The sequence below is a fragment of the Xanthomonas vesicatoria ATCC 35937 genome (genome assembly GCF_001908725.1).
Taxonomy (GTDB): Bacteria; Pseudomonadota; Gammaproteobacteria; order Xanthomonadales; family Xanthomonadaceae; genus Xanthomonas; species Xanthomonas vesicatoria.
The window spans coordinates 2,238,388-2,352,500 of the sequence record NZ_CP018725.1 but is presented as its reverse complement, the minus strand read 5'-3'; the positions used below and the strand labels follow the sequence as shown (position 1 = coordinate 2,352,500).

Sequence of the window (114,113 nt, the reverse complement as noted above, 5' to 3'; positions counted from 1 at the left end):
GAAAAGCTCCTAAGCTTCAGCTCACGAAGACCGTACCGTAAACCGACACAGGTGGGTAGGATGAGAATTCTCAGGCGCTTGAGAGAACTCGGGTGAAGGAACTAGGCAACATGGCACCGTAACTTCGGGAGAAGGTGCACCCTTTTTGGTGGCTCATGCGAGCTATAGCTGAAGAGGGTCGCAGAAACCAGGCCGCTGCGACTGTTTATCAAAAACACAGCACTCTGCAAACACGAAAGTGGACGTATAGGGTGTGACGCCTGCCCGGTGCTGGAAGGTTAATTGATGGGGTCAGCCGCAAGGCGAAGCTCTTGATCGAAGCCCCAGTAAACGGCGGCCGTAACTATAACGGTCCTAAGGTAGCGAAATTCCTTGTCGGGTAAGTTCCGACCTGCACGAATGGCGTAACGACAGCGGCGCTGTCTCCACCCGAGACTCAGTGAAATTGAAATCGCTGTGAAGATGCAGCGTTCCCGTGGCAAGACGGAAAGACCCCGTGAACCTTTACTATAGCTTTACACTGAACGTTGAGTTCGTCTGTGTAGGATAGGTGGGAGGCTATGAAACTGTGGCGCTAGCTGCAGTGGAGCCATCCTTGAAATACCACCCTGTCGTGCTTGACGTTCTAACCTAGATCCGTTATCCGGATCAGGGACCGTGTATGGTGGGTAGTTTGACTGGGGCGGTCTCCTCCTAAAGAGTAACGGAGGAGCACGAAGGTACGCTCAGCGCGGTCGGACATCGCGCACTGTGTGCAAAGGCATAAGCGTGCTTGACTGCAAGATCGACGGATCAAGCAGGTACGAAAGTAGGTCTTAGTGATCCGGTGGTTCTGTATGGAAGGGCCATCGCTCAACGGATAAAAGGTACTCCGGGGATAACAGGCTGATACCGCCCAAGAGTTCATATCGACGGCGGTGTTTGGCACCTCGATGTCGGCTCATCACATCCTGGGGCTGTAGTCGGTCCCAAGGGTATGGCTGTTCGCCATTTAAAGTGGTACGCGAGCTGGGTTCAGAACGTCGTGAGACAGTTCGGTCCCTATCTGCCATGGGCGTTGGAAGTTTGAGAGGGGCTGCTCCTAGTACGAGAGGACCGGAGTGGACGAACCTCTGGTGTTCCGGTTGTCACGCCAGTGGCATTGCCGGGTAGCTATGTTCGGAAGCGATAACCGCTGAAAGCATCTAAGCGGGAAGCGCGCCTCAAGATGAGACTTCCCGGGGCACAAGCCCCCTAAAGGAACCATATAGACTATGTGGTTGATAGGTCAGGTGTGTAAGTACAGCAATGTATTGAGCTAACTGATACTAATGATCCGTGCGGCTTGACCATATAACCTCAAGTTGCCTTGGTCCCAACGAACGTTGGTAGATCATCAAACGCAAGCTACGTCACAAGTTAACTATGCGAGGCTGAGCGCCGTAGGTGCTTCCACACGCAAACGCTTGCACACCCGTGCTCACGTTTGAGGAAGCAGCAACTGGCGACGCTCCAACCGTCTCCCTGGTGAAATTAGCGCTGTGGAACCACCCGATCCCATCCCGAACTCGGAAGTGAAACGCAGCTGCGCCGATGGTAGTGTGGCTCAAGCCATGCGAGAGTAGGTCATCGCCAGGGGCTTTACCCGAAACCCTCTATCCGAAAGGATGGAGGGTTTCTTTTTGCCTGACATGCGGCTACACCAATCTCAACACCGTCGCAGCCAGCCGCTGCCTCGCCTCGTTGCAGGTGCTCCGGTACCCAGCAGCAAGGCCACTTCCTGCCAGGCAGGAGCTTGCGGCCGCTGGCCGGTTGCGCCATCGCATGTCGCACCGCCATCGCGTCGCCGTCGCAGTTGCCACCAAGCCTTGCCGCGGCTTCCCTAAAGGTGGCAATACGACGAGATGGCGGATGAGCGGGCCACAGCGTCCTTGATGGGCTGTAAACACGTCGAGGTGTCGTAAGCGTCAACTCTTCCACATGCCGCTGCGCTCCCTTATTCAAGGCATCAGGGCCGTCAGTACGTTGATTGTGATGTCTTCTGACTCACACGAATGTGGGTTACTGCTAGCTCTCAACATCCAGCAAATGGAAAGTCACCAGCGCCAGCGTTGCGCGGCAATGACTTATTAGGCTTTGCGTTACGACAGTACCGATACCCAAACAGCTTGCCTTATTGGCATGTGGATGCAACAAAAACCCCGCCTTAGCGGGGTTTTGCTTATCAGCACCATTGCACCCGTCGAACAGATGTTCAGTCGCCCAGGGTCAGTAGCGAGGCGTTGCCGCCTGCTGCGGTGGTATTGACGGTGACGACCTTCTCGGTGGCAAACCGCAGCAAGTAGTGCGGGCCGCCGGCTTTCGGGCCGGTGCCGGACAGGCCTTGGCCGCCGAACGGTTGGACGCCGACGACGGCACCAATCTGATTGCGGTTGACATAGACGTTGCCAACCGCGACGCGCGATGTAATACGGTCGATGGTTTCATCGATGCGCGAATGGACACCCATCGTCAAGCCGTAGCCTGTCGCGTTGATCTGCTCGATGACAGCGTCGAGTTGGTCCGCTTTCCAGCGGATGACATGCAGGACCGGGCCAAACACCTCGCGTTGCAGCTGGCCTAGCGACGTCAGCTCATAGGCGCGGGGGGCGAAGAAGCTGCCATGCGCGATACTGTCATCCAGCTTGGTACTTCCGATCAAGCGCGCTTCGCGATCCATTCGTGCTGCGTGATCGTCCAGGATCTTGAGAGCATCTGCATCGATTACCGGGCCTACGTCGGTGGAGAGCAGACCGGGGTCGCCGATCTTCAGCTCGCCCATCGCACCGGCAAGCATGGTCATGACCTTGTCGGCGATGTCGTCCTGGACGAACAGCACACGTGCCGCCGAGCAGCGCTGTCCGGCGGAGATAAAAGCGCTGGAAATTGCATCCTTCACTACCGCTTCGGGCAGCGACGACGAGTCGGCGATAAAAGCATTCTGGCCACCGGTTTCGGCGATCAACACGCCGATCGCGGCATCACGCAAGGCAAGCGTGCGGTTGATGGTACGTGCGGTTTCGGTGGAACCGGTAAACGCCACGCCCGCCACGCGCGGATCGTTGGTCAGTGCAGCGCCCACGGTAGCGCCATCGCCGGGCAGGAATTGCACAACAGCCTCCGGGATGCCGGCCTCGTGCAGCAGCTTCACCGCGGCGTAGCCGATCAGATTGGTCTGCTCGGCGGGCTTAGCAATCACACTGTCACCGGCAGCGAGCGCGGCGGCGACCTGACCAAGGAAGATCGCAAGCGGAAAATTCCATGGACTGATGCAGACGAACACGCCACGACCGTGCAATTGCAGTTCGTTGGACTCGCCGGTCGGCCCCGGCAGGCGCTCGGGTGCGCCGAATTGCGCGCGCCCCTGGCCTGCGTAATAACGCAGGAAATCCACCGCCTCGCGCACTTCGGCCACGGCGTCGGGCAGCGTCTTGCCGGCTTCCTTGACGCAAATCGCCATGAACTCAGGCATGCGTGCTTCGAGCAGGTCGGCGGCGTGTTCCAAGATGGTGGCGCGGCTTGCCGCCGGGGTGCGGTTCCAGCCCGGCTGGGCCGCAGCTGCCGAAGCAAGCGCCTTTTGCACCGTCGTGGGATCGGCTGGCTGCCAATGTCCGACCGTCTCGCGGCGATCTGCCGGGTTCAGGACTGCTTCGCTCGGCGTGCTGATCACCGCGCCGGGTACCAGCGGCGCTGCCTTCCACGGTTTGACGGCAGCATTGAGTTGCTCGGCCAGGTGCCGCAAATCGTTGTCGTTGGCGAGATTGGCGCCCATGGAGTTCTTCCTGTTCTGGTTCTGGCTGCGCAACAGGTCGGTCGGCAGCGGGATCTTGGGATGCGGGATGGAAGCAAACGACGACACCGCTTCGACCGGATCGCGGATCAGGTCTTCGATGGCGACGTCCTCATCGGTGATGCGATTGACGAAGCTGGAGTTGGCGCCGTTTTCGAGCAGGCGACGCACTAGGTAGGGCAGCAGATCTTCATGCGAGCCGACCGGTGCATACACGCGGCATGGCAACCCTAGACGATCGGCAGGAATTACCTCGGCATACAGGTCATCGCCCATGCCGTGCAGTTTTTGATGCTCGTACGTCTTTCCTGCAGAGATGGCACGTACCGCGGCAATGGTCTGCGCGTTGTGGGTAGCGAACATCGGATACAGCGCATCGCTGTGCGCAAACATGCGTCGAGCGCAGGCCAGGTAGGACACATCGGTGTTCTGTTTGCGCGTAAACACCGGATAGCCAGGGTGACCTTCGATCTGCGCGCGCTTGATCTCTGCATCCCAATACGCGCCCTTGACCAAGCGCACCGGGATACGTCGGCCGACGCGCCGCGCCAGATCGGCCAGGAAGTCGATCGTGTAAGGCGTGCGCTTCTGATACGCCTGCACTGCCAAGCCATAGCCTTCCCAACCATCGAGCGACGGGTCGGAGAAGGTCGCTTCGATGATGTCCAGCGACAGCTCCAACCGGTCGGCCTCTTCGGCATCGACGGTGTAACCAATGCCGTACGACTTGGCCAGCTGCGCGAGCTCCAGCACGCCAGGTACAAGTTCGGCCATCACGCGTGCTCGCTTGGCGTGTTCGTAGCGCGGATACAACGCGGAGAGTTTGATCGAAATGCTCGGCGCTGCGAATACGTCGGTGCCAACGAAACTACCGCTGCGGCCGATCGCATGGATGGCATCGCGGTACGCCTGCAGATAGCGCTGCGCGTCCTTCATGGTCAACGCGCCTTCGCCGAGCATGTCGAACGAATAGCGATAGTCGGCATTGTCGCCTTTGCGCGAACGCGACAATGCTTCGCCGATGGTGCGGCCCATGACGAACTGATGGCCCATGATCTTCATCGCCTGGCGCACGGCCAGACGAATCACTGGCTCGCCCACGCGGCCGATCAGGCGTTTGAAGGCACCGGGCACATCCGCGCGGGTGAGGTCGTTGAGTTGCACCAGCCTGCCGGTGAGCATCAGGCCCCAGGTCGATGCGTTGACCAGCACCGAGTCGCTGCCGCCCATGTGCTTTTTCCAGTCCGCATCGCCGAGCTTGTCGCGGATCAGCTTGTCAGCGGTGTCCTGGTCAGGAATGCGCAGCAACGCCTCGGCCACGCACATCAGCAGTACGCCCTCCTCGCTTCCCAGATCGTACTGGCGCATGAAGGCTTCGATCGCGCCCTGATCCTGTGCCCGTGCACGCACGCGGGCCACCAAGTCGGCAGCAAGCGCCTGCACTTTGGCCTGCTCTGCGGCCGGCAGGCGCGCCTGGTCCAGCAATTCGTGTACATGCTCGGCCTCGTCCTTGAGCCAGGCAGCGGTGATGGCAGCGCGCAATGCACCGGGCGCGACCGGGAGTTCGGGCGCGAGCAATGAGCGCGCAGCGGGGGTGGAGGCAAGCGAGTCGAGTTGAGCGTTCATGCGAAAGGTGCCTGGGAATCCTCGCGTATTTTAGAGAGCGGGAGTCCCCGCACACTTGTGTGGATACGGCAGCTTTACTGCCGTTTTGTGCAGGTGGGCCGAGCGGGTGATGGTGAAAGCATTCGAGGACGCGCGCGCGGTTGGCCATCTCGGGTGAAGTATTTGATTTCCACGCATTTTTAGCTGCACTGCAGCAAATTTTTGATCGGCGGAAATGCTTGCTGCATGCGTTCGCACGGGTCTACCATCGGGCTGTTCCCGCAGTGCGCTGCGTGTTGCCAATGATCGAAGTGCTGCCGTTGATGTCCGAAGGGGTCGGGACGCAATTGCGGTTGCAGCCTCCGCGGGCGCTGTCGGCCAGGCAGTTCGTGTTGTTGTTTGCAGTCCTTGCGGGAACGATGTGGTTATTTGCGGGCCTGGGGTGGTGGACCGGCAATGCATTCGCGCCGGTATTCGCCCTGTTGCACAGTGGTGTGGTGGCGCTGGCGCTACGGCAGTTATGGCGAAGTGGCGAGCGCGAAGAAGCGATCCGGGTCGGGGAGACCGCCGTTGAGGTGTTTCCGTCCGGGCACGCGCCACCAGCGTTTCAGGCACATCCGCATTGGGTGCGGCTATGCATGGAACGCGACGACAGGGTGCTGTTGGTGAGCAGTGGCAGGCAGATCGAGATTGGGAGTTTTCTCGGGCCGGCCGAACGTGTGGAACTGGCAGATACGCTAAAACGCTTGCTCGCGGCCGCCAATGGCCGTCACCGATGACGTAAGGGTCTAGGCAATGACGCAACGCAGCAGCTGGAATTCGACGTACACAAGATTGGGCCTGGCGATGGCAGCGCTGGTCGGCGCCCCCGCCGTGTGGGCGCAATCGGCCGATCCCAAGGAATGGCAGCTCAATATGGGCCGCGGCGTCACCCAGACTGCGCGCATGGCCTACGAGGCGCACATGGTGGCGCTGTGGGTCTGCGTGGTGATCGGTGCGCTGGTCTTCGGGGCGATGGGCTATGCGATTTTCAAGTTCCGCAAGTCCAAGGGCGCCGTGGCTGCACAGTTCAGCCACAACACGCGTGCCGAAGTGCTGTGGACGGTAATTCCGGTGTTGGTGCTGATTGCGATGGCATGGCCGGCGACGGCCAAGCTGATTGCGATGTACGACACCCGTGAGTCGGAAATGACCGTCAAGGTGACCGGGTACCAATGGATGTGGAAGTACGAATATCTGGGTCAGGGGGTAGAGTTCACCAGTCGCCTGGCGCGCGAATCGGACCGCATCCGGCAGAGCGGTGAACGTCCTACTGCTGCATCGCAACCGCATTATCTGCTCGATGTCGATAATCGCCTGGTACTGCCGGTCAATACCAAGATCCGTTTCGTGATCACCGCCGACGACGTCATCCACGCGTGGTGGGTGCCTGCACTGGGTTGGAAGCAGGACGCCATCCCGGGCATCGTCAACGAGGCGTGGACCAATATCGAGCAGCCGGGTGTGTACCGGGGACAGTGCGCGGAACTGTGCGGCAAGGATCATGGCTTCATGCCCATCGTGGTCGAAGCACTGCCCAAGGCCGAGTTCCAGCGTTGGTTGGCGTCGCGTCGAAGCAGTGCAGGTACCGCGCCCACGGCAGCGCCTCCGGCACCTGCGGCACCAGCGACAGCACCCACCGGTGAGGCTGCGCCTGCAGCGTCACCTACCCCGGCAGCACAACCTGCCGCGCCGACCGCCGCTCTCTAACACCGCTCGCAACCGTACCGCTTCGCAGAGGTCGTTCCGTCATGGCGCATACCGCAGTCGATCACCACGGACACCACCAGCCCGGCTTTGTCGAGCGCTGGTTCTTTTCGACCAATCACAAGGACATCGGCACGCTGTATCTGCTGTTCTCCTTCGTGATGTTCATCATTGGCGCGGCGATGAGCGTGGTGATCCGCGCTGAACTCATGCAGCCGGGGCTGCAGTTCGTCAAGCCCGAATTCTTCAACCAGATGACCACCGTGCATGCGCTGGTGATGATTTTCGGTGGGGTGATGCCGGCCTTTGTGGGTCTGGCGAACTGGATGATTCCGCTGCAGATCGGCGCGCCGGACATGGCGCTGCCGCGCATGAACAACTGGTCGTTCTGGTTGCTGCCGGTTGCCTTCACCTTGTTGTTGCTGACGTTGTTCCTGCCCGGAGGCGCGCCGGCCGGTGGCTGGACGCTGTATCCGCCGCTGTCGCTGCAGGGCGGTTACAACGTGGCCTTTAGCGTGTTTGCGATTCACGTGGCTGGCGTCAGTTCGATCATGGGCGCGATCAATATCATCGCCACCGTGCTCAACATGCGCGCGCCCGGCATCGATCTGCTCAAGATGCCGATCTTCTGCTGGGCCTGGCTGATCACCGCGTTCCTCTTGATCGCGGTGATGCCGGTGCTCGCCGGTGCGGTCACGATGTTGCTGACCGACAAGTTCTTCGGCACCAGCTTCTTCAACGCGGCCGGCGGTGGCGACCCGGTGATGTACCAGCATATCTTCTGGTTCTTCGGGCACCCGGAGGTCTACATCATGATCCTGCCGGCATTCGGCGTGGTCAGTGAAATCATTCCCACCTTCAGCCGCAAGCCGTTGTTCGGCTATCAGGCGATGGTCTATGCGATCGCGGCAATCGCGTTCTTGAGCTTCATCGTATGGGCGCACCACATGTTTACCGTGGGCATGCCGCTCGGTGGTGAAATCTATTTCATGTTCGCCACGATGTTGATCTCCATCCCGACCGGGGTGAAAGTCTTCAACTGGGTCAGCACGATGTGGAAGGGCTCGCTGACGTTCGAATCACCGATGCTGTGGGCTGTGGCATTCGTGATTCTTTTCAGTATCGGTGGTTTTTCCGGTCTGATGCTGGCAATCGTGCCGGCGGACTTCCAGTATCACGATACTTATTTTGTGGTGGCGCATTTCCATTACGTGCTGGTCACCGGTGCGGTGTTTGCGTTGATTGCAGCGGTCTATTACTGGTGGCCCAAATGGACCGGGCGGATGTACAACGAGGCCTGGGCCAAGTTCCATTTCTGGTGGACGATGATCTTCGTCAATCTGTTGTTCTTCCCGCAGCACTTCCTCGGCCTGGCCGGTATGCCGCGGCGCATCCCCGATTACAACGTTGTGTTTGCCGACTGGAACCTGGTCAGCTCGATCGGTGCGTTCGGCATGTTTGCCACGCCCTTCCTGATGGCCGCCATTCTGTTGGCATCGCTGCGCGGTGGCGCCCGTGCCGATGCGCGTGCCTGGGAAGGTGCAAAGGGGCTGGAGTGGACGGTGCCGTCGCCGGCGCCTGCGCATACCTTTACCGTGCCGCCGGTCATCAAGCCTGGAGATCTTGCCCATGAAGACATCGGCCACTGAGTCGGCGTCGGAGCCGGCGGTGACGCGTCTGCTCTCCGCTGCCGAGCGACAGGCGCAGCAGCGCCGTGCGGTACGCCGCACGGCAATCACGGTGGGAATCATTGCGCTGCTGATCTATGCCGGCTTCATTGCCTCGGGCGTTATCGGCCGATGACTGCGCGCGCGCCCACGCATGCGCCGACTGCTGGCTTGTTCAAGCTGCTGGGCGTGGTGCTGGGCGTCTTCGTGTTGACCTTTTCGCTGGTGCCGCTGTACCGCATTGCGTGCGAAAAAGTCTTCGGGATCCGCATGGAGCGCGCACCGGGCAGCGCCCGCGAAGGTGCGTCCAATGCGGTGGGCGGTGGTAAACGCACGGTGCGCGTCGAATTCGATGCCGGGGTCAATTCGAAATTGCCGTGGACCTTCCATCCTGAGCAGATGACGATGGACGTGGTGCCAGGCGAGCTCAATGAGGCGCTGTATTTCGCGCGTAACGACAGCAAGCGCGCGGTGGTAGGAAGCGCCGTGCCATCGGTTGCGCCGGCGCGTGCGTCGGGCTATTTCAACAAGACCGAATGTTTCTGTTTCACCGCGCAGACGCTGCAGGCCGGGGAGACGCGCGACATGCCGCTGCGTTTCATCGTGGACCCTGCATTGCCCGCGGAAGTCACCACGATCACCTTGTCCTACACGTTTTATCGCAACGACGCGCTGACTTCGGAACTGCAGGGCGGGGGCGTGTCCGGCACGCCACGCGCGGCGCCATAACCTTCATCCACCCGTACCACGACACGGAAGCAACGCCATGGCCGATCACAGTCCCAACGCCGATGCGTATTTCGTCCCGACACAAAGCAAATGGCCCTTCGTCGGGTCGATTGCGATGTTCGTGATGATGATTGGCGTGGCCAGTTGGCTCAACGACGCGGCATGGGGGCGCTGGACATTCTTTGCCGGCATGGCGATGTTGCTGGCGACCTTGTTCATGTGGTTTGGAGACGTCATTCGCGAGTCCAACGCCGGCAACTACAACCGCCAGGTAGACGGTTCGTTCCGCATGGGGATGGTGTGGTTCATTTTTTCCGAGGTGATGTTTTTTGGAGCGTTCTTCGGTGCGCTGTTCTACACGCGCGTACTGACACTGCCCTGGCTGGGCGGCGAAGGCGATGGCGTGATGACCAACGAACTGCTGTGGAACGGCTATTCCGCCGCCTGGCCGACCAACGGCCCGGGAACGATCGGCGGGCAATTCCAGACCATTCCGGCCTGGGGATTGCCGCTGATCAATACGCTGATCCTGCTCAGCTCCGGTGTGACGCTGACCATTGCCCACCACGCGCTGAAGGGAGGCCGCCGCGGCGCGCTGCTGTTATGGCTCGGGTTGACCGTATTGCTGGGTTGCGTGTTTTTGTTCCTGCAGGCGGAGGAGTACATCCACGCCTATACCGAACTCAATCTCACCCTGGGCTCGGGCATCTACGGCTCCACGTTCTTCATGCTCACCGGCTTCCACGGCATGCATGTGCTGCTGGGCACGATCATGCTGGCAGTGATGTGGCTACGCTCGGCGAAGGGCCACTTCAGCCGCGACAACCACTTCGCGTTCGAAGCGGCCGCGTGGTATTGGCACTTTGTCGATGTCGTCTGGCTGGCACTTTTCCTGTTCGTGTATGTGCTTTGAGGGCAGGGGTTCGGGATTGGTGATTTGCAAAAAAAAGTGTTCCGTTTTTGCTCTTGCCAATCCCTAATGTCGAATCTCAAATCCCGCCAGCCGCGTCAGCGGCCGATGCCATGCGGCTTGATCCAGCCGGTGTAGATGCCGATGATCACGATGGCGATCAACGCGACTGACAATCCAATGCGCCAGGTCAGTGCGTTGACGGTGCGTTTGGTCTGGCCGCGGTCGGTGAGCAGGTAGTAGAGGCCGGCCCCCAGGTTCCACAGGATCACGATCAGGAAGGCGACAATCAGCAGCGTCTTGAGCGAATCGTTCACAGCAGCCCCGGTGGTCGTCGGCGTGGTGGTCCAGGCATTGCACGCTTTTTTGCGTCGCTTGTCATGACGCGCAAGCACACGGCGATCTTGGGGTGGGGGCTGGCCGTGCTGGTGAGCGCGGGGTTCGTTGCGCTTGGGCAATGGCAGCTGCAGCGCATGCACGGCAAGCAAGCATTGCTTGAACGCGCAGCGCACGTGCGTGAGACACCGTTGACCTTGGCACAGGCACTCGCCGCGCAGCAGGAGCTGGCATGGGTGAGCGGACGCGTGCAGTTCCTGCCGCAGCAGGTGCTGCTGGACAACCAGTTGCACGCCGGGCGAGCCGGTGTGCGTATCTACCAGCTTGCCGCCGCGCAGGGCACATCGCGCACATTGCTGGTCGATCTGGGCTGGGTGCCGCTGCCGGCGAATCGGCAATTGCCAGCCATCGCTGCGCTCAAAGGTGCGCGTGATCTGCGAGGGCTGCTGAGCGCGCCGCCGTCGTCCGGCCTGGCGATCGGGCCGGCGCTGGCGCCCGCTGTTACGCCCAACACCTGGTTGGCGACACGGCTTGACGCGCAGGCGCTGCGCAGCACGCTGAAAAGGCGCGACATTTCGTCGCAGGTATTACGCCTGGATCCAGCCATGCCGGTCGGTTATGCGCGCGATCTGGAGATGCTGCCGAATACGCTGCCGCCCGCGCGGCACTTGGGTTACGCGGTGCAATGGTTCGGCCTTGCCGCGGCGGTGCTGACCACGGCGACGCTGCTGACGTGGCGTGCGCGGCGCCGTCGGCAGCGCGGGCACTGACCGGCGCGGCATGAGAAAATCGCCGGCATGACCTCTCCTACATCGGCCACGCCGCACTCGGTCACCCGCGGCCGCAGGATGCTGATTGCCCTGGCAGCGCTGTTCTTCGGCTCGATGTTGCTGGCCGGCGTCCTGCGCTTCTCCGGCTGGCAGCCGGCGTCGATGCGCAACAACGGACAATTGCTCAATCCGCCCGCCGACCTGCGTGCGCTGGTGCCGGTGCGCGCGGACGGGAAACCGTACGCATGGGCGCCTGGCGAGCGCATCTGGCGGATTACGCTGGCGCCGCCGGCAGGTTGCGCCCAGCAATGCGTGGCATTGGCCGCGGAACTGGACAAGGTCTGGCAGCTGCTGGGGCATCGCGCCGACAAGGTGGAGGTGCTGTGGATCGGCACGCCGCCGGCCGGCCTGCCGCCGATGCCGGCCTTGCGCGTGCTGCGCGACGATGCCGCGCTGCGGAGCGCATTGCCGCGTAGCAACGATGCCGCCGGCGTGCCGGTGTATGTGATCGACCCCAACGGCTTCGTGATCCTCCGCTATGCCCCGGGTTTCGACCCGGCCGGCTTGCGCGCGGATCTGGTCAAGCTGCTGAAATTGATGTGAGCCTGTTCCGATGAATCTGTTTGCACCACCGGCATTGTTCCGCCACTTCCACCGCATGGCCTGGCTGGCGGCGCTGTTCACGGCGAGCACGATCCTGTTCGGGTCGTTCGTGCGCCTGTCCGACGCAGGCATGAGCTGCCCGGACTGGCCGACCTGCTACGGCCGCGTGACCTGGCCGCAGACCACCGACGAAGCCAACACGCACGTGGCCAGCAAGATCCGCCCGCTGGAATCGCACAAGGCCTGGCGCGAGCAGGTGCACCGCTTCCTGGCTGGCGCGCTGGGCGTGGAAGTGCTGGTGCTGTCGCTACTGGCCGCGCGTCGCCGTCGCATGGGTATTGCGCAGGTGGTGTCGGCCGCGGCGCTGGTGGCGCTCTCGATCCCCCTGTACATGTCCGGCTGGCACACGCTGGCGATGGGTGTGGCAGTCGCAGGCGAGGCGATCCTGCTGCTGGCCGCGCTGCGCTGGAGCAATATCGATCTGGCGCGCGCCGGCGTGCTGACGCTGGCGGTGGTGATCTTCCAGGCGCTGCTGGGCATGTGGACGGTGACGCTGCTGCTCAAACCTATCGTAGTGATGGGCCATCTGCTCGGCGGCATGCTGATGTTTTCGCTGCTGGTGTGGATGGCGTGGCGTGCGACCCACCTGCCGATCACGCTGGCCGACGCCTCGCGGCTGAAGTGGCTGCTGCGCCTGGGCGTGGCGGTGCTGGGCCTGCAGATCGCGCTGGGCGGCTGGGTCAGCGCCAATTACGCGGCGCTGGCCTGCGGCGGCGGCAGCTGGTCTGCGGACAACTTCCCGCGTTGCGTCAGCCAGTGGTGGCCGACGCATGATTTCCGCGAAGGCTTCACGCTGTGGCGCGGTATCGGTGTGGATTACGAAGGCGGCGTGCTCGATGGCGCAGCGCGTATCGCCATCCAGATGGCGCATCGGTTGTGGGCGATCGCGACCGCGCTGTACCTGTGGTGGCTGGCGTGGCGGTTGTCGCGTTCGCCCGGGATGCGGGTGTGGGCGAGCGCGCTGGCGGTGCTGGTGGCGGTGCAGGTGACGCTGGGCATGCTCAACGTCAAGCTGGCCTTGCCGCTGGAAGTGTCGGTGCTGCATAACGGGGGCGCGGTGGCCCTGCTGTTTGTGCTGGTGTCGCTATTGGCGCGGTTGCGCGCGCCGGAGTGAGCATGGCTGTCAGCGCACGCGATTATTGGGATCTGACCAAACCGAAGGTGGTGGCACTGATCGTGTTCACCGCGCTGGTGGGCATGTTCCTGGCCATTCCCGGCGTGCCCACCTGGGCGCAGGTGCGCGCGGGCATCCTGGGTTTTGTGGGGATCTGGTTGGCCGCCTCGGCGGCGGCGGCGATCAATCAATTGCTCGATGCCAAGATCGACGCGCAGATGGCGCGCACGTCCTGGCGTCCGTTGGTGGTGGGCAAGGTACGACCGTGGCAGGTGATGGTCTTTGCCAGCGTGTTGATCGCGATCTCCATGACCATGCTGGTGGTCTGGGTGAACGTCATCACCGCGGTGCTGACCTTCGCCTCGATGATCGGCTATGCGGTGATCTACACCGTCTACCTGAAACGGGCGACCTCGCAGAACATCGTGATCGGTGGGCTGGCCGGCGCCACGCCGCCGATGCTGGGCTGGGCGGCGGTGACCGGTCTGCCGACCACGGCCGATTGGATCAATGCTTCGATCCTGGTGCTGATCATCTTCATCTGGACGCCGCCGCATTTCTGGGCCTTGGCGATCTTCCGGCGCGCCGACTACGCCAAGGCAGCAATCCCGATGTTGCCGGTGACCCACGGTGTGCCACATACGCGCAAGCAGATCCTCATCTACACGATCGTGCTGGCCATCGTGACGCTGCTGCCGGTGGCAGTAGGCATGAGCGGAGTGTTTTATCTGGGCGGCGCGGTGGTACTCAACGCGGTGTTCCTCTGGTATGCATGGCGCATGCTGGACCCGCCGGACGAACTGTTTTCGATGAAGATGTTCGGCTATTCCATCGTGTATCTGATGGCGCTGTTCGCCTTCTTGATGGTCGATCACCTGCTGTTGCCCTGGGTGCGCTAACACCAGGCGCCCTTATCGGCGAGCCGCGTCGCGCGCGTGCCCGCCATGGCGATGATTCCTAGCCTAGCCAGGTGAGGCAGACGGTCTTGGTGCCGCATAGGGTCTGCGCTTTCTGCTGCAGGCGCCTAAGCATCGCGCTGCCTTGGGCAGGGTGTTGCTTGCTCCAGGTTTGCAGTGCGGCAGCCACTGGTTCGAAGTGGCCGCGATTGTCCTGCAGGTAGCCATCGGTCTGGCGCGCCAGATCGCCTATCACCTGGGTCGCCAGCGTCTCGATGCCTGCAGCATCGTCTGGACCAAGCCGGATCAGGGCCTCCAGATAGGTCATGCCTCGATAGACGATGGTTCCCTCGCTGCCGGGGGTTTCGTAGGCCTTCTTGTACCAGGACAGCGCGGTTTTGCTGTCACCTCGGTCTTCGGCCAGGTGGCCGAGGTATGGCATGTAGTAAGACGGCGTCTTGGTGCGCGCCAACTCTGCCATCAGCAATTGTTCTGCGCCACCGTTGTCGCCGACGTCGACCAACAGATACATGGCACTGGAGATGGTGGACTGGCGCTCCTCGGCGGTCTTGGCCGCGGTCACGGCCCACTGCACGCGTTGATGCACCGTCTCGACCACGGAGGGCGGCAATGGCGGCTGCGGTTTCTTTCCGTTGGCCTCACTCGTCTGCCCCTGGGCCAGCCGTGCAAGCGCGATCGTCGCAGACGCAGTGCTCAAGCGATCGACAATCGGCAGCGTAGGGTCGGCATAGGCGCGCATCAGCGCTTGATCGAATGTCTGCGACAAGCTGGCCCGCTTGCCTGCATCGGCTGTGGCTGCAGCAACCAGCGTGGCGGCATTGCCGACCAGAACAGGAAGATTGGCCCGGACCTCTGCTGGCTCGGCGAGCACAGCTTGCAGTAACGCGTACGTGGCGGGGTGGGCGACCGGCTTTTGCTTGGCGATGAGTATGGCCAGGAGCTGGAACTGCCGTTGCAACGCCGGCTGTGGTGCTGTTTTGGCCAACGCAGTGAGAACGCGAGGAGCTTGCTTGGCATCGACCAATTGATTGTCCAAAAGCCAACCGTAGTTGGCGAGCAGAGCCCATTCGTCCTGCTTCAGGGCTGCTGGCTGCTTGAGCGCCAGCTGCAGCAATTGTTGGGTACCAACGGTGAGCCGGGTTGCCGTGCGCAGGCCGTCAACGAGTTGCGCAGTGGTGATATCGCCGATCAGGCGGGTGATTTCGCTACCATCCGGCCGCAGCATGATGAGGGTGGGGTATCCCTTGACATTGAAGCGTTCGGCAGCTCCCTGGGCTTCTTCCAGGTCTGCATCGAGGTGCACCGCCACGAACTGCTGGACCTGCGCGATGAACGCCGGATCCTTGAAGGTGGTGGCCTTGAGGCGGTTGCAGGGCGGGCACCACACCGCGCCCCAGTACAGCAGAAGCGGTTTGCCGGTCTTTTTGGCTTCTTCCAGGGCTTTGTCGAGGTTGCCCTCATGCCACCGAACGCTGGTCTGGCGCGGGGCGGTCTCCGCTGCGGGCGTTAAGGATGCCGCGGACGGAGCAGGTTTTTCGCAGGCCGTCAGCGTCGCCAGCACGACAGAAAGCGCAATCAGCGCCGGAGAAGGCGCACGAAACGACATTGTCATGGAAAGCCTTTGCGTGACGGAGGGTGGTCGCACGTCGTCGAGCCGTCGGTGGACGTTCCGCCGCGTACCGCCGGAAGTGTCACTTCCCTGGATCTTGAACGGACCAGACAATGCGAACCGCCGTCACGCCGAACGCATCATCGGCAGGCGGATGCGCTGTCTGGCGTAATGATTCAACAGGTGTTCGAAAGAGGGTGCGGTCACGCTGCTACCGCACCCGTGGCATCCGCAGCTAGCTTCGCCCTGCGCCCGGTTGTGCATCGCTCGGCGCGGTGCGTGCATAGCGCGCGGCCACGAAGGCACAGACGATCAGTTGCAACTGGTGATACAGCATGATCGGCAAGACGATCGCACCCAGCCCGCCGCCGGCAAACATGACCTTGGCCATCGGCACGCCGGTGGCCAGACTCTTTTTCGAGCCGCAGAAAACGATCGCGATTTCGTCGGCACGGTTGAAGCCAAGCCGGCGCGCCATGAAGGTGATCGACAGCATGGCCACTGCCAGCAACAGTGCCGCAGCGCCCAGCACCGCGAGCAACGCCGGCAGTGGGGTCTTCTGCCATAGCCCCTCGTTCACCGACGCGCTGAAGGCGGTGTAGACCACCAGCAGGATGGTGCCCTGGTCGGTATAGCGCAGCACCGCGCGATGGCGCTCGACCCAACCGCCGATCCACGGGCGCATGAAATGCCCAGCCAAAAACGGCACCAGCAGCTGCAGCAGGATCTTGCCGATGGCTTCGGCCGGATGCGCCATCGCACCCTGGCTGCCGACCATCGCGCCCATCAGCAACGGGGTGAAAAACACGCCCAGCAGGCTCGAAAGCGACGCCGCACACACCGCGGCCGGCACGTTGCCGCGCGCCATCGAGGTAAAGGCGATCGACGACTGCACCGTGGACGGCAGCGCACACAAGAACAGCACGCCGATATAAAGCTCCGGCGTCAGTGCGAGATGCGCCAGTGGCTTGAACAACAGGCCGAGCAGCGGAAACAGCACGAAGGTGCAGGCCAGGATCACCAGATGCAGGCGCCAATGCAGCGCGCCGGCCTTGACCGCTTCGCGCGACAGCCGTGCCCCGTGCAGGAAGAACAGTGCCGCGATCGCCACGTCGGTGACGTCGTCCATGATTGCGGCGGCAGCGCCGGAGACCGGCAACAATGAGGCCAGCGTGACCGTGCACAGCAGCGCGAGGGTGAAGGGGTCAATGCGCAACCGCGCCAGCAGCTTCTTCATCGAGATCCGACGGTATCGCGCGATCGTGCGCCTGGAGCGGGTCATTCTACGACGCGTGCGTGCGCTGCCTGAGAGCGGCTGACAAATCGCCGCGAGCAGTCGTCAGGTGGGTGTGGAAAGCGCATGGGAACCGGAGTGGGCGATTGGTACATGCCGCGCCAAGCACCGGCCGCGCCTGCCTGGGGAGCACAATCGTTTTGTTAGGTGTTCCAAGACTGTGTCGTTGTGGCTGCGGGGGCACCGCGCGTTCTCAGCGTTGCGGTGCAGCGTCCAGTTGCTTGCGCACCGCTGCCTCCAGCGACGGCCGCATGCCAGCATCGCGTCCGACTTGCAGAGCCTGTTCGGTGCTTGCCCCTTCGCGTGCGGCGAGCAGGGCCAGCAGCGCGCCGGCGCGATTGCCGGTGGCGCAATGCAGTAACACGGCGCCGTGCTGCTGTTGATCGAGCGCCCGTTGCAACACGCGTGCGGCTTCTGGGGTGAGTGCATCGGCATTGCGGACCGGCAGGCGCACGTAGCGCAGGCCCAGTGCCTCGGTGGCTGCGATTTCGTCGTAGCCGCGTGGCTCCTCCGGGCCGCGCAGATCGATCACCGTGGTGACGCCCTTGGCCGCAGCAGCGCGCAGGTCTGCCTGCGTGGGCTGGCCGGAACTGGAGAGATTGCCGGTGCTGCCTGCGTGCGTTGCCTGCGCCAACGCAGCGCTGCTGAGCAGCGCAATGCACCAGGCCGCATGGCGCAGGCGGTGGGGCATCACAACGCTGCAAGCGCCTTGAGCAACTCGCGCATTTCGTATTTGTCGGTGTTGTCCAGGCCCTGCGCGCGCTGCTTGGCCTGCAGCTCTTCCACGCGCTGGCGCAGTAACTGCTTGTCGAGCTGGGCGACGACGTCGTGCAACTCGATTGCCCAGCTATGCTCGTCGCCGGGCAGCTCCTGCGCGGCCAGCTTCTGCAGCGCAACCAGTTCCTCGCGCTCGGCGAAGTGTTCCAGCAACGCGCCGGTGCTGATTTCCGGCCGTTGCCGTACCAGCGCCAGCAGCTCCATCAACAGCTCGATGCCGGGCAGGCGCAAGCCGGAAAAATCGTGGTCGCCTTCCAGGCTCATCGCCAGTGAGGGTTGTTGCAACAGGATGGCGATCGACGCACGCACCAGGCTGCGTTTCTGCGTGGGTGCACCCATGCGCACGGGCGGCCGTGTCTTTGGCGAGGACTGTTGCGCGGACATGCTCGCGCCGACGCCGGTCATGCGCGCCAGTTCCTGCTTCATCAGATCGCCGAACGCGCCTTCGGGAATCTGCGCCAGCATTGGTTTGGCACGCTCGGCCAGGCGCGCCTTGCCGTCCAGCGTGTGCAGATTGATCTCGCGCGACATTTCGTCGAAAAAGAACTGTGACAGCGGCGTGGCCTGTTTCAGGCGCTGGTCGAAGGCCTGCGCGCCTTCCTTGCGGACGATGGTGTCCGGGTCTTCGCCATCGGGCAGGAACAGGAAGAACGCCTGGCGGCCATCCTTCATGCGCGGCAGCACCGATTCGAGCGCGCGCCAACCGGCCTTGCGCCCGGCATTGTCGCCGTCGAAGCAGAAGTACACATCCGGCGCATTGCGGAACAGCAGCTCGGCATGCTCTGGCGTGGTGGCGGTGCCCAAGGTGGCCACCGCCTGGGTCACACCAAACTGGAACAGCGACACCACGTCCATGTAGCCCTCGACCACGATCAGCCGCTCGATCTTCTGATTGGCCTGACGCACCTGCCACAGGCCGTACAACTCGCGGCCCTTGTGGAACAGCGTGGTTTCCGGCGAATTGAGGTATTTCGGGCCCGGGTCGCGGCCATCGGCCGGGGCGCCCATGATGCGGCCGCCGAAGGCAATGACGCGGCCACGGCGGTCGAAGATCGGGAACATCACCCGGTCGCGGAATTTGTCGTAGACATGGCCGCGGTCGTTCTTGGAAAATAGCCCGGCGCGTTCGAGCACGCTCATGCGACGCGCATCGGTGCCCAGGGTGTCCTTCAATGCGCTATAGCCATCGGGCGCATAGCCGATCTGGAAACGCGCACGATTGTCGGCGTCCACGCCGCGCCCATCCAGGTATTCGGCCGCGCGTGTGCTGCCTTCGAGCTGGCGCTGAAAGAACTTGGTGGCCGCTTCCAGTGCCGAATACAGCTCGCGGCTGTCGTCTTGCTGCTGCGGGGTGCGCTGCTGCGTGTCGCGCGGAATCTCCATACCGGCGCGCTTGGCCAGCTCGTCGACCGCATCGAGAAACTCGAGGCGGTCGTAATTCATCAAAAAGCTGATCGCCGTGCCATGCGCGCCACAGCCGAAGCAGTGATAGAACTGCTTGGTCGGCGAGACCGTGAACGAGGCCGAGCGTTCGTCATGGAACGGGCAGCGCGCCGAATATTCCTTGCCCTGGCGCTTGAGCGGCACGCGGCCGCCCACCACTTCGACGATGTCGGTGCGTGCAAGCAATTCGTCGATGAATGCGTCGGGGATGCGGGCCATCCCGCTAGGATATCGCAGCGGCCCGCGGCCGCCCTGTTTTAGAAGGCGCCCGCCGGCGCTGCCGCTGCCTGTATCAGCTGACGCTCAGCTGTGCTGCGTCGGCGTCGGAGCTGCGGAACCTGCCTGCGCATCAGCTGGCGGCACGACCACCGGTGGGTGCTCCGGGTCCACGCCGGCCTCGCGCAACTTGCGGTGCGAGCGGACACGCTCGTCGATCACCGCGGTAATCAACGCACCGACGAAGAACACCACCGAGGCGTAATACATCCACACCAGCAGGATCACCAGCGTGCCCATCGAGCCGTAGGCGCTGCCGGGCGCCGCGGTGGCGATGTACACCCCAATGGCATAGCGGCCCAGCGCAAACAGCAGCGCGGTGATGACACCGCCCAGAAACGCTTGGCGCCAATCGACGGTGCGGTCGGGCAGGTAGCGATACAGGAAGGCAAACGCCAACGAATACAGCGCCAGCGTGGTGACATAGCCCACGGCCGGCAACACCGATGGCAGGCGCGCAAACACCACCTGCAATGCAGTGGTGGCGATCATCGACACGATCAGCAAAAAGCCCAGGGCCAGAATCACGCCAAACGAGAACACGCGCTTTTTCAGCCACGCCATCAGGCCGTCCAGGCGTTGCTTGTCGGTGCGGAAAATCAGGTTCAAGGCGTTCTGCAGCTGCGCAAACACCGCCGTGGCGCCGATAAACAACAACAGCGTGCTCCACAATCCTGCCAGTGAGCCTACGCCGGGCTGATCGGTCGCATTACGGATGATGGTCTGCGCAACTTCGGCCGCGCTGCCGCCGGCAAGTTGTGCAACCTGCTGCACCAACGCGTCCTGCGCAGGCGGATACAGCGAGGCCGTCAGCCATAACAGCAGCACCAGCAGCGGTGCCAGCGACAGCAGTGCGTAAAACGACAACGACGCAGCCTGCGTCATCACGTCGATTTCGATAAAGCGGTTCAGCAGTGCCATCGGGACGCTGCGCTGCAGGCGGCTCACATGCTTATGCAGATAGGCGGTTGAAAGCGTTGTCACCGGCGGAAACATCCTTGGCGCATACCGTTGTTTGCGCAGGTGGGTCGGAACAAGGTCGGTATGCGGGAAAACCTTGTCCACGCCTGCGCTGGCTTACCCGTTCTAGCAGGGCCAAATCGAAGGAGGGGTGAAAGCACGCTTGGCGAGCCGGGATGCGTCAATGGGTAAGCGATGCGCTCGCGCAGTGCGCGATGCGGTTGCCGTATCGCGACTTTGGATGAGGCGTTGCGTCTTCGGCATGCGAAGCGTTTTCGTAGAGCGTGCGCATAGCGGCGCTGCCCTGCGGAGTGCCGGCGCGCTTCGGCAATGCCACGGGCGCTGATTTTTCAGCGCGAACACCTCACGCTGTCCGCAGCGCCCCGGCTTTTTGGCGCAGGGCCGTGCGGACGCGTGGATCAGCCTGCCAGGTGCTGCTTGACCAGGGTCGAGACCAGGCCCATGTCGGCCTGACCGGCCAGCTTGGGCTTGAGTGCGCCCATCAGCTTGCCAATGTCGGCCGGGCTGCTGGCACCTGTTTCGCTGATCGCGGCCTGGATGGCGGCCACGATCTCGGCTTCGCCCATCTTGGCCGGCAGATAGCGCTCGATCACCACGATTTCCGCGCGCTCGATCTGGGCTAGGTCGTCGCGTGCGGCCGCTTCGAACTGGGTCACCGAATCCTTGCGCTGCTTGACCATCTTGTCGAGCACGGCGATCACCGCGGCGTCGTCCATGTCGATGCGCTCGTCCACTTCCTTCTGCTTGATCGCGGCGTTGATCAGCCGGATCACACCCAGGCTGTGCTTGTCGCCGGACTTCATCGCGGCCTTCATGTCATCGGTGAGCTGCTGCTTCAGGGGCATGCGGTAACTCCTGGTTACGTAGTGAAGGGGCCGACGCGCTGCGCTGGCAACGTGCGTCGGCGAAACAGAGGGGAAGGGCGAGATGGTTGCGCGCGGGCAGGGCCGGCGGCGTCATATCGCCAATGACGCGTTAGGCCCGTTCAATGGACCAATACAAAAAGCCGGCGACGCTTGCGCGTGCCGGCTCCTGGGTTCTGTTTCGATGGGCCGCGCCTACAGCGCAGACCCGTCGACAAGAACCGCGTTCGATCAGTACAAGCGCTGGCGCTTGGTGACGTCGCGCGAGGAACGACGCAACTGACGCTTCACAGCAGCGGCGGCCTTGCGCTTACGCTCCTGGGTCGGCTTTTCATAGAACTCGCGCTTGCGGGTTTCGGCCAGCACGCCGGCCTTTTCGCAGGTGCGCTTGAAACGGCGGAGCGCAAATTCGAAGGGCTCGTTCTCGCGGACTTTAACGCTGGGCATGTGTTCTCCAGAAAATGGGATTTCCGTCCGGGAGCCCCGGGCGGGTGCGAGCGGACTCGCGTGACGGAATTTCCGGGTTGCCCCGGCGAGCCGCGCATTATAACGACTTGCCAACGACCTGCAAGCCCCTGCCGACATTTACCTTCACAAGCCCGCCAGGGCGTGCGTTTGCGCCCGATTCGGTGCCGTGGATGCGGGCGCGTAGCAGATCGCCGCCGGCGCATCTGCGCAGCCCAAAAGCTGCGAAAATGGACACTTGTTCTATGTGCCGAGCTACCGTGAAAGTCCTTGGGATCGAATCATCATGCGATGAGACCGGCGTGGCGGTCTACGACACTGCCCTGTCCGGCGTGGCGGCGCTGCGCGCCCATGCGGTCTACAGCCAGATCGCCCTACATGCCGAGTACGGCGGGGTGGTGCCCGAGCTGGCCAGCCGCGACCACGTGCGCAAGCTGCTGCCGTTGATCCGCCAGACCCTGGGCGAAGCGGGGTTGCGCATCGACGAACTGGACGGGGTGGCGTATACCGCCGGCCCGGGTTTGGTCGGCGCACTCCTTGTAGGCGCCGGAGTGGCGCGCTCGCTGGCGTGGGCACTGGACGTTCCGGCGATCGGGGTGCACCACATGGAAGGCCATCTGCTCGCCCCACTGATGGAAGACGACCCGCCGCAGCCACCGTTCGTGGCGCTGCTGGTCTCCGGCGGCCATACCCAATTGGTCTCGGTGAAGGCGCTCGGGCGTTACGAAGTGCTGGGTGAAACGCTGGACGACGCCGCTGGCGAGGCCTTCGACAAGACCGCCAAGATGATGGGTCTGCCGTATCCGGGCGGCCCGCAGCTGGCCGCGCTTGCCGAAACCGGCACGCCGGGGCGCTACAAGTTCGCGCGGCCGATGACCGACCGGCCGGGGCTGGATTTCAGTTTCAGCGGGCTTAAGACCCAGGTGCTGCTGGCCTGGCGCGGCAGCGACCAGTCCGACACGACGCGCGCGGACATCGCGCGCGGTTTCGAAGATGCGGTGGTGGAGACGCTGGCGATCAAATGCCTGCGCGCGCTGGATGCCGCCGGTTGCAATACGTTGGTGGTGGCCGGCGGGGTGGGCGCCAACAAGCGCCTGCGCGCGCAATTGCACGAGGCGACGCAGCGGCGTGGTGGCCGGGTGTGCTTCCCGCGCCCGGCCCTATGCACCGACAACGGCGCCATGATCGCCTTCGCCGGCGCGCTGCGCCTGGAGGCCGGCGAGCGTACCGGAGCCGAGGTGCATGTGACGCCGCGCTGGGATATGGCGGGCTTGCCGCCGTTGGCGGCGGCGCGGGAATTGGGAATTGAGAATCGGGAATAGGAAAGCGTTACCCCGACCCTGTCCGTGCCTGTGTTGTCGCCCTGGCTTCTCCCCATTCCCTTTCCCGACTCCCTATTCTCTATCCCATGGACAAAGTGTTTATTGAAGGTCTCGACATCGATGCGCTGATCGGCATCTACGACTGGGAGCGGCGGATCCGGCAGACCTTGCGGTTCGATCTGGAGATGGGGTTCGACAACCGCATTCCAGCCGCCAGCGACAACATTGCCGATACCTTGAACTACAAGGCGGTGAGCAAGCGTCTGATCGAATTCGTGCAGGCGTCCGACTTCGGGCTGGTCGAAACGCTGGCCGAGCGCTGCGCAGCGATCGTGCTGGACGAGTTCGGCGTGCACTGGTTGCGGCTGAAGCTGAGCAAGCCTGGCGCGGTGCGTGGCGCCCAGGCAGTAGGCGTGATCATCGAACGGGCACGCGCTCAGGCCTGAAGATCTCAGGCCATTCGCACCGGAATCCGGGCAGGCGACCGCATCGATTCATCGCGGCATGCGTCTTCACAGCGAGCGCGACAATTCGCCAATCACGATTTTTCGCGCCCGAAACTTGCACCTCCGCGGTCGCGTCGGGCTAGAATTGCCGGCCATGTAAACGTTTTCTCAAGGATCTCATGGCTGCTGATCGCATCGAAACCCTGATTGCCCGGATGACCGTCGAAGAGAAGGTCGGCCAGTTGGGTGTGTTCGCCGACATGGTGCGGCCGTTCGCGCCGGACGTGAATCCCGAGGCCAATGTGCTCAACGCCGACGAGGTGTTGCAGCAGGTGCGGCAGGGCCGGGTAGGCTCGCTGTTCAATGGGGTGGGCGCCGCGCTGGGCGTGCAGATCCAGAAGGTGGCGGTGGAAGAGAGCCGCCTGGGTATCCCGGTGATCCTGGCCGCCGACGTGATACACGGCATGCGCACGGTGTTCCCGATCCCGCTGGGCGAAGCGGCCAGCTTCGAACCGGAACTGGCCGAGCGCACTGCGCGCGCCACCGCGATCGAGGCCACCGCCGCCGGCCTGCACTGGACCTACGCACCGGCGGTGGATATCGCACGCGACCAGCGCTGGGGCCGTGGCGCCGAGGGCGCCGGCGAAGACGTGGTACTGGGCATGGCGTTTGCCGCCGCGCGCGTGCGCGGTTTTCAGGGCAGCGACCTGACCGCCGACGATTGTCTGCTGGCCACGCCCAAGCACTTCGCCGCCTATGGCGCCGTGGCCGCAGGCATGGAATACAACACCGTCGACATCGCGCCGCAGACGCTGCGCGATGTGCATCTCCCGCCGTTCAAGGCTGCCTTCGATGCCGGCGCACTGACGGTGATGTCTTCGTTCAACGACATCAACGGCGTGCCGGCCAGTGCCAACCACGAGCTGCTGACCGAGATCCTGCGCGGTGAATGGCAGTTCCCGGGGGTGGTGATTTCCGACTACACCGCCGACATGGAATTGATCGCGCACGGCTACGCGGCCGATGAGCGCGACGCGACCAAGAAGGCGTTCCTGGCCGGGCTGGACCTGAGCATGCAGAGCGGCTTCTATGCCGCGCACCTGCCGTCGCTGGTGGAAAGCGGCGAAGTGCCGATGGCCACGCTGGATGCCAGCGTGCGCCGCATTCTGCAGTTGAAGGATGCGATTGGCTTGTTCGACAACCCGTATCGCTCGCTGGACCCGGCGCGCGAAGCCGACAACGCCCACCTGCCTGCGCACGACGCGTTGTCGCGCGATGCGGCGCGGCGCTCGATCGTATTGCTGAAGAACGACGGCGCGGTGCTGCCGCTGAAGAAGAGCGGGCAGCGGATTGCGTTGATCGGCCCGTTCGTGCAGGACCGCGAGAACATCGAAGGGTGCTGGACGTTGTTCGGCGACAAGGCGCGTTACGTGACCCTGGAGCAGGGCGTACGCGCCGTGGTCGGCACCGAATACCTGAGTGTTGTGCCAGGTTGCGGCCTGGAAGAGGCGCTGCCGGGCGGCATTTCTGCCGCCATCGATGCAGCGCAGGCCGCCGATGTGGTGGTGCTGGCGCTCGGCGAGCCGCAGCGTTTCAGTGGCGAAGCGCAGTCGCGCACCGAAATCACGTTGCCGCCGGCGCAGCAGGCGCTTGCCGAAGCGGTTGCCGCCACCGGTACGCCCATCGTGGTGCTGTTGCGCAATGGTCGCGCGTTGGCGCTGCATGGCGCGGTCCGCGACGCCGAGGCGATTGCGGTGACCTGGTATCTAGGCACCCAGACCGGCACCGGTGTGGCCGATGTGCTATTCGGCGACTACAACCCGTCCGCGCGCCTGCCGATCAGCTTTCCGCAGGTCACCGGGCAGCAGCCGTATTTCTACAATCATTTGCGTACCGGCCGTCCCGAGCTGCCGACCTTGTCCGAATACAAGGCGCGTTGGCGCGAAATGCCCAACGAGCCGCTGTATCCATTTGGACATGGTCTGAGCTACACCACGTTTGCGTATGCGCAGCCGCAGTTGAGCGCCGCGCAACTTGGTTGGGACGACACGCTGACCATCACCACGCGCGTGACCAATACCGGCGCCGTTGCCGGCGAAGAAGTGGTGCAGCTGTATGTGCACGATCGGGTGGCAAGCCGGGTGCGCCCGGTGCGCGAACTCAAGGGCTTCCGCAAGGTGTTGCTGCAGCCGGGCCAACAGATGGATGTGGTGTTTACGCTGACGCGCGAGGCGCTGGCGTTTACCAATCCCAAGAGCGTGTTCGGTGCAGAGCCCGGTCTGTTCGATGTGTGGGTCTGCGCATCGGCCAAGAGTGGCGACGCGGTGACATTCGAGTTGCTCGGCGCCTGAGTGTGCTGGTCAACGCGGTGGAGCACCATCGCGTCGAGGGAGTCTGTTGCATTGAGGTCGCGTGCAAGGCGCGATCACGTTGCCACTGGCTGCCTCTTGTGATTGCAGGGGCAGTTGTCGCGTGATGATGCAGGTGAGTAGGCCTGGCTTGCTGTCGCACCGCAGATGCGGGCCGAAATCATGCAAACACGGTGACGTCATCATTGCTGCGAGCACACTGCACGCGACAGCGCGGAGGCTTACGTGGGCAGCATCGACTTTGTAGCGCATGCGCCTCTCCGGCGAGAGGACATCGCTGGCGTCGATGCGTCTATTCATGCAAGACAGCGCACGCACCGATCTGCCACTGTGCACTGCCTGCGCATACCGATGCGCAGGCAGTGCCGATAACGGGCTATCTCACGCCGCTCACGCGTCGTTTTCGACCGCAGCCTTGCTCTTGGGCGTCAGCTTGAGCAGGCGCCCGGTGCTGCCGCTGGCCTCGTCTTCAAGCAACCACAGCGCGCCATCGGGGCCTTGCTCCACCTCGCGGATGCGTGCGCCCATGTCGTAACGGGCCACCTCGCGCGGCTGATCGCCGATCGACACCTGCACCAGCGCCATCGACGACAGTCCGCCGATGAAGCCATTGCCGCGCCAAGCTGGGAACTGCTTGCCGTTGTAGATCACAAAGCCGGCTGGCGAAATCACCGGCGTCCAGCTGATCTTGGGTGCGGCAAATTCCGGACGGGTGTTGTGGTCGGGAATCGGCGTGCCTTCGTAGTGGTCGCCGTTGGAAACGATAGGGTAGCCATAGTTGGCGCCGCGTTGGATCAGGTTGAGCTCATCGCCGCCGGCCGGACCCATTTCGTGTTCCCACAGCCGGCCTTTGCCGTCGAACGCGATACCTAGAATATTGCGATGGCCCAGCGACCACACCTGCGCGGCCACGCCACCCTGCGCGGCGAACGGGTTGTCGGCCGGCACGCTGCCGTCGTCGTTGAGGCGGATCAACTTGCCGAGATTGGCTTTCATGTCCTGTGCCGGATCGAACTTCTGGCGCTCGCTGGAGGTGATCCATAGCTTGCCGTCCGGGCCAAATGCGAGTCGATGACCGAAATGCCCATTGCCAGACACTTTTGGATTCTGTCGCCAGATCACCTTGAGGTCGGACAAGGTGCCGCCACCGGTGGCATCCAGCGTGAGTTTGGCGCGCGCGACCGCCGCGCCGCGGGTGTCGCCCTCGCCCGGCTCGGCGTAGCTCACATACACCAGGCCGTTCTTGGCGAAGCGCGGGTGGGCTAGGACATCGCCAAACCCGCCCTGGCCGCCGTACGCGACTGCGGGTACCCCGGTCACCGCGCTCTTGCGCTTGGTTTTGGGGTCCAGACGCATCAGCGCGCCGCGTTTTTCGCTGACCAGCAGCGTGCCATCGGGCAGGAAGGTCATTGCCCAAGGCTCGTCGAAATCGGCAACGGTTGCGGCCTGAAAGGGCCATTGCGCTTTGGGAATGGACGCCGCGGGGGCGGCAGGTGCTGCCCCCGCGGCACCGGTGGTGAACAAGGTGGCCGAGCAGGCCAGAGCAAGCAGACGACGGATAGACATGAGGTCCTCCAGGGAAAGGGCACGGTCACGCTGCAGCCCTCCCACAACGTGTTCCGTGTCGGGTTTTCAAGTACCTTACACGACGCCAACGGGGCCGCTCTTGTCGCAGATCACTCTCCGCAGGCCGGCCGCGTCTCACATCGTTGTTTCATCATGCAGTTTCACCATGAAAAGGAGTTTCCATGGCCACGCAAAAAACCTCGCCTGCCTTTATTGCAGCCTCATGGGCCGCCTTGTTGGCGGGCAGCGCCGCGTATCTGATCGGCTTATGGAACGCGCAGATGTTACTCAACGAAAAGGGCTATTACTTCACCTTGCTGCTGTTTGGCCTGTTTGCATCGGTGTCGCTGCAAAAGAGCGTGCGTGACCGCGCAGACGGGATTCCGGTGACAGGACTTTATTACGCCATTTGTTGGTTCTCGCTGATCATCGCACTGGTCCTGCTGGCGATCGGCTTGATCAACGCCACCTTGCTACTCAGCGAAAAGGGCTTCTATGCAATGGCCTACGCGTTGAGCCTGTTCGGCGCAGTTGCAGTGCAGAAGAACACGCGAGACGCAATGGATGCAGACGCGACCCACACCCCGCGTGTCGTACCGCCGCCGCTGGACTGAGCGGCCATCGATCCTGATGCGACAACGCCACCTCGACGGTGGCGTTGTGGTTTACGGCTTGGACTTGCTGTCACCGGAGACAAAATCGGCTGCATTTTCCCAAGCACGCTTGACGGCGTGACGGGCCTTGCTCCAACTCAGGCCATCGGTGCCGCGCTTGGCTTCCCAGTCGCGATGCAGCTCGGCTTCCACCTGATCATAGGCGCGCGCATTTTCACGGATGCGTGCTTCATGCCCGACCAGATAGGCGCCTTCGTAATCCTCAAAACGGTCGCCTTCGGTGTAGTACGGCTCTTCGGTGAAACGTTCACGCCAATAGCTGGATACGTTCTGCCTGCGGTCTTCGTCCGGTGCGCGGCCTGGAATCTGGTACGGCACGTTCATGCTCGTCTCCATCGTTGCGAATGTGCAGGTCACGCTAAGTAGCGACGTGTTAACACGGCGGCACGCCAGGTGATGATGGGATCAAGACGTTCGCGGCAACTGCAGTCGTGCCTTCTCAGGCTGCCGCTACACGTAGCTCCTCAGGCGATGGGTTTCACACAGCTGCTGACGCAGCCTCGTACGGCAGCGGTTTGGCCCCTGCAGCAAGAATCGACGATTCCGCAGCCTGCAAGGCTTCTTCGTCGGCATCGATGACGACCAGGACGCGGCCAGCCTGGATCTCGTCTTCGAACTGACGGCGCACCGGGTCCGGTACGGTGGCGCCAACCAGGGCCGACGACCAGCTGCCCACCAAGGCGCCTGCCAGTGCCATGACACCGACACCTGCCAGGGTCAGGCCGATCGGCGGCACCGCCACTGCCACCAGGCCTGCCACCAACCCGGCCGCGCCACCGGTGGCTGCGCCACGCGCGGCGGCTGGCACGAAGTCGGTCTTGGCATCCTTGCGCTCGTCCGGCACGTCGTGCAGTTCGATATCCGAGCGGGCGATCAGCGACAACGCGTCGTTATCGATGCCGGCGCTGCGCGCCGATTGCAGCACGCGCTGTGCGCTTTCCAGATCGAGTGTGCTGTAGACGCGGCGCAATTTCATCGCAAGCTCCCAGGCAGGTGAGAGCGCAGCGTTGGACGTGCCCGGTTAGAGGTGCGTGAGCGCCGCGCGAGCGTGCTGCGAAGCCGCTAGGACGCCTTGCGCGGGAACAGGTAAAACGCCCACCCCACCAGCAACGCCACGCCTGCCGCTGCCAGGTTTTGCCAGCTGGCACTGGCCAGCAAACCGAGCGACAGCAGCAACGCAGCGATGGGAATGAGCGGGCCTCCCGGCAACCGCAGTGTGTCGGTGCGTTGCCGATAACGGCGCGCCAGCACGATCACCGCCGCTGCGGTGCCGATATAGGCGAACAAGCGCGTGACCATCGACAACAACGCGAGTTGAGTGAACGAGCCCGACAGTGCGAGCGCCAGCGACAACACGCCCTGGGTGAGCACCGCTGCTGCAGGCGTATGAAAGCGCGGATGCACGCGTGCCAAAAATGCCGGCCCGTAGCCGTCCTGCGCAAGCGCAAACAAAAACCGCGGCCCGAGCATCACCGTGTTGCTGGTGGTGCCCAGGATGGAAATGGTGGCGCCAACGGTGAGAATCAGCGCCAGCGCTTCGCCGCCGAAGCCGCTGGCTGCATCCGCCAATGGGGTGGGCGACGCCGCCAGATTGGGCAGCGTCCCCTGCGCGACAACCTGCACCGCGGCATAGATCAGGGTCACCGTGACGATCATGGTGATAAGCGCAAAGGGCACGTCGCGGCGTGGGTTGCGGTATTCGCCGGCAGCCGCAGGAATATTTTCGAAACCTGCGTACGCAAACAGCAGCAGCAAGGCGGCTTCGCCGAGATTGCCCAGGTCGCGCAGGTCAGGAGATGTGCCGGCAAACGCCCATGACCAGTCCACATAGAACAGCCCGATCACCACGAACAACAGCAATGGCACCAGTTTGCCGATCACCAGCGCGATGCCTGTGCGCGCAGCCGATTTGACGCCGATGACGTTGATCGCGGTCAACACACCCAGCGAGCCGACGACCACCAAGGTGCGCGCCCACGCATCGGTGGAGGCGGTGGGCCAGAACCGCGCCACCGCATCGGCCAGCCCGTTACTCAAGGCCGCCGCCGAGCTGATCCGGGTGAGCCAGATCATCCAGCCGATCTGAAACCCGACGAAGGGGCCGAACGCCTCACGCGTGTAGAGGTAACTCCCGCCGGGCGTGTCGAAATAACTTGCTGCCTGCGCGTAACACAACACCAGCAGGGCTACCGCCAGGCCGGCCAGCATGACTGCCCACAGGCTCATCGGCCCCAGCAGTGCCGCGGTGGCGGCGGGCAACAGATAGATGCCGCTGCCGATGACATCGTTGATCGACAAGCCGACGATCTGCCAGCGGCTGACCACGCGCACCAGGCCGGTGCTGTCGGGTGGGGGCGTTGGTGTGATCATGGCGTCGCCTCGGCCAGGTCAGGCAGCTGCCACTGCGCTTGCAGGCGCGCATAGTCGGCGCGCGGCAACAACACGAATAGCGGTTTGTCCGCAGGTTTCAGCCACGCCAGCAGGCGCTGCATGTCGGCAGGCTCCATCGCCGTGCAGCCTGCGGTGAACTGTCCCGGCGTGCGCCACAGATGCGCAAAGATGCAGCTGCCGCGCCCGGCAACGTTGTTGGGGTTATGCGCGATGACAAATCCTTCGCGATATCGCGCATCGCCGGGATGGCGCAGGTCCAGGCGCATCGGCTCGGTGGAGCCGGCCACTGCGGCTTCACCGACTTGGGCAGCATCGACGATGCGGTTGTACAGCGGCGAGCTGGGCACATCCATGCAGTAATGCGTGGCGCTCATCGCCTGGTACGGCATGGCGCTGTCGATGCGTGCAGCGTAGCCAAAGGCCGGGCCGATGGCGAACACGCCGGCCGGGCTGCGTCCGTCACCTTCGCGTTTCTGCGGGCCTTGCGCCTGCGCCGGATGCAGGCCCTCGCCCCAGGCGCTGCCATGGCGGCCAAGCGCGACTGCAAATCCCGGCGCGGCCGGAGCCCATTTGCCATCCACACGCACAAAGGTCTGCAGCCGGGCCTGGGTATTGTTCCAGTCTGGCGTGGTCACCACGATCAGTGCGCGCGCCTGCTGCAGCGCCTGGATCGGTTCATCTGCGGCAGCGCCATTGCTGCACAGTGCCAGCGCCAGGAGCAAGGTGGATTGCAACAGGAGGACGAGGCGCATGCGGGCTCCGGACGGCAGGGGATGAGCTGGTGGGGATGCGGCGTATCGGTGAACGACGGCGTGCTTACCGTAACCGATGGTGTCGGTCGGGCAGACCTACTGTACCCAGCAATGCGGGTGTGTGGCGCACGGCGATACCACCTGCACGTAGGGCGTTGCAGTGCTGCGCAGGAATCGCGATCACTGCGTGCGTCGCCGTTCCAGATGGATCGCGCAAGCAGGCGGCAAAGGGCATGCAGACGTTGCCAGCGGCTTGCTCGGTTGCTTGCCGCCCGACATGCCGCCTCTGCAGCGGCCACATCAGTCGGGCAGCAGCTCCAGCCCGCGGATACGACGGATCCCCAGGCCCGGCGAGTCGTCGATATGGATCTGCGCCTCATCGAACTGCACGCCGCCCTCGGTTGGGTCGAACTGCCCCAACGCCGGCGCATCCAGATCGGCCAGGGTGATGCTGTCGGCCTTGGCCACGGCCAGGTGCACGGCTGCGGCGACGCTGATGCTGGACTCGATCATGCACCCGATCATGCACGGCACACCGTACAGCGCCGCGATATCGGCGATGCGAATGGCATTGGACAGGCCGCCGGTCTTCATCAGTTTGATGTTGACGATGTCGGCCGCGCGACGCTGGAGAAGGTCGATCACCTGCGCTGGCGAGAATACGCTTTCGTCGGCCATCACCGGTGTGTCGATGCGCGCGGTGACGAAGGCCAGGCCATCGATGTCGGCGGCTTTGACCGGTTGTTCGAGCAATTCCAGCACGATGCCTGCGCCTTCCAACGTGCGCATGCTGCGCACCGCCTGCTTGGGTGTCCAGCCCTGGTTGGCATCCAGGCGCAGCGATGCGCACCCATCGACGGCTGCGTGGATCGCCCTGACGCGTTCGACATCCGACGCGCTGTCCTTGCCCACTTTGATCTTCAGCGAGCGATAGCCGCGCGCCAGTGCCGCCTGCGCTTGCGCGACCATGACGTCGATGCTATCGGCGCTGATGGTGATGTCTGTGGTGATGCGCGGCGTGCCGCCACCGAGCAGCTGATAAAGCGGCGCGCCGAAGCGCTGCGCCCACAGATCGTAGAGTGCGATCTCCACCGCGGCCTTGGCGCTGGTATTGCGTTCCAGCGCGTGTTGCACCAGCCCGCACAGCCGATTGAGTTCGGCCACATCCTGGCCGATCAGCTGCGGTGCGATGCACTGCCGGATTGCGGCGATGATGCTGCCGTGCGTATCGCCCGTGATCGGCGCAGTGGCCGGCGCGGCGCCATAGCCGATATGGCCGCTATCGGTTTGCAGCAACACCACCACGTCTTCGATCGCCTGTACGGTACGCACTGCGGTCTTGAAAGGAGTTTTCAACGGCACGCGTAGCATGCCAAGGCGGAAGCCAGTGATCTTCATTTGGAACCGATCGGTGCGATGCGCTGGATGCGCGTGATGTGATCAATGAACGGCGTGCCATCGGTGGCCAGCAACGGCAACAGCGGCGTCACCGACACGCCGTTCAGACGCGCGCGCTGCACACTGCCATCGGCGGCGCGATAGTTGGCGCCGGCCACATCGTGGATCACCCATGGCGCGCCACGCTCATGCCCGATCACCAGCATCACGTGGCCAGGGATGTAGATCAGGTCGCCGAGACGCAACTGCGCCAGCTGTTGCAGACGTTGCGGTTGGGGCGCGCGCGCATCGAATGCAACCGCGCGCAGCGCCGGGCTGCGCGCCTGATCTCCGGTATTGCGCGGCAGCGCAATGCCCAGGCTGCGGTAGAGATCCAGCACAAACCCGCTGCAATCGCGCGCATCGTAATCGTTGCCCCAGCCATAACGTTCGCCGAGGAACTTGAATGCCTGGCGCAGCAGCGCAGCATCGGTTGCCGGCAAGGATTCGGCGCGCACATCGGCCCCGCGCGGAATCAAGGCCGGCACCAGCTGCACGTGGCCATCGGCATCGCGCAGCGGCAATTGCACCACGTAGGCAGCCAGCGGCAGTTGTCCGTTGACCGGCTGCTGCGATGGCCAGTCATGAAGCAGCGGCAGGCTGGTGCCCATGTCCAGCGACAATGCCGAGAGGGCGGGCAGCTCGGGGGTGTATACCGTCTGGACGCGGGCGCCGGTGACGAGCATGCGCGGGCCACGTTGTGCGTACTGCAGCACCTGCTCGCGACTGGCCTCGGCGATCTTGTCGGCAGCGATCCACGCCGCGTAATTGGCCGCAAGCACAAACCGCCACGCGCCATCGGCGCTGCTGTGCAGCACGGCGACCGGCGTACCTGGATACAGCGCCGACTCTTGAAAACGGTCGATATCAAGATCGTCGGGACTGCTAAACACGCGCTGGGTGGTAGGGAAGGTGCGCAGCGCCGCGCGCTGGACCACCAAGGCAAAGTGCGGTGCCACCGTTGCAGGCAGTGCATCCAAGGCCAGCATGCGGCGCAGATCCGCCAGCCGCGCTGCGTCGATGCGATGCCCATCCGCGCCGTAGAGCGCACGCAGCGGTGGCGCCGACAATGCCTCGATCCGCGCACGTACCGCATCGCCGGGCATGACCTCGGGTAGCTGCGACAGATCGTGCATGGACGCGTCGTCGCGCAACAAGCGGGCATTGAAGGTGGCGATCTGTGCGGCATTCAAACGCGGCACCTGTGCAGTGCGGCTGCGCTGGATCCAGTAGCCGGGGGTCAGTTGCGCTTCGCTGACCGCAAATGGCGCGGCTGGCGGCGCAGGCGTGCTCGCGGATGCCGCGCTACCGGGCAGCGCAAGTGCAATCAAGAGCAACATCAGCAGGCGGCGCGACACTGGCATGAGAGCCCTGGATGAGTACACGTGGGTGCGGTGCAGCGTGGATGGGACAACGGCGTTCCGACGGCCACCCGTTGCGGCTGCGAGCGTGATGACAAGTGTACGCGGGGCGGCTTGCGGCGCGCAGACCGCGAGCGGCGACGCTGCCTAACCATATAAGTCCTGCGCGCGATCAGGTGCTGCCGCGATGGCAGTCGTGTTGATCGGCTGGTCGTTGCCGTGCGCCCGATGCCGAGGCCGGCATGTCGCCTTGCCAGCCGCAGAGCCGGTAGCAGGAAAGGCCATGAGATCGCGGGAGCTGTGTGGCGCGCGAGGTTCCCCAGGGGCGCCTGCGACCGGACACGCGCCACTGCAGCCGCCGTCAGCGGACGCGGCCATGACTCGGAGTCTGCGTCCGCTCTCGTACACTGCAGCCGTCAGCGTCTGTACCGCGTTGGCGACGCCTCGCCAGTTGTGGTCAGCCGCCCCGAGCGCCTTCAAGAGAAAACTGATGCGGCCTATTCTCCATCCGAATTCATCGGCCTGGCTGCGGGCAATGGTCTGCGTGGTCGTGCTGTCGCTGGGTGCCTGCGCGCATGCGCCGCCGCGCAATCCGCTTGCGCAATGGGTGCCCTCGCCCAATTACGACACGCGGCGGCCGATCCTGATCGTGCTGCACTTCACCGACCAGCACTCGGTGCAGCAGAGCCTGAGTACGCTGCGTGGGCGCAACAGCGGCGGCCGCGTCAGTGCGCATTACCTGATCAGCGAGGATGGGCAGCGCTACCAATTGGTCAGCGACACGCAGCGCGCCTGGCATGGCGGTGCCGGCCGCTGGGGCACCATCACCGACATCAATTCGGCCTCCATCGGCATTGAACTGGACAACGATGGCAGCGAACCGTTCGCGCCGGCGCAGATCGACAGCCTGCTGGTGTTGCTGCAAGACCTGTGCACGCGTCTGCGCATCCCGCGTACCCAGATCGTCGGTCATGAAGACGTCGCCCCCACGCGCAAGAATGACCCTGGTCCACTGTTCCCGTGGAAGCGCCTGGCCGATGCCGGCTTCGGCCGCTGGCCCGCACCCGACGCGCCGCCAGCACCGGAGGGGTTCGATCCCTGGCAGGCGCTGGCCCTGCTGGGTTACAGCCTCGACGACCGCGCCGCCACGCTACAGGCCTTTCATCACCACTATCGCGGCAATAGTGCCAACACGCTGGATGCCGAGGATCTGCGGATGTTGCATGCGTTGACACGACTAACGATTTCACCGGCCCTGCCGGTTACTCCGGGCGAGCTCGAAGCCAAGTGACGCGATGCATGGTGTGGGAAGACCGGCTGCACTTGCGGCAGCACGGGCCGCGTTCTGTGTGGAAGTTGTTCGCTGCCTTTCTTGATCGACGCGCTTTCGCAAATCCACTGGGCCGCATCGCACTTTTGATCGAATTGTCCACTGCCAACCATTGCAAGGATGTCGCGTGATGCGTGTCAGCAAGACAGCACTGTGGGCGGCAACGATGCTGGTCTCGGGTGGTCTTCGCGATCCATCGGATGATCGGCCTGCACGGAGCGCATCAGCCATACATTGCGCAGGCGTTGCTTGCTGCGGCGATCGCCTATGCTTTGCACATGACACACCCACGCCCGGTCCAGACTCCCGCGATTCCTTCGAGGCACCGGAAGCCCGCATTGCCCTGGTTGTTACTTGCAGGGGCATTGGCAAGCACATGCTTCGCTGCTACCGCGGTTCCCGCAATGTCGCCAGCTTCCACGGCCGCAGAAGCGGGCCTGATCGACGTGCGCACGCTTGCGCCGGAGATCGCTGTCGACATGCGCTATGCGGGACCCAATAACTTCACCGGGCGCGTGGTGCCCGGGTATCTCGCACCGCGGTGTTATCTGTTGCGGCCGGCAGCCGAGGCGTTGGCACGGGTGGCGCATGCGCTCAAGACGGCGGGCTATCGCTTGCAGGTGTTCGATTGTTACCGGCCGGTGCGGGCGGTGCATGCATTTGTGGCATGGGCAGCGGATCTGCAGGATCAGTCGACCAAGCCGCAGTACTACCCGCGTGTGGACAAGCAGGCGCTGTTGGGCGACTACATCGCCGAGACCTCGGGGCATAGCCGCGGCGCCACCGTTGACCTGGGGTTGCTGGATTGCCGGCATGGTGCGTGCCATGCGGTGGAGATGGGCACCGACTTCGACTTCTTCGATCCGCGAGCGCATACCGATGCACCCGACATCAGCGGCGTGCAGCGTGCGCACCGCCAGCACCTGTTGCGCGCGATGGCGATCGAAGGCTTTGCCAACTACCCCATGGAGTGGTGGCATTTCACCTTCCGCCCCGAGCCCACACCGCAGACCGCCTACGATGTGCCAGTGGACTGAGCGCTGCCATGCCCGACCGGCCGGGTTGGCAGCTGGCTGATGCCAGGCATGCAGTCGCTCGCTCGTACACTGCAATCGCTGGTGCGGCCGTTGCCTCTTCGCCGGCTATCTGCCACGGTGTGCCCGCTGCTTGAGGAATCGTCATGTCCGACCCGGAACGCTTTTTGGATGTCGCCTGCCCGTATTGCGGGGAGTGGATCACGCTGACGCTGGACCTCACCGGCGGCGACCAGCAATACATCGAAGATTGTCAGGTGTGCTGCAAGCCGATCTCGGTCAGCGTGCAATGGGACGAGGATGGCGAGGCGCAGGTGAGCGCACGCGGTCAGGACGATTGAGGCAACGTTGCCGACCCGGCCGGTGTGCAGCGATGCGGCAAGTCGCAGACCATGCCGGCCCATTGCTGCCCGCATCTGGCACGCCGCCGCTGCGTTCGCGTGCTCGTCCACCGATTCGGCTAGCACCCGGATCCCTGGGCGTTAGCCGCTAGACTGGCATGCCTGCTGCCTGGATCGTCACGATGAACCTGCCCCTGCACTTCGGCCTGCTAGGTTCGCTGGAGGCCGGCCTGATTGCGCTGGTGCTTGGGGTGCTGTTGTTCGCGGCGGTCGAGTACTCCGGCCGACGTCTGCAGTTCACTCATGGCCACACGCTGGGTATCGCCTGCCTGCTTGCCGTGGCCATCGGTGCCGGCTACGACATCTGGAATCTCGTCTACACCAGCATCGTGCGGCTGGAGTCGCCCCTGTATGCGCGGCTGGCGCTGGCGAAGATCCACGACCCCAACGAACTGGGCTCGCGCGTGATCCTCGAAGTGGCCGGTGCACTCGCCGGTGTGGTCGTGGGTTGGAAACTGTTCAGCTCCGGAAGCTGGGACGACGACGTATCGAGCACGTAAGACGCCGCTGAAAAATGCGGCGTGTTTCGCAAAAAACTGCGTGCTGAATGTTCTGCTTCTGTGTAGCTCACCAATGGCTAACAGTCGACTAAACACAGCAGCCGGCGCTGTGGTTAAGAGGATGTTTGGCGCGAGATTGCAGCGGGTTGAGCGTTCATTTGTGATTGGTAGGGTAAGGCCATGTGCGGCGACACCGCGCATTCCAACGCCTAAGGAGACCACCCAACGAAGAATCGCAACCGCACCTCACTGCTTGCCGCCACCGCCGCTCTTGCTGCCGCTCTTGCGCTGCCGGCGATGGCGCAAAGCACCTCACAGGATGCTGCGGCGCAGTCGGGAAGCTCGGCCACCAGCGCACAAAGCGGTAGCGCCGCTTCCAGCGGGGGTGGGCAGACTTGGGCCAGCGTCGATACCGATAGCGACGGCGCGATCAGCAAGCCGGAAGCGCAGGTCAACGCCGGGCTGGCGCAGATCTTCGACCAGGCCGACGGCGATCACGATGGCAAGCTGACCCCGGATGAGTACAAGGCCTTCGTTGCGACGCAACAGAGTGGTGGCGCTGCAAGCGGTTCGCAGGGCAACTGATTGGCATCTCGCTGCGCTAAATAGGTTGCATGTCTACAGACCACGAATACCCCCAGAGAGGAGTCAGGTGTAGGTGAAGTAGATCGATCGCTTTTTTGCCTTGAATCGGGATGGACACACGGGAGCGGCCTGCCAGGGCCGCTCCCGTTTTCTTTACGCCGCAAGCGCTAGGGTAAAAAGATTCCCGAACGTCGGCTTTCGTCCATGGTGCAGCTGCGTCTTACCTTATTGGCGGCTCTGTGCAGCCCGATGCTGGCGTTTGCCGCGCCGCCGGAGTTGCCGCCGGCAACCGCACAGCAGCCGCTTGTGCCACCCGGCACCAGTGCGCCAGCCATGGCGCCGCTGCCGATCGAGCCGCCGTCACCTGCAACGACCCCGCTGGTACCCTCCGATCCTGCTGGCCCGGTGCATTCCAGGAGCGGCGCCGAGTCTTCTGTGGCAGCGCCGGCCGGGACGCTGGCACCGCGCAGCTTCCGCAGCCTGGATAGCGATGCCGATGGATCGCTGACGCGGGAGGAAGCCGGGGCCGACCCGATCCTGCGCGAGAACTTCGCCGACTTCGACAGCAACGGCGACGGCCGTCTGTCGCGCGATGAATTTGCCAGCTATCAGCCGGGGCCCGGCGATGCCACAGGCGATTGACCCAGCAGCGTGTCGGCACGCTGCTAGACTTGCGCAATGACCTCTCTTGCACAGCGCGACGGCCAGGCGATCCAACTGGTCGGCTTTGACGGCGACGATACCCTTTGGAAAAGCGAGGATTATTACCGCAGTGCCGAAGCGGATTTCGAAGCGATCCTGGCCGGTTATCTCGACCTGGGCGATAGTCGCATGCAGCAGCATTTGCTGGCGGTGGAACGACGCAACCTCAAGGTGTTCGGCTACGGCGCCAAGGGCATGACGCTGTCGATGATCGAAACCGCGATCGAATTGACCGAGTCCCGCATCGATGCGCGCGACATCCAGCGCATTGTCGAGATCGGACGCGCCACGCTGCAGCACCCGGTGGAAGTGATCGCAGGCGTGCGTGAGGCGGTCAGTGCCATCGCTGCCGACTATGCGGTGGTCTTGATCACCAAGGGCGATCTGTTCCATCAGGAGCAGAAGATCGCCCAGTCCGGCCTGACCGACCTGTTTCCGCGGGTCGAGGTGGTGTCCGAGAAAGATCCCGCGACCTATGCGCGCGTGCTCGGCGAATTCGATCTGCCAGCCCAGCGCTTCGTCATGATTGGCAACTCGTTGCGCTCGGACGTGGAGCCGGTGCTGGCAATCGGCGGGTGGGGCATCTACACCCCCTACGCGGTGACCTGGGCGCACGAGCAGGAACACGGCGTTGCTGCCGACGAACCGCGCATGCGTGAAGTGCCCGATGCTGCCGGCTGGCCGGCCGCCGTGCATGGCCTGGATGCACTGGCCAGGCAGCACGCGCTAAGCTGAGCGCCGCGGCACGCGTCTGCTGGGAAACGGGGTGCGGCCGCGGTCGCTTTGGAGTAAGCGCTCCGTACCGACACGCCTCGGGTCGCCGCACCGCCGTGGTTATCGCTGGATCTTCCACGTCGGCTGCAGAAGCCAGGGTGCAGTCGTTCCTGAGGCGCCGCTTCGCGGATGCGATGAATCAACATGCGGGCGTATCGCAGCGCCTGCCAACAGGACGTTCCGGCCACCAGGCGTGCGTGGCCGACCTTGGAGGGATTGCCCATGAACATGTTGTCCGTCGTCCATCGTGCAGCGCTGGCCGTTGCGCTCGGGCTCGTCGGTACGCCGCTTGCGGCGGCCGAGCTGGAAGAGGAAATCATCAACCCCAGCGAGGTGACCTTTCGCGAAGGGCAGCCGTACTACGACGATGCGGGCGACTACGTGCGTCTTCGCACGCGCAAGGTGGATGGGGAGATCGTGTATTTCCGCACTGTCCGCTTCGACCGTGAGCAAGGCTATGTGGATGCGCACGGCGAGAGCATCGCAACATTGCACTCCTCCCCGACTGCGAGCGATCGCGGTTCGGCGTTTTCGGCAGATCGATATACCGATGTCCGCTACGTCGGTGCCTATGGTGGTTACGGCGATGGCGGCGAGCTATGGTTTGGCGCATCGCGCAACCGGCCGTCTGGGCAGGTCTACTACGGCAATGGCCTGTATGGGCCGGACCCGTACAGCAGCCCGCACAACCGCGATGCGCGCCAGCGCTATATCGGTCCCGGCTACGTCGGCTCCTGCGATCTGAGCGGCTGCCGTGAAGTGCATGCCATCGGCTTTTACGAGCTGCGCTGACACGCGTGTGGCCTGACAGCAGCGCGGGCATGCGGCATCATCGGGGCATGCCTGTCTTACGCTCACGTCGGTTGCGATCGCTGCCATTGCTGGCTGCCCTGCTGGTTCCGGTGCTGGCGGCGGCACAGGGCGTGCCGGCACCTGCTGCTGGCACCCCGGCGGAGGCTGCGCCGGCGGTGATGCCCGGTACCGGCGATGCGTGGGTGGACCAGCATCTGGCCGATATGGGCAGCTATGCGCAGCGCTATCCCGGCAGTTTTATCGCTGAGGTTGCCCGCTACACCGAGACCCCGCGCGGCTACGTGCAGGCGCTGTTGCAGGTGCATGGCTGGCATGCCGGCGATATCTACTTCGCCTGCGCGTGGGCGCACTCGGTGCAGCTGTCGTGCCGCGACAGCGTGCGTGCCTACACGCGCGACCATCACGATGGATGGGAGGGTGTGATCACGCGGCTGTCGGTGGCGCCGGATAACGCGCATCTGCGTGCGCTGCGGCATGCCATCGTCGCCAGTTACGACCGCTGGGAACGGCCGATCACCCTCGACGCATTGCTGCGTCGCCAGCTCGGCGATCGTGCGCAGCGGCTGGAGGCTGCGCGCGAGGCCAGCGAGGCGGCCGACGCCGCAGCGCAGGCGGGGTTGTAACGTGCCAGACATGTCGCTTGTCCCAGGGGGCTGCGGCTGTCTGCGCGGCAACGCGCGCGCACGATGCTGCCGTGCAGCTGGTCGCCGCAGGGCGCGGTCGGCGAGAATGCGGTAACGCTGGCGTCGGCCGGCCTCTGCCAAGACCACGCCATGCGCGATACCGCATTTGTTTCTCCCGATCACATCCGCAGCCTGTTTGCGCAGGCGATGTCGGACATGTATCGAGCCGAGGTGCCGTTGTACGGCGACCTGATGACGCTGGTGGCGCAGGTCAACACGCACACGCTGGACGCCGATCCGGCATTGGCGATGCGGTTACAGCGCAACGACGAGCGCGCCCGGCTGGATCTGGAGCGCCATGGAGCCATCCGGGTCGGCACGGCGGCGGAACTCGCAACGTTGCGCCGCCTGTTTGCGGTGATGGGTATGCATCCGGTGGGCTATTACGACCTCTCGGTGGCGGGCGTGCCGGTGCATTCCACGGCGTTCCGCCCAATCGACGACGCCGCGTTGTCGGCCAATCCGTTCCGCGTGTTCACCTCGTTGCTGCGGCTGGAGCTGATCGAAGACACCGCGCTGCGTGCGCAGGCCGCGCAGATCCTGGAGCAGCGGCAGATCTTCACCAATGGTGTCGTGGAGCTGATCGACCAATGCGAGCGCGTCGGCGGGCTGGACGCCGGGCAGGCGCAGCGGTTCGTGGCCGAAGCGCTGGAAACCTTCCGCTGGCATGGCGATGCCACGGTGTCGCTGCCCACCTACCGCGCGCTGAGCGATGCGCACAAATTGATCGCCGATGTGGTGAGTTTCCACGGCCCGCATATCAACCATCTGACCCCGCGGACGCTGGATATCGATGCGGCGCAGGCGCAGATGCAGCGCGCCGGCATCGATGCCAAGGCCGTGATCGAAGGGCCGCCGCGTCGGCGCGTGCCGATCCTGCTGCGCCAGACCAGCTTCAAGGCGCTGGAAGAGCCGGTGCGCTTTGTCGGCGACGGCGGGCAGCCCGAGCACGGCACGCACACCGCGCGCTTTGGCGAGATCGAACAGCGCGGGCTCGCGCTGACGCCCAAGGGCCGCGCGCTGTACGACGCGTTGCTGGCGCAGGCGCGCGATGCCGAGGGCGCCGGCAGTACCGGTGCCGATTACGCCACCCGGCTGCAGACCGCATTCGTCGCCTTTCCCGATGACGAGGCGCTGCTGCGTCAGGAAGGGCTAGGCTATTTCCGCTATCGGTTGACCGATGCCGGCCGCGCCGATCCGGCACAGGTGGCCGCAATGCCGGCGGAAACCGCCATCGCGCTCGGCCTGGTCAGTGCCGATCCGATCATCTACGAAGATTTTCTGCCGGTCAGTGCGGCCGGCATCTTCCAGTCCAATCTAGGCGGCAGCGAGCAACGCGCCTACGCCGCGCATTCGAGCAAGCGTAGTTTCGAGCAGGCGTTGGGTGCGCAGGTACACGACGAATTCGCGCTGTATGCGCAGCTGGAGCGCGAGTCCTTGCAGGGCTTGCTGGTGTAGCACGCGCCGCGCGCGGTACGGCGGCAATAGCACGGCGTCACCGGCGCGCGTCAGCCCGGCGCGCCGCTGCTGCGGAAGACCTGCTAGAGGTGGCCGTCCGGGTCTGAGCCGTGTCGATACACGACGCCATCATTTTGCTTCGCCGCAGACATGCCCACCGGCTGCGCGGGTCTTGCTCCCAGCGCATCGACCACGGCGGAGCTACTCACCGCCAAGGCAGTGACGCTTTCTGCAGCATTGGCCGTATCGCAAATGCCTTGGTGACTGAAACCCTGGAAGAATGGCTTGGCCAGCAATATCGCGAAGATGTTCTCGCCGAGATTCAGGCAAGTGGCATTCTCGTTGGTGTAACAGGATCGAATTCAAAGCCCATGGCGGTGAAGAATGCGATCTGACGCGGCAGCGGCTCCACCGGCAGGTTGATGAAGATTTGCGTGACCATGCGGGTCTCCTGCGGGGTGGAGTAGCGTGTAATCAGAGGCTCCGGTCACGGCCGTTGACCAGCCATTGGATGCCGAAGCGGTCGGTGCACATGCCGAAGCCCTCCGCCCAGAAGGTCTCGCCGAACGGCATCTGGACCTGACCGCCTTCCGCCAAGGCCGCATACGCGCGCTCGGCTTCAAGGGTATCGTCGAACCCGAGTCCGACCGATACCGGCTTGGCACCCTGCAGCCGCTGGCCGGGTGGCATGTCCGAGCCCATCAGCCGTGGGCCATCCGATCCAGCGAGCGTCACGTGCATCACCAGGTCCGCAGCGGCAGCGTCGATCGCGACTTGCGATCCAGCGTGCGGCGGCATTTGTGCGTAGGTGGTCAGCATCAGTTCGCCGCCCAGTACGCGCTGGTAGTGCGCAAAGGCTGCGCAACAGGTGCCTTCAAAATACAGATAGGGCGTGATGTGCATGGGCAGTCCTTTGGTAAGCAAGTGGGCGACGGCGCGGAGTCCTGTATGCGGTCCTGTCCAGTTAAGACCAGGCCTCTGTCGTCGGCCATCAGGTCCGGTTACAGGTCGAGATCGCTGCATGCATTGCCGGGCGGCTGGCATGCACCGCAGCAAACGCTGCCTACCTCTCCGCGCGGCGGCATGCAGTAGTCGCGATCGCTTGAACGCCGACGGTGAAGCGGCCGCGCCAGGCGGGTATGGGGATATCCACAGATATGCGCAATGCCGGCGCATGCGCTTGCTTGCGCACGCGTCGTAGTACCAGGCCATGAGCGACACGCAGACGGCGCCTCTGCGTTGCCGCTGCCGGCGCGCACTGAAGGCGCAACGCCGGGCCATGCGGTCGGTCGTTGCGAAACCTCAGTGCGCTTGTGCCGCCGGACGACGCGCCGCAGCGCGTTCGGCACGGCGTGCGCGCGCACGTGCGCGACGTGCCTTCCAGCGTTCGCTCAGGCACGAGAAGATTACATACAGCGCCGGGGTGCTGAGCAGGGTCAGGCTCTGCGAAAACACCAGGCCGCCAATCATCGCGATGCCGAGCGGGCGGCGCAGTTCGGAGCCTTCGCCCAGGCCCACCGCCAGCGGTACCGCCGCCAGAATCGCCACCATCGTGGTCATCATGATCGGGCGGAAGCGCACGATCGAGGCCTCGCGAGCGGCTGCGCGCGCATCCATGCCGTGCACGCGCTGCGCCACCAGCGCGAAGTCGATCATCATGATCGCGTTCTTCTTGACGATGCCGATCAGCAGCACCAACGCAATCATCGAGATCACCGACAGCTCGGTGTTGGTCAGGAACAATGCCAGCAGCGCGCCGACACCGGCCGCCGGCAGCGTAGACAAGATGGTCACCGGGTGGATCAGGCTCTCGTAGAGCATGCCGAGCACGATATAGACGGTGAGCACCGCCGCCAGCAACAGGATGCCCATCGAGTTGGGGCTGAGCTGCACGTTGAAGCCGCCGCCATCGCTGATGCGGATGCCGTCCGGCAAGCGCAAGCCCTCCACGGTGTTCTTGATGATCAGATCCGCCTCGCCGGTGCTCACGCCCGGCGCAAGGTTGTAGCTCAGATCCATCGTGGTGTACTGGTTGTCGTGGGTGATCTGCGGCGGCGCCAGCCCGGGCATCTGCGTGGCAACCGCGGTGATGGGCACCATCTGTCCGGCGCGATTGGGCACGAAGATTTGATCCAGTGCCTTGGGCGTGGCGGTCTGCGACGGGAGTGCGTTGACCACCACGCTGTACTGGTTGAGGTCGGAGTAGATGGTGGAAATCGAGCGCTGGCCGAACGCGCCATACAACGCACCATCGATCGCACCGACCGTGATTCCCAGGCGCGCAGCCTTGGCCCGGTCGATCACGATGTTCTGGCGCAAGCCGGACGTGTCCACATCGGTGCCGACGTCGCGCAAGCGTGGGTTCTTCTTCAGTGCGGCCTGCACCTTGGGCAGCCATTCCTGCAGCTGCGCCAGGTCGTTGCCTTGTAGCGACACCTTGTATTGCGCGCCCTGGCTGGTGCCGCCGCCGCCGTCGCTTGGCAGGTCCTGGATGGCACGCAGGCGCAGGTCCAGATCCGGGTAGCGGTCGGCCTTGGCGCTGAGGCGTGCGACGACTTGTGCGGTGGTGTCGCGGCGGCCCTCGGCGCGCTTTTTCAGCTCGATATTGAATGAAGCGCTGGACCCCTGACGACCGGAGCCCAGGCGTGCGCCGACGGTCTTCACTGCCGGGTCGGCCATCAGCATATCGGTGATGCGACGTTGGCGGCTGACCATGTCTGCAAACGACACCGTGGCGCTGGAATTGGCGCGCCCCCAGATCAAGCCGGTGTCCTGTGCGGGAAACGACCCCTTCTTGACCGCACCGCCGAGAAAGATGGTGGCGGCGATCAAGAGCAAGGGCGTCAGCGACAGTAACAGCGCGTGCCGCAACGAAAAGTCCAGCGCCACCGTATAGACCGCCAACATGCGCTCGTGCATGCGGTCCAGCCAGGCGCCGAAACGGCTCGGGTTTTCCGGCGCGGTATGCGCGGACAAAAAACGGCTGCATAACGCCGGGGTCAAAGTCAGCGACACCAGCATCGACACCACGATCGCCGCCACCAGGGTCACGGTGAACTCGCGGAAGAACGCGCCGATCATGCCGCTGGCAAACAGCATCGGAATGAACACCGCCACCAGCGAGGCGGTGATCGAAACGATGGTGAAGCCGATTTCGCGCGCACCGGCCAAGGCAGCTTCCAGACGCGGCATGCCTTCGTCCAGATGGCGCATGACGTTCTCGATCACCACGATCGCATCGTCGACCACAAAGCCAATGGCGATCACCAGGGCCAGCAGGCTCAAATTGTTCAAGGTGAAGCCCAGCACGTACATCACCAGCGCCGAGCCGGCCAACGACAACGGTACGGTAACCGCAGCAATCAACGTCGGTGCCAATCGGCGCAGGAACAGCGCCATGGTCAGCACCACCATCGCCAGGCTGATCATCAGCGTGGCCTGCACCTCGTGCAGCGAGGCGCGAATGGTGGGCGTGCGGTCGAAGTAGGGAGTGAGCTTGGTGCCGGGCTGCAAATACGCGCGCAATTCGGGAATCTGCGCCTTGACCTGGTCCACGGTCTCGACGATGTTGGCGCCGGCGCGGGTAAAGGCATACATCACCACCGCCGGTTTGCCGTCGAACCAGGCGGCCTGATACGCGTCCTGCTGGCCGTCGTAGACGGTGGCCACATCGCCCAGCCGCACGATGCGTCCGTTGGATTGGGTGGAAATGGCCAGCTGCGCGAAATCGGCGGCCTTGGCCACCGCATCGTTGGCGACGATGGCCATGGTGGTGTTGCCGTCGGATAGAAATCCGGTCGGCGAGGTCACGTTGGCGGCGCGTACCGCGTTACGCAGATCGTCGGGGGTTAGACCCAGCGCGTTGAGCGCACGCAGATCCACATCCACACGCACTGCCGGCGTCGATGCGCCTGCGATATCCACCGAGCTGATACCGGTGATCTGCCGTAGGCGCTGTGCCAGCAGCGAATCGGCGACGTTATAGAGCTCATCGGCCGATTGCGTGTCCGAGGTCAACGCAATGGCAATCACCGGGTCGTCGTTCGGATTGGCTTTTTGGTACATCGGCGTCCCGAGCCCGGACGGTAGATCCGATTGCGCCGCATTGATTGCCGTTTGAACATCCTGCGCGGCCGAGTCGATGTTGCGGTCGCTCTGGAACACCATGAACACCATGCTGCTGCTCTCCGAGCTGGAAGAGCGCATGCGGTCGATGCCGGGCAGCTGGCCCAGGTGGCGTTCCAGCGGTGCGGTGACGGTGGAGGCCATGGTGCTGGCATCGGCGCCGGACTGCGTGGCGTGCACGAAGATCACCGGGATCTGGATGTTTGGCAACGCCGCCACGCCCAGCCGCAGATAGCACATCACTCCGATCACGAACAAACCGATCGCCAGCAACGAGGTGCCGATCGGGCGCTTGATGAAGGGCGCGGAGATGTTCATGGGCGGGGCGCCGGGAATCGGGAGTCGGGAATCGGGAATCGGTAAAGGCCAAAGCCAAAGCAGATGTCACTGGCGCAGGCGCGCCGGCGACGCTGCGGGCCTGCGTGCCGGTCGGCGATGACGCTACCGGTCCTCATGCCGGGCGCTCCGAGGTCGGCGCCGGGTTCATGCCGTCACGGCGTGCCGCACGGCGCGCGCGCCAGTCGCGCAGCCGCTCGCCGGCGCGTTCCATGTACAGATAGATCACCGGGGTGGTGTACAGCGTCACCAACTGCGACAGCAGCAGGCCGCCGACGATCGCGATGCCGAGCGGGCGCCGCAGTTCCGAGCCGATTCCGGTGCCCAGCGCCAGTGGCAAGGCGCCCAGCATGGCGGCGGCGGTGGTCATCATGATCGGGCGGAAGCGCAGCAGGCAGGCACGGCGGATCGCCTCATGCGCATTGGCGCCTTCGCGGCGGGCGTCGATGGCGAAGTCGATCATCATGATCGCGTTCTTCTTGACGATGCCGATCAGCAGCACGATGCCGACAATGCCGTCCACCGACAGGCTCAGCCCGCACATCATCAACGCCAGCAGCGCGCCGACGCCGGCCGGCGGCAGCGTGGAGATGATCGTCAGCGGGTGGATGTAGCTCTCGTACAGCACGCCCAGCACGATGTAGATCACCACGATCGAGGCCAGCAGCAGCCACACGATATCGGTCTGGCTGCCGGTGAATTCGGCCGCCTTGCCGACGAATTGCGCATGCACCTGACTCGGAATCTTCAGGTCTTCGCGTGCCTTCTCGATCGACGCCACCGCCTGCGACAACGAGTGCCCCGGCGCCAGATTGAACGAGATGGTCACCGCCGGCAGCTGTTGCTGGTGGCTCACCACCAACGGGGTGTTGGTGACCTTGGCTTCGGCCAGCGAGGCCAGCGGAATGATGCTGCCGGCGCCGACCACGATGCCGGTGTTCTGCGCGCCCACGCCGGTGGCGGTGGACGAGTTGGACGAGGTCACCTGGCCAAAACTGGTGGCATTGGTGCCGGTCAGCGCGCCGCTGCCGTTGCTGGCCACCGCCAACTGGTTCATCAGCGCGGTGCTGCTGCGGAATTCCGGCGCCACTTCCAGCACCACGCGGTACTGATTGAGCTCGGTGAAGATGGTAGAAATCTGGCGCTGGCCGAACGCGTCGTACAGCGTGTCGTCGATGGTCTGCATCGGCACGCCGAGCATGCTGGCCTTGTCGCGGTCAATGCTCAGTTCCAGCGCACGTCCCTGGTTGGCCAGGTTGTTGTCCACATCGGCCAGCTCGGGCAGCTTGCGCATCGCCTCGGTCATGCGCCCGGCCCAGGTGGCCAGCTCGTTGCTGTCCACGTCCGAGAGCGAATACTGGTATTCGGTGGCCGCCACGCGGGTGTCCAGGGTGACGTCCTGCACCGGCTTGAGGAACAGCGCCACGCCCGGAATGCCGGCCACCGCCTTCTGCAGGCGTGGCAGCACCTCGTCCAGGCCATCACGGTCGCCGCGCGTCTTCAGCACGATCGACAACTGGCCCTGGTTGAGGGTCGGGTTCATGGTGCCGGCACCGATGAAGGCGGCCACGCCGGTCACTGCCGGGTCCTTTTGCAGGGCGGCAGCCACTGCCTGGGTGCGCTCTTCCATCTGCGGGAAGGCCACGTTCTGATCGGCCTGCACCACGCCGGTGATCAGGCCGGTGTCCTGTTCGGGCAGCAGGCCCTTGGGGATCGCCACATACAGCACCACCGTCAATGCCACCGCGCCGATCGCCACTGCCAGGGTCAGCGGCTGGTGCGCCAGCACCCAATCCAGGCTGCGCTCGTAGACGCCCACGGTGCGCGTCCACAGATTGGTCTTGCCGGCCGCCGCGGCGCGTTCGTGCGCGTCTTCGCCTTCGGGCAGGGCATCGGGCTTGAGCAGGTAGGCGCACATCATGGGCGTCAGCGTCAGCGACACCAGCATCGAGATCACCACCGCAATCGACAGCACCCACGCAAACTCATGGAACAGCCGCCCGGTGACGCCGGGCATCAGCAGCAGCGGCAGGAACACCGCCACCAGGGAAACGGTCAGCGACAACACGGTGAAGCCGATCTGCTTGGCGCCGATTTCGGCCGCCTCCGGCCCGCTCTTGCCCTGTTCGATGTAGCGCACGATGTTTTCGATCATCACGATCGCATCGTCGACCACGAAGCCGGTGGCCACCACCAGCGCCATCAGCGACAGGTTGTCCAGCGACATGCCGGCAAACGCCATCACCCCGAAGGTGCCTGCCAGCGACAACGGCACCGCGACCGACGGAATGATGGTGGCCCACAGCCGGCGCAGGAACACGAAGATCACCGCCACCACCAGCGCGATGGTCAGCACCAGGGTGAACTTCACCTCGTGCACCGAGGCGCGGATGGTTTCGGTGCGGTCGGAGAACACCTCCAGATGCACGTCGGCCGGTAGCACCGACTGCAGCTGCGGCAGGATGCTGCGGATCTGCTCTACCGTCTGCACGATGTTGGCACCGGGCTGGCGGCGGATTTCCAGCAGCACCGCTGGCTTGCCATCGGCCCAGGCGGCGAGCTGGTCGTTTTCCACCCCATCCACGACGTTGGCGACATCGGCCAGGCGCACCGGGCGGCCGTTGGCGAAGCTGATGATGGTCTCGCGATACTGCGCCGCATCGGTGAGCTGGTCGTTGGTGCCGATGCTGTAGGACTGGGTCTTGCCGTTGAGCGAGCCCTTGGGTGCGCTGACATTGGTCTGGGTCAGCGCGCTGCGCAGCGACTCCATGGTCAGGCCCATGTTCGACAGCTGCGCCGGGTTGACCTGGATCCGCACCGCAGGGCGCACGTTGCCGGCGATCGACACCAGTCCCACGCCAGGCACCTGCGACAGGCGCTGGGCCAGGATCGCATCGGCGTAGCGGTTGACCTCGCGCAGCGGCAGCGAATCGGAGGTGAGTTTGAGGGTAAGGATCGCCGCGTCGGCCGGATTGACCCGGTTGTAGACCGGCTGGTATGGCAGCGACGAGGGCAGGGTGGCCTGGCGGATCGCCGCCTGCACGTCCTGCGAGGCGATATCGATGTCCCGGTCCATCGAGAACTGCAGGATGATCGTGGACAGGCCCGCCGACGAGTCGGAGGTCATCATCTGCAAGCCGGAGATCTGCCCGAACTGGCGCTCCAGCGGCGTGGTCACCAGCGAGGCCATGGTGGTCGCGTTGGCGCCCGGGTACTGGGTGGTCACGACCAGGCTGGGCGCGTCGATTTCCGGCAAGGCCGACACCGGTAACTGCCGGTAACCCAGGATGCCCAACAGCAGGACGCCCGCCATCAACAACGAGGTGGCGATCGGACGGCGGATGAAGATGGTCGAAAAGCCCACGGGGGTGTCCTTGCTGAAGACGTCAATCGATGCCGGCGCACGCAGCGCCGACGCGCGCTGGCGACGGAGGTCCCGTCGCCAGCGGTTATGCGTTAGCGCGGACCGCCACCGCGACGGCCGCCGCCACCGCGGCCCTGCTTGTCCTGCGCGGCCTTGAGCTCGGCCTCGGTCGGCTCGGGCGGGGTTTCGCCGGGCTTGAGCGCGCTGACCTTGCTGCCCGGCTTGAGCCGGAACTGGCCTTCGGTGACCACGCGTTCGCCCGGCTTGAGGCCCTTGGTGACCTGCACATGGCTGTCGTCCACTTCCACGCCTTGCACCACGGTGCGCATCTGCGCGGTGTTGTCGTTGCCCACCACGTAGACGTAGTCCCCGTCGGGGCCACGCTGCACCGCCTGGGTCGGCACCACGGTGCCGCCGGAGATGGTGCGCAGCTGCAGCCGCACGTTGACGAACTGCCCCGGCCACAATGCGTTGTCGGTGTTGTCGAAGATCGCACGGGCCCCGAAGGTGCCGCTGTCGGCGGCGATGCGGTTATCGATCACATCCAGCTTGCCGTTGCCGCTGATCACATGCGCATCGCCGCGATCCAGCGCCGCCACGCCCAGCGGCGCCGCCGCCTGGCCGCTGCGCACGGCCTGCAGCTCGCGCTCGGGCAGGTTGAAGGACACGTAGATCGGGCGGATCTGGGTCAGGGTCACGATGGTCGAACTGCTGCTGACGATGTTGCCCACGTCCACGCCACGGATGCCGGCGATTCCGTCGATCGGCGCGGTGACGCGGGTGAACTGCAATTGCACCTGCGCCGAGCGCATCTGCGCATCGTTGGCCGACACCGCGGCCTCGTACTGCGCCACCTGGTTACGTTGGGTATCCAGGTCTGTCCGCGAGACGTACTGCTTGTAGGCCGGGTCGTTGGAGCGCTGGTAATTCACCCGTGAGGTCGCCAGCAGTGCCTGGTTCTGCCGCTTGGCTGCCAATGCCTGGTCGTAGCTGGCCTGCAGCGTGCGCGGGTCGATTTGCGCCAGCAGGTCGCCCTTCTTCACCTCCTGGCCTTCCTTGAAATTCAGGCTCATTAGCTGGCCGCCGACCTGCGGGCTGACCGTGACCGTATTGAGCGCGGTCACCGTGCCCAGCGCGCTGGCATAGACCGGCACGTCCTGGGTTGTTGCCGCCACCACCGTCACCGGCACCGGGCCGCTGTTTTCGGTGCCATTGCCATCCGGCGCGTCCGCCCGCTTGCCGTGATCGCCCCCGCCCATCATCCGCATTGCGACAAACACCACGACGAGCACCGCTACGACCAGCAGTGTGATCTTCCAAAAACGCGACATGCGACAACTCCTGAGGGCGGGCCGGGCGCCTGGGGCGACCGTGGGGCGGCTTGCGAAGCATATCGTTGCGTCCGGGCAATTGAGCGTTACTGAAGTAACGGCTCATCGAGCGAAACGACCGCATCGTTCAGTGATGCGTGCAGCGGCAACGCGTCAGCGCCGCTGCGGTTGACCGCGGGGCTGAATCGGCCCCTACCACTGGCCGGCGCACACGGGCGTTGCCTACCGTGACATCGGCGTTGCCCATGCCGCGCTCCGGCAGTGTGGGTGCACTACAGTAAAGGCCATTCATTGGAGGATTCTCGATGCGCCATTCCCGTCTGCTGACCAGCACGCTGCTGCTGGCCCTGCCCACGCTTGCCGCCGCACAGGCCGCGCCGCGGCCCGACGTTCAGGCCGTCGCCGGCGCGCTGCAGCCCAAGGTGGTGCAGTGGCGTCGCGACTTCCACCAGCACCCGGAGTTGTCCAATCGAGAGGAGCGCACCGCCGCGACCGTGGCCGCGCAGCTGCGCAAGCTTGGCCTCAAGCCGCGCACCGGCATCGCCCATCATGGCGTTGTGGCGATCATCAAGGGTGGCAAGCCCGGCCCGAAGATCGCCATGCGCGCAGACATGGATGCGCTGCCGGTGAAAGAGCAGACCGGGCTGCCGTTCGCCTCCAAGGCCACCGCCGAGTACCGCGGCGAGCAGGTCGGGGTGATGCACGCCTGCGGCCACGATGCCCATACCGCCATCCTGCTCGGCGTGGCGGAGGCGTTGGTAGGCATGCGCGACCAGCTACCCGGCGAGGTGATGCTGATCTTCCAGCCCTCCGAAGAGGGAGCGCCGGGCAACGAGGAAGGCGGCGCCTCGCTGATGCTCAAGGAAGGTCTGTTCACCGACTTCAAGCCGCAGGCGGTGTTCGGCCTGCATGTGTTCTCCAGCGTGCAGGCCGGCAAGATTGCGGTGCGCAGCGGCCCGCTGATGGCGGCCTCGGACCGCTTCGCGATCAAGATGATCGGCCGGCAGACCCATGGCTCGGCGCCGTGGAACGGTATCGACCCGATCGTGGCAAGCGCCGACATGATTTCCACCGCGCAGACGGTGGTCAGCCGCCGCGCCAACCTGTCCAAGCAGCCGGCGGTGCTCAGCTTCGGCGCCATCAAGGGCGGCATCCGCTACAACATCATCCCCGACGACGTGGAAATGGTCGGCACCATCCGCACCTTCGATGAAGGCATGCGCCAGCAGATCTTTGCCGATCTCAAGAACGTGGCCGAACACACCGCCGCCGCGCATGGCGCCAAGGTGGATGCGCAGGTACCTGACCAGGACGGCAACCCGGCCACGGTCAACGACCCGGCCCTGACGGCCAAGATGCTGCCCAGCCTGCAGGCCGTGGTGGGCGCCGACAACGTGTACGAACCGCCGTTGCAGATGGGCGCGGAAGACTTCTCGTTCTACGCCCAGCAGGTGCCGTCGATGTTCTTCTTCGTTGGTTCCACCGCCAAAGGCGTCGACCCGGCCACCGCGCCCAGCAACCATTCGCCGCAGTTCTTGCTCGACGAGTCGTCGCTGGATGTGGGCCTGCGCGCGTTGTTGCAGGTGTCGCTGGATTATCTGCAGCAGGGGTGAATGGGGATCGGGAAATCGGGATCGGGGATTGGGGATTCGCCTGCGGCTGGGCGGATCCCCTTTTTCGATGGCAGATGGGTAGGCCTGGCCTTCCGGCAACCCGCCGTGCTTTTTGCTCTGTGTGTCCGCATTGCCATACACCTCACGGCCAGCACTTGCGGCCTAAAATGGCGGGATGAATACCCCAGAAGATTCCGCCCTCGGTCGTGAGGTCGCCTACCCCAGTGGCTACGACCCGTCGCTGCTATTTCCCATTCCGCGCGCGGCCGGCCGCGAGGCGATCGGCCTGACCGGCGCCTTGCCGTTTATCGGGCGCGATCGCTGGCACGCCTACGAGCTGAGCTGGCTCGATGCACAGGGCAAGCCGTGCGTTGCAACAGCCACGTTGCACGTGCCCTGCGATTCGCCGTCGCTGATCGAATCCAAATCGCTCAAGCTGTATCTCAACTCGCTCAATGCCACGCGCTTCAACAGTGCCGAAGCGGTGCGCACGCGCATTGCCACCGACCTGTCCACGCGCGCTGGCGCGGATGTGTCGGTGGAGTTCGGCTTGCCGCCGATCGATACCGTGGGCGAGGGCGAGTCGATCGATACGCTAGATATCACCATCGACGATTACGGCCCGCCCAATGCGGCGTATCTGCGCGCGCAGGCAGGCTCCGCAGTGGAAGAAGTGCTGACCTCGGCATTGCTCAAATCCAATTGCCCGGTCACCGGTCAGCCGGATTGGGCCAGCGTCACGCTGCGCTATCGGGGGACCCGCATCGATCGTGAGGGCCTGTTGCGCTATCTGGTGAGTTTCCGCGATCACGCCGAGTTTCACGAGCAATGTGTGGAGCGCATATTCAACGACGTGCTGACCCGTTGCGCGCCGGAGTGGTTGGTGGTCGAAGCGCGTTATACCCGGCGTGGCGGGCTGGATATCAACCCGTTGCGCAGCTCGCCCAGCGTACCGATGCCGCTGTCGATCTTTCGCGACCTGCGCCAGTAAGTCGCCGCCTTGGAGAATCGCGCCAGCTTCACGGTGGCGCGATCCACGCTTAACAGCGCTCCACGCACCCTGCAGTCCTCGTGATGCACGAAGGAACGCAGCAATGAGCGCAGATAAAAAAGCAGATTTTTCCACTGTGACATCGTCGGTCGACAGCACCGCCGAGGTGACGCCCGCGCCGGATTTTTCCAACGTGCGCACCAGCGTGCAGAGCACTGCAGAGCTGGTCGAGGAATCGATTACCGTGCAAGCGGGCGACAGTCTGTCCAGCATCGCCAAACGTCACCTCGGTGATGGCGCCTTGTGGCCGCGCATTTTTGAAGCAAATCGCGAAACGCTCAAGGATCCGGACAAGATTTTCCCGGGCCAGGTATTGCGTTTGCCGCATAAAGCGTAGCTGCGGGCGTAACCGTCCTTGCATTGCAGAGATACGATGCGGACGCATCGGAGTCTGCAAAACATTCCAGAAACAATACTTCTCGATCGTTGGAGATTGACCCATGCGTACCAAATCCGTTTCAAGCACGCTCGTGATCGCGCTTGCCGGCGTGCTCGCATTGTCCGGTTGCAAGAAGGACGAAGATGCAAGCGTTTCGAAGGATCCTACCTCCGGCGCGGCCACTGACGCGATGCCGGGCCCAGCTGCAACGCCACCCGCCAGCGATCAGTCAGGACAAAGCACTGCGACCGGCGCTGCCAGCACCGACACCGCAGCTGCGACCGGATCTGCCGTGACGGTCTCCAGTGTCGCCGTCGGCACCAAGGCCGCCGCCGACAAGACGGTGACCCCGGCCGCCACCATCGGCACGAAGGACACCATCATTGTGTCGGTCAAGACCGATGGCAGCGCGAGCAATGTGGCGGTGTCGGCCAAGCTCACCTATCAGGATGGTCAGGTCGCCGGCGAGCAGAACGCCACGCTGACTACCTCTGGTGCGGAGACCACCAATCTCAGTTTTAGCAAACCCGACGGCTGGCCGGCCGGTACCTACACCGCGCAGGCGATGGTCGACGGGAAGCCAGCCGGCAACCCGCAGACCATTACGGTCAAGTGATTGCCACGCAGCAAATACCTGACGAGGTGGCTATCTGATGCAACTGGACTCTGCATAGGCGGCTCTCTGTCCGCAGCGCACTGTCTGCTTGTATCAATCGACAGCAAGAAGGCGCGGTTGCAAGATCGCGCCTTCTTGCTGCGCGTCGATTCCGCAACGGATTCGTTACAGCTGCATCCATTCCGATTGGCCGTGTGGCGGGATGAAGCGTCCGCCTGTGGTCGCTTTACCCGGCCGCTGCTCAGACGCGACAATGCCGTGCTGATCCAATGCCGCGTCCACCGCGCTGGCCGACCGGCGTGCTGCCAGCGACCCCCGTCGCGCACGCCAACGTCAACGTCGCTGGGCATCGGCGCTCCTCCCGACCACAAGAGCCATCGCACCTCATGTCGAAGACACCGAAGATCCTTTACACGCTCACCGACGAAGCTCCCTTCCTGGCCACGCAGTCGCTGCTGCCGATCATCGATGCCTACACCGATACCGCCGGGATCGTGGTCGAAACACGCGATATCTCGCTTGCTGGTCGCATCCTGGCGCTGTTTCCCGAAAGCCTGAGCGAGGAGCAGAAGATCGCCGACGACCTCGCCGAGCTGGGCGAACTGGCCACCACGCCGGAAGCCAACATTATCAAGCTGCCCAACATCAGCGCCTCGGTGCCGCAGCTCAAGGCCGCGATCAAGGAATTGCAGAACCAGGGCTATGCGCTGCCGGCCTATCCGGACGAGCCCAAGGACGCTGCCGAAAAAGACACCAAGGCGCGCTACGACAAGGTCAAGGGCAGCGCCGTGAACCCGGTGCTGCGCGAAGGCAATTCCGACCGCCGCGCGCCGCTGTCGGTCAAGAACTACGCACGCAAGCATCCGCACCGCATGGGCAAGTGGAGCAACGCGTCCAAGTCGCATGTGGCGCACATGGACGCCGGTGATTTCTTTGGTAGCGAGCAGTCGACCACGTTGGCCGACGCTGGCACGCTGAAGATCGAATTCGTTGGTGCCGACGGCAACAGCACGGTGCTGAAAGACAAGGTGGCGGTGAAGGCGGGCGAGATCGTCGATGCCGCCGTGCTGAGCAAGCGCGCGCTTGCCAGCTTTATCGATACACAGATCGCCGATGCGAAATCGAAGGGCGTGCTGTTTTCGGTGCACCTCAAGGCCACCATGATGAAGGTGTCCGACCCGGTGCTGTTCGGCGTGGTGGTCGGTGAGTTCTACAAGGACACGCTGAGCAAGCATGCCGATGCGCTCAAGTCGGTCGGTTTTGATCCCAACAACGGCATCGGCGATCTGTACGCACGTATCACGTCGCTGCCGGAAGCGACGCAAGCCGAAATCAAGGCCGATATCCAGGCCGAATACGCACAGCGCCCGGGCCTGGCGATGGTCAACTCGGGCAAGGGCATCACCAGCCTGCATGTGCCCAGCGACGTGATCGTCGATGCGTCGATGCCGGCGATGATTCGCGATTCCGGTCAGATGTGGAATGCCGAAGGCAAGCTGCAGGACACCAAGGCAGTGATTCCGGACCGTTGCTATGCCGGCGTGTATCAAGCAGTGATCGACGACTGCCGCACGCACGGCGCGTTCGACCCGGCCACCATGGGCTCGGTGCCCAACGTCGGCCTGATGGCGCAGAAGGCCGAAGAATACGGCTCGCACGACAAGACCTTCCAGATGCCTGGCGTCGGCACCGTCAAGGTTACCGACGGCAACGGCAAGACGGTGTTCGAACACGCCGTGGAAGCCGGCGATTTGTGGCGCATGTGTCAGGTCAAGGACGCGCCGATCCAGGACTGGGTCAAGCTCGCCGTCGAGCGCGCACGCCTGAGCGATACCCCGGCCGTGTTCTGGCTGGACACCGCGCGCGCGCATGACGCGCAGGTCATCGCCAAGGTCGAGAAATACCTGAAGGATCACGACACCAACGGCCTGGACATCCGCATCCTGCCGCCGGTGGAGGCCACCACGTTTTCGCTGGAGCGCATCCGCAAGGGTCAGGACACCATCTCGGTCACCGGCAATGTGCTGCGCGACTACCTCACTGACCTGTTCCCGATCATGGAGCTGGGTACCAGCGCCAAGATGCTCTCCATCGTGCCGCTGATGGCCGGCGGCGGCCTGTTCGAGACCGGCGCCGGTGGCTCGGCGCCCAAACACGTGCAGCAGTTCGTCGAAGAGAACTGCCTGCGCTGGGATTCGCTGGGCGAATTCCTGGCCCTGGCCGCCTCGCTCGAACATCTGGGCAACCGCTACGACAACCCGTCGGCCGCGGTGCTGGCCAAGGCGCTGGACGTGGCCAACGGCCAGTTCCTGGACAACAACAAATCGCCGGCGCGCAAGGTGGGCGAGCTCGATAACCGCGGCAGCCATTTCTATCTGGCGATGTACTGGGCGCAGGCCCTGGCCGCGCAGACCGAAGACACCGCGCTGCAGGCCAAGTTCGCACCGCTGGCCAAGGCGCTGACCGACAACGAGGCCACCATCGTGGCCGAGCTCAACGGTGCGCAAGGCAAGCCGGTCGAGATCGGCGGCTACTACCACCCCGACCTGGCCAAGGTCAGCGAGGCGATGCGCCCGAGCAAGACCTTCAACGACATCCTGGCAACGTTGAAGGCCTGATCGGCGGCACCGCCTGTCGGTGCGTGAACTGCAGTGACACCCAAGGCCCGCCTCCTCCAGAGGCGGGCCTTGTCATTTCAGCGAAAAGGCGACAGCGCCGTGATGGCGCGCAGCAGGCGGCGCGTGCGGCGCACCATGCGCTGTTCGCGCCGGGCGCGTTGCGCCGCGTCGATGTGTTCCGCGTCGGTCGCGGGAGGGGCCGACGCGGCCTGCGGCGCTGCGGGGTCCGCCACAGCGTCTGGTTCGGCCAGCCGCTGCGCCAGTTCCACGTCGGCAATGTGCCCGTGCTGGAACAGCAAGTCGGTAAAGATGCGCATTGATTCCGCCTCCACTTGAGTGGAATCCACAGTAGGCGCAGGCTAGGGGCGGCAAAAGCGAGGCTTTTGCAAAATCGTTTTGAATTCAATTCAAGGGTCTGCCCATGTCGCGTCCGCCGCTTCATGCCTTGCAAGGCTTCGTCAGCGCGGTGCGCCTGGGGAACCTGTCGCGCGCCGCTGCCGCGATGCATCTCACCGTCAGCGCGCTCAGCCACCAGATGCGTGTGCTCGAACAACGCTTGGGCTATCCGCTGTTGCAGCGGCATGCGCGTGGCGTGACCGCCACGCCGCAAGGTCAGCAATTGCTGGAGCGCATCGCACCGCATCTGGATGCGATCGCCGAAGCGTTTCAGCCGTTCGGCCCGCGCCGCGAGGATACGCTGACCCTGAGCATCACCCCATCGATGGCATCCACCTGGCTGGTGCCGCGCCTGGGCGGTTTTCTGGCCGACCACCCCACCATCGAGATCAATCTGTTCTCCAGCGAGCGGCTGGTGGATTTCGAGCGCCAGCAGCAGGTTGATGGCGCCATGCGCATTGGCGCCGGGCAATGGCCGGGCGTCATCGCCGAACCGCTGTTCGACGAATGGCTGGTCCCGATGGCAAGCCCCGCCCTGATCGCGCGCATGGGTGGCGCGGACGCACCGCCGCTGCAGCACTGGCCATTGCTGGGCGACCCGGACGACGCCTGGCTGCGCTGGTTTGCGGCGTTCGGCGGGCAGGCGCCACGGCGGTATGTCGCAGTGCTCGACGAATCCGAGGCGCATCACCGCGCCGCGCTGGATGGTGTCGGCGTGGCATTGGGGCGCGTCACGCGCGCACGCCTGCTGCTGGCGTCCGGCCAGCTGGTGGCGTTGTCCGCGCAACGGCTCAAGACCGGTTGGTCGCACTATCTGGTGTATCCGCCACGCTCGGCTGCGCATGCTGGTTTTCTTGCGTTCCGCGCGTGGTTGCAGGTGCAGGCGCGCGAACATGTCGCTCATGCACAGCAGGCCGCCATCGCGTCGCCGGCTACACCGCCCGCCCCGCGCCGTCGCAAGCGCTCCAGGACACTGCCGCCATGAGCCAGCCACCGTTACCGCCGCAGTCCGAACGCCGCGCGCTGGCAATCGCCCACGCGGTGTATGAAGCCTTCGAGGATTATCACGCCCGCTTTTCCGAGATCACCGCGCGCGCCCGGCAGCGTTTCGAAATGCGCGACTGGAGCGGTGCGCGCGAGGACGCGGTGGCGCGCATTGCGCTCTACGACCAGTACATCACCGAGTGCATGCTGCGCCTGCGTGCAGTGCTGCTGGGACAGGCGCACGATCGCGCGCTGTGGATGCGCGCGCGCAATCACTACGCTGCACTGCTGGACGGGTTGATCGATCAGGAGCTGTACAAGACGTTCTACAACACCCTGACCCGGCGCTACTTCGGCACCCATGGCGTGGATGCCGATATCGAATTCATTGCGCTGGATATCGAACCCACCGATGCCATCACCGTGCCGGTGGCACGTCATACCTACGCGGTCTCGCCCGGCCGGCTGACCGACATGCTGGTGCGGGTATTGGGTGACTACGCATTTGCAGTGCCGTATGCGCACCGCACAAGGTGCGCGGCGGCCATTGCCGTGCGCCTGCTCGACGATCTGGCGCACTGGGGCGAGCACCCGGTGCGCAGCGTGGAGTTGCTGGAGACGGTGTTCTACCGCGAGCGCCGCGCCTATCTGGTTGGCCGCGTGTTCGGTGAACATCGCTTCTCGCCGTGCGTGATCGCATTGGTCAACGACAAAGCTGGCCTGCGCGCCGAAGCGGTGTTGACCAAGCGCAGCGATGTCGCGCAACTGTTCAGCAATTCGCGCAGTTATTTTCAAGCCGACCTGTCGACGGTCGGCGATGCGGTGGTGTTCCTGCGCAGCCTGTTGACCCACAAGCCGGTCGATGAGCTGTACACCATGCTGGGCCGCGCCAAGCAGGGCAAGACCGAACGCTATCGGACGTTTTTCAGCCATTTCCAGGCGCAGCCGACCGAGCAGCTGGTGCATGCCGATGGCACGCCGGGCATGGTCATGGTGGTGTTTACGCTGCCCAGCTATCCGCTGGTGTTCAAACTGATTCGTGATCGTTTCGCCTATCCCAAGACCATGAGCCGCGCGCAGGTGGAGGGCAAATACGAATTGGTCTTCCAGCTCGACCGCATCGGCCGCCTGCTCGACGCGCAGCCGTATCGCTACCTGCGCTTTCCCAAATCGCGCTTCTCGCCGGCGCTGCTGCAGGAGCTGCAGACCAGCTGCGCAACGAGCCTGAGCGAAGATGGCGACGATGTACTGATCGCGCTGTGCTACGTGCAACGGCGCCTGCGCCCGCTCAATCTGTATCTGCGCGAACAACTGCCCGAGGCCGCGCATGCGGCGGCGCTGGACTACGGCCAGGCCATCAAGGACATGGCGCGCAACAACATCTTTCCCGGCGACATGCTGCTGAAGAACTTCGGCATCACCCGCCACCAGCGTGCGGTGTTCTACGACTACGACGAGCTGTGCCTGATCACCGAATGCAGCTTCCGTGACTGGCCCACGCCCACCACCTACGAAGAACAACTCGCCGCCGAACCCTGGTTCCACGTCGGTCCGCGCGATGTGTTTCCCGAACGCTTCGCCCTGTTCATGGGCTTGCCGGCCTCGCAGCTGGAAGCGGTCAAGCACATCCACCCGGAACTGTTCGACCCGCAATGGTGGCGTGATTTGCAGGCCCGCCTGCGCGAAGACGATTACCCGGACACGCCGCCGTATGCGGAGTCGCGGCGGCTGGCGTAGCGGTGATCGACGCACGACGACGTAGCCGCGTGGCGGAGCGCTAACGGGATCGGTAGGCGCGTTCGCGTGCATCGTGGTGCGAGCGCACGGGCTGCCCGGCGCTGGCAACAGCGCAGCGTTGGCACAGTGCCGAACATTTCGTTTTCGGCCGCACACTGGTACAACAGGCGCTCACGTTGAAGGGAGTGCGGCAATGCAATGGAAGCAACGGGTCGGGTTGGGTATCGCGTTGGGACTGGCAATGACGGGAGGTGCCAACGCCAAGGCCGCTGCGGTCCGCCAGCAGATCGAAGCCAGCATGAATGTCAGCGGCGAGCTGACCTTGACCCCGGCTGGCGCGGTCACCGAGGTCAAGCTCGAGGACGAACAACGACTGCCCGCCGTCGTGCGCGACCAGGTCAAGCAGTCGGTTGCGTCATGGCGCTTCGATCCGGTCAGGGACGACGGCACGGCGCTGCCGACGCAGTTGCCGATGAGCCTGCTGCTGGTCGCCAAGCCGGTCGACGACAATCAGTATCGGGTGTCGATTCGCAGCGCGCATTTTGGCGGTCAGGCCGAGCAGGGGGATGCCGCACAGGCCAGGGACATGGCGCCGCCGCCTTATCCGGTCAATGCCTTCAGGGGCGGGGCCACTGGCGTGGTCTATCTGCTGCTCAAGATCGGACGCGATGGCAAGGTGGAGGATGTGGTTGCCGAACAGGTCAACCTCACCTCGCTGGTTTCCGAGTCCAAGCGTGCGCGCTGGCGCAAGGAATTTGCCGATGCCTCGATGGCCAAGGCGCGCAGTTGGACCTTCATCCCGCCCACGGCCGGGCCTGAGCGCAATGCACCGTTTTGGGAGATGCGCGTGCCGGTGACCTTCGACATCGCCGCGTCCGAGAGGGACCTGGATGCCAAGCAGAAAAAATGGCAGTCCTATCTGCCGGGTCCGCGCCAGAGCGCGTCGTGGAGCACGCAGCGCTCTGCTCCGACGACCGATAGCCCGGACGCCTTGCCGGGCTCGGGCCTGTTTTCGCTGCACGGCGAAGGCGTGCGCCTGATGACGCCGCTGCAGGAAGGCTAAAACGTACTACCACTGATACAGGCGCGCCCGGCGCAGCGTGTGGCCGGGCGCGCCGCTTTTGCCGGCACTGCGAAGGGAGGGCGCGCCAAGGCGCCTGGATGGGCCGAGCCCATCGATCACGTGCTTGGCAACGCGGATCCACCGAAGCGACGCCTGCATCAGGTCATGCCGCCCACAAAAAAGCCCCGCAATGCGGGGCTTTCCGTAGTGCTGACGCAACCGACCTCAGCGCTTCATCGAACTGAAGAACTCGTCGTTGGACTTGGTGGTCTTCATCTTGTCCAGCAGGAATTCCATCGCGGCGATTTCGTCCATCGGGTGCAGCAGCTTGCGCAGGATCCAGATCTTCTGCAGCAGCTCCGGCTCGATCAACAGATCTTCGCGACGCGTGCCCGAACGGTTGATGTCGATCGCCGGATACACGCGCTTTTCGGTGATGCGACGATTCAGATGCACTTCGCTGTTGCCGGTGCCCTTGAACTCTTCGTAGATCACCTCGTCCATCTTGCTGCCGGTTTCCACCAGCGCCGTGGCGATGATGGTCAGCGAGCCGCCTTCTTCCACGTTACGCGCCGCACCGAAGAAGCGCTTCGGGCGGTGCAGGGCGTTGGCGTCCACACCACCGGTGAGCACCTTGCCCGAGCTGGGCACCACGTTGTTGTAGGCGCGCGCCAGGCGGGTGATCGAGTCGAGCAGGATCACCACGTCCTTCTTGTGCTCGACCAGGCGCTTGGCCCGCTCGATCACCATCTCGGCGACCTGCACGTGGCGCGCGGCCGGCTCGTCGAACGTGGAGGAGATGACCTCGCCGCGCACGGTGCGCTGCATTTCGGTCACTTCTTCCGGGCGCTCGTCGATCAACAACACGATCATGTGCACTTCGGGATGATTGGTGGTGATGGCCGTGGCCACTTGCTGCATCATCATCGTCTTACCGGCCTTGGGCGGGGAGACGATCAGCGCGCGCTGACCCTTACCCTGCGGCGCCATCAGATCCAGGATGCGGCCGGTGATGTCCTCGGTGGACCCATCGCCACGTTCCAGACGGAACCGGCGACGCGGGAACAGCGGGGTCAGGTTCTCAAACAGCACCTTGTTCTTGCTGGCTTCCAGCGGCTCACCGTTGATGGTGTCCACGATCGACAGCGCAAAATAGCGTTCGCCGTCCTTGGGGAAGCGGATGCGGCCGGACAAATGGTCGCCAGTGCGCAGGTTGAAGCGGCGGATCTGGCTGGGCGAGATATAGGTATCGTCCGGGCCGGCCAGGTAGCTGGCCTCGGCGGCACGCAGGAAGCCGAAGCCGTCGGGCAGGATTTCCAGCACGCCGTCGGCGGCAACGCCTTCGCCATGGCGGGTCAGCACCTTGAGCAGGGCGAAGATCACGTCCTGCTTGCGCGCGCGCGCCACGCCTTCCTGGATGTTGAGCTGGTCGGCGATATCCAGCAGCTTCTGCGCCGGCATCCGCTTGAGATCGCTCAGCGAATAGACCGGGAAGCCCTCCGGTACGGCCGGGTGCGGACGCGCGATGAAGGGCTCGTTGCTGCCATCGGAAGACGGCATGCCGCCGCCTTCGTTACCGAACCGATCGCGCGGACCGCGGTCGCGGCGGTTGCGGAACCGGTCGCGGCGATTACCCTGCTGATTCTGCCCCTGGCCCTGCTGGTTCTGGCCGGCGTTCTGGCCCTGGCCCTGATGCTGGCCTTGACCTTGGTTCTGGCCTTGGCCCTGGCTTTGCGCCTGATTCTGGTTCTGCTGTTGCTGCGCCTGATTGAAGCGCTGCTGCTGCGACTGGCCGCCTTCGCGTGGCTCGCCGTGGCTGTCGCCGCCCTGACTGTTCCCGTTGTTGCCAGGCGAACTGCCGGCGCCATCGCCGGACGTCTGCGCCGGTGCCGATTCGGCAGCGTGCGACGGTGCCTGCGGGGCACGTGTAGCGTCGGGAGCGGGGCTGGCGGGCAAGGGCAGGTTGGGCTGCTGTGCGCCGCCATCGTCATGGGCGACGGCGGTCTTGCTCACGCGCGGTTTGCGCGCGCGCTTCTCGACGGGAGCGTCGACGCTGCTCCCGGTATCGGAGGAAGGATGATCGGACAAGTGCGTGATTCCTCGCTAAGGTGCGAGCGCCCGGCTGGGGGGCGAACTATTGGTAGATGGGAGTCTAGAAGACGTCTAGAAAAGCGACGGTCTAGAGGGGTACGGCGGCGCACGAACGTGTGCCGGACCAACTGACACTATCACCGCGGCGCGCAACCGCGCAAGCGTGGGCCATGGCAGGGTTTAACTGCCGGCGAACCGCGGGGCGCCCATGACTGGACGCCCTTTCACTCATGCGGCCGCGCCGCCCAGGGTCTTGTCGATCATCTGGGTCAGCTGGCCCTTGCCGACCGCCCCGATCTGGCTCGCCTGCACCTCGCCATCCTTGAACAGCAACAGCATCGGGATCGAGCGCACGTGGTACTTGATGGCCAAGGCGCGGTTCTGGTCCACATTGACCTTGGCAACCTTGAGCCTGCCCTGGTATGTATCGGCCAGATCGTCCAGCACCGGTGCGATCATCTTGCACGGGCCACACCACTCGGCCCAGAAATCCACCAGAACCGGTTCGCCGGATTGCAGTACTGCTGTATCGAAGTCGGCATCGCCGACATGTTGAACCTTGTCGCTCACGTTGGGTCTCCTGGAAACCAAACGGCCCACCCGGATCGGGCAGGCCGCCACATTGCGTTAAACTGGGGCATTGCGCGACTGAATCAAGTGTCAGTCCTGAAGCCGCGCTGTCCGCCACAAGAGCCGCAGTTTGCGACGCTGTCGGCATCGATGCAAGCCGCGCCCGGGCTGCCCAGGGCGCCTCACGAAGACGGAATAATGAGCGACAAACCGCTGACCGATTTGACTTTTTCCTCGTTCGACCTGCATCCGGCCTTGGTTGCCGGGCTGGAGAGCGCCGGGTTTACCCGCTGTACCCCGATCCAGGCGCTGACCCTGCCGGTCGCGTTGCCGGGCGGCGATGTCGCCGGCCAGGCCCAGACCGGCACCGGCAAGACGCTGGCGTTCCTGGTGGCGGTGATGAACCGCCTGCTGATCCGCCCGGCGCTGGCCGACCGCAAGCCGGAAGACCCGCGCGCACTGATCCTGGCGCCCACCCGCGAGCTGGCGATCCAGATCCACAAGGATGCGGTCAAGTTCGGCGCCGACCTGGGCCTGCGCTTTGCGCTGGTCTACGGCGGGGTGGACTACGACAAGCAGCGCGAGCTGCTGCAGCAGGGCGTGGACGTGATCATCGCCACCCCCGGACGGCTGATCGACTACGTCAAACAGCACAAGGTGGTGTCGCTGCACGCCTGCGAGATCTGCGTGCTGGACGAAGCCGACCGCATGTTCGACCTTGGCTTCATCAAGGACATCCGCTTCCTGCTGCGGCGCATGCCCGAGCGCGGTACCCGACAGACGCTGCTGTTCTCGGCCACGCTGAGCCACCGCGTGCTGGAGCTGGCCTACGAGCACATGAACGAGCCGGAAAAGCTCGTGGTCGAAACCGAGACCATCACTGCCGCACGCGTGCGCCAGCGCATCTATTTCCCCTCCGACGAAGAGAAGCAGACGCTGCTGCTGGGCCTGCTGTCGCGCAGCGAAGGTGCGCGCACCATGGTGTTCGTCAACACCAAGGCGTTCGTCGAGCGCGTGGCGCGCACCCTGGAGCGCAATGGTTACCGGGTCGGCGTGCTGTCTGGCGACGTGCCGCAGAAAAAGCGCGAGTCGCTGCTCAACCGCTTCCAGAAGGGCCAACTCGAAATCCTGGTTGCCACCGATGTGGCTGCACGCGGCCTGCATATCGATGGGGTCAAGTACGTCTACAACTACGACCTGCCGTTCGATGCGGAAGACTACGTGCACCGCATCGGCCGCACCGCGCGGCTGGGCGAAGAGGGCGATGCGATCAGCTTTGCCTGTGAGCGCTACGCGATGAGCCTGCCGGACATCGAGGCCTATATCGAGCAGAAGATTCCGGTCGAGCCGGTGACCACCGAGCTGCTGACCCCATTGCCGCGCACCCCGCGCGCACCGGTGGAAGGCGAAGAAGTCGACGACGACGCGGGCGACAGCGTGGGCACCATCTTCCGCGAAGCGCGCGAGCAGCGTGCGGCCGAAGAACAGCGCCGCGGCGGCGGCCGCAGCGGTCCGGGTGGCGCATCGCGCAGTGGCAGTGGCGGCGGTCGTCGCGACGGCGGCAGTGCCGACGGCAAGCCGCGTCCGCGTCGCAAACCGCGCGTTGAGGGCGAGGCTCCTATTGCAGCGGCTGCATCGGTTCCGCCGGTGGTTGCCGATGCCGCAATCGCTGCGCCGTCCATCGATGTCGATGGCGAGCGTGCACCGCGCAAGCGTCGTCGCCGTCGCAATGGCCGTCCGGTCGACGGCGCCGAGCCGGTCGCATCCACGCCGGTGCCCGCACCCGCTGCGCCGCGCAAGCCGACCCAGGTGGTTGCCAAGCCGGTGCGTGCCGCCGCCAAGCCGGGCGGTAGTCCGTCGCTGCTGAGCAGGATCGGCCGCCGCCTGCGTTCGTTGGTCTCGGGCAACTGACCACTGGCGGCATAAATCGCATCGCCGGTCTGCGGCGATGCGACGCAAGCGCTGGCGCTCCGGCATAATCGCTGGATGACCGTTCTGCGTTTCGACAACGTCAGCAAGCACTACGCCGGGGGCCACCAGGCGCTGACCGATGTCAGCTTCGAAGTGGCCGATGGCGAGATGCTGTTCGTGACCGGCCATTCCGGCGCCGGCAAAAGTACCTTGCTCAAATTGATCCACCTCAGCGAGCGTCCCAGCCAGGGCGCCGTGCTGCTGGGCGAACGCAACCTGCTCAAGGTACGTGGCCGGCAGATTCCGCTGCATCGTCGCCAGGTGGGCGCGGTCTATCAGGACCATCGCCTACTCAACGACCGCAGCATCGCCGAGAACGTGGCATTGCCGCTGATCCTGCGCGGCACCCGGCGTGCCGAGATCGGCAAGCGCGTGCGTTCTGCACTGGAACGCATCGGCCTGGCCCATCGCGAAAAAGCCTTGCCGTCGCAGTTGTCTGCAGGCGAGCAACAGCGCGTGGGCATTGCACGTGCCATCGTCGGCGAGCCGCGTCTGCTGGTGGCCGACGAACCCACCGGCAATCTCGACCCGGCGCTGGCCGCCGAAATCATGCAGTTGTTTGCCGAGTTGCCCGCGCGCGGCACCAGCGTGCTGGTGGTCAGCCATGACCTTGCCTTGCTCAAGCAAATGCGCAAGCGCGTGCTGATCCTGGATCACGGCCGCCTGGTCGACGACATCTCGCCGCAGGATCTGGCCGAATGAGCAAGCTCGCCAATACCGAAGCCGTGGCGCCCTCGCGCTTTGGCGTGTGGATCGATCACCACCTGCACAGCATCGCCTTCAGCCTGGGCCGCGCCATGCGCAAGCCATGGGCAACGCTGCTGACCATCGTGGTGATGGCTTTGGCGCTGGCGCTGCCGCTGGGGCTGTCGATCGCGCTGGACAACGTCAAGCTGCTCGCCGGCAGCGTGCAGCAGTCGCGCGAGATCAATCTGTTCCTCAAAGTCGATGTCGCCGCCGATGCCGCGCAGGCGCTTGCCGGCGAGTTGCGCGCGCGCCCCGATGTGGCGCAGGTGACGTTGCGCACGCCCGAGCAGGGGTTGGCCGCGTTGCGCGAGAGCGCCAAGCTCGACGAGGCTGCCGATGCTCTGGGCGAGAACCCGTTGCCGACGCTATTGATCGTTACCCCCGCCGATGCGGCCGACGACGCGCAGCTGGCGAACGCACTGCAGGCCCTGCCGCAGACCGACCAGGTGCAGCACGACGCGCTATGGCGCAAGCGCCTGGATGGCTGGCTACAGTTCGGGGAACGCCTGGTGCAGGTGCTGTCGGCACTGCTGGGTATTGGTGCGGTGCTGGTGGTCGGTAACACCGTGCGGCTGGACATCCAGTCGCGCCGCGAAGAAATCGGTGTGCTGCAATTGCTCGGCGCCAGCGACGGCTTCATCCGTCGCCCGTTCCTGTATCTGGGTGCGTGGTACGGGCTGGGCGCCGGCGCAGTCGCGCTCGCTCTGATCGCCGCGTCGGGCTTGGCATTGCGCGCGCCATTGGCCACATTGGCCGATAGCTACGGCAGTTCCTTTACCCTGCACGGACTGGATCTGCTGCATTCTGTGATGGTGCTGATCGGCACCCTGGTGCTGGGTTGGCTGGGCGCCTGGTTGGTGACCGGCCATTTCCTTCGTCAGACCCGTCCCACCGAGACCTGAGGCCTGCCATGCATCCACCAGATCTCAAACACCTGATCAGCGACGCACCACGCGTGATGGTCGTCGATGGTTCGAAACTGGTACGCAAGCTGATTGCCGACGTGCTCAAACGCGACCTGCCCAATGTGCAGGTAATCGGCTGCTCCAGCATCGCCGAAGCGCGCGATGCGCTGGAGGCCGGTGCCGTGGATCTGGTTACCACCTCGCTGTCCTTGCCCGATGGCGATGGGCTGACCCTGGCGCGCAGCGTGCGCGAAGCGGCCGGCCAGGCGTATGTGCCGGTGATCGTGGTGTCCGGCGATGCGCAGCAGCATCTGGTGGAGCGCCGCTTCACCGAATACGTCACCGATTATTTCGACAAGGCGCTGGGCCATGAAGCGCTGGCCACGTTCATCCGCGGCTATGTGCAGCCCGAGCCGGTGGTGGGCGCCACCGTGCTCTATATCGAAGACAGCCGCGTGGTGGCCGAGGCGACCAAACGCATGCTCGAGCGCCAGAGCCTGAAGGTGGTGCACGTACTCACCGCCGAAGATGCGTTTGCGCTGCTCACCGCCGAATCGCTGGGCCGCACCGAGCGCCGCATCGACGTGGTGCTGACCGACGTGACCCTCAAAGGCGAGCTCAACGGCCGCGATGTGGTCGAGCGGATTCGCATCGATTTCGCCTATGGCAAGCGCCGCCTGCCGGTGCTGGTGATGACCGGCGACACCAATCCGCGCAACCAGTCCGAACTGTTGCGCGCCGGTGCCAACGATCTGGTGCAAAAACCCATCGAAGAGCGCTTGCTGGTGACCAAGGTCCTGTTTCAACTGCGGCTGGCACGTCTTGAGGATCAGGCTGTCACGCTATGACCGAAGTAGAAGGACGTATCCAGCTGGAACCGTCGTGGAAGGCAAAAGTGGGCGACTGGTTGCTGCGCCCGGAGATGCAGGAGCTGTCTGCCTTCCTGCGTCAGCGCAAGGCCGCCGGTGCCCGGGTGTTCCCACCCGGGCCGCAGATCTTTGCCGCTTTCGATGCCACCCCGTTCGAGCAGGTCAAGGTGGTGATCCTGGGCCAGGACCCGTACCACGGCGAAGGCCAGGCGCACGGGCTGTGCTTTTCCGTTCTGCCGGGCGTGCCGGTGCCGCCGTCGCTGCTCAATATCTACAAAGAAATCCAGGACGATCTGGGCATCCCGCGTCCTGATCATGGCTATCTGATGCCGTGGGCGCGTCAGGGCGTGCTGCTGCTCAACGCGGTGCTGACGGTGGAGCAGGGCCGGGCCGGCGCGCACCAGAACAAGGGGTGGGAAGGCTTTACCGATCACGTGGTGGAGACGCTCAACCGCGAGCGCGAAGGCCTGGTGTTCCTGCTGTGGGGCAGCTACGCGCAGTCCAAGGGCAAGGTTATCGACCAGGCCCGCCATCGGGTGTTCAAGGCGCCCCATCCCTCGCCACTGTCGGCACATCGCGGCTTTCTGGGGTGCAGGCACTTCTCCAAGACCAACGAGCATCTGCAACGCCGCGGCCTCCAGCCGATCGATTGGTCGCTGCCGTCGCGCGACGCGTTGGACACAACGTTGGCCGCCGGCTGAACGACCTGGGTGCAGGCGCATTTCGCCGCAGATTTGTCACGGTCTGCGCAGGGGCGCAGTGCTACCGTAACGTCTGAATTCGGGGAGCTGTACGGTGGAACGCCGCCAAGGCTGGAAGCCCGAACGTCCTATAAATGGAACGCTGGGAACTCTTTCTGTACCCGGCAGTCCAATAGTTCGACTGCTAAGATGGTGCCTATGAACCAGACTACCTCGACTGCCCTTGTGGCAAACAATCTCCCGATTCCCAGTGCGCTCGGTTCGCTGGACGCCTACATCGGTGCCGTGCACCAGATCCCGGTGCTGTCGGTCGATGAGGAACAGAATCTGGCCCGCCGCTTCCGCGACGAGCTGGACCTGGACGCAGCGCGCGAATTGGTCCATTCCCACCTGCGCTTCGTGGTGCACGTGGCCCGCGGGTACAATGGCTACGGCCTGCCGCTGGGCGACCTGATCCAGGAAGGCAATATTGGCCTGATGAAGGCGGTCAAGCGTTTCGACCCGGAAATGGGCGTGCGCCTGGTCAGCTTCGCAGTGCATTGGATCCGTGCCGAAATGCACGAGTTCATCCTGAAGAACTGGCGCATCGTCAAGGTCGCCACGACCAAGGCGCAGCGCAAGCTGTTCTTCAACCTGCGCAAGTCCAAGACCCGCCTGGGCTGGCTCAATGCCTCGGAAGTGACTGCGGTTGCCAAGGATCTGAACGTCTCCGAGCGTGAAGTCATGGAGATGGAATCGCGCTTGTCCGGTCGCGACATCGGCTTCGATGCCTCGTCGGATGAAGACGACGATCATGGCCCGCCGTCGCCGGTCAGCTATCTGGTGGCCAACGAGGAAGATCCCTCGCAGGCTTACGAGCGGCACGACAGCGAAGACAACCAGTTGCAGTTGCTGCGCGAAGGTATGGCCGGCCTGGATACGCGCTCGCGCGACATCGTCAAACGCCGTTGGCTGGATTCGGAGTCCAAGGTGACGCTGCAGGAACTGGCCGACGAGTACGGCGTATCGGCCGAGCGTATTCGCCAGATCGAGGCGAACGCGCTGAAGAAGATGAAGGCGCTGTTCGTCGCCTGATCGGTACGAAAACGCGCGACGAGTTGCAAAAAACGGCCCGGTTATCCGGGCCGTTTTGCATTGCGCGCATGCCGTGTCTTATCGCGCGAAAGTGCCCGGGCGCGGCGCTCAACGTGCCGTGACGCCTTCAAGAGAAGCCTGGCATAGCGAATGTGCTGCAACAGGCACTCCAATCGGTCTGCGACATGCGGTACAGCAGCCTGCGCGCGGTGCACCTACTCCGGCGACCGTGCCACCGGAAGATGCCAGCCGTAGCGGATCGCCATGAAACGCAGGCCAAAACACACGCCGGCACCGGTTGCCAGCGACCAGGCTTGCGGCACTTCGAGTACATGACCGACGGCCACGATGCCGCCACCGGCAAGCGCGGCCACCGCATACAGCTCGGCCTGCAGCACCACTGGCGTGCGTGCCACCAACAGGTCGCGTGCGATGCCGCCGCCGATGCCGCTGAGCATGCCCAGCAAGGTGGAGCTCAGCGGGCTGAGGTGGTAGTCCAGCGCCTTGCTTGTGCCGTAGACCGCAAACAGCGCCAGCCCCGTTGCGTCGAAAATCTGCACCGGGTTGCGCAGCCGTTCCACTGCGGAGTGTCAATAGAAACCTGCGACGCCGGCCAGGCAGGCAGTGAGCAGATACTGCGGGTGCACCAGCGCTGCCGGCGGGGTAGCACCGATCAATACATCCCGCACGATGCCGCCGGACACTGCGGCCGCGCACGACAGTACCAGCACGCCGAACAGGTCCAGGCGATTGCGCACCGCCACCGTCGCGCCGCTAAGGGCGAACACGAAGGTGCCGAGCAGATCCAGCAGGAACAGGACAGTTGCCACGCATAGACCGTCGCATCGGGCCGCACAGCATCGCGCACGGCCGGTGCCGCTGTCACCCGTCCTTGCTGTTGGGTGGCGGGTCGTCGGTGGCGCCGCCGAAGATGATGCGTGCGGCGCGTTGATAGCTCCAGTACGCCATCGCCCAGTTCACCAGCACCACGAAGCGGTTGCGGAAGCCGATCAGGAAATAGACGTGCGCGGCCAGCCAGAACCACCACGCCACGATGCCTGACAACTTGAGCTTGCCCACGTGCACGATGGCCGCCATCCGACCGATGGTGGCCAGGTTGCCGAAGTCCTGATACCGGAACGCGGCTGCCGCCTGACCGTGCTGCCGTGCGCGGATCGCCTTGGCGATGTGCTTGCCCATCTGCTTGGCTGCTGGCGCCACGCCTGGCACCGGGCGTCCTCCCTGCTGCACCGACGCCAGATCGCCGCCGACGAAGATCTCCGGATGGCCTGGCACGCTCAGGTCCGGCTGCACCAACACGCGGCCCGCGCGATCCAGCGGCACACCCAGCGTACGCGCCAGCGGCGAGGCGGCCACGCCGGCCGCCCATACCACGGTGCGCGCCGGCACGAAGGTGTCGCCCAGCTGGTAGCCCAGCGCATCGATATGCGTTACCGGCGTACCGGTGTGCACTTCCACCCCCAGCCGCTCCAGCTGCCTGCGCGCCTTGTCGGTGAGATCGTCCGGGAACGAAGGCAGCACGCGCGGTCCGGCTTCGACCAGCCGCACGCGCGCCTGGCGCGGATCGATATGGCGGAACTCGTTGTTGAGCGTGTGGCGGGCGATCTCGGCCAGGGTGCCGGCCAGTTCGACGCCGGTGGGACCGCCGCCGACCACCGCAAAGCTCAGCCAGGCCGCTCGGGCGGCCGGGTCGGATTCGGCCTCGGCGCGCTCGAAGGCCAGCAGCAGCTTGCGCCGCAGCACCAGCGCGTCGTAGAGGGTTTTCAGGCCGGGCGCATGTTCGGCCCAGTGGTCGTTGCCGAAGTAGGCATGGGTGGCGCCGGTGGCCAGCAGCAACATGTCGTAGCCGAGCGCCTTGCCATCGGCGAGCACCACTTCGCGACGCGTTGGGGCGATTTCGGCCACATCGCCGAGCAGCACTTCGACGTTGCGTTGTTCGCGCAGGATGTGCCGCAGCGGTGCGGCGATGTCCGGCGCCGACAGGCCGGCGGTGGCCACCTGGTACAGCAACGGCTGGAACAGATGGTGGTTTTGCCGGTCGATCAAGGTGATGCGGATGCCGGGGTCGTCGAGCGCGCGGGTTGCCCACAAGCCGGCGAAACCGCCGCCGACCACGACCAGGTGCAAGGGAGCGGGGGAGGGAGATGAGGGCATCGTAGGGTCCGATGAGAGGCAACGCGGGCTCGACAGGATGCCAAATCCGCAATGAACATGATGCGTCGGCATCGCGTGGCTGCGGCATCATGTTGCATCCCTTTCTGACGGCCATCGCATGCCCTCATTGCCACCGCCCTTGCCGCCGCTGTCGTCCGCTGCCATGCCCAACGCAGCGCCGGCCGCCTTGCCCGCGCCTGCGGCGAAGAAAAAACTCAGTGGCGTGGCGATCGGGCTGATCGGCGTGCTGGCGTGCGCGACGCTATTCGGGCTCCTGGTGATGGCTGCGAGCATCTGGCTGATTGGCACCGGTTGGTCGATGTTTGCCGATCAGGCGCGCACTGCGCTGCAGGCAGACGCCGTGGTGCAGGAACATATCGGCCAGATCCGCACGATGCGGGTGGATCTGTACCGCACCGGTCTGGCGCAGGGAGGCGAGGAGTTTGTATTCAATGTGGAAGGCGATCGTGGCGCGGGCCGCGTGCAGGCCACCTGGGTCAGTGCAGGCTCCGATCAAGAGATTCTCAGCGACGGAGAACTCATCCTGCGCGATGGCCGGCGCTTCGCGCTGCCGGCTGCGGACGATAGCGACTTCGATACCGAAACCGAGTTAGACACAGGTTCCGAACTGGACACCGACACCGACACAGCTACCTCGCTGGAGGAGCACGCATGACCGACAATCCCGATAAGCGGATCGCCTTGCTGATCGATGCCGACAATGCGCCGGCCGGCAAGATCGATGTGGTGCTGGCGGAAGTGGCGCGCTACGGCGTGGCCAACGTGCGCCGCGCCTATGGCAACTGGAAGAGCCCGCACCTGAAAGGCTGGGAAGCGGCGTTGCACGATTATGCGATTCGGCCGATCCAGCAATTTGCCTACAGCTCCGGCAAAAACGCCTCGGACATGGCGATGGTGATCGATGCGATGGATTTGTTGTATGCGCGCAATCTGGATGGGTTTGCGATCGTCTCCAGCGATGCGGATTTCACGCCGCTGGTGATGCGCCTGCTCACCGACGGCATGAAGGTCTACGGATTTGGCGAGAAGAAAACCCCGGCGCCATTCGTCAATGCATGTTCCAAATTCACCTACGTCGAAGCACTGGGCGAGCAGGCTGCCGCAGCTCGCGACACCGCCGCTGGGCGCAAGGATGCCACCGCGTTGCGCAGCGATACGCGCCTGGTGCAGATGCTGCGCAATGCCATCGTCAGCGCATGCGAGGACGACGGCTGGGCGTTGCTGAGTGCGGTGGGCAAGCAGGTGGCCAACCAGGCTTCGTTCGACCCGCGCAATTACGGCTATCGCAAATTCAGCGATCTGGTGCGCGCGATCGGCCTGTTCGAGCTCAAGCTGGACGAGCAGGCGTTGTGGGTGCGCGATACGCCCAAGGGCGGCGGCAACCGTGCGAAAGCCGCGATGCCTGTGCCCGCTGTTGCAGCCGAACCACAAGCCAGCCGCAAGCGCGCAACGCGCACCTCGGCCAAACCTGCCACGGGAAAATAACGATGACGCATGATGCGATGGCGCCCGCCGCACAGCCGACGATCACCCTGTGGGGGCGTCGCAATTCCAGCAATGTGCGCAAGGTGCTGTGGTGCGCCGAAGAAACTGGGGTGGCGTATACGTCGATCGAAGTGGGCGGTGCCTTTGGTGGCAATGACACGCCCGCGTATCGCGCGCTGAACCCGAACGGTGTGGTGCCGACGTTGCAGGATGGGCCGGTGGTCGTGTGGGAATCCAATGCGATCGTGCGTTATCTCGCCGCGCAGTACGCGCCGGACTTGTATCCGTCATCGCCGGCCGAGCGCGCGCTGGGCGATCGCTGGATGGACTGGACCACCTCGACCTTTGCCGGCGTGTTTCGTGACCTGTTCTGGGGCGTGCTGCGCACACCCGAGGCCGAGCGCGATGCCACACGTATCGCCGCCGCACTGGTGCAATCAGGCGAGCTGCTGGCACGCGCCGATGCGGCCTTGGCGCAGCAGCCGTATCTGTCTGGCGAGCGCTTTGCGATGGGCGATATTCCGCTGGGCAGCTTCATCTATGCATGGTTCGAAATGCCGATCGAACGGCCTGCATTGCCGCACCTGCACGCGTGGTACCAGCGTTTGCGCGCACGGCCTGCCTACCAGCGCGGCGTGATGACGGCACTGACCTGAGTTTCGAGCCATCGCTCAGGCCAATGTTGTTCAACTACCGTACTCGCCGTCGATCACGCGCGCTTTTGCAAGTGAGTGAGCCTCGTACACCGCGCGCGTTGGCAACTCGCGTGGCTGTAGGAGCGCACCTGGGCGCGAGGGCACTCGGCAACGTTGCATCGCGCCCAGTGCGCTCCTACGAAAACCTGGGCACGCCGCGCAAAGTGCCTCTGGCTGCAGCTCCGTATGCGAGCGGCCCTGCGCTAATACAAATCAATCGGGTCCACGTCCAGCGACCAGCGCACGCGACGCGCCTGTGGCAGCGCATAGATGGCGGGCAGCTGCGCATCGAGCAGCCGATGCAGCGCCGAGCGTTGCTGCGCGGACAACAGCAACTGCGTGCGCTGGAAACCGGCGCGGCGCGGCATCGGTGCCGGCATCGGGCCGTAGCACTCCACGTCCGCAAACGCGGGTGATTGCGCGCTGGTGTCGGCCGTGGCAAGGCCACGTACCGCCATCAGGAACTGGTTGGCCGCCGCGACGTCCTTGGCTTCGGCACGGAACAGCGCCAGATGCGCAAACGGGGGAAATCCCGCGGCTTCGCGCTGTTGCAGTTCGGCATCGGCAAAGGCGTGGTAGCCGCCGTTGACCAGGGTCTGCAGCAGGGGGTGTTCGGGATGGTGGGTCTGTAGCCAGACCTCGCCGGGACGATCGGCGCGCCCGGCGCGTCCTGCCACCTGGATCAGCTGCTGTGAGAGTTTTTCGGCGGCGCGGAAGTCGGCGGAGAACAGGCCTTCATCGATGCCGACCACCACCACCATGGTCAGCCGCGGCAGGTCGTGGCCCTTGGCCAGGATCTGGGTGCCGACCAGAATGCCGGCCTCGGTTCCCAGCCGTGCCAGCTGGGTCTCCAGTGCGTCGCGGCGTTGGGTGGTGCTGCGGTCGATGCGCACCACCGGGAAGTCCGGGAAGGCCTCGGTCAGACGCTCTTCCAGCCGCTCGGTGCCGATGCCCTGCGGCTGCAGCGCCAGGCTCGCGCAGGCCGGGCAGGCCAGCGGTGCGGGTTGGCGCGCGCCGCAGTGGTGGCACTGCAGGCGACGGCCGCCTGCGTGCACGGTCATCGGGGTTTGGTGTAATGGCGTACTGCAGCGTTGGCAGGCGGCGGTCCAGCCGCAGTCGTGGCACAGCAGCACTGGCGCATAGCCGCGGCGGTTCTTGAACACCAGCACCTGCTCGCCGCGCGCCAGGGTGGCGCCGATGCCGGCCAGCACTTCCGGCGACAAGCCGTCCTTGAGCGGACGCTTGCGCACGTCCAACACGCGCACCCGCGGCGGGTGCGCGTCGCCCGCGCGCTGCGAGAGCCGCAGGTGCTGGTAGCGGCCGGAGTAAGCGTTGTGCAGGCTTTCCAGCGACGGCGTGGCGCTGCCCAGGATCACCGGCACATCCAGCGCCCTGCCGCGGACCAGGGCGAAATCGCGGGCGTGATAGCGGATGCCGTCCTGTTGCTTGTAGCTGCCATCGTGTTCCTCGTCGACCACGATCAGCCCGGCGTTGGGCAGCGGAGTGAACACCGCTGAGCGCGTGCCCACGATCAGCTTGGCCTCGCCGCGCCAGGCGGCCGCCCAGACGCGGGCGCGCTCGCCATCGGACAGGCCCGAATGCAGCGCATGCACCGGCACGCCCAGGCGCGCGCGGAAGCGGCCCAGCGTCTGCGGGGTCAGGCCGATCTCCGGCACCAGCACCAGCGCCTGCTTGCCGGCCGCCAGGCAATCGGCGATCGCCTGCAGGTAGATCTCGGTCTTGCCGCTGCCGGTGACGCCGTCGAGTAGAAAGGTGGCAAAGCCGGTGTGCGCGCGAATCGCGGCAGCCGCAGCGCGTTGTTCATCGTTGAGTGCCGGGCCAGTGCCGGGACGCGGTGCGATGGCGTCGGCCGGCACCGCCACGCGCTCGGCGTGACCGCGCTTGGCCAAGTTGCGGGCGGCCTCGCGCCAGTGCGGCAGCAGCGGATCCAGCTGCTCTTCGCCCACCGCTCCGGTCTGTAGCAGGGCCGCAAGCAGTGCGGGCCGGCTGCCTGCACGCAGGCGGCTCGCGCCGATGCGCCCGGCTTCGGTTAGCTGCCAGGCCCAGTCGTGTGTGTCGGCCAGCGGCTCGCCGCGCCGCAGCGGGCCGGGCAGGGCACTGGCTTGGGCTTCACCGAGAGGCGCATGGGTATAACGGGCCAGCCAGTGCAGCGAGCGCGCCAGCTCATCCACCAGCAACGGAGTGTCGTCGCACCACTCCAGCGCCGCGCGCAGACCCTCGGCGGAGGGCTGCTGGCCGATCTCCACCACCACCCCGACCAATTCGCGCGGCCCGAACGGCACGCGCACACGGCAGCCTACCTGCGCCGGATCGGTCAGCAGGGCGTCGGCAGGAGGCAGGTAGTCGAACAGCTGGGGCAGCGGCACCGGCAAGGCGACGCGCAACGTGGGGACGAAGGAAGGCATGTGTGCAGTCTACCGACACTGTCCAGCAGACCCGACTTGCGCAATTTCAATCGTAAAGACCGCGTGATCACTTGCCGCACCTTTCTGTGACCCAAGTGATAAATACGACGTAAACCTATGTGAGGCCTGAGGAAACGGGTTTATCCACACTGCCTGTGGATAAACCTGTGAATTAGTCTCGTGCTCCACGCGGTGAAGGCGGATTCACTTGCCTTGGCAACCTCTTGGACATTTTTTCGCCACACATCGAAAATTCATACGAATCAAAAGCTTAGGCGTGAAACACCATTGCAACAAAGAAAAAACAACAGTTGACAGACGCCGGCGTATCGGTATGTCTGCCGCTGTGCACAACGTCCGTGAGCAACGCGCTCGACCGGAGCGAGGGTGGCGCGATCTGTCAAGCGGTCGGCGTGGGGGATCTGCATCGGTATCATGCCGGCCGATGCTGGAGTTCACATGACCGTAGTCCCCGACGCCCCCGTTACCCCCGCCGCGTTGTCAGCCTCCCTGCGGGGTGTGGAACGCCGGGGTCTGGTGCTGGCGCAGCTGCAATGCGGCGACGTGGCGGCAGCCGAGCGGGCGTTGGCGGCAGCGCTGCGCGCCTTCAGCAGCCAGGCCGCGGGACGGCCGATGGCCGGATGGCCGATGCGCTTCTGGAGCCTACTGGCAACCGCGCCGCCACTGCGCCGCGAGCCGATGCCCGGCACCTGGCTGCCGCCCTTTACCGTGCTGGGCCGGATGCAGACGGCCGACCGGCTGGCGCTGCTGCTGCGGATCGTGGCCGGGCTGGAAGAAGAGGTCGCCAGCGACGTGCAGGGCATCGCGGTGGCGGACTATCGACAATCGCTGGCGCGCGCCTGTCCACGCGATGCCGCCGGCAATCCCGATGCACAGGCGTGGCGGGTGCTGGCCGAAGCGGCGCAGACGGAGCTGCGCGATCTCACGCCGTCCCAGCTGACCCGGCTGAGCCAGTTGCGGGACGCCTCGCTGGCCGGCGTCGCGCTGCAGCCTGCCGTACCGGCAGAGGCGCCGCCCGCGCCCCGCCGCGCGACCCCGGCACGCGTTCGTCCGAAGCGGAAGTGGCACTGGCCACGGCTGGAACGCCGCCACGCCGGCATTGCCCTGGGCGTCCTCGCGCTGGCGCTGCTGCTGACGGTGCTGGGTTGGTGGTGGACGCACCGTCGGCCCTCCTTGCCGCCCGAACCGGTCTCGCAAGCGCCTGCCGGCGTGCTGCATGTCACCGATGCCGCGCCCGTGCTGGTGGAAGAACTGCCGGCGTCCGACCTGCAGGAGGCTCCCGCAGCCCCGGCCATGGATCCGCGCGACCAGACGATGCTGGCCGACCCGGATCTGGAGCTGGCCCGGGCGGCCGACTTCTACGCCTGGTACGCCGCCGGCCACCCGGTGCCGGCGGACGAATCCGGCGCGCATGCCACCGCGGCCGAGCAGCCCTCCGCCCCTCTGGAGACGGTCGATGACGACAATTAAGTGGTACGGCCTGCTGCTGCTCGCCAGTGCCGGGATCGCCGGCGCGCAGGCCCTGCCAGCGGCGCTGGACGAAACCGGTCACACCGGAGCTGCCAGCGCCCCCACCCCGTCGGTAACGCCGAGCGCCGCTCAGCAACGCGCGCGTTGGGCGGCACTGACGCCGGCACAGCAGGCCGACCTGCGCGCACGCTATGCCGCGTGGAAGGACCTGACCGCTACAGACCGCGTGGTATTGCGGCAGGCGCGCGAACGGCTGCACAGCCTGCCCGACGACCAGCAACGCGCCTTGCACACACAGTTCACCGCGATGGATCGCCTGCATCGCGATGGCTGGCGTCTGGGGTCGCAGGTGGGCGCGTTCTACCCGCAGCTGCAACCGCTGATCGGCTATGTACCGGTCGACCAGCGCGAGCGCCTGTTGGCCGTGCTGCGCAGCCTGGATGCCGGGCAACTGGAGCAGCTGGCGGTGCTCGCCCAACGCACCCCGCCGCAAGACCGCGATGGATTGCGTGATGCCTTGCTCGCCGAAGCGCCGGCCACCCGCAGTGCCTGGCTGAAATGTCAACTGGCGCGCTGATCGCCGACGCGCAGTTCGACGCCATGTGTCGGTTCGGCGGCCGGCGATCGAGCTGCATCGTGCGACCAATGCCGCACTCTCGTCACGCATCGCGCGCTGCTGGATCTGTGCGACTGCAGTAGCGCCGCAGTCGCAGGGCGCAGCGTCAAAGCCGCGTCAGGCTCGCCACCATCAGGAAGGCGGCGGCAAACGTGACCACCACGGAATAGAGGCTTCCCAGGCCGAGGTATTTCAGCACCGTAACCGACCACGATTGGCCGTACACGTGGCGCTGCATCCCCAGCAGATACAGCGGCATCCACACTGCCAGCCCGAACTGGAGCACGCCGATGCTCCAGGCGATCGGGGGAGCCCGCTGTACCACCGATTCCCCGAGCAGCGACAGCAGTAGCATCGCCAGCAGATTCAGGCAGAGAAAGGCATGGCTGTAGAGCGCCACCACCAGATGCTCCAGGTACACCCGCCCGCTGCGCAGGTAGAACACGCGCAGCAGCAGCGCAAACAACGGCACCAGCACCAGCAAGGTAGATGGCACCGCGGCGAAGAATGCGTTGTAGAGCAGCTGCGGATTGCTGCGCAGGCGCGGCAGGTTGGCGCGGATATGGTCCAGCTGCAGGTTGAGCCAGCGGTTGGCGAAGTGCGGCAGCGGCGCGAGGGTCAGCGGGTTGCTCACCGGGTCCCAGGGTTTGCCCCCCAGCGAGAAGAATGTGCCGTTGTCGGGGGCATCGACCACCGGTGCGGCGCTTTCCAGCCGCGCGCCCTGATGCAATTGTGCCAGCCGCTTGCGCGCCTCGTTCTCGGCGCGGGCGATGCCGGCATCCACACCATCGCGCGCGATGCCTTCTGGCACCACCTTGCGCGTCTGGGTGAGCGTGCCCACGATCTGCGCACGCACCGCTTCCACCTGCGCCGGTGTGCGTGCATGCGCAAAATCCTTCGGCACCGCGCTCTGCGTCGTGCCGGGCGCAGCGACGTCGGAGTCCTCGTCGGAGGCATGCACCGCGATGCGTGCGATGAAGAAGGTCAACAGGCTCAGCACCAGAAACAGCCGCATCGGTGCGACATAGCGCACCCGCTGCCCGCTCAGAAACCGCAGCGCCACGCGGCCGGGCACCAGTAGATCGCGCAAGGTGCGGAAGATCCGTCCGTCCAGGTGCCAGAACGACTCGAAGACTTCTTCCACCGCATGCGCGACGCTGCGCACCGGGCTATGCGCGCTTTGCCCGCAGGCATGACAAAACGCGCCTTGCAATGCGGTGGAGCAGTTTTCACAGTCCGATGGATGCAACGTGGTCGGATGCAGGGACATGAGCCAGGTCCGGTTGGCGGCGATGGAGAGGCCGCGTGCCCGATGCGATACCCGAAGGCACGCACCCGGCACACGGTACAGCGTCATCATGCGGCTGCCCGGGAACACCGGCAGCTGTTTTCGTTGCCGCCCACGTGGCAGCGAGCGCGGCGGGAGCTGCCCAAGCGCGCGTCAGGCCGCAGTCGGAAAGTACGCGTAAGATAGCGGCCCCACGCGACCCGGTGCCAGCGCCTCCCGGCACGGCCGTAGTCCGCGCAGCAATCGGTGTGTCATGTCTGTTTCTCCTGCCTCCGCGTCTGCGACGCCAGGCTTCGCGTCGGAAGTACGTACCACGGGCCTGTTGGCCCTGCCATTGGTGCTAGGTCACGTCTCCACCGGCTTGATCGGGTTTGTCGACAATGTCATCGCCGGCCACCACGGCACCGCGACGCTGGCGGCGGTGACCATCGGCACCTCGCTGCTGTGGCTGCCGATGCTGGTGCCGATCGGCACGCTGATCTCCTTGACCGCCTCGGTGTCCCAATTGCGCGGCGCCGGGCGCGAGCGTGAGATCGGCCCCTTGTTTCGCCAGGCGCTGTGGCTGTCGCTGGGGCTGAGCGCATTGATGTTCGCGTTTCTGAGCATCGTGCCGCCACTGCTGCCCACCTTCGGGATCGCGCCGGACATCGTGCCCGGTGCCACCGATTTTCTGCATGCAGTGCGCTGGGGCGTGCCGGCGCTGACGTTCTACTTCTGTATGCGCTATCTCAGCGAAGGCATGCACTGGACGCTGCCGACCATGTTGCTGGGCTTTGGCGGCTTGCTGGTGCTGGCGCCGCTGGGCTATGCGCTGACCTACGGCAAGTTCGGGTTTGCCGAGCACGGCGCGCAAGGCCTGGGCATGGCCTCGGCCATCACCATGTGGGTGCAGGCCAGCGTGTTCGCGCTGTATCTATGGCGCGCGCGTCGCTTTGCGCACCTGGAATTGTTCACCCATCTGGAAGGGCCGCGCTGGCGTGCCATCGGCGATCTGCTGCGCACGGGCCTGCCGATCGGCATCACTGTTCTGATGGAAGGCGGCCTGTTCATCGTCACTGCGCTGCTGATCGGCAGGCTGGGCTCGACCGAAGCCGCCGCGCACCAGATCGCCATCAACGTGGCGCAGCTGTGTTTCATGGTGCCGATGGGCGTGGCCGAGGCCACCACCGTGCGCGTCGGCCATGCGGTAGGGCGTGGCGATCCACTGGCCGTGCGGCGCGCCGCGTGGGCAGGCTACGCGATCGTGCTGGGCACGCAGGCGCTGTCGGCCAGTGCGCTGCTGCTTGGCCACGACGCCATCGTCGGGGTATACACCAACGATGCGGCAGTGGCCGCGCTGGCATCGGTGTTGCTGCTGTTTGCCGCCACGTTCCAGTTTCCCGACGGTATCCAGGTGCTCTCGGCCGGCGCGCTACGCGGGCTCAAGGACACCCGCGTGCCGATGTTCCTGGCGATGTTTTCGTACTGGGGCGTGGGCATGCCGATCGGCGCCGGGCTCGGCCTGGGACTGGGCTGGGGGCCGCGCGGCATGTGGATCGGCCTGATTCTGGGTCTGACCACTGCATCGATCCTGATGGGCCTGCGTTTCCGGCAAACCAGCCGGCGGCTGACTGCCAACGCGGCCCCCTGACTTTCAGCGCATGCCGCGCGCATTGCGCAGCCGGTATGCTGGGCACCATTGATTCGTACGTTTCGTACGTAGCGTCTTTTCGACGGAGTTTTCCATGAACCACCCCGTGCGTCGTAGTCCCATCGCCAGTTTCTTTGTCGGCCTGTGGGACGTGATGAATTTCACCCGGCGCCTGATCTTCAACCTGGTGTTCTTCGGTTTCCTGTTGCTGTTGCTGCTGCTGGTCGTGGTGGCCATGGCGCGCGGCGACGGGACCAAGCCGCTGGCCGAGCGCACCACGCTGGTGATCAACCCCGAGGGCACGCTGGTCGAACAGTTCAGTGCCGACCCGGTGAGCCGCTCGCTGGCCAAGGCCGTGGGCGACAAGAGTGCCGAAGAGGTGCAGTTGCGCGACCTGGTACGGGTGATCGAAGCGGCCGGCAAGGACCGCAAGATCGAGCGGGTGCTGCTGAATCTGGACAAGCTGCAGCCGTCGGGCTTCGCCTCGCAGCGCGAGGTGGCCGCCGCGCTGCAAAAGCTGCGCGCGTCCGGCAAGCAGATCGTCGCCTTCAGCGAGAGCATGAGCCAGGGCCAGTACCTGCTCGCCGCGCAGGCCAACGAGGTGTACCTGGACCCGATGGGCAGCGTTCTGCTGGAAGGCCTTGGCCGATATCGCCAGTACTTCCGCGAAGGCCTGCAGGACAAGCTCGGCGTGGACGTGCACCTGTTCCGTGTGGGCGAGTACAAGTCCGCGGCCGAGCCGTACATCCTCGACGCGGCCTCGGCCGATGCCAAGGAAGCGGATCTGTTCTGGATGAACGACGTGTGGCAGCGCTACCTGGGCGATGTCGGCACCGCGCGCAAGCTCACCCCGGCGCAGCTGACTGCCGGCATCGACACGCTGCCTGAAGGCGTGGTGGCGGCGGGCGGCGATCTGGCCAAGTTCGCGCTGCAGCAGAAACTGGTCGACGGACTCAAGACCCGCGAAGACGTCGATGCGCTGCTGACCAAGCGCGGCGTGGCCGACAGCGATGCCGACAGCGGCTTCCGCAATATCGGCTTCAACGATTACCTGAGCCAGTTGCAGGCGCAGCGTTCGCCGATGGACAGCCGTCCGCAGGTGGCCGTGGTGGTGGCGGCCGGCGAGATCAGTGGCGGCGAGCAGCCGGCCGGCCGTATCGGTGGCGAGTCCACCGCCGCGTTGCTGCGTCAGGCGCGCGACGACGACGAGGTCAAGGCGGTGGTGCTGCGGGTGGATTCGCCCGGCGGCGAAGTATTCGCCTCCGAGCAGATCCGTCGCGAAGTGGTCGCGCTCAAGCAGGCCGGCAAGCCGGTGGTGGTGTCGATGGGCGATCTGGCGGCCTCGGGCGGCTACTGGATCAGCATGAACGCCGATCGCATCTATGCCGACCCGTCGACCATCAGCGGCTCGATCGGCATCTTCGGCATGGTGCCCAATTTAACCCGCGCGCTGGACAAGATCGGCGTGCACACCGATGGCGTGGGCACCACGCGCTTTGCCGGCGCCTTCGACATCACCCGTCCGCTGGACCCAGCCGCGGGCCAGGTCATCCAGGCGGTGATCAACAAGGGTTACGCCGATTTCACCGGCAAGGTGGCGCAGGCGCGTCACCAGTCGGTGGAGGCCATCGACAAGGTTGCCCGCGGCCGCGTGTGGAGCGGTGCGCAGGCCAAGCAACACGGCCTGGTGGATGCGTTCGGCGGCATGCAGGAAGCGGTGGCCGATGCGGCCAACCGTGCCAAGCTGAGCAAGGGCAAGTTCCGCGTGCGCTATGTGGAAAAGCCGGCCACGCCGTTCTCGCAGTTCATGAGCGGATTCGCCGGCAGCCGCATGGGTGCGTGGATGCTGAGTGACTCGGGCATGGCCCGCGCCATGGTGGCGCGCTCGCTGCCGGAAGTGGACACGCAGCTGCGCTTCGTTGAAAGCGCCGTGCACGACAGCAAGGCCGGCGGCACGCCGGTCAAGGCGCTGGCGTACTGCTTCTGCGGGTTCTGAGGCGGCACACCACGCCACTGATCGCAACGACAACGCCGGCCTTGTGCCGGCGTTGTCGTCTATGTCGCATCCTGCGTGGGCTTGCCGCGTGCGGGCCGCCTGGCATGGCGCCGCAGAGGTGAACGCGCCTACGCCGCGTGGCGCTTATTGCGTGGCGGCATCGATGGCCTTGCGCTGATCTTCGGCAGCCTGGTCGGTGGCGGCCTGCACCGCGTGCGCCTTGTTCAACGGCTGCTGGATGTGGTCGCGCAAGGCGGTGGCCTGCGGGTCGGGCTTCTGGTCGGTGGGCGCCGGTTGCGGGCGCTGGCAGCCAGCCAGCGACACCATCAGAACGGCGGCAAACATCCAGTGCAGTTTCATCGTCAGGACCTCACTCGGCGTGGCAGGTATCCTAACGCCGCTGTCGCGGGCTGCGTCAACTGCGCCGCGCGGCTGTTTTTTTGCGTCTTGAAAGAGGATCACCCACGTGACAACGCACCGTTGGCGGCTGGATGGACAGACCGCCCTCATCACCGGCGCCAGTGCCGGCATCGGTTTGGCCATCGCACGCGAACTGCTCGGCTTCGGCGCGGACCTGCTGATGGTGGCGCGCGATGCCGATGCATTGGCACAGGCACGCGACGAGCTGGCCGAAGAGTTCCCCGAGCGCGAACTGCACGGGCTGGCGGCCGATGTCTCCGACGATGAAGAACGCCGCGCGATCCTGGACTGGGTGGAAGACCACGCCGACGGCCTGCATCTGCTGATCAACAATGCCGGCGGCAACACCACCCGCGCCGCGATCGATTACACCGAAGACGAGTGGCGAGGCATCTTCGAAACCAATGTGTTTTCCGCGTTCGAATTGTCGCGGTATGCGCATCCGTTACTGACCCGGCATGCCGCCTCGGCCATCGTCAACGTGGGGAGCGTGTCGGGTATCACCCATGTGCGTAGCGGCGCGCCCTACGGCATGACCAAGGCCGCGCTGCAGCAGATGACGCGCAACCTGGCGGTGGAATGGGCCGAGGACGGCATCCGCGTCAATGCGGTCGCGCCGTGGTACATCCGCACGCGGCGCACTTCCGGCCCGTTGTCGGATACGGACTACTACGAACAGGTGATCGAGCGCACCCCGATGCGCCGCATCGGCGAGCCCGAAGAAGTCGCCGCAGCCGTGGGCTTTTTGTGCCTGCCTGCGGCCAGCTACATCACCGGCGAATGCATCGCGGTGGATGGCGGGTTTCTGCGTTACGGGTTCTAACCTCACCGGCGCGCGACTGCGGCCACTGTCAGGCGGCTGCGGCCGATGTGGCAACGGCGTGTAAACGAAAAGACGGTTGACCAGAGAAGGCCGCTAATCCGCAACGCGCGCGACCAGAGATCCCTGCGTCGGCATGGATCACACCCCTTCCCCGCCATCGCGGGGAAGGAGCCCGGAGGGTGGATGGGGGCGTCGGTGCTGCGCAGGCGTCACGCGCTCGCCATCGATCAGCTTCCGCACCCAACCGGTGCCAGCCCAAGCACGTACTCGCGTGAAGCCTGTCAGCTCCTTGCGTGCTGTGATGATGGCAGACGTTGGCCGGATGTTGCCGCGAGTGAGGGGAAGTCTTGGCTACTTCTCAAGCAGAAGGCACCCCGCGTTGGCAGGAGCTGCATCACTTCCCCCCGCAGCGCGAGGGAAGGGGACCCAAGGGCGGATGGGGGCCTCGGTGAGGCGAAGGCATGACGCACTTGCCATCGATCGCCCTCCCGCACGCATCACTGCAAAGTCAGTCAGGGCGTGACCGAAGGATTCGCGCAGCGGCTTTCATCCAGCACCCGGCGCATCTGATCGTAGCGCTGCTTGCGTTCGGCCGACTGCGCCTCGTCGGAGAAACGCCAGGTCGCTTCGGCCTGCTCGGCGCGCTTGCGCCAGGCTTCGCACAGGCTCTGGTCCGGCACCGGGGCGCAGCGGTCGGTGACCACTTCGCAGGCGCTGCCGCCACCGGTGGCCGGGCCGCCGGCCAGGTTGGTGGTCTGCATCGGCAAACAGCGCGTGGCCGGTTCGCGGTCTTCGGTGAAGTAGCGGCCATTGTCGTGCGCGGTGCATTCGAACAACAGCGGCGGAGGCAGGGTGGAGGTGGAGCTCGTCGTCGGTGGCGTCGATGCGGCAGCCGGCGCAGTCGGCACGGCAACAGGCGCAGCGGGCGCTGGCTTCGTAGCTGGTGCAGGACGCACTGGCGCAGGTGCAGGCGTGCCGCCCGGTGCGAACGGCACCGCCGCCGGTGCGGTCATCATTTTCTTCTGTTGCTGCATGCCTTTCGGGCACGGCATGTTCTGTACGGTAAGCGCACCGGCGGGATCGGTGCAGCGGTAGATGGCTACGTCCTGGGCATTGACGCCCGATCCCCAGCCCAGCAGCAGCGCCAGCAACAGGGTGCGGCTCATGCGCCGCCGCAGTCGCGTTGCTGGCGCGCTTCGATGCCGCGTTGTTCGCGGCTGAGCTCTTGGCGCTCGCTTTGCAGTGCGCTGTTGTAGCGGCGGATCAGCTCCCAGCGCCGGTCTGCCAGCCGCGCGCAGACTTCCTGCTCGGGCAGGGCATGGCATTCGTCGCGGATCTGCACGTTGCCGTACGGCACGATCACCGTGCCGCCGTAGCCGCCGCCGTGATAACCATCCTGGTAGCCGCCTCCGCTGAAGCTGGCACTGCCGCGGATGCTGCCCCGTCCGGCAGTTCCCTGCGCTGCAATCGCCGGGCGCGGGCTGACCGGGATCGGCGGACGCTGGATGCCGCCGCTGCTGATTGGCGGGCCAGCCGTATTGCCCACATAAGCCGGCCCCCAGGTCGGCACCCAGCGCGGATTGCCTTCCGGGCTGTCGCTGGTATAGCGCTCGCCTTCTTCCGTGGTGCACTCGTACATCGGCTGCGGCGGTTGCACGGTGACGATGCGGACTTCGCGCGATGGCGCAGCGGGAACGGGGGTTGGGGCCTCCACGCGTTGCGGTCGCGGCGGCGGGTCCTGCGGGCGCTGCATGTCCAGCACCTGCTGGCGGCCGCTGCTGCATGGCGCATCCTGCAGAGCCACGGTCCCGGTGCTGCTGACGCAGCGGTAGACCCGCACGTTCGGGTCCGGCTTGGCGGCCGTGCTCGCTGCCCAGGCGGGCAGCGCGCAGGCCAGCAACAACAAGGTTGGAAGAAGGCGCATGTGCCGAGTGTGCGCGCTTGGCGGCTGCGCAGCAAAGTGCGTAGACGCGCGCTGCTCAGGCCCGACTGCGGGCAAGCTGGCGGGCCGATGGAATCTGCGTCCGGAGCGGCGAGGTCGCCGGTCGGCACGTGCTGGGTAAGGGTGCTGGGTAAGGGTGCCTGTTTGGGCTGGCGCTGGACCTGGAGCACGGAGCGTGCCGGACGATGGTTTGAACGCGTCTTTGCCACGACATCGCATGGGTGCGAGCGATCTGCATGGTGTCGGTCGTATCGCAGGCGCCGGCGGCCCGCTTGCTGCGGTGCCGGAGGCCGCCCGCATGTCGCACGGTCAGTCGCGCAGACTCTGGCCGGTGCGTGCGTCGCGGATCGGGGTGGGCTGCGCCAGCCCACCGACATCGCCCGCCAGCACGCCATCGATGGTCGCCAGCAATGCCGGGTCCAGCGCCTCGCGGCTGCGTGCCGGTGGCTCGCCGGCCAGGTTGGCGCTGGTCGACACCAGTGGTGCCCCCCAGGCTGCGCACAGTGCCACCACGAGCGGGTGCGCGCTGATGCGTACGGCCAGCCCATCGTGCGTACCGGTGACCCAGCGCGGCGCGCGTGAGGTGACCGGCAGGATCCAGGTATGCGGGCCAGGCCAGCTCGCCAGCACTTCATCCCGGCGCGCCGGTTCCAGCGCGTCGATGTCGACCCAACCGCGCAGCACCTCGATGCCTGACGCCACTACGATCACACCCTTGTCCACCGGGCGCCGCTTGATTTCCAGCAGCCGCAGCACGGCGGATTCCTGTGCCGGATCGCAGCCCAGCCCCCAGACCGCTTCGGTCGGGTAGGCGATCACGCCGCCCTTTCGCAGGGTGGCGACGGCGCTGTCCAGGCTCAGCGTGTGATCCATGCGCTGCCTCAGCCCGCCTTGCTCACGCTTTTCTTGACCACGCGCTTGGCCGCTTTCTTGGCCGCAGTCTTCTTGGCCGGCGCTTTCTTCGCAGCGGTCTTGGTGGCCGCTTTCTTCACCGCAGTTTTCTTGGCTGCCGCGTCTTTCGCCGCGGCGTCCTTGGCCTCCTTGGCCGAATCCTTCACTGCATTCTTCTTGAGCGTGGCCTTCTTGGCACCGAAGCCCTTGCGCACCGGCTTGCCGGTGTCGGCCAGCAGTTGCTGCACTTCCTCGAAGCTCAGCGACGCCGGCTCGCGGTCCTTGGGGATCTTGCCATTGAGCTTGCCATCGCTGATATACGGGCCGAATCGGCCGTTGAGCACCTGGATGTCGCTGCCGTCGAATTCCTTGATGACGCGGTTGCGCGCGATCTCTTCCTTCTCTTCGATCAGGAACACCGCCCGCGCCAGATCGATGGTGTACGGATCGTCCTCTTTCTTCAGCGACGCGTACACGCTGCCGCGGCGCGCGAACGGGCCGAAGCGGCCGATGCCGACGCTGACGTCTTGATCCTTGTCCTGTCCCAGCGCGCGCGGCATCTTGAACAGCTCCAGTGCATCTTCGATCGAGATCGAATAAATGCTCTGGCCCGGACGCAGCGAGGCGAAGGTGGGCTTTTCTTCGTCTTCCACGGTGCCGATCTGCACCATCGGCCCGAACCGTCCGATGCGTGCGCTCACTTCCTTGCCGCTGACCGGGTCGGTGCCCAGCACGCGCACGCTGCCGGCGTCGGTCTTGTCCAGCGAATCCTTCTTGTCCTCGACCAGTTCCTTGAACGGGCCCCAGAACTTCTCCATCAACGGGATCCACTCTTCCTCGCCCCGCGAGACCGCATCCAGGTCGTCTTCGAGCTTGGCGGTGAAGTCGTAATCCACGTAGCGGGTGAAATGTCCGGACAGGAACTTGGACACCGCACGGCCCACGTCAGTGGGACGGAAGCTGCGGCCTTCCATTTCCACGTACTTGCGGAACTGCAGGGTCTGGATGATCGAGGCGTAGGTGGACGGACGGCCGATGCCGTATTCCTCCAGCGCCTTGACCAGCGCCGCTTCGGTGAAACGCGGCGGCGGCTGGGTGAAATGCTGATCGGTGACGATGCGGTCCAGCGGAATGTTGTCGCCGGCCTTCATCAGCGGCAGCTTGCGGCCTTCATCCTCGTCCTCGCTGCTCTTGGTGTCCTTGCCTTCTTCATAGACGGCCAAAAAGCCCGGCACCACCACGGTGGTGCCGCTGGCGCGGAACACATGCTCGCTGCCGGCCGACAGATCCACGCTGACGGTATTGAGCGTTGCCGGAATCATCTGGCAGGCCACGGCACGGCGCCAGATCAATTCGTACAGGCGGCGCTCGTCCTCGGACAAAAAGCGCGCCACCTGCGCCGGCGTGCGCAATGCGGAGGTCGGACGCACCGCTTCGTGGGCTTCCTGCGCGTTCTTGGATTTGGTGGTGTAGGCGTTGGGCTGATCCGGCAGCGACGCGGTGCCGAAATCGCGCGCGATCACGTCGCGGATTTCCGACAACGCGTCCTGCGACAGGTTCACCGAGTCGGTACGCATATAGCTGATCAGGCCGACCGAGCCTTCGTCGCCGAGTGCCACGCCTTCGTACAGTTTCTGAGCCACCTGCATGGTCTTGCGCGTGGTGAAGCCGAGCTTGCGCGAGGCTTCCTGCTGCAGCGTGGAGGTGGTGAACGGCGGGGCGGGGCGACGCTTGCGCTCCTTGCTGGCCACGTCGGTGACATGCAGCACGCCTTGCGCGGCCTGCTGGATGCGCAGCCGCGCCGCCTCGGCGGTGTCGCCATCGGTGACGGTGAACTGCTCGAACTTCTGCCCGTCCAGCTTGATCAGGCGTGCGTTGAACGGCTGCGACGGATGCCGGCAATGCGCATCGATCGACCAGTACTCGCGCGCAATGAAGGCTTCGATCTCTTCTTCGCGCTCGACGATCATGCGCAGCGCCGGCGACTGCACGCGGCCGGCCGACAGCCCGCGCTGCACCTTGCGCCACAGCACCGGCGACAGGTTGAAGCCCACCAGATAGTCCAGCGCGCGCCGCGCCTGCTGCGCGTCCACCAGATCGGCGGCGATCGCGCGCGGCTTGAGCATGGCTTCCTTGATCGCGCGGGGCGTGATCTCGGTGAACACCACACGCTGCATCGTCTTGTCTTTCAGCAGGCCGCGCTCTTTCAGGATCTCGGCGATGTGCCAGCTGATCGCCTCGCCCTCGCGGTCCGGGTCGGTCGCCAGATAGATGTCGTCGGCGCCCTTGGCGGCACGGGCGATGGCTTCGACATGCTTCTCGTTTTTCTCGATCAGGTCGTAGCGCATCGCAAAGCCGTTGTCCGGGTCGACCGCGCCCTCCTTGGGGACGAGATCACGCACGTGCCCATACGAGGCCAGGACGGTGAAGTCCTTGCCGAGGTATTTATTGATCGTCTTGGCCTTGGCAGGCGATTCGACGATGAGCAGGTGCTTGGGCATGGTGGCAAATTCTTGGGGCGGAGCCCGGGGGGCGGGTAGCGTGGCCTAATTGGCCGGTCGAGGGAAGCAGATCGGCCGTTTCCCACACGTTAACGCCCAGGAATGCTCCCGGGCGTTCAGTTGTCTTATTAGAAAGATCACGGCGGACGCCGCCGTGTCAAGCGGCCGGCGCCGCAAATGCCTAGCTCTGGCTCATTCCGATGGCAGCCAGCATGATCACCGCGACCACGATCGACAGCACCAGGATCACCCCATAGATGGCCAGCACCACGATCGATACCGTGTCCAGACCGCGCGATTGCAGCTCGGGACGGTCGGTGAAGGCCCAACGGTCCACCACCAAGGTGTCGCAGATCTTGTCGTGCGGGGTCTGCTTGCGTTGCGACATGCCGGCCATGAAGGCCGCCACCACTGCGCCGATGCCCAGCGTGAGGACGCTGATCAGCATATAGGCCAGATAGCGCAGCACATTGCGCCAGAACCCGACCCGCGCCCCGTTGCTGTCTGCCTTCACCACCTTGATGCCGCAGGCGAGCTTGCCCAGGCTGGCCTGAAGCCGGCTGGACTGCATCCAGGCGAAGTACAGTGTCGGGATGGCCAGGCCGATGCCGTATGACATCACCACCAGGGCGATGCCCATCGCGCTGCCGTCGTCCAGGGCCGAACCGGAATCGCCTCGCGTGGTCGCCAGTGCCACGACAAACACCAGAGGGATCACGATCAGATACACCGCGAAGGTGGTGATCAGGCTGTCCAGGATGCTGGCTGCCACGCGTCGCCAGAGGCCCGCATAGACCACCGGCGCGTCGTGGATGACGGCGTCGGCAGAAGGCGATGCGCCTACTGGGGTCTCCCAGGCGGCGGTCAACGGTGCCGTAGCCGGGGCTGAGGGCGCCTGGGTCGCAGCAGCTGTCGACGCCGGCATGGGTGTCGGTGCGGCAGCGCCCACAGTGCCCGGCGTGCCGGACCACGAGTCGGTGTCTTCGGGTGCAACCGGTGTTGAGGGAGCAGATGGACCGGCCGGTGCGTACTCAGCCTCGCCCAGCGGGTGGTCAGCGATGTCCGCGCGCGCGCTGGTCAGGGGGGCGGCCCCCGAGGTCGCGCCGTAGGGAGTGTGAGACGGCACGGTCAGCGCATCCGCACCGCTGGCGGCAGGCTGGGCCTGTCCCGACCAAGCATGCGACGGCAACTCGGCAACCGGTGCCAAATCCCCGGGTACGGTAGCTGCGGGCAGTGCAGTCGCCTGCGCAACCTCAGCGTGTTCCGGCATAGGCGCATCGGCGGCTGTCGGCGGCAATGCTGGTGCCAGCGTGTCCATGCCCAGTTCGGACGCGACCTCGCTCAAGGTCACCCACTGCGGCAGACCTTCGCGCCATACCAGGCTGGTGCGGTCGATGATGCCCTGCGACAGGCGCGCGGCAAGCGTGTCCGTATCGACCGGCCCCTGGCGTTGCCGCTGTGCGTCGGCGTAATACCACTGCGTCATGATGTCCCCTTGGCTGATGCGTTGTGCATGCAGCGACCTGTCAGCCGCGGCAATCCTGCGGAAGTTCGGTGTCGTCGATCTCGGAACTGCATTGCCAGGTGCCGGCCTCGGCATCCAGTTCCAGCCACAGTGCCTTGCCGTCGATCTTGGGCGAGCCCGGCGCATGCAGCAGGGCCTCGACGCCGCAGGCGCTGGTATCGAAGCGGCCGATCTGCACGCTGGTCAGGACGCCAGTTGCGTAGTGCTCGGGCGTCTGGAAGCCGGCGTCCCCATTCTCGGGGCAGCGGCCTTCGCGTGAGAGAAAGTCGGCGATCTGCGGCTTCAGCGGCGCCAATGCGGCAACCGCCTCGGTGACCTTGGCGCGGGTCTGATAGTCCTTGTACGCCGGCACTGCGATCGCCGCGAGGACGCCGATCGCGGCCACGACCACAAACAGGCCGGCTACTGCGCCAAGCACCAACAACAATGGCCAGGTCGGCCCTTTGGCCGCTTGGCGCAAGTGCGGTGCCACAGGGCTGGCCGGCTGGGCGCCCGGTGCAGCCACCGCTAATGGCGGCGGGACTGCAGCAGAGTGCAGATCGGTGGAAATTGGAGGGCCGAGCGCGTCGGCGCAGGCGGACAGCGGCAGCCACTGGTCCAGGCCCTCGCGCCACACCAGTGTGTCCAGCGCGATCTCCTGATCGCGATACAAACCCAGCATGACCGCATCGGTCACCGGGCCACGCCGCTGGCTGTTGCCCTCGGCGTAATACCAACTGCTCATCCCCGTCCCCTCGCACGCACGTCCGTGGCGGCTTCAGCCCTCAGTGTACGGGTTCAGGCTCGTCCAGGAACATCTGGGTTTCCATCCAGGCATAGGCCGCTTCTGCGCCCGGCTGGTTGAACAACACCATCAGTACCACCCATTTCAGGTCGTCCAGATCCAGTTCGTCCTGATCCAGCGCCATGGCGCGGTCCAGCACCAACTCGCGCTGGTCGGCATCGAGAATGCGGTGCTGCTCGAGGAACAGCAGAAATCCACGGCAGTCGACATCGAGCTTGTCCAGCTCCGGGCCGTGATAGATACGCACGGGGCCATCGACATGCGGGCGCGCCACACTTGGGCGCTGCTCGGAGAGCGCGTCCAGCCAGTCGAAGGCCTTGCTGATTTCTGCGGGACTGAAGCCGGCCTGGATCAGGCCATTTTGAAGCGAGTCACGGTCACGGACCAGGTCCGCATCTTCGCTGAAATAATGTTCAAACAGGTACAGCAGTACATCGAGAATGCTCTCTTTCATTGCCCCTCGGCCTGCGTCGCGCGACGCTGTGGAGGTGAAGAAACTAGGGATTGCGGGTATAGCGACCGTGCTCGGTGACCACGTCTCCCTCCAGTTCCATGATCAGCAGCATGGAGGACAGCGCGGCGGCCGTCAATCCGGTGCGTTCAACCAGGGAATCCATAGGGGTTGGGTCGTGGCCCAGCGCCTGCCACAAGCGCTGGTAGTCGGGGTCCGGGCGCGTGGAAGTGATGGCGCGCGTCGTCCTGGGCACCTGAGTGGGGGCGGCCAGGCGCTCGCGCAAGGCGTTGGCCAATTCACCCGACAGCAGTTGCAGCCCCTCGATGACCTGGGCCGGTTCCTGCGCCAGCGTCGCTCCCTGGCGGATCAGGTGGTGGCAGCCGCGCGCGAGGGGGTTATGCAGCGAACCGGGCAGCGCGAATACTTCCCGGCCGGCCTCGGCCGCCAGGCGCGCGGTGATCAGCGCGCCCGAGCGCATCGCCGCTTCGACCACCAGGGTGCCCAGCGCCAGCCCGGCAATGATCCGGTTGCGGGCCGGGAAATGTGCAGCCACCGGACCAGTGCCGGGCAGATATTCGCTCACCACCGCGCCACGTGCGGCGATGCGATCGCGCAATGCCCGGTGATGCGCGGGGTAGGCCAGGTCGGCCCCGGTGCCCACCACCGCCACCGTGATGCCATCCGGCTGGGCAAGTGCGGCTTCGTGCGCGATCGCGTCCACGCCGGCGGCCATCCCGCTGACGATGCCCAGCCCTGCAGTTACCAGGCTTGAGGCGAAGGCGCGGGTGTGATCGCGTCCGCCAGCGGTGGCGGAGCGGCTGCCGACCACGGCCACGCCTGGATGCCACAGTGCATTGGGGTCGCCGTCCACGAACAGCGCCAGCGGCGGGTTGACGATATGGCGCAGCAGCGCCGGGTAGTCCGGCTCGTGCCAGCCGATCAGATGGTGACCGGGCTGTTCGCACCAGCGCAGCGCGGCATCCAGCGTTTGCGGGTCGGGCGACTGCAGCCGTTCCGATTGCAGCTCGTCGCAGCCTGCCGCGCGCCAGGCGCCGGGCCCGGCAGCCAGGATGTCGGACAGGTTGGCGTGGGCGCTTATCAGCGCGCGCCGGGGCGGGCTACGGCCGCCAGCCAGCAGCAACATCAGCAATGCGCGCAGATCGGAAGAGGTGGAAGCCATGCGTACAGCCTGGGCCGCAAACGACGACGGCGCCCTCAGGCGCCGTCGCGTTAGACCATCGGAATTTCCGATTACTGCGCGTCAGGATGCTTGACGAAGTAGCCCAGGCCGGTCGGCTTGACGCTTTCCATCACCAGCGCATAGCTGACCTTGTCGAAGGTGCGGAACACCATCGCATGCGAGGCATATTCATCGGGCAGGCCGACAGTGGAGCCGGACGGGCCGCTGAAATCGTCATCGGTCCGCGAGAAGCGCGAATGCTTCACGCGGTCGCTGACAGTGCGGCCCTTGCGCCAGATCGAGAACACCGTGCCGTTGTTGATGCCTTCCCGCGCGCCGCCGGAAATGGCAATCACGTCGCGGGTACCGCCAACGATGAAGGCGTCGGAAATGGCCAGCACGCGCAGTTCGGTCTGCAACGCCTGTTCGGACGGCGGATGCGGGATGAACTGCAGATCGTACGGCTGCGCTTCCACTGCCACGATCCGGTCGCCGGCGCGCACTTCGCGGCCGCTGTCCTGCAGCAGCAAGGTCGCCGCCTTGGAGTTGCCGCCTGCCGCGCTGCGGGTGATGGTGCCGACGTTGACCTGCGCCAGCTCATAACCGAGGAACTCGCGGCGCTTGCTCGGCGCGATGAAGTTCTTCCAGATGTTGCCGGAGCCGGCGGTGATGTTGCCCGCCATGTCCAGGTCTTCGTTGTGCTTGGGCAGGCTGAACTTCACGGTCGGACGAACCACCGCAAAGCGCTGGCCCGGCTGCGCGTTTTCCAGGCCGACCACGTAAGCGACCTGGCCGGTGGTGGCGCGCGTGCGGCCGCCTTCCAGGCCCACCACGTAGGGCAGTTGATCGAAGTCGTCGACCACGCGCAGGTTCTTCAGGAACGGCTCGACGTCGGCCAGCGGAATGGCGTTGATCGGTGCTTCCTGGCGCGGGCCGGGCTGGATGGTGCCTTTGCCGACGCGATCCAGATAGGCCAGGCTGATCACGTCACCTGGATAGATCAGGTGCGGATTCTGGATCTGCGGATTGGCCTGCCAGATTTCCGGCCACAGCCATGGTTTTTGCAGGAAACGCCCGGCGATGTCCCACAAGGTATCGCCCTTGCGGACCACATAGGTCTCTGGATGCTCGCCCACCGCTTGCGCGGCAGCGTAGGTCGCGACGGTCAGCATCGCCGCAGCGACGACCGTACGAAGTCGGTTCAACATGAGTGCCTTCTTGCCTGATTCCCCAACAGGTCCGCGCACTATAGTCCAGAAACCGGGGCGCCACGCAAGCATTGCGCTAGAATGACACCGTCTTGCCGGCGCTGCGCCGGTGTTCCCAGACGGGTAACCCCATGGCTTTGCTCCCTATTCTCGAATTTCCCGATCCGCGGCTGCGCACCAAGGCCGTGCCGGTCGACGCGACCGAGGTCACCAGCCCGGCGTTCCAGACGCTGCTGGACGACATGTTCCAGACCATGTACGAGGCGCCCGGCATCGGCCTGGCCGCCAGTCAGGTGGACGTGCACAAACGCTTCATGGTCATCGACGTCAGCGAGGAAAAAAATGCCCCGCAGGTGTTCATCAATCCGGAGATTGTCACCCGGCAGGGCGAGCAGGTGTACCAGGAAGGCTGCCTGTCGGTGCCGGGCATCTTTGCCGATGTCAGCCGTGCCGATGCCATTGCCGTGCGCTATCTCGACCGTCAGGGGCAGGCCCACGAGCTGAGCACCGAGGGTCTGCTGGCGGTGTGCATCCAGCACGAAATGGACCACCTGGACGGCAAGCTGTTCGTGGATTACCTGTCCCCGCTCAAGCGCGAAATGGTGCGCAAGAAGCTGGCCAAAATGCGCAAACATGTGGCTTGAGGGCCGGGATTGGGGAGTTGTGATTCGGGAGTGGCAAGAGCGGGTTCTTGCTGGTCGTTGAGTCTGCTGTTTCAAATCTTCGGGCGCGGATCCTGGTGTGATCTGTTGCTTGGCGTGAGTCGTCGAGTCGCCATTGTTCCGGTCCGCGTGCGCAGAGCCTTGAGACTCGGGATTCGTGGTTGGATAAGCCGCTGCCCGTCGCGGCGATCGAATCGCCGTTTGCAACTCCCGCTTCCCACCGCGCCTATTGATGCTGGGCAATGCTGCTTTCGGCGCCGGTCGTCAACCCTGCCCGCACCACTGTCCACCCCATCTGTCGGTTCCACGCCCCCGCCGTCCCGGCTAGCACATCCGCCGTTGCCAATCCCCAATCCCTACTCCCAAATCCCAGCCCTATGAGAATTGTCTTCGCCGGTACGCCGGACTTCGCTGTCGCCTCGTTGCGCGCTGCCGCGCAGCGGCATGAAGTGGTGGCGGTCTACACCCAGCCGGATCGTCCAGCCGGCCGAGGCCGCGGGCTGACGCCGTCGCCGGTGAAGCTGGAGGCGATTGCGCGCGGCATTCCTGTCTACCAGCCGCAGACGCTGCGCTCGCCCGAGGCCCTGGCCACGCTGCGCGGGCTCAATGCCGACCTGATGGTGGTGGTGGCCTATGGGCTGATCCTGCCCAAGGCGGTGCTGGCCGCGCCGACTTACGGCTGCTGGAATGTGCATGCCTCGTTGCTGCCGCGCTGGCGCGGCGCCGCGCCGATTCAGCGTGCGATCGAGGCCGGCGATGCCGAAACCGGCGTGTGCCTGATGCAGATGGAAGCCGGCCTGGACACCGGCCCGGTGCTGTTGTCGCAACGCATCGAGATCGGCGAGCAGGAAACCGGCGGCCAGTTGCACGACCGGCTGGCCGCGCTGGGCGCGCAGGTGCTGTCCGATGGCCTGGGCCTGCTGCGCGCCGGCATCCGCCCGGTGGCGCAACCGCAGCCGGCAGAGGGCGTGACTTACGCGCACAAGTTGGACAAGGCGCAGGCACGGCTGGACTGGGCGCAGCCTGCGCAGGAATTGGCGCGGCGCGTGCGTGCGTTCAATCCGTGGCCAGTGGCCGAAGCCACGCTGGCCGGCGAGCGGGTGCGTCTGCATGGCGCGGTTGCGCTCGATCTGGCCCATCAACAGCCCGCAGGCACCTTATTGGCGGCCAGCAAGCAGGGCATCGACATCGCTTGCGGGCAGGGCGCGCTGCGGGTGCGCGTGCTGCAGCGTGAGGGCGGCAAGGCGATCACCGCTGCCGATTACCTCAACGCGCGTCGCGACCTGCCGGCGCTGCGCTGATGGCCGCCGATACGGCGGTGGCCGGCGTCGCCTCGCGGCTGGCAGCCGCACACGTACTCACGGCCGTGTTCGACCAGGGGCGTTCGCTGAAGGCCGAACTGGCTGCTGCGCTGCCTGGCATTGCCGACCCACGCGATCGCGCGCTGGTAGAGGCGATCTGTTTTGCGGTGCTACGGCGTCGCCCGGCGTATGACGTGGCCTTGCGGCAATGGATGGAACGCCCGTTGCCGCCCCGCGATGCCGAACTCAAGGCATTGCTGATGGCCGGTTTTGCCCAGCTCGACGTGCTGCAACTGCCTGCGCACGCGGCGTTGTCGGCCACGGTGGAGGCATGCCGTGCACTGGGCCGGCCGCGTCAGGCCGGTATGGTCAACGCGATCCTGCGGCGTGCGCAGCGCGAAGGGTTTCCGGCGGTGTCGGATGATGCGGGTTGGCCGTCGTGGTTGCGCAAGCAACTGCGCGCCGACTGGGGCGAGCAGGCCGAAGCGATCTTCGTCGCAAGCGCGCAGATGGCGCCGATGTGGCTGCGCGTGCATCGCGGGCGCACCGATCCAGCCGCTTATGTGGCGCGCCTGGAAGAGGCGGGCATCTCCGCACAGACCGACACGGTGCTGCCTGATGCGTTGCGGTTGCAGAGTGCGGTGCCGGTCAGCCAGTTGCCCGGCTTTGCGCAGGGCGATGTCTCGGTGCAGGACGCTCTGCGCAGCAAGTGGCCGATGCGCTGACGCTGGCGCCTGCGGCGCGGGTGCTCGATGCTTGCGCGGCGCCCGGTGGCAAGGCGGCGCATCTGCTGGAGCGCTACCCGCAGGTGCAGCTGACCGCGCTGGATGTGGATGCGCGCCGGCTGGAGCGCGTGCAGCAGACGTTGCAGCGCACTGTGCCGAACGCGCAGGTTGGGTTGCATGCGGCCGATGCTGCAGACCTCGCCGCCTGGTGGGACGGCCAGCCGTTCGATGCGGTGTTGCTGGATGCGCCGTGTTCGGCGACCGGCGTGGTGCGTCGTCAGCCCGATGTGCTGCTGCACCGCCGTGCCGACGACATCGCTGCGCTGTGCGCGTTGCAGGCGCGGCTGCTGGATGCGAGCTGGCGCACGCTGCGTCCGGGCGGCCAGCTGCTCTACACCACCTGCTCGCTGCTGGCGCGCGAAAATCAGGCCCAGGTCGAGGCCTTCCTGCAACGCACGCCCGATGCGCAGGCGCAGCCGCTGGGTGCGGCCTTCGGCCATGTGGCCGGCCCGGGACGTCAGCGCTTTCCCGGCGAGCAGCACTGCGACGGTTTCTTCTACGCGCTTTTGCTAAAAGCCTCCTGATCGCGCGCCGCTAGCGGTGCTCCCTTCTCGCGTCACAGTGCCGTTCGCCATGCTCAAGACCCGTGCCTCAAAGGATTTCTGGTTGCTTGCCATCACCGCGCTGTTGGTGATCGGCGCCGGGCTGGGCCTGCGTGACCCCTGGCCGTCGGACGAGCCGCGCTTTGCGCTGGTCGCCAAGCAGATGGTGCTGAGCGGCGACTGGCTATTCCCGCACCGCGGCAACGAGTTGTATTCGGACAAGCCGCCGATGCTGATGTGGCTGCAGGCGCTGTTCTACACGCTACTGGGCAACTGGCGGGTGGCATTCTTGCTGCCGTCGTTGCTGGCGGCGCTGGGCACGCTGGCCTGCGTGTACGACCTGGGTCGACGGCTGTGGACTCGGCGGGTGGGGGCGTATGCCGCGTGGATGCTGTTGTTCACCCTGCACTTCACCTTTCAGGCCAAGAAGGCGCAGATCGACCCGTTGGTGGTGTTCTGGATCACCCTGGCCAATTACGGGCTGCTGCGGCATCTGTTGCTGGGCCCGGCCTGGCGGTGGTGGACGCTGGGCTGGTTTGCCGCCGGGTTGGGCGTGATCACCAAAGGCGTAGGCATCATCGCGCTGCTGATGCTGATTCCGGCCGGCATCGCCGCCGCACGCGGTTGGCCGGGTGTGCGCGTGCATGTGCGCGACCGTCGCTTCTGGCTTGGGCCGCTGTTCTTCTTCGTTGCGATCGCCTTGTGGTTCGTGCCGATGATGGTCACCGCGCTCACCGCGGGCCAGCCCGAATACCGCGTGTACCTCAACGACATCCTGCTGCGCCAGACCGCCAAGCGCTACGCCAATTCCTGGGATCACGCACAGCCAATCTGGTACCACCTGCAGAGCATGGCCACGATGTGGATGCCGACCATCCTGCTGCTGCCATGGGCGATTCCTGCGTGGCGGCGGCGGTTGCGCCGGCGTGATGCGCGCTATCTGCTGCCGTTGGCATGGTGGCTGCTGGTGCTGGTGTTTTTCACCATCCCCAGCGGCAAGCGCGATGTCTACATCCTGCCGGCGCTGCCGATGTTCTGCCTGGCGCTGGCGCCGTTGGTCGCGGGCCTGCTGCGCCGGGCCGGGGTGCAGCGGGTGCTGTTCGGCTTTGCGCTGCTGCTGGCCGTGGCCTTCGCCGCAGGCGGCACAGCAATGCTGATCGGGCACCCCGGCTTCGAGCAGAAGATCATGGACAGCCGCGGCGTCGGTAGCGAAGCCACCGACCCGCTGGGCTGGCTGCTGCTGGCAGTGGGCACGTGGGGTGTAGCCAGCCTGCTGCTGTCGCGTGTACGCCGCTCCGCGCTTGCGGTGGTGTCGCTGCTGGGCGCGTGGTGGGTGGCGTTCGGGCTGGTCTGCTACCCGATTTTCAACGATTCCAGTTCGGCCGGCGCGGTGATGCGCGAGGCCGGGCGCCGTATCGGCCCGGATGCCCAGCTCGGCCTGGTGGCGTGGAAGGAGCAGAACCTGCTGATGGCCGACCGCCCGGCGCAGACCTTCGGCTTCAAGGTGCCGTGGGAAGAACAGCTGCGACGTGGCGTGGCCTGGCAGGCTGGGCAACCGGGCCAGCGGTGGCTGATGGCGCAGGAGACCGCGCTGCTGGGCTGTGTGGACCGCAGCCGCAGCCAGCTGGTCGGTGTGGCCAACCGACGTCGCTGGTGGCTGGTGCCGGGCGACGCGGTGCACGGCGACTGCGTTGCCAGCTCCACGGAGAAGGCGGTCGAAGAAAAGGAACAGGGCAACCTGGACGTCGAATGAGCCCTTCACGTGCGCAGTTCAGGTCCTGCCGGCAGCACGCCACTGCCGCGGCTGGCGATTGTCTAGCAGTCATTCATGCAGGACATCGTTAGCTTGGCCGGCGTCGCTGACGCGCCGTGCCTGTCCTGCCCCCCTTCGCCACCGATCTTTCGATGAATTCATTGCGCACCCAGCCCGCTTCGCTCCCGCAGTCTGCATCCGTCGCATCGCGCGCGGGCGTGGGCATTGCCGAGTTGGGCGTGTTCATGCTGACCGCGCTGGTGGTCAGCATGCCCAGCGGGCTGGCGCCGTTTGGCCTGTGCCTGTTGCTTGGCTCGCTGATCGGCTGGCGCAGCTTGCGTGCCGGCATCGCGGCGCGCAGTGACGCATTGCGCGTGGTGGGATGGCTGACGGTCGCGGTGATCGCGATGTCGCTGCTGTCGATTGCCTTGTTCGAGCACGGCCTGCGTGATGTGGGTAACCGGTCGCGCTTTCTGGTGATGCCGTGGGCGGCGCTGTGGGCCTATGCCTTGCAGCCGCGCCAGGTCTGGTTATGGCGGGGTGCGTTGACTGGTGTATGTGCGGCCATGTTGATCGCACTGCTGCAGGTGATGAATGGTGCCGACCGCGCGGAAGGCTTTACCAATGCGATTGTCTTCGCCGATATCGCGATGATGTTGCTGGTGGTCGTGGCGTTCTGCCGGCCAAACGGCGGCGTGCGCTGGTTGGTCGGCGCGGCGGTCGCCACGTTGGTGGTGATCGTGCTGAGCGGCAGCCGGGGCGTGTGGCTGGCGTTGCTCGCGACCGTCGGCGTGCTGGCCTGGGGCGCGCCGTGGCATAGCGCACGCCTCCGGCTGCTGACCTTCGTTGGCGGCGCGGTGCTGGCGGTAGGCGTGGTCGCCAGCGTGCCTGCATTGACCGACCAGATGCGCCTGGGCGAGTTGCAGAGCGATCTGCAGCGCTACGAAGTGGGCGACAGCGATTCGTCCGCCGGTGCCCGTATCGAACGCCTGCATGTGGCTTGGGATACCGTGCGTGCGCATCCGTTGACCGGTGTCGGCGTCGGTCGATTCGATGATGCGATGCACGAGTTGCCAGTGTGCGCCGCAGATAACACGCTGTTTCGCTGTCATCTGGGCCACGCGCACAACGACCTGGCCGAATGGGCCGCCACCCAGGGCGTGCCCGGGCTGTTGCTGCTGCTTGCGGTCTATGGCGTGCCGCTGTGGGTGTTTGTGCGCTTGCATCGGCGCAGCGGGCAGGTGCAGTTCCGCGGGCCTGCGGCGGCTGGGGTGATGATCGTGATCAGCTATGCGCTGTGCGGGTTGACCCAATCGATGTTTGCGCACCAGGTGTCGGCGAGCTTCTATTCGGCGATGGTGGGTGTCCTGGTGGGGCTGGCCGCGCGTCAGGCGCAGCCGGCGATGTCGAAGGCTGTCGGCAACGCGTCGTGAGCGGTGATGGATCGGTTTCGCGGGTTGCGAACCCGATGGCCAACAGTGGCCAATCGCCTTTGTGAACCTTCGCGCATCTGGTTGTATGTGCGAGCGATCCACGTGCGAGACGGAATGCCGCATCGGCCATGCCGGTCGCGCTGGCGATGAACGCACTCAAGCGCGACGCTTAGTCGCTGCGCTGTTCCGCGGCGCGCGGCGGGTCCTGCACCGGCTGGTTGTGCTGCAGCAGCCACAGCATGATGGTCTTCTGGCGCACGTAGTTGGCGCGCACGTAGGCGTAGATCAACCCGTGCCAGCCATCGCGAAACCCGCCGCGCAGCAGATAGCCGCGCCAGAAACGCCACGCCGGCGCCAACACCAGCTTGCTCCAGGTCGCGCGCTTGCCGCGGGCGTAGTCGTGCTCGGCCATCATCTGCGCGTAGCGCTGGGTTTTGGCCAGTTGCTGCATCAGCGAGCGGTAGGGGTAGTGGATCAGGTCCCCGCGCAAGGTGACAACGGCACCATCGACGCTAGCCGCCTCATGGATCTCGCGCTTGCCGCGCCAGCCGCCGCGGCGGCGGTCGAACAGGCGCAGCACGCGGTCTGGATACGCATTGCCATGGCGCAGGAAGCGTCCAAAATACTCGGAGAGCCGCGCAAAACGGTAGCCGGCCGCGTCGGCAAAGCCGGCATCGCGCGCGGCCAGGATTGCCGCACGCAAGCTCTCGCTGATGCGCTCGTCCGCATCCAGGCACAGCACCCAGTCGTGGTGGGCCTGCTCGACGCAATACGCTTTCTGGCTGCGGTAGCCGTCGAAGGCGCGGTGCAGCACGCGCGCGCCGTGTGCGCTAGCGATGGCGGCGGTGGCGTCGGTGGAACCGGAGTCCACCACCACGATCTCATCGCAGAACGCCAGCGAGGTCAGACAGTCGCGTAGGCGATCTGCCTCGTTGAACGCGATAATGCACGCGCTGATGCGAGGCCGTTCGTCGGGTACGGTCGAAGAGGACATGTGATGGCCGATTACCTGCTGTTCGCAACGGAGCGTTACGCGTTGCCTATTCTGGCGCCATTGGCGCAGGCATTACAGGCCCGTGGCGACACCGTTGCCGCCTGGTACGAAGGGGGTGCGCGGGGGATGGAGCTACCGGGCGTGCGCCAAGTGGGGCTGCGCGAGGCGTTGGCCCTGCGTCCGCGTGCGGTGTTCAGTGCGGCCAACTGGGTGCCGCCATTTATCTCCGGCGCCAAAGTGCAGCTCTTTCACGGCTTCAACGTGCAAAAGCGCGAGGACAATCGCGGCCACTTTCGTGTGCGCGGCTTGTTCGATCTGTATTGCACGCAAGGCCCGGCCACCACTACGCCGTTTCGTGCGCTGGCCGCGCACGAAGGCCATTTTGCGGTAGTGGAAACCGGCTGGCCCAAGCTCGATCCGGTGTTCCGCGATGACGGCGGGCACAGCGCCGCACTGCGTGCGCCCGCCAATGCGCGGCCGGTGATCCTGTTCGGTTCCACCTTTACCGAGCGTTTAAGCGCGGCACCTGCGCTGTACGAGGAGATCGCCGCCGATATCGCGCGCGGTGCGCACTACTGGCTGCTCACCCTGCATCCCAAATGCGCGCCGGAATTGTTCGACCGCTATCGCGCGCTGGCCGGTGCCAACGCGCGGTTTGTCGAGCCCGAAGAGGTCGTGGCCGCGCAGCGTGCGGCCGATGTGCTGGTCTCGGACACCTCATCGATCGTCTCCGAGTTCGTGGTGCAGCACAAACCGGTGGTGACCTTCCGCAACCGCGTGCCGCAGCCGCATATGCTCGACTTTCAGCAGCCGGCGCAGCTCCCGCAGCAGCTGGCGCGCGCGCTGGCACCGGATGCCGAACTACGCAATGCGCTGACCAGTTATGCCGATGCGATCCATCCGTATCGGGATGGGCAGTCGTCGGAGCGGGTGATTGCCGCCACTGAGGACTTCATCGCCGGCAAGCTTGGCACGCTGCGACGCAAGCCGCTGGGTGCGCTATGGCGCGGGCTACAGATCCGGCGCGAACTCGGCTATTGGGGACCGGCGCAGCATTGACGGCCGTCTGAGCGATCTTTTCTGCCGATTAGCGACGCTGGACCAGTCACCAGTCACCAGCGCAGCTTGCGCCGTGCCAGCGCGGCGCCTAGTTGCGTTTGCAGTGCCTGCGCCTGCGCTAACGGCACAAAGCGCAGGCGCAGGGCCGGGCCGGTGGTGCTGGCGCCAGCGGTGTCCAGCCACAGCGTGGCAGTGCCGGTGAGGCGATCCAGCGGCGAGCGTTGCAGCTGCAGCGCCTGGAGCTTGTCCAGTTCGGCCAGCCGCCACCAGCGCTTCCACCAGCCGCCGCGCACCGCGACATAGCGCGCATCCACCGCGTACCCCATGCGCTGCACCTGGCGATGCGCCTTGAAGGCGCTCCACGGCAGCCACAGCAGCAACCATGCAGCCTGGCTGCCGAACTGCCACGCCAACCCGGCCACCAGCGGCAGCAACATCAGCAGTGTCGGCAGGCTCAGCCGCCACCAGCAATGTGTGGCGATCGCCTGCCACTGCGCCGGCGGCCAGGCAATGTCCGGCAGCAGGCGCTGCAGTAAGGCATCGCAACGCTGCGGCTCGGCGATCGGCGCCAGCTCCTTCAATGCGCTGTCATGGTTATCGCCGGCGCTGGCCACGGCGGTGTCCACGCGCAGCTGGCGGCGACCGAACAGCCGATGCAGCCGACTTTCGTACACCGTCCACGATTGGATGCGCCGCAGCGCCACGCTGCTGCGGATACGCGTCAGCAGGCCCCGCTCCACGGTGAGGCGCCGCTCCGACTCGCTGAGGTGAAAGCCATGGTATTGCGCGACGGCCAGGGCCACGGACAGCGCGCGCATGGCCAGCAGCACCGCCACGGCGGCGATTGCCACCAGGATCGTGGTCACCGCCGCGCCCGGGTGGACCTGGCTAACGTAGCGGTATGCCAGCTCGCCATTGGTCTCGATAAAGCTGGACGCCACGCGGCGCGGAATCATCTGATAGATCACACCGAAACTGGCGGCCACCACCACCATGCCGCGGTTGGAAATCAGGCCCAGCCGGATCACTTCGCCCAGCGGCAGGCGCAGCAAGGTGGTGCGGTCGTCGGCCAGCACCACCGCTACATCGCTGTGGGCTGCATCGACGTGGTGGGCGCGGCGCCGTATCAGATCTTCCAGCGCCAGGGCTTGATCCAGCCGCAGTACGCGCATTTCCGCTTCGGGCTTGTGCCCGCCTGCCGACTCCAGCCGCACTTCCGCCACGCCGGCCAGCCGATGCAACAGCGATTGATGCACTACCACGTTGTGGATCCGCGCGAACGGAATATCGCGCCGGCTGCGTTCCAGTAGGCCGCTGCGGATCGCCACACTGTCTTGCCCGATGCGATAGCGATAGGTGAAGTAACGCAGCACCGAAATCGCCACCAGCACGGCGATCACCACGGCGGTGGCGATGTGGTCGGCGAAATCGCGGCTGCCGTCGCGGCTGCCGAACACGGCCAGGGCGACCAACGGGATCAGGAACTGGCGGATCTGCTGCAGCAGTACAAACACCCACGACAGCGGATGCAGGCGCTGCTCGTTGTCGGTGGGGTGTTCGATGGCGCTCACAGCGCGTCGTCGTGGTGATCGAGCTGGCGGGCGAGGCGGTCGCGCAGATGCTCGGCATCGGCCTGGTCCAGCCCGGACAGCGCCACCGCATTGAGCCGGCTGCCGGCGGTGTGCACCACCAGCGTGGTCAGGTGCGTGGCGCGTTCGATCGGGCCGCGACGTAGATCCACGTGCTGCACGCGCGAGATCGGCACCCGGGTATCGCTCTGCCACAGATGCCCACGTTGCAGCGCCAGGCCGTGCTGGTCGAGTTTCCACAGCGTGAGCCGGTGTCGTTTGACTGCCAGCCATGCGCACAGCATCGCCATCGACAACGTCATCCCCAGCACTGCCGGCCAGTAGGTCCAGGCATGCAGCACGGTGACGGTGACACCGGCCGCAATCAGGCCGGCACAGCCACCGCCGAGTGCGCCGTTGACCGCCGCCACGTAGGCGCCCCGGCGTGGCAACTGCTGCCAGTGCGCATGGTCCACGGGCGGGGTCTCGGCAGGCGCGGCGCTGACCAGGATGTCGGGGTGCGGCGGTGGAGCGTCGTGCACGAGGCGGGCCTGCAGAAGCGGTGCGCAAGCATAGCCGGGTGCCCGGTCGGGGCGCATCCGCTGTGGGCTTGGGTTGCGAGGAACTGGGTTGATGGCTGACAGGCGGCGCTGCAGTGCTCGGGCGACTACGTTCTTTAAGGCGACGTCTTGGCGATCGAGCCCGCACGTTACGTGGTCGAAGATGGTCTTCTCGCCGCGCACGGTTGCGTCACGCATCGGGACGCCAGAGCGGTTTCCACACCGATGGCGCGCCGCGCTGGCGATCAAATACCCAACCTTGACCAGGCAGACGCCAGCAGTGGCAAATACCCGGCGTCGATGGCGGATGCGTCGCGGCCGGCACACACCGCGTGCGCGCCGGCCGCGCCGATCAGGCAGCCCTGCTGTGCGCGCTTACTGCGCAGCCAGGATCAGTGCATCGACATCCAATGCATGGCCGGCGCGTGCGGCCTTGGTGCGCAGATAGTGCTCGTTTTCAGGGGTGATATCGCCGGTGACCGGGATGCGGTCTTCCACCGCAATGCCTGCGGCGCGCAGGCGTTCGGCCTTGGCCGGGTTGTTGGTCAACAGGCGGATGCGGCCGATGCCCAAGCCGCGCAACATCGCCACCGCGCTGCCGTAGCGGCGCTCGTCCGGGCCGAAGCCCAGCTGCGCATCGGCATCGATGGTGTCCAGACCCGCATGCTGGTAGCCGTAGGCGCGCATCTTGGCGGCGATGCCCGTGCCGCGGCCTTCCTGGTCCAGATACAGCAGCACGCCGCCACCCAACTCCTTCAACTTGGCCAGGCCGTGCCGCAGCTGGTCGCCGCAGTCGCACTTGAGCGAGCCGAACAGGTCGCCGGTGAGGCACGAGGAATGCACGCGCACCGGCACCGCAGCCGACAGGTCGGGTTGGCCGACCACGATCGCCACCTGGTCGCGCTGCGCCACGCCACCGCGGAACACCACAAATTCGCTCATGCCCAGGCCGCGCAACGGCACCGGCGTGCGCGTGACCAGCTCAAAGCCGGCCGCGGCCGATTTGGCGCATCCACTGCTCAGGTCGTCCAGGCTCAACGACTGGCATCCGGCGAAGGCGGCATGCGCGTGCACGTCGTGCAGGTCCACGGCCAGCAGCGCTGGCAGCAGCAATCCCAGCCGCGCGATCTCCACCCCGCCGGCATCCAGCGCATCACCGGCCGCCCAGTGCGCCGGCACCGGGGTGTCGCGCAGATAGGCCAATGCGGCAAGCTGGTCGTAGCTGTAGTCGGCCAGGGCCACGCGTGCGCCCTCTGGCGCAGTCAGCCCCAAGACCTGTGCGCGGGTCGGCGTCACGAACAGATAGTGGCGGCCCTGCGCCGCACGGGCGAACGCGGCATACGACTGCGCCGTGCTGCTGTCCAACGCCAACACCGCACGCGCCTGCCCGTCGGCGGCAGTCAGCAGCACCGGCCGGCCGGCGCGCAACTCGGACGCGGCGCGCTCGCAGCGGATCGCCGCCGGATCGCCGAAGGCCTGTGCGCTGGGGGAGGGGACGGGGCTACTCATGCACGACTCCAGATGGGGATTGCCACGGCCGCTTCAAGGCGGACGCCGCCGCGCCAGCGCCGGCCGCATGCCGCCATTGTCGCGTGGTTCGCAACTGCCGGCTGCCACCATCGGGTGGAACGCTGCATCCAGTGGCTGCGATTGAGTGACAGCGCAGGTGCCGATTGGTTGTGCGCCGCTCGCGTTGTTCAGCGCCCGGCAATGCTTTCTAATTCGACGACCCCCCAGCTCAGCGGATCCCATGCGCCTTATCGACTGCAGTGAGTCGCGTCACGCCAGCGCAATCCTGGACATCTTCAACGAGGCCATCGCCAACTCGACCGCGTTGTACGACTACCGGCCACGTCTGCCGGAGAGCATGGTCGGCTGGTTCGCGGCCAAGCGTGCGGGCGGATTCCCCGTGATCGGTGTCGAAGATGCCGATGGCACGCTGATGGGCTTTGCCAGTTACGGCACCTTTCGCGCCTGGCCGGCGTTCAAGTACAGCGTCGAGCATGCGATCTATGTGCACCAGGACCATCGCGGCAAAGGCCTGGGGCGCGTGCTGTTGCAGGCGCTGATCGCTGCGGCCGAGGAGCGTGGTGTACATGTGCTGGTCGGTGGCATCGACGCCAGCAACCAGGCCAGCATCGCGCTGCACCAACAGTTCGGCTTCACCCATGCCGGCACCGTGCGCGAGGCCGGTTTCAAGTTCGGGCGCTGGCTGGACCTGGCGTTCTATCAGCGCATTCTGGCGACGCCTTCAGACCCGCACGACGACTGATGCCCCGCCCCGGCTGCCGCGCGCGATCAGGCCGGCGCGGCACCGGGATCAATGCGGATGCCGCTCGGTGGCGTACGGGTTGGCCTCGCCGCTGCCGGGCGGGCGCAGGGTATAGCGCTTGTAGGTCCACTGGTACTGCGCTGGATCGCGCCGGGCAATCTGCTCGATGCCGGCATTGAGCGCGCTGGCCGCGCGGACCGGGTCGGGGTCGGCCACTGCCGGGTCGGCCGGTTGCACGTGCAAGGCAAACTGCAGATCCTCGCCGGCGCGTTCGCACCAGCCATACAGCACGGTGGCGCCGGTGCGCTCGGCCAGTCGGTTGACCAGGGTCATGGTCAAGGCCGGGATGCCGAAGAACGGCGCAAACACGCCGTCGCCCATCTTCGGCTGCTGGTCGGGCAGGATGCCGACCGCGCCGCCGTCCTTGAGCACCTTGAACAACTGTCGCACCGCCGGGCCTTCGGCACGCACCTGGCGCACGTTGTCGCCGCCGCGCGCCAGCTGCAGGAACCCGTCCACCGCCTCCGACTCGGGCGGCCGGTACACGATGGCGATCGGCCCGCGCTCGGACAGCCACTGGTTGAGCAGCTCCCAGTTGCCGAAGTGCGGCGCCGCCACGATCACCCCGCGCCCGGACGCCAGCGCCGCGTCATAGAGCTCCTGGCCGTTGCGTTTGAGGCGCGCCAGGTTTTCCGCCGGCGGGCGGGTCCAGGTGCGCAGCACTTCCAGGGTCTGGCGTGCGGTCGATTGCAGGATCTGCGCGTGCAGCTGCGTGCGCTGGGCGGCCGGCAACTCGGGGTAGGCCAGTTCCAGGTTACGGCGCGCCACGCGCGCCTCGCGCGCGTTGAGCTTGCGCCAGCTCCAGGCCAGCGCATCGGCCATGCGTTTGAGCAGCGGCCACGGCAGCCGGCCCACGGTGGCGGCGGTGGCATAGAGCAATCTGGCGCGGACATCGGGTTTCATCCGCACAATTCTAAACAGCGCAGCCGGCGAAGGCCCGCGCGTGACAGTGCCGGTAGCGCTGGGCATGCTGCGCGGCACAGTTTGCTGCCCGAGAAGGCCGATGCTTGCACTGATCCAACGCGTTACCCGGGCCTCGGTCAGTGTCGATGGCGGTGTGGTTGGGCAAATCGGCCCCGGGCTGCTGGCGCTGATCGGCGTGGAGCCAGGCGATAGCGAAGCCCATATCCGCCGCTTGGCCGAGCGCCTGCTCAGCTACCGGGTGTTCGGCGACGACGCCGGCAAGATGAATCGCTCACTTACCGACACCGGCGGCGGCCTGCTGCTGGTCAGCCAGTTCACGCTCGCGGCAGACACCAATTCCGGCAACCGGCCGGGCTTCAGCACCGCCGCGCCGCCGCAGGAGGCTGAACGGGCGTTCAATCAATTGGTGGCGATTTGCCGCGAAAAACATCAGGCCGGGGTAGAAACCGGGCGCTTCGGTGCCCATATGGTTGTCGACCTGGTCAATGACGGCCCGGTGACCTTCCTTCTCAGACCCTAGCCAGCGCAGTTCTACCAGCGGTCCCGTCTTGATTCCGGCAGACCGGGCTTCACACTGGTATAATGCTAGGTTCTCTTTCCAATCTCAAAGCCGGTGGCGCGAGCACTCATGGCCAACGAACGTCCTGCCCAGCAATCCGACATCAAGCTACTGATCAGCAAGGGCCTGGAACAGGGCTATCTGACCTACGCCGAAGTCAATGACCATCTGCCCGACGACCTGGTCGACCCGGAGCAGATCGAAGACATCATCAGCATGATCAACGGCATGGGCATCGATGTCCATGAAGTTGCCCCCGATGCCGAAACCCTGCTGCTCAACGACGGCAACACCGGCAACCGCGAGGTTGACGACACTGCCGCCGAAGAAGCCGCCGCAGCGCTGACCGCGCTCGATACCGAAGGTGGCCGCACCACCGACCCGGTGCGCATGTACATGCGCGAAATGGGCACGGTCGAGCTGCTGACCCGCGAAGGCGAAATCGCCATCGCCAAGCGCATCGAAGAAGGCCTGAGCCAGGTCCAGGCAGCACTGGGCGTGTTCCCGCTGTCGACCGAAATGCTGCTCGCCGATTACGAAGCGCACAAGGAAGGCAAGAAGCGTCTGGCCGAGATCGTGGTCGGTTTCAACGACCTGATCGAAGAAGCCGATGCCGCCGCTGCCGCGTTGGCCGCTGCCGGCCCGGTCGCCGTGGACGAAGACGCCGTCGATGAAGACGACGACGAAGATGGCGATGACGACGCTGCCGAAGAAGAGGCCGGCCCGACCGGTCCGGACCCGGTGGAAGTGGCCACGCGCATGGAGAACCTGGCCAACGAATACGCCAAGTTCAAGAAGATCTATGCCAAGAACGGCGCCGAGCACAAGCTGGTGGTCAAGGCGCGCGAAGACATCGCCGCCATCTTCACCACGCTCAAGCTGCCGCTGCCGCTGACCGACGCACTGGTCACCCAGCTGCGTGGCGTGGTCAACGGCATCAAGGACCACGAGCGCAAGGTGCTGCACCTGGCGACCACCGTGGCGCGCATGCCGCGCAAGGACTTCATCCGCTCCTGGGAAGGCAACCAGACCAACCTGGAATGGGTGGAGGACGCACTCAAGCGCAAGCAGAAGTGGTCGTCGGCGCTGCGCGACGTCAAGGATCAGATCGTCTCCGAGCAGCAGGGCTCGATCGAGATGGAAAAGGCCAACTACCTGACCCTGGGCGAGATCAAGGAAATCAGCCGCGCGATGGCCTATGGCGAAGCCAAGGCGCGCAAGGCCAAGAAGGAAATGGTCGAGGCCAACCTGCGCCTGGTCATCTCCATCGCCAAGAAGTACACCAACCGCGGCCTGCAGTTCCTCGACCTGATCCAGGAAGGCAACATCGGCCTGATGAAGGCCGTGGACAAGTTCGAATACCGTCGCGGTTACAAGTTCTCGACGTATGCAACGTGGTGGATCCGTCAGGCCATCACCCGTTCGATCGCCGATCAGGCGCGCACCATCCGTATCCCGGTGCACATGATCGAAACGATCAACAAGTTGAACCGCATTTCCCGCCAGATGCTTCAGCAGTTCGGCCGCGAGGCCACGCCTGAGGAGCTGGCCAAGGAAATGGACATGCCCGAGGACAAGATCCGCAAGGTGATGAAAATCGCCAAGGAGCCGATCTCGATGGAAACCCCGATCGGTGACGACGAGGATTCGCATCTTGGCGACTTCATCGAGGACACCAATGTGGAGTCCCCGATCGACAACACGACCAACATCAATCTCTCCGAGACGGTGCGCGACGTGTTGGCCGGCCTGACCCCGCGCGAGGCCAAGGTGCTGCGCATGCGCTTCGGTATCGACATGAATACCGATCACACGCTGGAAGAAGTCGGTAAGCAGTTCGACGTCACCCGCGAGCGGATTCGGCAGATAGAGGCCAAGGCGTTGCGCAAGCTGCGTCACCCGAGTCGTTCGGAACAGCTGCGCTCGTTCCTGGACATCGACTGACCTCATATCGTCGTCGGAGAGTGATCCCACAACAGCCCCGCAGATGCGGGGCTGTTGCGTTTCAGCCACCTGTCCGGCGATCTCTTGCCGAAGCAGGGGCAGAGTTAGGGCGCAGGGCTTCACGCCTTTGCGACGAAGCCGCACCGCAACGCACTATTAAGTGGATGTTTCCTTCAATCTCACGCGAGATTGCAACCTGCGCTGTAAGTTCGAGCGCGACAGGAACCCGAGACCGTCCGATGAGCAGACAGAGCCGCTTCGAAACGACCACGTACCGTGATCATGAGATCCGCGTACGCGTCGAACAGGCTTCGCCCACCGCTAAGTGGACTTTGTGGGTGGACGTTTACGCCAACGGCGGAAGCAAGCGCCTGCCACGCATTAACGACCAAGCCGAGACCTGGGATACCTACCAGGACGCGATCGCGCAGGGATTTCTTGCAGGGCGCCAGCTGATCGATAAGCAGCGTGAGACAGCGGATGCGTGATAGCTGTGGGTGGTAGGCGCATAGCGCGTAGGTGGTGTGCGGGCATTGGCACCTCGTTGTGGACAGGTGCGTAAGTAGCTGCTGGGGCCGGGCAGGTATCGAAGTCCCGTGGCGACGGCACGCTGGTCAGGAATTGCCGATTGGAGACGCGGCCTCTGTGTAGGTATGCGAGCGTGTCCAGATGTGCGTGCACGTCGGACTAGTGGAGTCACTGCCCGCGCCGCAAGATACCGATACGCAGAGAAGGTGGGTCCGCGGCAGACAAGCGCGCGGACAGACAGGTAAACTTGCCCAACTCCTGTGGGCCCGACGCATTGCATGCGGCACCAGCGAGCGCTGTGCAGCAGGGCCTATAGCTCAACGGTTAGAGCAGAGGACTCATAATCCTTTGGTTCCAGGTTCGAATCCTGGTGGGCCCACCATAAAATCAAGAGCCTATGTCCTGCCAAAGCGCCTTGAGTTGAGGCCAACGGGAAAATTAGCTGCGCTTTGGCGGTTTTACAATGGGCAACGCGTGGTCATAGCGGCCGGTCATTTCTGGTGTCA

General features: G+C 65.2%; 97 protein-coding genes, 1 tRNA gene, 2 rRNA genes, 1 other RNA gene and 2 pseudogenes (2 of these 103 only partly in view). 59 read left to right on the top strand and 44 right to left on the bottom strand.

Annotation, left to right across the window (positions count from 1 at the left end; translation table 11 throughout):
• Both BJD12_RS10310 and rrf read left to right on the top strand, forming a co-directional pair.
• Positions 1 to 1,332, top strand: a 23S ribosomal RNA gene (locus tag BJD12_RS10310) (it extends 1,549 nt beyond the left edge of the window).
• Between the two features lie 170 nt (positions 1,333 to 1,502).
• Positions 1,503 to 1,617: ribosomal RNA gene (gene rrf, locus BJD12_RS10305) — 5S ribosomal RNA — on the top strand.
• 616 nt (positions 1,618 to 2,233) lie between these two features.
• On the opposite strand, the gene putA is transcribed toward rrf, so the two are convergent.
• Positions 2,234 to 5,434: a bifunctional proline dehydrogenase/L-glutamate gamma-semialdehyde dehydrogenase PutA gene (gene putA, locus BJD12_RS10300; protein WP_042828706.1), complete on the bottom strand. Its 3,201-nt coding sequence runs from the start codon at positions 5,432 to 5,434 to the stop codon at positions 2,234 to 2,236.
• Positions 5,435 to 5,715: 281 nt separating this feature from the next.
• Between putA and BJD12_RS10295 the strand changes: the two genes are divergently transcribed.
• The 6 genes from BJD12_RS10295 to BJD12_RS10270 are packed head-to-tail and all read left to right on the top strand — an operon-like array spanning position 5,716 to position 10,468.
• Positions 5,716 to 6,192 (top strand): DUF2244 domain-containing protein, encoded by a 477-nt coding sequence (locus BJD12_RS10295; RefSeq protein WP_005996887.1) that lies wholly within the window; start codon positions 5,716 to 5,718, stop codon positions 6,190 to 6,192.
• A 16-nt stretch (positions 6,193 to 6,208) separates the two neighbouring features.
• Positions 6,209 to 7,162, top strand: coding sequence for a cytochrome c oxidase subunit II (coxB, locus tag BJD12_RS10290; RefSeq protein WP_005996889.1), 954 nt, complete (start codon positions 6,209 to 6,211; stop codon positions 7,160 to 7,162).
• A 41-nt stretch (positions 7,163 to 7,203) separates the two neighbouring features.
• Complete coding sequence (gene ctaD, locus BJD12_RS10285) at positions 7,204 to 8,808, top strand: cytochrome c oxidase subunit I (RefSeq protein WP_005996891.1); 1,605 nt, start codon at positions 7,204 to 7,206, stop codon at positions 8,806 to 8,808.
• A complete protein-coding gene (locus BJD12_RS10280) occupies positions 8,789 to 8,962 on the top strand; it encodes a hypothetical protein (RefSeq protein WP_003484652.1) in 174 nt (57 codons plus the stop codon). The genes ctaD and BJD12_RS10280 overlap by 20 nt, the downstream gene beginning before the upstream one ends.
• On the top strand, positions 8,959 to 9,555 hold the full coding sequence (locus BJD12_RS10275; protein WP_005996893.1) for a cytochrome c oxidase assembly protein: 597 nt from the start codon (positions 8,959 to 8,961) through the stop codon (positions 9,553 to 9,555). The genes BJD12_RS10280 and BJD12_RS10275 overlap by 4 nt, the downstream gene beginning before the upstream one ends.
• A 37-nt stretch (positions 9,556 to 9,592) precedes the next feature.
• Positions 9,593 to 10,468, top strand: a complete 876-nt coding sequence (locus BJD12_RS10270; RefSeq protein ID WP_005996895.1) for a cytochrome c oxidase subunit 3 — start codon at positions 9,593 to 9,595, stop codon at positions 10,466 to 10,468.
• Positions 10,469 to 10,563: 95 nt separating this feature from the next.
• Here BJD12_RS10270 and BJD12_RS10265 read toward each other — a convergent pair whose 3' ends face one another.
• Positions 10,564 to 10,782: a twin transmembrane helix small protein gene (locus tag BJD12_RS10265; protein WP_005996896.1), complete on the bottom strand. Its 219-nt coding sequence runs from the start codon at positions 10,780 to 10,782 to the stop codon at positions 10,564 to 10,566.
• 63 nt (positions 10,783 to 10,845) lie between these two features.
• On the opposite strand from BJD12_RS10265, the gene BJD12_RS10260 reads away from it, so the two are divergent.
• The 4 genes from BJD12_RS10260 to cyoE are packed head-to-tail and all read left to right on the top strand — an operon-like array spanning position 10,846 to position 14,247.
• Complete coding sequence (locus BJD12_RS10260; protein WP_005996898.1) at positions 10,846 to 11,571, top strand: SURF1 family protein; 726 nt, start codon at positions 10,846 to 10,848, stop codon at positions 11,569 to 11,571.
• 27 nt (positions 11,572 to 11,598) lie between these two features.
• Positions 11,599 to 12,174, top strand: a complete 576-nt coding sequence (locus tag BJD12_RS10255; RefSeq protein WP_039428292.1) for a hypothetical protein — start codon at positions 11,599 to 11,601, stop codon at positions 12,172 to 12,174.
• A 10-nt stretch (positions 12,175 to 12,184) separates the two neighbouring features.
• The gene (locus BJD12_RS10250) at positions 12,185 to 13,348 is read left to right on the top strand and encodes a COX15/CtaA family protein (RefSeq protein ID WP_039424022.1); all 1,164 of its coding nucleotides are present in this window, start codon (positions 12,185 to 12,187) and stop codon (positions 13,346 to 13,348) included.
• 2 nt (positions 13,349 to 13,350) lie between these two features.
• Positions 13,351 to 14,247 (top strand): heme o synthase, encoded by an 897-nt coding sequence (gene cyoE / locus BJD12_RS10245; RefSeq protein WP_005996904.1) that lies wholly within the window; start codon positions 13,351 to 13,353, stop codon positions 14,245 to 14,247.
• Between the two features lie 58 nt (positions 14,248 to 14,305).
• Here the strand turns inward: cyoE and BJD12_RS10240 are convergent, their stop codons facing one another.
• From BJD12_RS10240 to rpsU, 8 genes are all read right to left on the bottom strand, one after another.
• Positions 14,306 to 15,877 carry a thioredoxin family protein gene (locus BJD12_RS10240; protein ID WP_005996906.1) on the bottom strand — a complete coding sequence of 524 codons (1,572 nt, stop codon included), beginning with the start codon at positions 15,875 to 15,877 and terminating at the stop codon, positions 14,306 to 14,308.
• A gap of 232 nt (positions 15,878 to 16,109) precedes the next feature.
• Positions 16,110 to 17,156: a bile acid:sodium symporter family protein gene (locus BJD12_RS10235; protein ID WP_005996907.1), complete on the bottom strand. Its 1,047-nt coding sequence runs from the start codon at positions 17,154 to 17,156 to the stop codon at positions 16,110 to 16,112.
• Positions 17,157 to 17,187: 31 nt separating this feature from the next.
• Positions 17,188 to 17,263: non-coding RNA, sX9 sRNA (locus tag BJD12_RS10230), on the bottom strand.
• Between the two features lie 98 nt (positions 17,264 to 17,361).
• On the bottom strand, positions 17,362 to 17,859 hold the full coding sequence (locus BJD12_RS10225) for a fused DSP-PTPase phosphatase/NAD kinase-like protein (protein ID WP_005996910.1): 498 nt from the start codon (positions 17,857 to 17,859) through the stop codon (positions 17,362 to 17,364).
• Complete coding sequence (gene dnaG, locus BJD12_RS10220; protein ID WP_005996912.1) at positions 17,859 to 19,607, bottom strand: DNA primase; 1,749 nt, start codon at positions 19,605 to 19,607, stop codon at positions 17,859 to 17,861. Before dnaG ends, BJD12_RS10225 begins: the two co-directional genes overlap by 1 nt.
• An 84-nt stretch (positions 19,608 to 19,691) precedes the next feature.
• Positions 19,692 to 20,648 carry a YihY/virulence factor BrkB family protein gene (locus tag BJD12_RS10215; RefSeq protein WP_050812911.1) on the bottom strand — a complete coding sequence of 319 codons (957 nt, stop codon included), beginning with the start codon at positions 20,646 to 20,648 and terminating at the stop codon, positions 19,692 to 19,694.
• A gap of 395 nt (positions 20,649 to 21,043) precedes the next feature.
• On the bottom strand, positions 21,044 to 21,490 hold the full coding sequence (locus BJD12_RS10210) for a GatB/YqeY domain-containing protein (protein ID WP_005996914.1): 447 nt from the start codon (positions 21,488 to 21,490) through the stop codon (positions 21,044 to 21,046).
• Positions 21,491 to 21,739: 249 nt separating this feature from the next.
• A complete protein-coding gene (rpsU, locus tag BJD12_RS10205) occupies positions 21,740 to 21,955 on the bottom strand; it encodes a 30S ribosomal protein S21 (protein ID WP_002808376.1) in 216 nt (71 codons plus the stop codon).
• Between the two features lie 278 nt (positions 21,956 to 22,233).
• Here rpsU and tsaD point away from each other — a divergent pair, with 278 nt between their 5' ends.
• The 3 genes from tsaD to BJD12_RS10190 all read left to right on the top strand — a co-directional run bounded on the left by tsaD (position 22,234) and on the right by BJD12_RS10190 (position 26,092).
• Positions 22,234 to 23,295: a tRNA (adenosine(37)-N6)-threonylcarbamoyltransferase complex transferase subunit TsaD gene (gene tsaD / locus BJD12_RS10200; RefSeq protein ID WP_042828602.1), complete on the top strand. Its 1,062-nt coding sequence runs from the start codon at positions 22,234 to 22,236 to the stop codon at positions 23,293 to 23,295.
• An 86-nt stretch (positions 23,296 to 23,381) separates the two neighbouring features.
• The gene (gene folB / locus BJD12_RS10195; protein ID WP_005996916.1) at positions 23,382 to 23,741 is read left to right on the top strand and encodes a dihydroneopterin aldolase; all 360 of its coding nucleotides are present in this window, start codon (positions 23,382 to 23,384) and stop codon (positions 23,739 to 23,741) included.
• A gap of 179 nt (positions 23,742 to 23,920) precedes the next feature.
• Entirely contained in the window at positions 23,921 to 26,092 is a 2,172-nt protein-coding gene (locus BJD12_RS10190; protein WP_005996917.1) for a glycoside hydrolase family 3 N-terminal domain-containing protein, read from the top strand.
• A gap of 408 nt (positions 26,093 to 26,500) precedes the next feature.
• Here the strand turns inward: BJD12_RS10190 and BJD12_RS10185 are convergent, their stop codons facing one another.
• Positions 26,501 to 27,676, bottom strand: coding sequence for a PQQ-dependent sugar dehydrogenase (locus BJD12_RS10185; protein ID WP_042828584.1), 1,176 nt, complete (start codon positions 27,674 to 27,676; stop codon positions 26,501 to 26,503).
• A gap of 182 nt (positions 27,677 to 27,858) precedes the next feature.
• Here BJD12_RS10185 and yiaA point away from each other — a divergent pair, with 182 nt between their 5' ends.
• The gene (yiaA, locus tag BJD12_RS10180; protein ID WP_005996656.1) at positions 27,859 to 28,290 is read left to right on the top strand and encodes an inner membrane protein YiaA; all 432 of its coding nucleotides are present in this window, start codon (positions 27,859 to 27,861) and stop codon (positions 28,288 to 28,290) included.
• A gap of 51 nt (positions 28,291 to 28,341) precedes the next feature.
• Here yiaA and BJD12_RS10175 read toward each other — a convergent pair whose 3' ends face one another.
• From BJD12_RS10175 to BJD12_RS10150, 6 genes are all read right to left on the bottom strand, one after another.
• Positions 28,342 to 28,674, bottom strand: a complete 333-nt coding sequence (locus tag BJD12_RS10175; protein ID WP_042828583.1) for a hypothetical protein — start codon at positions 28,672 to 28,674, stop codon at positions 28,342 to 28,344.
• 154 nt (positions 28,675 to 28,828) lie between these two features.
• On the bottom strand, positions 28,829 to 29,326 hold the full coding sequence (locus tag BJD12_RS10170) for a hypothetical protein (RefSeq protein WP_005996652.1): 498 nt from the start codon (positions 29,324 to 29,326) through the stop codon (positions 28,829 to 28,831).
• 86 nt (positions 29,327 to 29,412) lie between these two features.
• On the bottom strand, positions 29,413 to 30,720 hold the full coding sequence (locus tag BJD12_RS10165) for an APC family permease (RefSeq protein ID WP_005996650.1): 1,308 nt from the start codon (positions 30,718 to 30,720) through the stop codon (positions 29,413 to 29,415).
• Positions 30,717 to 31,493, bottom strand: coding sequence for a L,D-transpeptidase family protein (locus tag BJD12_RS10160; RefSeq protein WP_005987895.1), 777 nt, complete (start codon positions 31,491 to 31,493; stop codon positions 30,717 to 30,719). The genes BJD12_RS10165 and BJD12_RS10160 overlap by 4 nt, the downstream gene beginning before the upstream one ends.
• A gap of 300 nt (positions 31,494 to 31,793) precedes the next feature.
• Positions 31,794 to 32,891, bottom strand: a complete 1,098-nt coding sequence (locus BJD12_RS10155; protein ID WP_005987897.1) for a dipeptide epimerase — start codon at positions 32,889 to 32,891, stop codon at positions 31,794 to 31,796.
• Positions 32,888 to 34,294 carry an SH3 domain-containing protein gene (locus BJD12_RS10150; protein ID WP_005987899.1) on the bottom strand — a complete coding sequence of 469 codons (1,407 nt, stop codon included), beginning with the start codon at positions 34,292 to 34,294 and terminating at the stop codon, positions 32,888 to 32,890. Before BJD12_RS10150 ends, BJD12_RS10155 begins: the two co-directional genes overlap by 4 nt.
• 487 nt (positions 34,295 to 34,781) lie before the next feature.
• Here BJD12_RS10150 and BJD12_RS10145 point away from each other — a divergent pair, with 487 nt between their 5' ends.
• The 10 genes from BJD12_RS10145 to hglS all read left to right on the top strand — a co-directional run bounded on the left by BJD12_RS10145 (position 34,782) and on the right by hglS (position 42,571).
• On the top strand, positions 34,782 to 35,582 hold the full coding sequence (locus BJD12_RS10145) for an N-acetylmuramoyl-L-alanine amidase (protein ID WP_042827567.1): 801 nt from the start codon (positions 34,782 to 34,784) through the stop codon (positions 35,580 to 35,582).
• Between the two features lie 443 nt (positions 35,583 to 36,025).
• On the top strand, positions 36,026 to 36,658 hold the full coding sequence (locus BJD12_RS10140; RefSeq protein ID WP_005987904.1) for a M15 family metallopeptidase: 633 nt from the start codon (positions 36,026 to 36,028) through the stop codon (positions 36,656 to 36,658).
• Between the two features lie 143 nt (positions 36,659 to 36,801).
• On the top strand, positions 36,802 to 36,996 hold the full coding sequence (locus BJD12_RS10135; protein ID WP_005987906.1) for a CPXCG motif-containing cysteine-rich protein: 195 nt from the start codon (positions 36,802 to 36,804) through the stop codon (positions 36,994 to 36,996).
• A 182-nt stretch (positions 36,997 to 37,178) separates the two neighbouring features.
• Positions 37,179 to 37,556, top strand: coding sequence for a hypothetical protein (locus BJD12_RS10130; protein WP_039424071.1), 378 nt, complete (start codon positions 37,179 to 37,181; stop codon positions 37,554 to 37,556).
• A gap of 249 nt (positions 37,557 to 37,805) precedes the next feature.
• A complete protein-coding gene (locus BJD12_RS10125) occupies positions 37,806 to 38,141 on the top strand; it encodes an EF-hand domain-containing protein (RefSeq protein ID WP_042827568.1) in 336 nt (111 codons plus the stop codon).
• Between the two features lie 204 nt (positions 38,142 to 38,345).
• Positions 38,346 to 38,783: an EF-hand domain-containing protein gene (locus tag BJD12_RS10120; protein WP_005987913.1), complete on the top strand. Its 438-nt coding sequence runs from the start codon at positions 38,346 to 38,348 to the stop codon at positions 38,781 to 38,783.
• Between the two features lie 36 nt (positions 38,784 to 38,819).
• On the top strand, positions 38,820 to 39,578 hold the full coding sequence (locus BJD12_RS10115) for an HAD family hydrolase (protein WP_005987915.1): 759 nt from the start codon (positions 38,820 to 38,822) through the stop codon (positions 39,576 to 39,578).
• Between the two features lie 261 nt (positions 39,579 to 39,839).
• Complete coding sequence (locus tag BJD12_RS10110; RefSeq protein ID WP_005987918.1) at positions 39,840 to 40,409, top strand: hypothetical protein; 570 nt, start codon at positions 39,840 to 39,842, stop codon at positions 40,407 to 40,409.
• A 29-nt stretch (positions 40,410 to 40,438) separates the two neighbouring features.
• A complete protein-coding gene (locus BJD12_RS10105; RefSeq protein WP_050812831.1) occupies positions 40,439 to 41,053 on the top strand; it encodes a hypothetical protein in 615 nt (204 codons plus the stop codon).
• Positions 41,054 to 41,203: 150 nt separating this feature from the next.
• Complete coding sequence (gene hglS / locus BJD12_RS10100) at positions 41,204 to 42,571, top strand: 2-oxoadipate dioxygenase/decarboxylase HglS (RefSeq protein WP_042827584.1); 1,368 nt, start codon at positions 41,204 to 41,206, stop codon at positions 42,569 to 42,571.
• 474 nt (positions 42,572 to 43,045) lie between these two features.
• On the opposite strand, the gene BJD12_RS24225 is transcribed toward hglS, so the two are convergent.
• The 4 genes from BJD12_RS24225 to BJD12_RS10075 form a co-directional block, all read right to left on the bottom strand.
• Positions 43,046 to 43,474 carry a VOC family protein gene (locus BJD12_RS24225; RefSeq protein WP_005987926.1) on the bottom strand — a complete coding sequence of 143 codons (429 nt, stop codon included), beginning with the start codon at positions 43,472 to 43,474 and terminating at the stop codon, positions 43,046 to 43,048.
• A 399-nt stretch (positions 43,475 to 43,873) separates the two neighbouring features.
• Complete coding sequence (locus BJD12_RS10085) at positions 43,874 to 47,014, bottom strand: efflux RND transporter permease subunit (protein ID WP_005987928.1); 3,141 nt, start codon at positions 47,012 to 47,014, stop codon at positions 43,874 to 43,876.
• Between the two features lie 133 nt (positions 47,015 to 47,147).
• Positions 47,148 to 50,396 carry an efflux RND transporter permease subunit gene (locus BJD12_RS10080; protein WP_005987930.1) on the bottom strand — a complete coding sequence of 1,083 codons (3,249 nt, stop codon included), beginning with the start codon at positions 50,394 to 50,396 and terminating at the stop codon, positions 47,148 to 47,150.
• A 92-nt stretch (positions 50,397 to 50,488) separates the two neighbouring features.
• The gene (locus BJD12_RS10075; RefSeq protein WP_005987931.1) at positions 50,489 to 51,727 is read right to left on the bottom strand and encodes an efflux RND transporter periplasmic adaptor subunit; all 1,239 of its coding nucleotides are present in this window, start codon (positions 51,725 to 51,727) and stop codon (positions 50,489 to 50,491) included.
• Between the two features lie 305 nt (positions 51,728 to 52,032).
• On the opposite strand from BJD12_RS10075, the gene BJD12_RS10070 reads away from it, so the two are divergent.
• The 5 genes from BJD12_RS10070 to BJD12_RS10050 all read left to right on the top strand — a co-directional run bounded on the left by BJD12_RS10070 (position 52,033) and on the right by BJD12_RS10050 (position 58,004).
• Complete coding sequence (locus BJD12_RS10070) at positions 52,033 to 53,340, top strand: M20 family metallopeptidase (RefSeq protein ID WP_005987933.1); 1,308 nt, start codon at positions 52,033 to 52,035, stop codon at positions 53,338 to 53,340.
• 175 nt (positions 53,341 to 53,515) lie between these two features.
• Positions 53,516 to 54,331 (top strand): NADPH-dependent 7-cyano-7-deazaguanine reductase QueF, encoded by an 816-nt coding sequence (gene queF, locus BJD12_RS10065; protein ID WP_005987935.1) that lies wholly within the window; start codon positions 53,516 to 53,518, stop codon positions 54,329 to 54,331.
• A 103-nt stretch (positions 54,332 to 54,434) separates the two neighbouring features.
• Entirely contained in the window at positions 54,435 to 54,728 is a 294-nt protein-coding gene (locus BJD12_RS10060; protein WP_005987938.1) for a LysM peptidoglycan-binding domain-containing protein, read from the top strand.
• Between the two features lie 103 nt (positions 54,729 to 54,831).
• The gene (locus tag BJD12_RS10055) at positions 54,832 to 55,386 is read left to right on the top strand and encodes a hypothetical protein (protein WP_005987940.1); all 555 of its coding nucleotides are present in this window, start codon (positions 54,832 to 54,834) and stop codon (positions 55,384 to 55,386) included.
• Between the two features lie 386 nt (positions 55,387 to 55,772).
• Positions 55,773 to 58,004 carry an NADP-dependent isocitrate dehydrogenase gene (locus tag BJD12_RS10050; RefSeq protein WP_005987942.1) on the top strand — a complete coding sequence of 744 codons (2,232 nt, stop codon included), beginning with the start codon at positions 55,773 to 55,775 and terminating at the stop codon, positions 58,002 to 58,004.
• A gap of 77 nt (positions 58,005 to 58,081) precedes the next feature.
• Here BJD12_RS10050 and BJD12_RS10045 read toward each other — a convergent pair whose 3' ends face one another.
• A complete protein-coding gene (locus BJD12_RS10045; RefSeq protein ID WP_005987944.1) occupies positions 58,082 to 58,321 on the bottom strand; it encodes a hypothetical protein in 240 nt (79 codons plus the stop codon).
• A 104-nt stretch (positions 58,322 to 58,425) separates the two neighbouring features.
• Between BJD12_RS10045 and BJD12_RS10040 the strand changes: the two genes are divergently transcribed.
• From BJD12_RS10040 to BJD12_RS10030, 3 genes are all read left to right on the top strand, one after another.
• Positions 58,426 to 59,385, top strand: a complete 960-nt coding sequence (locus BJD12_RS10040) for a LysR substrate-binding domain-containing protein (protein ID WP_005987946.1) — start codon at positions 58,426 to 58,428, stop codon at positions 59,383 to 59,385.
• Positions 59,382 to 61,121: a bifunctional isocitrate dehydrogenase kinase/phosphatase gene (aceK, locus tag BJD12_RS10035; RefSeq protein ID WP_005987948.1), complete on the top strand. Its 1,740-nt coding sequence runs from the start codon at positions 59,382 to 59,384 to the stop codon at positions 61,119 to 61,121. The genes BJD12_RS10040 and aceK overlap by 4 nt, the downstream gene beginning before the upstream one ends.
• 193 nt (positions 61,122 to 61,314) lie before the next feature.
• A complete protein-coding gene (locus tag BJD12_RS10030) occupies positions 61,315 to 62,184 on the top strand; it encodes an energy transducer TonB (protein WP_042827570.1) in 870 nt (289 codons plus the stop codon).
• Between the two features lie 225 nt (positions 62,185 to 62,409).
• Here BJD12_RS10030 and rho read toward each other — a convergent pair whose 3' ends face one another.
• Together rho and trxA are read right to left on the bottom strand one after the other, a co-directional pair.
• Positions 62,410 to 64,272, bottom strand: coding sequence for a transcription termination factor Rho (gene rho, locus BJD12_RS10025; RefSeq protein ID WP_005987951.1), 1,863 nt, complete (start codon positions 64,270 to 64,272; stop codon positions 62,410 to 62,412).
• A gap of 231 nt (positions 64,273 to 64,503) precedes the next feature.
• Positions 64,504 to 64,845: a thioredoxin TrxA gene (trxA, locus tag BJD12_RS10020; RefSeq protein ID WP_005987953.1), complete on the bottom strand. Its 342-nt coding sequence runs from the start codon at positions 64,843 to 64,845 to the stop codon at positions 64,504 to 64,506.
• Positions 64,846 to 65,043: 198 nt separating this feature from the next.
• Here trxA and rhlB point away from each other — a divergent pair, with 198 nt between their 5' ends.
• The 6 genes from rhlB (at position 65,044) to rpoH (ending at position 71,112) form a co-directional block, all read left to right on the top strand.
• Positions 65,044 to 66,756, top strand: a complete 1,713-nt coding sequence (gene rhlB / locus BJD12_RS10015) for an ATP-dependent RNA helicase RhlB (RefSeq protein WP_005987954.1) — start codon at positions 65,044 to 65,046, stop codon at positions 66,754 to 66,756.
• Positions 66,757 to 66,831: 75 nt separating this feature from the next.
• A complete protein-coding gene (gene ftsE, locus BJD12_RS10010; RefSeq protein WP_003484499.1) occupies positions 66,832 to 67,518 on the top strand; it encodes a cell division ATP-binding protein FtsE in 687 nt (228 codons plus the stop codon).
• Complete coding sequence (gene ftsX / locus BJD12_RS10005; protein ID WP_005987956.1) at positions 67,515 to 68,465, top strand: permease-like cell division protein FtsX; 951 nt, start codon at positions 67,515 to 67,517, stop codon at positions 68,463 to 68,465. Before ftsE ends, ftsX begins: the two co-directional genes overlap by 4 nt.
• Before the next feature lie 8 nt (positions 68,466 to 68,473).
• Positions 68,474 to 69,316, top strand: coding sequence for a response regulator (locus BJD12_RS10000; protein WP_005987957.1), 843 nt, complete (start codon positions 68,474 to 68,476; stop codon positions 69,314 to 69,316).
• The gene (gene ung / locus BJD12_RS09995) at positions 69,313 to 70,038 is read left to right on the top strand and encodes a uracil-DNA glycosylase (protein WP_005987959.1); all 726 of its coding nucleotides are present in this window, start codon (positions 69,313 to 69,315) and stop codon (positions 70,036 to 70,038) included. The genes BJD12_RS10000 and ung overlap by 4 nt, the downstream gene beginning before the upstream one ends.
• 198 nt (positions 70,039 to 70,236) lie before the next feature.
• Positions 70,237 to 71,112 (top strand): RNA polymerase sigma factor RpoH, encoded by an 876-nt coding sequence (gene rpoH / locus BJD12_RS09990; protein ID WP_005987961.1) that lies wholly within the window; start codon positions 70,237 to 70,239, stop codon positions 71,110 to 71,112.
• Between the two features lie 215 nt (positions 71,113 to 71,327).
• On the opposite strand, the pseudogene BJD12_RS24220 reads toward rpoH, so the two are convergent.
• Positions 71,328 to 71,942: pseudogene (locus tag BJD12_RS24220) on the bottom strand (trimeric intracellular cation channel family protein).
• Between the two features lie 52 nt (positions 71,943 to 71,994).
• On the bottom strand, positions 71,995 to 73,287 hold the full coding sequence (locus BJD12_RS09975; protein ID WP_042827571.1) for an NAD(P)/FAD-dependent oxidoreductase: 1,293 nt from the start codon (positions 73,285 to 73,287) through the stop codon (positions 71,995 to 71,997).
• A 118-nt stretch (positions 73,288 to 73,405) separates the two neighbouring features.
• On the opposite strand from BJD12_RS09975, the gene BJD12_RS09970 reads away from it, so the two are divergent.
• From BJD12_RS09970 to BJD12_RS09960, 3 genes are read left to right on the top strand one after another with little or no spacing between them, the layout of a single operon-like run.
• Positions 73,406 to 73,963, top strand: a complete 558-nt coding sequence (locus BJD12_RS09970; RefSeq protein WP_042827572.1) for a hypothetical protein — start codon at positions 73,406 to 73,408, stop codon at positions 73,961 to 73,963.
• Positions 73,960 to 74,793, top strand: a complete 834-nt coding sequence (locus BJD12_RS09965; protein ID WP_005987970.1) for an NYN domain-containing protein — start codon at positions 73,960 to 73,962, stop codon at positions 74,791 to 74,793. Before BJD12_RS09970 ends, BJD12_RS09965 begins: the two co-directional genes overlap by 4 nt.
• Before the next feature lie 2 nt (positions 74,794 to 74,795).
• On the top strand, positions 74,796 to 75,449 hold the full coding sequence (locus BJD12_RS09960; protein WP_005987972.1) for a glutathione S-transferase family protein: 654 nt from the start codon (positions 74,796 to 74,798) through the stop codon (positions 75,447 to 75,449).
• A 242-nt stretch (positions 75,450 to 75,691) separates the two neighbouring features.
• Here BJD12_RS09960 and BJD12_RS09955 read toward each other — a convergent pair whose 3' ends face one another.
• A complete protein-coding gene (locus BJD12_RS09955; protein WP_042827574.1) occupies positions 75,692 to 77,914 on the bottom strand; it encodes a primosomal protein N' in 2,223 nt (740 codons plus the stop codon).
• A 459-nt stretch (positions 77,915 to 78,373) separates the two neighbouring features.
• On the opposite strand from BJD12_RS09955, the gene BJD12_RS09950 reads away from it, so the two are divergent.
• On the top strand, positions 78,374 to 79,405 hold the full coding sequence (locus BJD12_RS09950; RefSeq protein WP_042827575.1) for a hypothetical protein: 1,032 nt from the start codon (positions 78,374 to 78,376) through the stop codon (positions 79,403 to 79,405).
• Complete coding sequence (locus tag BJD12_RS09945; RefSeq protein WP_005987978.1) at positions 79,392 to 79,982, top strand: DUF3106 domain-containing protein; 591 nt, start codon at positions 79,392 to 79,394, stop codon at positions 79,980 to 79,982. The genes BJD12_RS09950 and BJD12_RS09945 overlap by 14 nt, the downstream gene beginning before the upstream one ends.
• Positions 79,983 to 80,127: 145 nt before the next feature.
• On the opposite strand, the gene BJD12_RS09940 is transcribed toward BJD12_RS09945, so the two are convergent.
• A complete protein-coding gene (locus BJD12_RS09940) occupies positions 80,128 to 81,291 on the bottom strand; it encodes a DUF3667 domain-containing protein (RefSeq protein ID WP_042827585.1) in 1,164 nt (387 codons plus the stop codon).
• 271 nt (positions 81,292 to 81,562) lie between these two features.
• On the opposite strand from BJD12_RS09940, the gene BJD12_RS09935 reads away from it, so the two are divergent.
• Together BJD12_RS09935 and sppA are read left to right on the top strand one after the other, a co-directional pair.
• Positions 81,563 to 82,939, top strand: coding sequence for an MATE family efflux transporter (locus tag BJD12_RS09935; protein ID WP_039425112.1), 1,377 nt, complete (start codon positions 81,563 to 81,565; stop codon positions 82,937 to 82,939).
• 94 nt (positions 82,940 to 83,033) lie between these two features.
• On the top strand, positions 83,034 to 84,935 hold the full coding sequence (sppA, locus tag BJD12_RS09930; RefSeq protein WP_005987985.1) for a signal peptide peptidase SppA: 1,902 nt from the start codon (positions 83,034 to 83,036) through the stop codon (positions 84,933 to 84,935).
• Positions 84,936 to 85,079: 144 nt separating this feature from the next.
• On the opposite strand, the gene BJD12_RS09925 is transcribed toward sppA, so the two are convergent.
• Complete coding sequence (locus BJD12_RS09925) at positions 85,080 to 85,295, bottom strand: hypothetical protein (protein WP_005987987.1); 216 nt, start codon at positions 85,293 to 85,295, stop codon at positions 85,080 to 85,082.
• A 106-nt stretch (positions 85,296 to 85,401) separates the two neighbouring features.
• Here BJD12_RS09925 and BJD12_RS09920 point away from each other — a divergent pair, with 106 nt between their 5' ends.
• Entirely contained in the window at positions 85,402 to 86,178 is a 777-nt protein-coding gene (locus BJD12_RS09920) for an SDR family oxidoreductase (protein ID WP_005987988.1), read from the top strand.
• 512 nt (positions 86,179 to 86,690) lie between these two features.
• On the opposite strand, the gene BJD12_RS09915 is transcribed toward BJD12_RS09920, so the two are convergent.
• The 9 genes from BJD12_RS09915 to BJD12_RS09875 form a co-directional block, all read right to left on the bottom strand.
• Positions 86,691 to 87,344 (bottom strand): hypothetical protein, encoded by a 654-nt coding sequence (locus tag BJD12_RS09915; RefSeq protein WP_005987991.1) that lies wholly within the window; start codon positions 87,342 to 87,344, stop codon positions 86,691 to 86,693.
• Positions 87,341 to 88,102 (bottom strand): hypothetical protein, encoded by a 762-nt coding sequence (locus tag BJD12_RS09910; RefSeq protein WP_042827576.1) that lies wholly within the window; start codon positions 88,100 to 88,102, stop codon positions 87,341 to 87,343. The genes BJD12_RS09915 and BJD12_RS09910 overlap by 4 nt, the downstream gene beginning before the upstream one ends.
• Positions 88,103 to 88,429: 327 nt before the next feature.
• The gene (tsaC, locus tag BJD12_RS09905; protein ID WP_005987994.1) at positions 88,430 to 88,993 is read right to left on the bottom strand and encodes an L-threonylcarbamoyladenylate synthase type 1 TsaC; all 564 of its coding nucleotides are present in this window, start codon (positions 88,991 to 88,993) and stop codon (positions 88,430 to 88,432) included.
• 8 nt (positions 88,994 to 89,001) lie between these two features.
• Positions 89,002 to 91,512: a DNA topoisomerase I gene (locus tag BJD12_RS09900; protein ID WP_005987997.1), complete on the bottom strand. Its 2,511-nt coding sequence runs from the start codon at positions 91,510 to 91,512 to the stop codon at positions 89,002 to 89,004.
• A gap of 181 nt (positions 91,513 to 91,693) precedes the next feature.
• Positions 91,694 to 92,998: an RDD family protein gene (locus BJD12_RS09895; RefSeq protein ID WP_005987998.1), complete on the bottom strand. Its 1,305-nt coding sequence runs from the start codon at positions 92,996 to 92,998 to the stop codon at positions 91,694 to 91,696.
• Between the two features lie 40 nt (positions 92,999 to 93,038).
• The gene (locus BJD12_RS09890) at positions 93,039 to 93,761 is read right to left on the bottom strand and encodes a pilin (protein ID WP_005988001.1); all 723 of its coding nucleotides are present in this window, start codon (positions 93,759 to 93,761) and stop codon (positions 93,039 to 93,041) included.
• A 40-nt stretch (positions 93,762 to 93,801) separates the two neighbouring features.
• A complete protein-coding gene (locus BJD12_RS09885; RefSeq protein WP_003484452.1) occupies positions 93,802 to 94,275 on the bottom strand; it encodes a DUF494 family protein in 474 nt (157 codons plus the stop codon).
• A 43-nt stretch (positions 94,276 to 94,318) separates the two neighbouring features.
• Positions 94,319 to 95,455 (bottom strand): DNA-processing protein DprA, encoded by a 1,137-nt coding sequence (dprA, locus tag BJD12_RS09880; RefSeq protein WP_005988003.1) that lies wholly within the window; start codon positions 95,453 to 95,455, stop codon positions 94,319 to 94,321.
• Between the two features lie 71 nt (positions 95,456 to 95,526).
• Positions 95,527 to 96,663, bottom strand: coding sequence for a LysM peptidoglycan-binding domain-containing protein (locus BJD12_RS09875; protein WP_042827577.1), 1,137 nt, complete (start codon positions 96,661 to 96,663; stop codon positions 95,527 to 95,529).
• Between the two features lie 131 nt (positions 96,664 to 96,794).
• On the opposite strand from BJD12_RS09875, the gene def reads away from it, so the two are divergent.
• The 5 genes and pseudogenes from def (at position 96,795) to BJD12_RS09850 (ending at position 103,139) form a co-directional block, all read left to right on the top strand.
• The gene (def, locus tag BJD12_RS09870; RefSeq protein WP_005988006.1) at positions 96,795 to 97,307 is read left to right on the top strand and encodes a peptide deformylase; all 513 of its coding nucleotides are present in this window, start codon (positions 96,795 to 96,797) and stop codon (positions 97,305 to 97,307) included.
• 395 nt (positions 97,308 to 97,702) lie between these two features.
• Entirely contained in the window at positions 97,703 to 98,626 is a 924-nt protein-coding gene (gene fmt / locus BJD12_RS09865; protein ID WP_005988008.1) for a methionyl-tRNA formyltransferase, read from the top strand.
• Positions 98,626 to 99,935 (top strand): annotated as a pseudogene (rsmB, locus tag BJD12_RS09860) (16S rRNA (cytosine(967)-C(5))-methyltransferase RsmB). Before fmt ends, rsmB begins: the two are co-directional and overlap by 1 nt.
• A 49-nt stretch (positions 99,936 to 99,984) precedes the next feature.
• Positions 99,985 to 101,706 (top strand): ArnT family glycosyltransferase, encoded by a 1,722-nt coding sequence (locus BJD12_RS09855; RefSeq protein WP_005988014.1) that lies wholly within the window; start codon positions 99,985 to 99,987, stop codon positions 101,704 to 101,706.
• A 152-nt stretch (positions 101,707 to 101,858) separates the two neighbouring features.
• A complete protein-coding gene (locus tag BJD12_RS09850) occupies positions 101,859 to 103,139 on the top strand; it encodes an O-antigen ligase family protein (RefSeq protein WP_005988016.1) in 1,281 nt (426 codons plus the stop codon).
• A 169-nt stretch (positions 103,140 to 103,308) separates the two neighbouring features.
• Here the strand turns inward: BJD12_RS09850 and BJD12_RS09845 are convergent, their stop codons facing one another.
• Entirely contained in the window at positions 103,309 to 104,133 is an 825-nt protein-coding gene (locus BJD12_RS09845) for a glycosyltransferase family 2 protein (protein WP_005988018.1), read from the bottom strand.
• Between BJD12_RS09845 and BJD12_RS09840 the strand changes: the two genes are divergently transcribed.
• The gene (locus BJD12_RS09840) at positions 104,134 to 105,192 is read left to right on the top strand and encodes a CDP-glycerol glycerophosphotransferase family protein (protein ID WP_074052561.1); all 1,059 of its coding nucleotides are present in this window, start codon (positions 104,134 to 104,136) and stop codon (positions 105,190 to 105,192) included.
• Positions 105,193 to 105,245: 53 nt separating this feature from the next.
• On the opposite strand, the gene BJD12_RS09835 is transcribed toward BJD12_RS09840, so the two are convergent.
• The 3 genes from BJD12_RS09835 to ribA form a co-directional block, all read right to left on the bottom strand.
• Positions 105,246 to 106,763 (bottom strand): PH domain-containing protein, encoded by a 1,518-nt coding sequence (locus tag BJD12_RS09835; protein ID WP_005988022.1) that lies wholly within the window; start codon positions 106,761 to 106,763, stop codon positions 105,246 to 105,248.
• Positions 106,760 to 107,236 (bottom strand): PH domain-containing protein, encoded by a 477-nt coding sequence (locus BJD12_RS09830; RefSeq protein ID WP_039423829.1) that lies wholly within the window; start codon positions 107,234 to 107,236, stop codon positions 106,760 to 106,762. Before BJD12_RS09830 ends, BJD12_RS09835 begins: the two co-directional genes overlap by 4 nt.
• A gap of 459 nt (positions 107,237 to 107,695) precedes the next feature.
• Positions 107,696 to 108,829, bottom strand: coding sequence for a GTP cyclohydrolase II RibA (ribA, locus tag BJD12_RS09825; protein WP_005988027.1), 1,134 nt, complete (start codon positions 108,827 to 108,829; stop codon positions 107,696 to 107,698).
• A gap of 241 nt (positions 108,830 to 109,070) precedes the next feature.
• Here ribA and BJD12_RS09820 point away from each other — a divergent pair, with 241 nt between their 5' ends.
• Positions 109,071 to 109,592 (top strand): GNAT family N-acetyltransferase, encoded by a 522-nt coding sequence (locus BJD12_RS09820; protein ID WP_005988029.1) that lies wholly within the window; start codon positions 109,071 to 109,073, stop codon positions 109,590 to 109,592.
• A gap of 48 nt (positions 109,593 to 109,640) precedes the next feature.
• On the opposite strand, the gene BJD12_RS09815 is transcribed toward BJD12_RS09820, so the two are convergent.
• Positions 109,641 to 110,657, bottom strand: a complete 1,017-nt coding sequence (locus tag BJD12_RS09815) for a lauroyl acyltransferase (RefSeq protein WP_172797423.1) — start codon at positions 110,655 to 110,657, stop codon at positions 109,641 to 109,643.
• On the opposite strand from BJD12_RS09815, the gene dtd reads away from it, so the two are divergent.
• The 4 genes from dtd (at position 110,656) to BJD12_RS09795 (ending at position 113,989) form a co-directional block, all read left to right on the top strand.
• On the top strand, positions 110,656 to 111,096 hold the full coding sequence (gene dtd / locus BJD12_RS09810) for a D-aminoacyl-tRNA deacylase (protein WP_005988033.1): 441 nt from the start codon (positions 110,656 to 110,658) through the stop codon (positions 111,094 to 111,096). The two genes, BJD12_RS09815 and dtd, sit on opposite strands and share 2 nt — an antisense overlap.
• A gap of 108 nt (positions 111,097 to 111,204) precedes the next feature.
• Entirely contained in the window at positions 111,205 to 113,079 is a 1,875-nt protein-coding gene (rpoD, locus tag BJD12_RS09805; protein ID WP_005988035.1) for an RNA polymerase sigma factor RpoD, read from the top strand.
• A gap of 164 nt (positions 113,080 to 113,243) precedes the next feature.
• Entirely contained in the window at positions 113,244 to 113,567 is a 324-nt protein-coding gene (locus BJD12_RS09800) for a DUF6566 family protein (RefSeq protein ID WP_042827578.1), read from the top strand.
• Between the two features lie 346 nt (positions 113,568 to 113,913).
• Positions 113,914 to 113,989, top strand: a tRNA-Ile gene (locus BJD12_RS09795).
• A gap of 56 nt (positions 113,990 to 114,045) precedes the next feature.
• Here the strand turns inward: BJD12_RS09795 and BJD12_RS09790 are convergent.
• Positions 114,046 to 114,113, bottom strand: partial view of a site-specific integrase gene (locus BJD12_RS09790; protein ID WP_074052556.1) — the 3' end only. The gene runs 166 nt beyond the window's last position; the window shows 68 of its 234 coding nt (coding positions 167-234); its start codon lies beyond the right edge, outside the window; its stop codon occupies positions 114,046 to 114,048.

Excerpts from the sequence above, each read along its gene's own strand:
- BJD12_RS10085 (WP_005987928.1), bottom strand. The coding sequence starts at position 47,014 with ATGAACATCTCCGCGCCCTTCATCAAGCGCCCGATCGGCACCTCGTTG.
- BJD12_RS10130 (WP_039424071.1), top strand. The coding sequence starts at position 37,179 with ATGAACCTGCCCCTGCACTTCGGCCTGCTAGGTTCGCTGGAGGCCGGC.
- cyoE (WP_005996904.1), top strand. The coding sequence starts at position 13,351 with ATGGCTGTCAGCGCACGCGATTATTGGGATCTGACCAAACCGAAGGTG.
- dprA (WP_005988003.1), bottom strand. The coding sequence starts at position 95,455 with ATGGCTTCCACCTCTTCCGATCTGCGCGCATTGCTGATGTTGCTGCTG.
- BJD12_RS10135 (WP_005987906.1), top strand. The coding sequence starts at position 36,802 with ATGTCCGACCCGGAACGCTTTTTGGATGTCGCCTGCCCGTATTGCGGG.
- putA (WP_042828706.1), bottom strand. The coding sequence starts at position 5,434 with ATGAACGCTCAACTCGACTCGCTTGCCTCCACCCCCGCTGCGCGCTCA.
- BJD12_RS09895 (WP_005987998.1), bottom strand. The coding sequence starts at position 92,998 with ATGACGCAGTGGTATTACGCCGACGCACAGCGGCAACGCCAGGGGCCG.
- BJD12_RS10270 (WP_005996895.1), top strand. The coding sequence starts at position 9,593 with ATGGCCGATCACAGTCCCAACGCCGATGCGTATTTCGTCCCGACACAA.
- BJD12_RS10055 (WP_005987940.1), top strand. The coding sequence starts at position 54,832 with ATGCGTACCAAATCCGTTTCAAGCACGCTCGTGATCGCGCTTGCCGGC.
- BJD12_RS10235 (WP_005996907.1), bottom strand. The coding sequence starts at position 17,156 with ATGACCCGCTCCAGGCGCACGATCGCGCGATACCGTCGGATCTCGATG.
- folB (WP_005996916.1), top strand. The coding sequence starts at position 23,382 with ATGGACAAAGTGTTTATTGAAGGTCTCGACATCGATGCGCTGATCGGC.
- rhlB (WP_005987954.1), top strand. The coding sequence starts at position 65,044 with ATGAGCGACAAACCGCTGACCGATTTGACTTTTTCCTCGTTCGACCTG.
- BJD12_RS09910 (WP_042827576.1), bottom strand. The coding sequence starts at position 88,102 with ATGCGCCTTCTTCCAACCTTGTTGTTGCTGGCCTGCGCGCTGCCCGCC.
- BJD12_RS09935 (WP_039425112.1), top strand. The coding sequence starts at position 81,563 with ATGTCTGTTTCTCCTGCCTCCGCGTCTGCGACGCCAGGCTTCGCGTCG.
- BJD12_RS09925 (WP_005987987.1), bottom strand. The coding sequence starts at position 85,295 with ATGAAACTGCACTGGATGTTTGCCGCCGTTCTGATGGTGTCGCTGGCT.
- BJD12_RS10070 (WP_005987933.1), top strand. The coding sequence starts at position 52,033 with ATGCGCCATTCCCGTCTGCTGACCAGCACGCTGCTGCTGGCCCTGCCC.
- yiaA (WP_005996656.1), top strand. The coding sequence starts at position 27,859 with ATGGCCACGCAAAAAACCTCGCCTGCCTTTATTGCAGCCTCATGGGCC.
- BJD12_RS09940 (WP_042827585.1), bottom strand. The coding sequence starts at position 81,291 with ATGTCCCTGCATCCGACCACGTTGCATCCATCGGACTGTGAAAACTGC.
- BJD12_RS09955 (WP_042827574.1), bottom strand. The coding sequence starts at position 77,914 with ATGCCTTCCTTCGTCCCCACGTTGCGCGTCGCCTTGCCGGTGCCGCTG.
- aceK (WP_005987948.1), top strand. The coding sequence starts at position 59,382 with ATGAGCCAGCCACCGTTACCGCCGCAGTCCGAACGCCGCGCGCTGGCA.
- BJD12_RS10150 (WP_005987899.1), bottom strand. The coding sequence starts at position 34,294 with ATGCCAGTGTCGCGCCGCCTGCTGATGTTGCTCTTGATTGCACTTGCG.
- BJD12_RS09850 (WP_005988016.1), top strand. The coding sequence starts at position 101,859 with ATGAATTCATTGCGCACCCAGCCCGCTTCGCTCCCGCAGTCTGCATCC.
- BJD12_RS10115 (WP_005987915.1), top strand. The coding sequence starts at position 38,820 with ATGACCTCTCTTGCACAGCGCGACGGCCAGGCGATCCAACTGGTCGGC.
- BJD12_RS10075 (WP_005987931.1), bottom strand. The coding sequence starts at position 51,727 with ATGTCGCGTTTTTGGAAGATCACACTGCTGGTCGTAGCGGTGCTCGTC.
- fmt (WP_005988008.1), top strand. The coding sequence starts at position 97,703 with ATGAGAATTGTCTTCGCCGGTACGCCGGACTTCGCTGTCGCCTCGTTG.
- tsaC (WP_005987994.1), bottom strand. The coding sequence starts at position 88,993 with ATGGATCACACGCTGAGCCTGGACAGCGCCGTCGCCACCCTGCGAAAG.
- ftsX (WP_005987956.1), top strand. The coding sequence starts at position 67,515 with ATGAGCAAGCTCGCCAATACCGAAGCCGTGGCGCCCTCGCGCTTTGGC.
- BJD12_RS10190 (WP_005996917.1), top strand. The coding sequence starts at position 23,921 with ATGGCTGCTGATCGCATCGAAACCCTGATTGCCCGGATGACCGTCGAA.
- BJD12_RS09900 (WP_005987997.1), bottom strand. The coding sequence starts at position 91,512 with ATGCCCAAGCACCTGCTCATCGTCGAATCGCCTGCCAAGGCCAAGACG.
- BJD12_RS10040 (WP_005987946.1), top strand. The coding sequence starts at position 58,426 with ATGTCGCGTCCGCCGCTTCATGCCTTGCAAGGCTTCGTCAGCGCGGTG.
- BJD12_RS10120 (WP_005987913.1), top strand. The coding sequence starts at position 38,346 with ATGGTGCAGCTGCGTCTTACCTTATTGGCGGCTCTGTGCAGCCCGATG.
- BJD12_RS09945 (WP_005987978.1), top strand. The coding sequence starts at position 79,392 with ATGACGACAATTAAGTGGTACGGCCTGCTGCTGCTCGCCAGTGCCGGG.
- BJD12_RS10210 (WP_005996914.1), bottom strand. The coding sequence starts at position 21,490 with ATGCCCCTGAAGCAGCAGCTCACCGATGACATGAAGGCCGCGATGAAG.
- BJD12_RS10275 (WP_005996893.1), top strand. The coding sequence starts at position 8,959 with ATGACTGCGCGCGCGCCCACGCATGCGCCGACTGCTGGCTTGTTCAAG.
- ftsE (WP_003484499.1), top strand. The coding sequence starts at position 66,832 with ATGACCGTTCTGCGTTTCGACAACGTCAGCAAGCACTACGCCGGGGGC.
- BJD12_RS09855 (WP_005988014.1), top strand. The coding sequence starts at position 99,985 with ATGCTCAAGACCCGTGCCTCAAAGGATTTCTGGTTGCTTGCCATCACC.
- BJD12_RS10165 (WP_005996650.1), bottom strand. The coding sequence starts at position 30,720 with ATGATCACACCAACGCCCCCACCCGACAGCACCGGCCTGGTGCGCGTG.
- BJD12_RS24225 (WP_005987926.1), bottom strand. The coding sequence starts at position 43,474 with ATGCACATCACGCCCTATCTGTATTTTGAAGGCACCTGTTGCGCAGCC.
- BJD12_RS10155 (WP_005987897.1), bottom strand. The coding sequence starts at position 32,891 with ATGAAGATCACTGGCTTCCGCCTTGGCATGCTACGCGTGCCGTTGAAA.
- BJD12_RS10225 (WP_005996910.1), bottom strand. The coding sequence starts at position 17,859 with ATGCCCCACCGCCTGCGCCATGCGGCCTGGTGCATTGCGCTGCTCAGC.
- rpoD (WP_005988035.1), top strand. The coding sequence starts at position 111,205 with ATGGCCAACGAACGTCCTGCCCAGCAATCCGACATCAAGCTACTGATC.
- BJD12_RS10250 (WP_039424022.1), top strand. The coding sequence starts at position 12,185 with ATGAATCTGTTTGCACCACCGGCATTGTTCCGCCACTTCCACCGCATG.
- BJD12_RS10260 (WP_005996898.1), top strand. The coding sequence starts at position 10,846 with ATGACGCGCAAGCACACGGCGATCTTGGGGTGGGGGCTGGCCGTGCTG.
- BJD12_RS09965 (WP_005987970.1), top strand. The coding sequence starts at position 73,960 with ATGACCGACAATCCCGATAAGCGGATCGCCTTGCTGATCGATGCCGAC.
- BJD12_RS09885 (WP_003484452.1), bottom strand. The coding sequence starts at position 94,275 with ATGAAAGAGAGCATTCTCGATGTACTGCTGTACCTGTTTGAACATTAT.
- BJD12_RS09950 (WP_042827575.1), top strand. The coding sequence starts at position 78,374 with ATGACCGTAGTCCCCGACGCCCCCGTTACCCCCGCCGCGTTGTCAGCC.
- BJD12_RS10160 (WP_005987895.1), bottom strand. The coding sequence starts at position 31,493 with ATGCGCCTCGTCCTCCTGTTGCAATCCACCTTGCTCCTGGCGCTGGCA.
- BJD12_RS09975 (WP_042827571.1), bottom strand. The coding sequence starts at position 73,287 with ATGCCCTCATCTCCCTCCCCCGCTCCCTTGCACCTGGTCGTGGTCGGC.
- BJD12_RS10145 (WP_042827567.1), top strand. The coding sequence starts at position 34,782 with ATGCGGCCTATTCTCCATCCGAATTCATCGGCCTGGCTGCGGGCAATG.
- BJD12_RS09820 (WP_005988029.1), top strand. The coding sequence starts at position 109,071 with ATGCGCCTTATCGACTGCAGTGAGTCGCGTCACGCCAGCGCAATCCTG.
- BJD12_RS10175 (WP_042828583.1), bottom strand. The coding sequence starts at position 28,674 with ATGAACGTGCCGTACCAGATTCCAGGCCGCGCACCGGACGAAGACCGC.
- ctaD (WP_005996891.1), top strand. The coding sequence starts at position 7,204 with ATGGCGCATACCGCAGTCGATCACCACGGACACCACCAGCCCGGCTTT.
- BJD12_RS10030 (WP_042827570.1), top strand. The coding sequence starts at position 61,315 with ATGCAATGGAAGCAACGGGTCGGGTTGGGTATCGCGTTGGGACTGGCA.
- coxB (WP_005996889.1), top strand. The coding sequence starts at position 6,209 with ATGACGCAACGCAGCAGCTGGAATTCGACGTACACAAGATTGGGCCTG.
- BJD12_RS10000 (WP_005987957.1), top strand. The coding sequence starts at position 68,474 with ATGCATCCACCAGATCTCAAACACCTGATCAGCGACGCACCACGCGTG.
- ung (WP_005987959.1), top strand. The coding sequence starts at position 69,313 with ATGACCGAAGTAGAAGGACGTATCCAGCTGGAACCGTCGTGGAAGGCA.
- BJD12_RS09890 (WP_005988001.1), bottom strand. The coding sequence starts at position 93,761 with ATGAGCAGTTGGTATTACGCCGAGGGCAACAGCCAGCGGCGTGGCCCG.
- BJD12_RS09845 (WP_005988018.1), bottom strand. The coding sequence starts at position 104,133 with ATGTCCTCTTCGACCGTACCCGACGAACGGCCTCGCATCAGCGCGTGC.
- queF (WP_005987935.1), top strand. The coding sequence starts at position 53,516 with ATGAATACCCCAGAAGATTCCGCCCTCGGTCGTGAGGTCGCCTACCCC.
- rpoH (WP_005987961.1), top strand. The coding sequence starts at position 70,237 with ATGAACCAGACTACCTCGACTGCCCTTGTGGCAAACAATCTCCCGATT.
- sppA (WP_005987985.1), top strand. The coding sequence starts at position 83,034 with ATGAACCACCCCGTGCGTCGTAGTCCCATCGCCAGTTTCTTTGTCGGC.
- BJD12_RS10050 (WP_005987942.1), top strand. The coding sequence starts at position 55,773 with ATGTCGAAGACACCGAAGATCCTTTACACGCTCACCGACGAAGCTCCC.
- dtd (WP_005988033.1), top strand. The coding sequence starts at position 110,656 with ATGCTTGCACTGATCCAACGCGTTACCCGGGCCTCGGTCAGTGTCGAT.
- BJD12_RS10280 (WP_003484652.1), top strand. The coding sequence starts at position 8,789 with ATGAAGACATCGGCCACTGAGTCGGCGTCGGAGCCGGCGGTGACGCGT.
- def (WP_005988006.1), top strand. The coding sequence starts at position 96,795 with ATGGCTTTGCTCCCTATTCTCGAATTTCCCGATCCGCGGCTGCGCACC.
- rpsU (WP_002808376.1), bottom strand. The coding sequence starts at position 21,955 with ATGCCCAGCGTTAAAGTCCGCGAGAACGAGCCCTTCGAATTTGCGCTC.
- BJD12_RS09970 (WP_042827572.1), top strand. The coding sequence starts at position 73,406 with ATGCCCTCATTGCCACCGCCCTTGCCGCCGCTGTCGTCCGCTGCCATG.
- BJD12_RS09915 (WP_005987991.1), bottom strand. The coding sequence starts at position 87,344 with ATGAGCCGCACCCTGTTGCTGGCGCTGCTGCTGGGCTGGGGATCGGGC.
- BJD12_RS10105 (WP_050812831.1), top strand. The coding sequence starts at position 40,439 with ATGCGGCATCATCGGGGCATGCCTGTCTTACGCTCACGTCGGTTGCGA.
- BJD12_RS10255 (WP_039428292.1), top strand. The coding sequence starts at position 11,599 with ATGACCTCTCCTACATCGGCCACGCCGCACTCGGTCACCCGCGGCCGC.
- BJD12_RS10295 (WP_005996887.1), top strand. The coding sequence starts at position 5,716 with ATGATCGAAGTGCTGCCGTTGATGTCCGAAGGGGTCGGGACGCAATTG.
- hglS (WP_042827584.1), top strand. The coding sequence starts at position 41,204 with ATGCGCGATACCGCATTTGTTTCTCCCGATCACATCCGCAGCCTGTTT.
- BJD12_RS09875 (WP_042827577.1), bottom strand. The coding sequence starts at position 96,663 with ATGTTGAACCGACTTCGTACGGTCGTCGCTGCGGCGATGCTGACCGTC.
- dnaG (WP_005996912.1), bottom strand. The coding sequence starts at position 19,607 with ATGGCCCGCATCCCCGACGCATTCATCGACGAATTGCTTGCACGCACC.
- BJD12_RS10240 (WP_005996906.1), bottom strand. The coding sequence starts at position 15,877 with ATGACAATGTCGTTTCGTGCGCCTTCTCCGGCGCTGATTGCGCTTTCT.
- BJD12_RS10140 (WP_005987904.1), top strand. The coding sequence starts at position 36,026 with ATGTCGCCAGCTTCCACGGCCGCAGAAGCGGGCCTGATCGACGTGCGC.
- BJD12_RS09800 (WP_042827578.1), top strand. The coding sequence starts at position 113,244 with ATGTTTCCTTCAATCTCACGCGAGATTGCAACCTGCGCTGTAAGTTCG.
- BJD12_RS10110 (WP_005987918.1), top strand. The coding sequence starts at position 39,840 with ATGAACATGTTGTCCGTCGTCCATCGTGCAGCGCTGGCCGTTGCGCTC.
- BJD12_RS10060 (WP_005987938.1), top strand. The coding sequence starts at position 54,435 with ATGAGCGCAGATAAAAAAGCAGATTTTTCCACTGTGACATCGTCGGTC.
- BJD12_RS09960 (WP_005987972.1), top strand. The coding sequence starts at position 74,796 with ATGACGCATGATGCGATGGCGCCCGCCGCACAGCCGACGATCACCCTG.
- BJD12_RS10185 (WP_042828584.1), bottom strand. The coding sequence starts at position 27,676 with ATGTCTATCCGTCGTCTGCTTGCTCTGGCCTGCTCGGCCACCTTGTTC.
- BJD12_RS10170 (WP_005996652.1), bottom strand. The coding sequence starts at position 29,326 with ATGAAATTGCGCCGCGTCTACAGCACACTCGATCTGGAAAGCGCACAG.
- ribA (WP_005988027.1), bottom strand. The coding sequence starts at position 108,829 with ATGAGTAGCCCCGTCCCCTCCCCCAGCGCACAGGCCTTCGGCGATCCG.
- BJD12_RS10045 (WP_005987944.1), bottom strand. The coding sequence starts at position 58,321 with ATGCGCATCTTTACCGACTTGCTGTTCCAGCACGGGCACATTGCCGAC.